General features: G+C 73.0%; 104 protein-coding genes, 3 pseudogenes and 1 riboswitch (2 of these 108 running past the window's edge). Of the genes and pseudogenes, 60 read left to right on the forward strand and 47 right to left on the reverse strand.

The genetic code is table 11. From position 1 onward, the window contains the following. From ACFZB9_RS23675 to ACFZB9_RS23690, 4 genes are all read right to left on the reverse strand, one after another. Positions 1-311, reverse strand: partial view of a pyridoxal-phosphate dependent enzyme gene (locus ACFZB9_RS23675; RefSeq protein WP_391450158.1) — the start only. The gene continues 1042 nt to the left of window position 1, outside the view; only the first 311 of its 1353 coding nucleotides appear in the window; its start codon is at positions 309-311; its stop codon lies off the left edge, out of view. Further along, positions 308-1837 carry an alanine racemase gene (locus ACFZB9_RS23680; RefSeq protein ID WP_391450160.1) on the reverse strand — a complete coding sequence of 510 codons (1530 nt, stop codon included), beginning with the start codon at positions 1835-1837 and terminating at the stop codon, positions 308-310. Before ACFZB9_RS23680 ends, ACFZB9_RS23675 begins: the two co-directional genes overlap by 4 nt. 81 nt (positions 1838-1918) lie before the next feature. Then, on the reverse strand, positions 1919-2539 hold the full coding sequence (locus tag ACFZB9_RS23685) for a hypothetical protein (RefSeq protein ID WP_391450162.1): 621 nt from the start codon (positions 2537-2539) through the stop codon (positions 1919-1921). 170 nt (positions 2540-2709) lie between these two features. Beyond that, positions 2710-3996 carry a S8 family serine peptidase gene (locus tag ACFZB9_RS23690; RefSeq protein ID WP_391450164.1) on the reverse strand — a complete coding sequence of 429 codons (1287 nt, stop codon included), beginning with the start codon at positions 3994-3996 and terminating at the stop codon, positions 2710-2712. Positions 3997-4252: 256 nt separating this feature from the next. Here ACFZB9_RS23690 and ACFZB9_RS23695 point away from each other — a divergent pair, with 256 nt between their 5' ends. The 10 genes from ACFZB9_RS23695 to ACFZB9_RS23740 all read left to right on the forward strand — a co-directional run bounded on the left by ACFZB9_RS23695 (position 4253) and on the right by ACFZB9_RS23740 (position 14745). Beyond that, entirely contained in the window at positions 4253-5350 is a 1098-nt protein-coding gene (locus ACFZB9_RS23695) for a hypothetical protein (protein ID WP_391450166.1), read from the forward strand. Positions 5351-5506: 156 nt separating this feature from the next. Further along, the gene (locus ACFZB9_RS23700) at positions 5507-6805 is read left to right on the forward strand and encodes a sedoheptulose 7-phosphate cyclase (RefSeq protein ID WP_391450168.1); all 1299 of its coding nucleotides are present in this window, start codon (positions 5507-5509) and stop codon (positions 6803-6805) included. Between the two features lie 22 nt (positions 6806-6827). Continuing rightward, on the forward strand, positions 6828-7625 hold the full coding sequence (locus ACFZB9_RS23705) for a cupin domain-containing protein (RefSeq protein WP_391450170.1): 798 nt from the start codon (positions 6828-6830) through the stop codon (positions 7623-7625). Then, a complete protein-coding gene (locus tag ACFZB9_RS23710) occupies positions 7622-8041 on the forward strand; it encodes a hypothetical protein (protein WP_391450172.1) in 420 nt (139 codons plus the stop codon). Before ACFZB9_RS23705 ends, ACFZB9_RS23710 begins: the two co-directional genes overlap by 4 nt. Beyond that, entirely contained in the window at positions 8038-8592 is a 555-nt protein-coding gene (locus ACFZB9_RS23715; protein WP_391450174.1) for a VOC family protein, read from the forward strand. The genes ACFZB9_RS23710 and ACFZB9_RS23715 overlap by 4 nt, the downstream gene beginning before the upstream one ends. Then, positions 8589-10199 (forward strand): FAD-dependent oxidoreductase, encoded by a 1611-nt coding sequence (locus ACFZB9_RS23720; RefSeq protein ID WP_391450176.1) that lies wholly within the window; start codon positions 8589-8591, stop codon positions 10197-10199. Before ACFZB9_RS23715 ends, ACFZB9_RS23720 begins: the two co-directional genes overlap by 4 nt. 50 nt (positions 10200-10249) lie before the next feature. Continuing rightward, positions 10250-11392, forward strand: coding sequence for an NAD(P)-dependent alcohol dehydrogenase (locus ACFZB9_RS23725; RefSeq protein ID WP_391450178.1), 1143 nt, complete (start codon positions 10250-10252; stop codon positions 11390-11392). Between the two features lie 64 nt (positions 11393-11456). Continuing rightward, complete coding sequence (locus tag ACFZB9_RS23730) at positions 11457-12119, forward strand: response regulator (protein WP_391450370.1); 663 nt, start codon at positions 11457-11459, stop codon at positions 12117-12119. A 169-nt stretch (positions 12120-12288) separates the two neighbouring features. Then, on the forward strand, positions 12289-14400 hold the full coding sequence (locus tag ACFZB9_RS23735; RefSeq protein WP_391450180.1) for a sensor histidine kinase: 2112 nt from the start codon (positions 12289-12291) through the stop codon (positions 14398-14400). Between the two features lie 156 nt (positions 14401-14556). After that, complete coding sequence (locus ACFZB9_RS23740; RefSeq protein WP_391450182.1) at positions 14557-14745, forward strand: hypothetical protein; 189 nt, start codon at positions 14557-14559, stop codon at positions 14743-14745. 235 nt (positions 14746-14980) lie between these two features. On the opposite strand, the gene ACFZB9_RS23745 is transcribed toward ACFZB9_RS23740, so the two are convergent. Next, positions 14981-16036: a PhlD gene (locus tag ACFZB9_RS23745; protein WP_391450184.1), complete on the reverse strand. Its 1056-nt coding sequence runs from the start codon at positions 16034-16036 to the stop codon at positions 14981-14983. 226 nt (positions 16037-16262) lie between these two features. Between ACFZB9_RS23745 and ACFZB9_RS23750 the strand changes: the two genes are divergently transcribed. Next, a complete protein-coding gene (locus tag ACFZB9_RS23750) occupies positions 16263-16865 on the forward strand; it encodes a hypothetical protein (RefSeq protein WP_391450186.1) in 603 nt (200 codons plus the stop codon). Between the two features lie 36 nt (positions 16866-16901). Here ACFZB9_RS23750 and ACFZB9_RS23755 read toward each other — a convergent pair whose 3' ends face one another. Beyond that, the gene (locus ACFZB9_RS23755; RefSeq protein ID WP_391450188.1) at positions 16902-17051 is read right to left on the reverse strand and encodes a DUF6126 family protein; all 150 of its coding nucleotides are present in this window, start codon (positions 17049-17051) and stop codon (positions 16902-16904) included. 177 nt (positions 17052-17228) lie between these two features. Here ACFZB9_RS23755 and nagB point away from each other — a divergent pair, with 177 nt between their 5' ends. Then, positions 17229-18011, forward strand: a complete 783-nt coding sequence (gene nagB, locus ACFZB9_RS23760) for a glucosamine-6-phosphate deaminase (RefSeq protein ID WP_391450189.1) — start codon at positions 17229-17231, stop codon at positions 18009-18011. A 193-nt stretch (positions 18012-18204) separates the two neighbouring features. Here the strand turns inward: nagB and ACFZB9_RS23765 are convergent, their stop codons facing one another. Beyond that, entirely contained in the window at positions 18205-19185 is a 981-nt protein-coding gene (locus tag ACFZB9_RS23765; protein ID WP_391450190.1) for a winged helix-turn-helix domain-containing protein, read from the reverse strand. 116 nt (positions 19186-19301) lie between these two features. Between ACFZB9_RS23765 and ACFZB9_RS23770 the strand changes: the two genes are divergently transcribed. Next, positions 19302-20477, forward strand: coding sequence for an MFS transporter (locus ACFZB9_RS23770; RefSeq protein WP_391450191.1), 1176 nt, complete (start codon positions 19302-19304; stop codon positions 20475-20477). Positions 20478-20588: 111 nt separating this feature from the next. On the opposite strand, the gene ACFZB9_RS23775 is transcribed toward ACFZB9_RS23770, so the two are convergent. Beyond that, complete coding sequence (locus ACFZB9_RS23775) at positions 20589-21380, reverse strand: transglycosylase family protein (protein ID WP_391450193.1); 792 nt, start codon at positions 21378-21380, stop codon at positions 20589-20591. Positions 21381-21965: 585 nt separating this feature from the next. Between ACFZB9_RS23775 and ctaD the strand changes: the two genes are divergently transcribed. Continuing rightward, on the forward strand, positions 21966-23696 hold the full coding sequence (gene ctaD, locus ACFZB9_RS23780) for a cytochrome c oxidase subunit I (protein WP_391450194.1): 1731 nt from the start codon (positions 21966-21968) through the stop codon (positions 23694-23696). Continuing rightward, positions 23693-24082: a cytochrome c oxidase subunit 4 gene (locus tag ACFZB9_RS23785; RefSeq protein ID WP_391450195.1), complete on the forward strand. Its 390-nt coding sequence runs from the start codon at positions 23693-23695 to the stop codon at positions 24080-24082. The genes ctaD and ACFZB9_RS23785 overlap by 4 nt, the downstream gene beginning before the upstream one ends. A gap of 21 nt (positions 24083-24103) precedes the next feature. Here the strand turns inward: ACFZB9_RS23785 and ACFZB9_RS23790 are convergent, their stop codons facing one another. After that, positions 24104-25561, reverse strand: coding sequence for a hypothetical protein (locus ACFZB9_RS23790; RefSeq protein ID WP_391450197.1), 1458 nt, complete (start codon positions 25559-25561; stop codon positions 24104-24106). A gap of 414 nt (positions 25562-25975) precedes the next feature. Here ACFZB9_RS23790 and ACFZB9_RS23795 point away from each other — a divergent pair, with 414 nt between their 5' ends. From ACFZB9_RS23795 to ACFZB9_RS23805, 3 genes are all read left to right on the forward strand, one after another. Then, positions 25976-26140, forward strand: a complete 165-nt coding sequence (locus ACFZB9_RS23795) for a hypothetical protein (RefSeq protein ID WP_391450199.1) — start codon at positions 25976-25978, stop codon at positions 26138-26140. Positions 26141-26214: 74 nt separating this feature from the next. After that, positions 26215-26640 (forward strand): HIT family protein, encoded by a 426-nt coding sequence (locus tag ACFZB9_RS23800; protein ID WP_391450200.1) that lies wholly within the window; start codon positions 26215-26217, stop codon positions 26638-26640. A 50-nt stretch (positions 26641-26690) separates the two neighbouring features. After that, positions 26691-27374, forward strand: coding sequence for an NADPH-dependent F420 reductase (locus ACFZB9_RS23805; protein WP_391450201.1), 684 nt, complete (start codon positions 26691-26693; stop codon positions 27372-27374). A 57-nt stretch (positions 27375-27431) separates the two neighbouring features. On the opposite strand, the pseudogene ACFZB9_RS23810 reads toward ACFZB9_RS23805, so the two are convergent. Continuing rightward, a pseudogene (locus ACFZB9_RS23810) lies at positions 27432-27779 on the reverse strand (DJ-1/PfpI family protein); the annotation flags it as partial. A gap of 228 nt (positions 27780-28007) precedes the next feature. After that, positions 28008-28193, reverse strand: a pseudogene (locus ACFZB9_RS23815) (protease); the annotation flags it as partial. Positions 28194-28486: 293 nt separating this feature from the next. Between ACFZB9_RS23815 and ACFZB9_RS23820 the strand changes: the two are divergent. Both ACFZB9_RS23820 and ACFZB9_RS23825 read left to right on the forward strand, forming a co-directional pair. Beyond that, positions 28487-29002, forward strand: coding sequence for a DUF664 domain-containing protein (locus ACFZB9_RS23820; RefSeq protein ID WP_391450203.1), 516 nt, complete (start codon positions 28487-28489; stop codon positions 29000-29002). A gap of 194 nt (positions 29003-29196) precedes the next feature. After that, a complete protein-coding gene (locus ACFZB9_RS23825) occupies positions 29197-30603 on the forward strand; it encodes an APC family permease (protein WP_391450372.1) in 1407 nt (468 codons plus the stop codon). A gap of 30 nt (positions 30604-30633) precedes the next feature. Here ACFZB9_RS23825 and ACFZB9_RS23830 read toward each other — a convergent pair whose 3' ends face one another. Beyond that, positions 30634-31836 carry an ROK family protein gene (locus ACFZB9_RS23830; RefSeq protein ID WP_391450205.1) on the reverse strand — a complete coding sequence of 401 codons (1203 nt, stop codon included), beginning with the start codon at positions 31834-31836 and terminating at the stop codon, positions 30634-30636. Between the two features lie 262 nt (positions 31837-32098). On the opposite strand from ACFZB9_RS23830, the gene ACFZB9_RS23835 reads away from it, so the two are divergent. Further along, the gene (locus ACFZB9_RS23835) at positions 32099-32842 is read left to right on the forward strand and encodes a PIG-L deacetylase family protein (RefSeq protein WP_391450206.1); all 744 of its coding nucleotides are present in this window, start codon (positions 32099-32101) and stop codon (positions 32840-32842) included. 301 nt (positions 32843-33143) lie between these two features. Next, complete coding sequence (locus tag ACFZB9_RS23840) at positions 33144-33428, forward strand: hypothetical protein (RefSeq protein WP_391450208.1); 285 nt, start codon at positions 33144-33146, stop codon at positions 33426-33428. A 116-nt stretch (positions 33429-33544) separates the two neighbouring features. Here the strand turns inward: ACFZB9_RS23840 and ACFZB9_RS23845 are convergent, their stop codons facing one another. Both ACFZB9_RS23845 and ACFZB9_RS23850 read right to left on the reverse strand, forming a co-directional pair. Beyond that, on the reverse strand, positions 33545-34186 hold the full coding sequence (locus ACFZB9_RS23845) for a helix-turn-helix domain-containing protein (protein ID WP_391450210.1): 642 nt from the start codon (positions 34184-34186) through the stop codon (positions 33545-33547). Further along, positions 34183-35685, reverse strand: a complete 1503-nt coding sequence (locus ACFZB9_RS23850) for an MFS transporter (RefSeq protein ID WP_391450212.1) — start codon at positions 35683-35685, stop codon at positions 34183-34185. Before ACFZB9_RS23850 ends, ACFZB9_RS23845 begins: the two co-directional genes overlap by 4 nt. 233 nt (positions 35686-35918) lie before the next feature. On the opposite strand from ACFZB9_RS23850, the gene ACFZB9_RS23855 reads away from it, so the two are divergent. Both ACFZB9_RS23855 and ACFZB9_RS23860 read left to right on the forward strand, forming a co-directional pair. Continuing rightward, complete coding sequence (locus tag ACFZB9_RS23855; RefSeq protein ID WP_391450214.1) at positions 35919-36680, forward strand: DedA family protein; 762 nt, start codon at positions 35919-35921, stop codon at positions 36678-36680. Between the two features lie 102 nt (positions 36681-36782). Next, positions 36783-37175, forward strand: a complete 393-nt coding sequence (locus ACFZB9_RS23860) for a DUF6296 family protein (protein ID WP_391450215.1) — start codon at positions 36783-36785, stop codon at positions 37173-37175. Positions 37176-37232: 57 nt separating this feature from the next. Here the strand turns inward: ACFZB9_RS23860 and ACFZB9_RS23865 are convergent, their stop codons facing one another. After that, positions 37233-37790, reverse strand: a complete 558-nt coding sequence (locus ACFZB9_RS23865; RefSeq protein ID WP_391450217.1) for a carboxymuconolactone decarboxylase family protein — start codon at positions 37788-37790, stop codon at positions 37233-37235. A 226-nt stretch (positions 37791-38016) separates the two neighbouring features. Here ACFZB9_RS23865 and ACFZB9_RS23870 point away from each other — a divergent pair, with 226 nt between their 5' ends. The 5 genes from ACFZB9_RS23870 (at position 38017) to ACFZB9_RS23890 (ending at position 42332) form a co-directional block, all read left to right on the forward strand. Then, positions 38017-39189, forward strand: a complete 1173-nt coding sequence (locus ACFZB9_RS23870) for a glycoside hydrolase family 3 N-terminal domain-containing protein (RefSeq protein WP_391450219.1) — start codon at positions 38017-38019, stop codon at positions 39187-39189. A gap of 72 nt (positions 39190-39261) precedes the next feature. Beyond that, positions 39262-39906: a dihydrofolate reductase family protein gene (locus ACFZB9_RS23875; protein WP_391450221.1), complete on the forward strand. Its 645-nt coding sequence runs from the start codon at positions 39262-39264 to the stop codon at positions 39904-39906. Between the two features lie 79 nt (positions 39907-39985). Next, a complete protein-coding gene (locus tag ACFZB9_RS23880; protein ID WP_391450223.1) occupies positions 39986-40678 on the forward strand; it encodes an HAD family hydrolase in 693 nt (230 codons plus the stop codon). Continuing rightward, positions 40678-41112: an NUDIX domain-containing protein gene (locus ACFZB9_RS23885; RefSeq protein ID WP_391450225.1), complete on the forward strand. Its 435-nt coding sequence runs from the start codon at positions 40678-40680 to the stop codon at positions 41110-41112. Before ACFZB9_RS23880 ends, ACFZB9_RS23885 begins: the two co-directional genes overlap by 1 nt. Before the next feature lie 68 nt (positions 41113-41180). Then, positions 41181-42332 carry a calcium:proton antiporter gene (locus ACFZB9_RS23890; protein ID WP_391450227.1) on the forward strand — a complete coding sequence of 384 codons (1152 nt, stop codon included), beginning with the start codon at positions 41181-41183 and terminating at the stop codon, positions 42330-42332. A gap of 26 nt (positions 42333-42358) precedes the next feature. Here ACFZB9_RS23890 and ACFZB9_RS23895 read toward each other — a convergent pair whose 3' ends face one another. The 3 genes from ACFZB9_RS23895 to gndA are packed head-to-tail and all read right to left on the reverse strand — an operon-like array spanning position 42359 to position 45665. Then, positions 42359-43159: a family 1 encapsulin nanocompartment shell protein gene (locus tag ACFZB9_RS23895; RefSeq protein ID WP_391450228.1), complete on the reverse strand. Its 801-nt coding sequence runs from the start codon at positions 43157-43159 to the stop codon at positions 42359-42361. After that, on the reverse strand, positions 43156-44226 hold the full coding sequence (locus ACFZB9_RS23900) for a Dyp-type peroxidase (RefSeq protein ID WP_391450230.1): 1071 nt from the start codon (positions 44224-44226) through the stop codon (positions 43156-43158). The genes ACFZB9_RS23895 and ACFZB9_RS23900 overlap by 4 nt, the downstream gene beginning before the upstream one ends. Beyond that, positions 44223-45665, reverse strand: a complete 1443-nt coding sequence (gene gndA, locus ACFZB9_RS23905; RefSeq protein ID WP_391450232.1) for an NADP-dependent phosphogluconate dehydrogenase — start codon at positions 45663-45665, stop codon at positions 44223-44225. The genes ACFZB9_RS23900 and gndA overlap by 4 nt, the downstream gene beginning before the upstream one ends. A gap of 226 nt (positions 45666-45891) precedes the next feature. Between gndA and ACFZB9_RS23910 the strand changes: the two genes are divergently transcribed. From ACFZB9_RS23910 to ACFZB9_RS23925, 4 genes are all read left to right on the forward strand, one after another. Beyond that, on the forward strand, positions 45892-46416 hold the full coding sequence (locus ACFZB9_RS23910; protein WP_391450233.1) for a PadR family transcriptional regulator: 525 nt from the start codon (positions 45892-45894) through the stop codon (positions 46414-46416). Next, entirely contained in the window at positions 46416-47141 is a 726-nt protein-coding gene (locus ACFZB9_RS23915; protein WP_391450236.1) for an ABC transporter ATP-binding protein, read from the forward strand. Before ACFZB9_RS23910 ends, ACFZB9_RS23915 begins: the two co-directional genes overlap by 1 nt. Continuing rightward, positions 47138-49465, forward strand: a complete 2328-nt coding sequence (locus ACFZB9_RS23920; protein WP_391450238.1) for an ABC transporter permease — start codon at positions 47138-47140, stop codon at positions 49463-49465. Before ACFZB9_RS23915 ends, ACFZB9_RS23920 begins: the two co-directional genes overlap by 4 nt. Positions 49466-49604: 139 nt before the next feature. Next, a complete protein-coding gene (locus tag ACFZB9_RS23925; protein WP_391450240.1) occupies positions 49605-50000 on the forward strand; it encodes a DUF3592 domain-containing protein in 396 nt (131 codons plus the stop codon). Here ACFZB9_RS23925 and ACFZB9_RS23930 read toward each other — a convergent pair. Both ACFZB9_RS23930 and ACFZB9_RS23935 read right to left on the reverse strand, forming a co-directional pair. Next, complete coding sequence (locus ACFZB9_RS23930) at positions 49975-51354, reverse strand: DUF2254 domain-containing protein (RefSeq protein WP_391450241.1); 1380 nt, start codon at positions 51352-51354, stop codon at positions 49975-49977. The two genes, ACFZB9_RS23925 and ACFZB9_RS23930, sit on opposite strands and share 26 nt — an antisense overlap. A 402-nt stretch (positions 51355-51756) precedes the next feature. After that, positions 51757-52593, reverse strand: coding sequence for an SDR family NAD(P)-dependent oxidoreductase (locus tag ACFZB9_RS23935; protein WP_391450242.1), 837 nt, complete (start codon positions 52591-52593; stop codon positions 51757-51759). A gap of 622 nt (positions 52594-53215) precedes the next feature. Here ACFZB9_RS23935 and ACFZB9_RS23940 point away from each other — a divergent pair. Next, on the forward strand, positions 53216-54064 hold the full coding sequence (locus ACFZB9_RS23940) for a hypothetical protein (RefSeq protein ID WP_391450244.1): 849 nt from the start codon (positions 53216-53218) through the stop codon (positions 54062-54064). 33 nt (positions 54065-54097) lie between these two features. Here the strand turns inward: ACFZB9_RS23940 and ACFZB9_RS23945 are convergent, their stop codons facing one another. Further along, on the reverse strand, positions 54098-54283 hold the full coding sequence (locus tag ACFZB9_RS23945; protein ID WP_391450246.1) for a hypothetical protein: 186 nt from the start codon (positions 54281-54283) through the stop codon (positions 54098-54100). Between the two features lie 247 nt (positions 54284-54530). Between ACFZB9_RS23945 and ACFZB9_RS23950 the strand changes: the two genes are divergently transcribed. The 3 genes from ACFZB9_RS23950 (at position 54531) to ACFZB9_RS23960 (ending at position 56509) form a co-directional block, all read left to right on the forward strand. Continuing rightward, positions 54531-54815, forward strand: coding sequence for a DUF427 domain-containing protein (locus ACFZB9_RS23950; protein ID WP_391450247.1), 285 nt, complete (start codon positions 54531-54533; stop codon positions 54813-54815). A gap of 59 nt (positions 54816-54874) precedes the next feature. Continuing rightward, the gene (locus ACFZB9_RS23955; protein WP_391450249.1) at positions 54875-55606 is read left to right on the forward strand and encodes a YoaK family protein; all 732 of its coding nucleotides are present in this window, start codon (positions 54875-54877) and stop codon (positions 55604-55606) included. 120 nt (positions 55607-55726) lie between these two features. Continuing rightward, the gene (locus ACFZB9_RS23960) at positions 55727-56509 is read left to right on the forward strand and encodes an SGNH/GDSL hydrolase family protein (RefSeq protein ID WP_391450251.1); all 783 of its coding nucleotides are present in this window, start codon (positions 55727-55729) and stop codon (positions 56507-56509) included. A gap of 64 nt (positions 56510-56573) precedes the next feature. On the opposite strand, the gene ACFZB9_RS23965 is transcribed toward ACFZB9_RS23960, so the two are convergent. Beyond that, complete coding sequence (locus tag ACFZB9_RS23965) at positions 56574-56825, reverse strand: DUF4190 domain-containing protein (RefSeq protein WP_391450253.1); 252 nt, start codon at positions 56823-56825, stop codon at positions 56574-56576. 53 nt (positions 56826-56878) lie between these two features. Beyond that, positions 56879-57034 carry a hypothetical protein gene (locus ACFZB9_RS23970; RefSeq protein ID WP_391450255.1) on the reverse strand — a complete coding sequence of 52 codons (156 nt, stop codon included), beginning with the start codon at positions 57032-57034 and terminating at the stop codon, positions 56879-56881. Positions 57035-57166: 132 nt separating this feature from the next. Between ACFZB9_RS23970 and ACFZB9_RS23975 the strand changes: the two genes are divergently transcribed. The 4 genes from ACFZB9_RS23975 (at position 57167) to ACFZB9_RS23990 (ending at position 63180) form a co-directional block, all read left to right on the forward strand. Next, positions 57167-57796: a TetR family transcriptional regulator gene (locus tag ACFZB9_RS23975; protein WP_391450257.1), complete on the forward strand. Its 630-nt coding sequence runs from the start codon at positions 57167-57169 to the stop codon at positions 57794-57796. 154 nt (positions 57797-57950) lie between these two features. Beyond that, on the forward strand, positions 57951-58295 hold the full coding sequence (locus tag ACFZB9_RS23980; protein ID WP_391450259.1) for a rodlet layer protein: 345 nt from the start codon (positions 57951-57953) through the stop codon (positions 58293-58295). Positions 58296-58471: 176 nt separating this feature from the next. After that, positions 58472-60193, forward strand: a complete 1722-nt coding sequence (locus ACFZB9_RS23985) for a glycosyltransferase family 2 protein (protein WP_391450261.1) — start codon at positions 58472-58474, stop codon at positions 60191-60193. Positions 60194-60207: 14 nt separating this feature from the next. After that, entirely contained in the window at positions 60208-63180 is a 2973-nt protein-coding gene (locus tag ACFZB9_RS23990; RefSeq protein WP_391450262.1) for an SGNH hydrolase domain-containing protein, read from the forward strand. A 79-nt stretch (positions 63181-63259) separates the two neighbouring features. Here the strand turns inward: ACFZB9_RS23990 and lpdA are convergent, their stop codons facing one another. From lpdA to ACFZB9_RS24010, 4 genes are all read right to left on the reverse strand, one after another. Then, positions 63260-64669 carry a dihydrolipoyl dehydrogenase gene (gene lpdA, locus ACFZB9_RS23995; RefSeq protein ID WP_391450264.1) on the reverse strand — a complete coding sequence of 470 codons (1410 nt, stop codon included), beginning with the start codon at positions 64667-64669 and terminating at the stop codon, positions 63260-63262. A 157-nt stretch (positions 64670-64826) separates the two neighbouring features. Further along, entirely contained in the window at positions 64827-65804 is a 978-nt protein-coding gene (locus ACFZB9_RS24000; RefSeq protein ID WP_391450266.1) for an alpha/beta fold hydrolase, read from the reverse strand. Positions 65805-66018: 214 nt separating this feature from the next. Beyond that, complete coding sequence (locus ACFZB9_RS24005; protein WP_391450267.1) at positions 66019-66723, reverse strand: pyridoxal 5'-phosphate synthase; 705 nt, start codon at positions 66721-66723, stop codon at positions 66019-66021. Continuing rightward, positions 66720-67754, reverse strand: a complete 1035-nt coding sequence (locus ACFZB9_RS24010) for a pseudouridine synthase (protein WP_391450268.1) — start codon at positions 67752-67754, stop codon at positions 66720-66722. The genes ACFZB9_RS24005 and ACFZB9_RS24010 overlap by 4 nt, the downstream gene beginning before the upstream one ends. A 124-nt stretch (positions 67755-67878) precedes the next feature. Here ACFZB9_RS24010 and ACFZB9_RS24015 point away from each other — a divergent pair, with 124 nt between their 5' ends. Next, a complete protein-coding gene (locus tag ACFZB9_RS24015; protein WP_391450270.1) occupies positions 67879-68823 on the forward strand; it encodes a carbohydrate kinase in 945 nt (314 codons plus the stop codon). A 7-nt stretch (positions 68824-68830) separates the two neighbouring features. On the opposite strand, the gene ACFZB9_RS24020 is transcribed toward ACFZB9_RS24015, so the two are convergent. Next, entirely contained in the window at positions 68831-69601 is a 771-nt protein-coding gene (locus ACFZB9_RS24020; protein WP_391450272.1) for an SAM-dependent methyltransferase, read from the reverse strand. Between the two features lie 331 nt (positions 69602-69932). Between ACFZB9_RS24020 and ACFZB9_RS24025 the strand changes: the two genes are divergently transcribed. Beyond that, a complete protein-coding gene (locus tag ACFZB9_RS24025; RefSeq protein ID WP_391450373.1) occupies positions 69933-71300 on the forward strand; it encodes a serine hydrolase domain-containing protein in 1368 nt (455 codons plus the stop codon). 251 nt (positions 71301-71551) lie between these two features. Further along, positions 71552-71677, forward strand: a riboswitch (cyclic di-AMP (ydaO/yuaA leader). Between the two features lie 5 nt (positions 71678-71682). Continuing rightward, complete coding sequence (locus ACFZB9_RS24030; protein WP_391450273.1) at positions 71683-72519, forward strand: LysM peptidoglycan-binding domain-containing protein; 837 nt, start codon at positions 71683-71685, stop codon at positions 72517-72519. A 252-nt stretch (positions 72520-72771) separates the two neighbouring features. Here ACFZB9_RS24030 and ACFZB9_RS24035 read toward each other — a convergent pair whose 3' ends face one another. After that, a complete protein-coding gene (locus tag ACFZB9_RS24035; protein ID WP_391450275.1) occupies positions 72772-73194 on the reverse strand; it encodes a MarR family winged helix-turn-helix transcriptional regulator in 423 nt (140 codons plus the stop codon). 181 nt (positions 73195-73375) lie between these two features. Between ACFZB9_RS24035 and ACFZB9_RS24040 the strand changes: the two genes are divergently transcribed. From ACFZB9_RS24040 to ACFZB9_RS24050, 3 genes are all read left to right on the forward strand, one after another. Beyond that, positions 73376-77464 carry a helix-turn-helix domain-containing protein gene (locus ACFZB9_RS24040; protein ID WP_391450277.1) on the forward strand — a complete coding sequence of 1363 codons (4089 nt, stop codon included), beginning with the start codon at positions 73376-73378 and terminating at the stop codon, positions 77462-77464. Between the two features lie 204 nt (positions 77465-77668). Then, the gene (locus ACFZB9_RS24045) at positions 77669-78607 is read left to right on the forward strand and encodes a C40 family peptidase (RefSeq protein ID WP_391450279.1); all 939 of its coding nucleotides are present in this window, start codon (positions 77669-77671) and stop codon (positions 78605-78607) included. An 11-nt stretch (positions 78608-78618) separates the two neighbouring features. Further along, a complete protein-coding gene (locus ACFZB9_RS24050) occupies positions 78619-79098 on the forward strand; it encodes a hypothetical protein (protein ID WP_391450280.1) in 480 nt (159 codons plus the stop codon). A gap of 43 nt (positions 79099-79141) precedes the next feature. Here ACFZB9_RS24050 and ACFZB9_RS24055 read toward each other — a convergent pair whose 3' ends face one another. The 3 genes from ACFZB9_RS24055 to ACFZB9_RS24065 all read right to left on the reverse strand — a co-directional run bounded on the left by ACFZB9_RS24055 (position 79142) and on the right by ACFZB9_RS24065 (position 81407). Further along, positions 79142-80317, reverse strand: coding sequence for a serine hydrolase domain-containing protein (locus tag ACFZB9_RS24055; protein WP_391450282.1), 1176 nt, complete (start codon positions 80315-80317; stop codon positions 79142-79144). Then, positions 80310-80765, reverse strand: a complete 456-nt coding sequence (locus ACFZB9_RS24060; RefSeq protein ID WP_391450284.1) for a DUF6895 family protein — start codon at positions 80763-80765, stop codon at positions 80310-80312. The genes ACFZB9_RS24055 and ACFZB9_RS24060 overlap by 8 nt, the downstream gene beginning before the upstream one ends. Positions 80766-80888: 123 nt before the next feature. Further along, entirely contained in the window at positions 80889-81407 is a 519-nt protein-coding gene (locus tag ACFZB9_RS24065; RefSeq protein WP_391450286.1) for a methylated-DNA--[protein]-cysteine S-methyltransferase, read from the reverse strand. Between the two features lie 189 nt (positions 81408-81596). Between ACFZB9_RS24065 and ACFZB9_RS24070 the strand changes: the two genes are divergently transcribed. Then, a complete protein-coding gene (locus ACFZB9_RS24070; RefSeq protein ID WP_391450287.1) occupies positions 81597-82364 on the forward strand; it encodes a hypothetical protein in 768 nt (255 codons plus the stop codon). An 82-nt stretch (positions 82365-82446) separates the two neighbouring features. Here the strand turns inward: ACFZB9_RS24070 and ACFZB9_RS24075 are convergent, their stop codons facing one another. After that, complete coding sequence (locus tag ACFZB9_RS24075) at positions 82447-82998, reverse strand: DinB family protein (RefSeq protein ID WP_391450295.1); 552 nt, start codon at positions 82996-82998, stop codon at positions 82447-82449. 291 nt (positions 82999-83289) lie between these two features. Between ACFZB9_RS24075 and ACFZB9_RS24080 the strand changes: the two genes are divergently transcribed. Continuing rightward, positions 83290-83640: a hypothetical protein gene (locus tag ACFZB9_RS24080; protein WP_391450297.1), complete on the forward strand. Its 351-nt coding sequence runs from the start codon at positions 83290-83292 to the stop codon at positions 83638-83640. A 69-nt stretch (positions 83641-83709) separates the two neighbouring features. Here the strand turns inward: ACFZB9_RS24080 and ACFZB9_RS24085 are convergent, their stop codons facing one another. Then, positions 83710-84177, reverse strand: a complete 468-nt coding sequence (locus ACFZB9_RS24085) for a pyridoxamine 5'-phosphate oxidase family protein (RefSeq protein ID WP_391450299.1) — start codon at positions 84175-84177, stop codon at positions 83710-83712. Between the two features lie 36 nt (positions 84178-84213). After that, positions 84214-84519, reverse strand: a complete 306-nt coding sequence (locus tag ACFZB9_RS24090) for an antibiotic biosynthesis monooxygenase family protein (RefSeq protein ID WP_391450300.1) — start codon at positions 84517-84519, stop codon at positions 84214-84216. Positions 84520-84792: 273 nt separating this feature from the next. Between ACFZB9_RS24090 and ACFZB9_RS24095 the strand changes: the two genes are divergently transcribed. From ACFZB9_RS24095 to ACFZB9_RS24115, 5 genes are all read left to right on the forward strand, one after another. Then, positions 84793-85680: a DMT family transporter gene (locus tag ACFZB9_RS24095; protein ID WP_391450302.1), complete on the forward strand. Its 888-nt coding sequence runs from the start codon at positions 84793-84795 to the stop codon at positions 85678-85680. A 345-nt stretch (positions 85681-86025) separates the two neighbouring features. Continuing rightward, on the forward strand, positions 86026-86874 hold the full coding sequence (locus tag ACFZB9_RS24100) for a nitrilase-related carbon-nitrogen hydrolase (RefSeq protein WP_391450304.1): 849 nt from the start codon (positions 86026-86028) through the stop codon (positions 86872-86874). An 84-nt stretch (positions 86875-86958) separates the two neighbouring features. Beyond that, positions 86959-88263 carry an aspartate aminotransferase family protein gene (locus tag ACFZB9_RS24105; RefSeq protein ID WP_391450306.1) on the forward strand — a complete coding sequence of 435 codons (1305 nt, stop codon included), beginning with the start codon at positions 86959-86961 and terminating at the stop codon, positions 88261-88263. Next, positions 88260-89663, forward strand: a complete 1404-nt coding sequence (gene hydA / locus ACFZB9_RS24110) for a dihydropyrimidinase (RefSeq protein ID WP_391450308.1) — start codon at positions 88260-88262, stop codon at positions 89661-89663. The genes ACFZB9_RS24105 and hydA overlap by 4 nt, the downstream gene beginning before the upstream one ends. Before the next feature lie 113 nt (positions 89664-89776). Beyond that, entirely contained in the window at positions 89777-90787 is a 1011-nt protein-coding gene (locus ACFZB9_RS24115) for a TIGR03842 family LLM class F420-dependent oxidoreductase (protein WP_391450310.1), read from the forward strand. A 67-nt stretch (positions 90788-90854) separates the two neighbouring features. Here the strand turns inward: ACFZB9_RS24115 and ACFZB9_RS24120 are convergent, their stop codons facing one another. Both ACFZB9_RS24120 and ACFZB9_RS24125 read right to left on the reverse strand, forming a co-directional pair. After that, positions 90855-91700 (reverse strand): DUF3626 domain-containing protein, encoded by an 846-nt coding sequence (locus tag ACFZB9_RS24120; RefSeq protein WP_391450311.1) that lies wholly within the window; start codon positions 91698-91700, stop codon positions 90855-90857. 76 nt (positions 91701-91776) lie between these two features. Further along, positions 91777-92106, reverse strand: a complete 330-nt coding sequence (locus tag ACFZB9_RS24125) for a DUF6191 domain-containing protein (RefSeq protein ID WP_391450313.1) — start codon at positions 92104-92106, stop codon at positions 91777-91779. 231 nt (positions 92107-92337) lie between these two features. Here ACFZB9_RS24125 and ACFZB9_RS24130 point away from each other — a divergent pair, with 231 nt between their 5' ends. Both ACFZB9_RS24130 and ACFZB9_RS24135 read left to right on the forward strand, forming a co-directional pair. Further along, entirely contained in the window at positions 92338-93126 is a 789-nt protein-coding gene (locus ACFZB9_RS24130; protein WP_391450314.1) for a hypothetical protein, read from the forward strand. A 105-nt stretch (positions 93127-93231) separates the two neighbouring features. Next, a complete protein-coding gene (locus ACFZB9_RS24135) occupies positions 93232-93525 on the forward strand; it encodes an MTH1187 family thiamine-binding protein (protein ID WP_391450315.1) in 294 nt (97 codons plus the stop codon). 75 nt (positions 93526-93600) lie between these two features. Here ACFZB9_RS24135 and ACFZB9_RS24140 read toward each other — a convergent pair whose 3' ends face one another. The 8 genes from ACFZB9_RS24140 to valS form a co-directional block, all read right to left on the reverse strand. Then, positions 93601-94557 (reverse strand): amidohydrolase family protein, encoded by a 957-nt coding sequence (locus tag ACFZB9_RS24140; RefSeq protein ID WP_391450317.1) that lies wholly within the window; start codon positions 94555-94557, stop codon positions 93601-93603. Between the two features lie 68 nt (positions 94558-94625). After that, positions 94626-94916, reverse strand: coding sequence for a hypothetical protein (locus tag ACFZB9_RS24145; RefSeq protein WP_391450319.1), 291 nt, complete (start codon positions 94914-94916; stop codon positions 94626-94628). Positions 94917-95087: 171 nt separating this feature from the next. Next, positions 95088-95720, reverse strand: a complete 633-nt coding sequence (locus ACFZB9_RS24150) for a GNAT family N-acetyltransferase (protein WP_391450320.1) — start codon at positions 95718-95720, stop codon at positions 95088-95090. Between the two features lie 81 nt (positions 95721-95801). Beyond that, positions 95802-96425, reverse strand: a complete 624-nt coding sequence (locus ACFZB9_RS24155; RefSeq protein WP_391450322.1) for a GNAT family N-acetyltransferase — start codon at positions 96423-96425, stop codon at positions 95802-95804. 108 nt (positions 96426-96533) lie between these two features. Continuing rightward, entirely contained in the window at positions 96534-97805 is a 1272-nt protein-coding gene (locus ACFZB9_RS24160; protein ID WP_391450324.1) for an MFS transporter, read from the reverse strand. 35 nt (positions 97806-97840) lie between these two features. After that, complete coding sequence (locus ACFZB9_RS24165; RefSeq protein WP_391450375.1) at positions 97841-99205, reverse strand: GH1 family beta-glucosidase; 1365 nt, start codon at positions 99203-99205, stop codon at positions 97841-97843. A 292-nt stretch (positions 99206-99497) separates the two neighbouring features. Continuing rightward, on the reverse strand, positions 99498-100433 hold the full coding sequence (locus ACFZB9_RS24170) for an NADP-dependent oxidoreductase (RefSeq protein ID WP_391450326.1): 936 nt from the start codon (positions 100431-100433) through the stop codon (positions 99498-99500). A gap of 243 nt (positions 100434-100676) precedes the next feature. Continuing rightward, positions 100677-103238, reverse strand: a complete 2562-nt coding sequence (gene valS, locus ACFZB9_RS24175; RefSeq protein ID WP_391450327.1) for a valine--tRNA ligase — start codon at positions 103236-103238, stop codon at positions 100677-100679. Between valS and ACFZB9_RS24180 the strand changes: the two genes are divergently transcribed. After that, on the forward strand, positions 103237-104079 hold the full coding sequence (locus tag ACFZB9_RS24180; protein WP_391450329.1) for an alpha/beta hydrolase family protein: 843 nt from the start codon (positions 103237-103239) through the stop codon (positions 104077-104079). The genes valS and ACFZB9_RS24180 overlap by 2 nt on opposite strands. Before the next feature lie 211 nt (positions 104080-104290). Here ACFZB9_RS24180 and ACFZB9_RS24185 read toward each other — a convergent pair whose 3' ends face one another. Further along, positions 104291-104749 (reverse strand): helix-turn-helix domain-containing protein, encoded by a 459-nt coding sequence (locus ACFZB9_RS24185; protein ID WP_391450330.1) that lies wholly within the window; start codon positions 104747-104749, stop codon positions 104291-104293. A gap of 1123 nt (positions 104750-105872) precedes the next feature. On the opposite strand from ACFZB9_RS24185, the gene ACFZB9_RS24190 reads away from it, so the two are divergent. The 3 genes and pseudogenes from ACFZB9_RS24190 to ACFZB9_RS24200 form a co-directional block, all read left to right on the forward strand. Then, positions 105873-107489, forward strand: coding sequence for an ABC transporter ATP-binding protein (locus ACFZB9_RS24190; protein WP_391450332.1), 1617 nt, complete (start codon positions 105873-105875; stop codon positions 107487-107489). Next, entirely contained in the window at positions 107486-109246 is a 1761-nt protein-coding gene (locus ACFZB9_RS24195; RefSeq protein WP_391450334.1) for an ABC transporter ATP-binding protein, read from the forward strand. The genes ACFZB9_RS24190 and ACFZB9_RS24195 overlap by 4 nt, the downstream gene beginning before the upstream one ends. 152 nt (positions 109247-109398) lie before the next feature. Continuing rightward, positions 109399-112827 (forward strand): annotated as a pseudogene (locus tag ACFZB9_RS24200) (amino acid adenylation domain-containing protein); the annotation flags it as partial. Between the two features lie 164 nt (positions 112828-112991). Here the strand turns inward: ACFZB9_RS24200 and ACFZB9_RS24205 are convergent. Then, positions 112992-113180, reverse strand: partial view of an amino acid adenylation domain-containing protein gene (locus tag ACFZB9_RS24205; RefSeq protein WP_391450336.1) — the 3' end only. The gene runs 3294 nt beyond the window's last position; the window shows 189 of its 3483 coding nt (coding positions 3295-3483); its start codon lies beyond the right edge, outside the window; its stop codon occupies positions 112992-112994.

Below are 113180 nucleotides of genomic sequence, written 5' to 3' on the forward strand. Positions count from 1 at the left end.
AGTTCCTTGATCTCCGGGACCTTCATCCGGTTGGTCACGCTGCGGAACCGCAGTCCGTGCAGTCCGGCGATCAGCGCCAGCGCCTTGGCGGTGTTGCCGCTCGACAACTCCACGATGGTGTCACCGCGTTCGACCGCGTCCGGCAGGGCGGCGCGGGTCATCCGCCAGGCCGCGCGGTCCTTCACCGAGCCGAACGGGTTGAGCATCTCCAACTTGGCGTAGAGGTCGATGGTGCGCAGTCCGTGCACCGCCGGGCTGATCCTGACCAGTGGGGTTTCGCCGATCGCCTCGGTGATGCTCTCGTACCTCAACTGTTCTCCCTTGTACCGAATATGGGCCAGTATTCGTCGTCCAGCCGCCAGCGCCAGCGGCCGCCCTCCCGGTAGAGCGCGGCGGTGCGGGCGAGCGGCTGGCCCATCGCGTGGTGAGCGGTGAAGTCCATGCAGTAGCCCGCCGTGTTGGCGAAGGCCAGCAGGTCGCCGGGCTGCGGCAGGCCGGGCAGGAAGACCTGCCGACGGGTGATCAGATCGCTCTCCAGGCACAGGTTTCCGGCCAGGTAGACGCCCACCGGACCGTCGCCGTCCACCGGCGCCCTTCCCTGACGGTGAATCAGCAGCGGGTCCACCAGGACCCCGTGCTGTTCGAGGCCGATGTCCCCGGCGTTCGCCGCCAGCCGCACCAGCGGCTCACCGGCCGCGCTCCGGCGGACTTCGACGACCCGTGCCAGCACCGCGCCGCACTGGTCGACCAGTGCGCGGCCCGGTTCGACGAACAGGTCGTAGAGGCTCTCCAGCAGCAGGGTGGCCAGCGGGCGCCCCAGCTCGGGAGCCGGCAGGTTCAGCAGTTCGTCCAGGTAGCCCGCGGCGGCGATCGACCGGTGCGCGGGGTAGAGGCCGAGCGTGCCGCGCACGGTGCCGGACTCGGCGCGCAGGCCGTAGCCGTGGCCCTGCCAGGTCAGGGCCGGCCTGCGCCCCAGCACGGCGTTGGTCAGCTCGGTGCCGTAGCGCTCCCACTGATCCTGGTCGGCCAGGTAGTTGACCCCGTAGCCGCCGCCCACGTCGACCGCGCGCGGGCGCAGGCCGCGCCGGCGGCAGGCGTCCAGGGCGTTGACGCAGGCCTCCAGGGCGATCGCCTTCTCGGGCAGGCCCACGGTGTCCAGGTGGTAGGCGGCGCCGGTCAGTTCGACCGCGTCCTGATGCCGCTCCACCGCGTCCAGCAGCTCGTCGAGCTCGGCCAGGTCGGTGCCGAACCGGCTCGGCCGGCTGAGCAGCGTCACGCCCGGGCCGTGGAAGCCCGACAGGCGCAGCAGGACCGGAACCCGGGGCAGCGCGTGCTTGCGGACCAGCGCGGCCAGTTCGTCCAGCTCGGCGCGCGAGTCCAGGTTGACGGTGACGCCCAGCCGCGCGGCCAGCCAGAGGAACTCCGGGTTCTTGGGGCCGGTGGCCATGATCCGCCCCGGGGCGAAGCCGGCGCCCAGCGCGTGCTGCAGCTCGGCCACCGAGGCGACGTCCATCCCCACGTCCAGCGCGGCGAGTTGGCGGGCCAGCGCGCTGGACCGGTTGGCCTTGTGCGCGAAGAAGATCTCCCCGGCGAGGTGGTGGCCGCGGTAGACAGCGCGGAACCGCTCGACGTTCTCGGCGAGTTGCTCGGGCAGCACCAGGTTGAGCGGTGAGCCCAGCGCGTCGGTCAGCGAGTGCAGCAGCTCGCCGGCGGCCAGAGCCGAGGCGAGCGGCGGCGCCAGCCTGGGTGTCAGGTAGAGCGGTTCCCTCGGGTCGCGCGGTTCCTGGCGCGGCGGTTCCTGGTACGGCGGTGGCCGGTGCGGCGGTGGTGGTTGCATGGCGGTGTCCCCCTCCCCCTCCGTTCGCAACGGTAACCGCTCCGCTCGCCCGAAGAACAGGGCGCGGACACGCTCCGGTGGTCAGTGGCTACGCCCGGTCCACTGCGGCTCGACCCGCTCCCAGTCGGCCTCCCAGGCGGCTTCGCCGCGCCGCTCCAGGGTCTTCTGCCGGATGCCGTAGCCGATCCAGGCCGCCCCGTCGACCACGGCCAGCGCACCCAGTCCGTACAGTGCGGCGGCCGCGGCCAGCTCGCCGTACGGCTCCGGTGGTGTGCTGGGGATGCCGTTGTCGCCGACCCAGAGCAGCAGGTGGCTGCCGGCCGGGGTGTCGCCCGGCACTCCGATCACACCGGTGTGCGCATCGCCGCCCGGATAGGCCCAGCCGGCCTGGGCCTGCGCCGCCCACGGGGAGCCGGTCGGGCTCGCGGTCGAGGCCACCAGGGTGGTCGCGGTCACCTCGTGGCGGTGCAGCGCCGACTGGCGCGCATGGGCCCGGGCACCGCCCAGCAGGACCAGGAAGACCACCATGCCGACCGCGAGGGAGAGGGCAACCGCCGCCACCAGCGCGATCAGCAGCCGGCTGCGGGCCCGGTCGACCGGTCGGCAGAGCGGGTTGTGCTCCCGCCCGACGGCGCGGCGAAGATGGCAGCTCACGGGCACGTGGCCGACCGCGGACCGATGTGAGACGGATGCGGCTGACATGGCACGCCTCCTCGGTACTCGACGGCGGCCGCCGGACGCCACCGACGGGCCTCTGGTACCAGTCTGCGCCCGGCAGCGGGCGGCGGCTCCGTCGAGTTTCGCCGCCACCCGCGCCGGGCAGCTCAGGGAGCCGTCAGATGCACCCCTGAGGTGTGCTCGTGCACGCTCGGTTACCGGTGCGCCAGCGCGTGCACGAGCTTCGCCCCGTCCACCGTGCCCACGCCGGTGGCCTGGTCGTAGCCCGGGCCCGCGGTGTAGCCGTCGGCGCCGGTCGACCCGCTGGTGACGTCCACCAGGGCCCCCGAGTGGTGGGCGTAGAGCCGGTAGAGGTCGTTGTCGATCTGGCCGAGCCGGTGTCCGGCGGCCTGGTCGGCCAGCGCCACCACGGCGGCGAACAGCGGCGAGGACTCGCTGGTGCCCGCACCGTCCGCCGTCCAGCCCGTGTTGGCCGGGTCGAAGCTGGAGTAGAGCCAGAGCGCGCCGTTGGGCGAGCCGGCCATGCTGACGTCCGGAGTGCCGCGGTGGTCACCGACCACCGAGCGCACCGGGTCCTGGTAGCCGGGGCGGGCGAAGACCTTGGACTGCTCGCCGCCGCTGCCCGACCAGGCGATGTCGGGGGTGGTGCGGGTGCCCTGGTCGTTCAGCGCCAGCTCGGTGCCGCCGACGGCGGTGACCAGCGGGTCGCCGGCCGGCCAGGCCGCGTCCAGCTTCTTCGAGTCGCCGCCGCCGTCGCCCGAGCTCGCGGTCAGCGTGACGCCGTGCTTGACCGCGTTGACGAAGGCGTAGCGCAGCGTGGTCAGGCTGGTGTAGTCGCCCTGGTCGAAGCCGGGGAACTGGCCCTCACTGGTGGCCCAGCTCATCGAGACCACGTCGGCATCGTTGCTGTTGACCAGGTGGTTGATGCCGCTCATCAGCTCGGGCACGCCCACCGGTCCCTCGGTCTCGGCGACCCCGGTCTCCAGCAGCACGATCTTCGCTCCGGGCGCCAGGGAGTGAGCGCCCTCCACATCCAGGGTGGTCTCGCCGGCCCAGCCGTCCATGTCGGCGTTCTTCGGGTCGAACGGCGGCACCTGCCCCCACTTCACCACCTCGACCTGGGTGCTGGGAATGCCCCAGTGCGCCGAGTAGACGTCCAGGTCGTGCTGGATCGTCGGCGAGCCGAAGGAGTCGGCGATCACGATCGTCCGGCCCGCGCCGGTGATCCCCTGCTGGTAGAGGGGGTCGAGGTCGTACGCGGTGCGGTACTGCAGCGGCGAGTAGCAGGCGCGGTGCAGCTGGGTGACACAGTCGCTGGTGGACAGCGGCGCCGCGAGCACCGGGTCGTTGGCGCTGCCCGCGTTCCGCAGCAGGTGCACGGCCGGCAGCGGCGCGGCGGCGGACTGGGCCACGGTCGGCAGCAGGGCGAGCGCGAACGCTCCCGCCGCCGCGGTGGCGGCGAGTCGCAGACGTGCGGACATGGGCACGGCGGATCCCCTCTCGATTTTGAGGTGTCCAGGCCATCGCAGGTTGCGTGAGTTGTCAATGGTGTGTCAGTTGACGTTCGTGTTAAGGACGGTGCGGGGCGGTCCGAGTACGGACACTTTCGGACCGGGTGAGCGGTTTGCCGGGCCCCGGGCGTGACCGGGTCGGGTCACCGGACTCATGCGACCGGGACCACGGCGCGGCGAGGGTGGCGGGGTGACGCGATCAGCCGGCCGGCGGGGAGGGTTCCCGATGCTTCAGTCCGCAGTCGAGCATGTACTCCTGGACCGCACGGTCCAACTCGGCCCGTGCCAGTACCCCGTACTGGTGCGGACCGGGCCACCGGCGCGCACCGGGCTCGCCCGGGCGGTGCGGCAGCTGGGCGACGGGCCCGTGGTGCTGCTCGCGGCGGACCGGACCCCGCCCTGCTGGCCGGCCGAGACGGCGGCGGCCCTGCCCGCGGCACGCCGGGTGGCCTCGCCGCGCCTGCTGCCGGAACCGACGCCGGACACCGTACTGGTCGTCCTCGGCGACCGGCGGTGGCTCGGCTCGGTGCTGGCGCACGCCGGGCCGGCCAGGGTGGTCCACGTCCCCACCACGCTGGCGGCCATGTGCGGCGCCTCGGTGCCGGCCCACGCGGACGCGACCGGACGGCCGCACGCCCCCGCGCTGGTCTGGTGCCGGCCCGACCTGCTGCGCGGTCCGCAGCACGCCGGGCTCCACCCGCTGCTGCGCGATGTGCTGGCCGTCTGCCCGTACCACTACGCCTCGGTGGCCCGGCGGCTGCGCGTGGACGGGCGCTACCGCCCTGACGTGTCGGCCGCGTTCATCGCCCTCTGCGTCGAGGCCCAGAGCGGCGTGCTGGCCTTCGACCCGCTCGGCCGGGGGCCGGGCGCGGTGCTGCGCTACGGGCGGGGCCGGCCCCAGGGCCTGCTGCTCGCCGCCCGGCTGGCCCGGCGGCTCGGGCTGCTGGACGCCGCCGGGGAGGCCGCCCACCGGGAGCTGCTCGCCCGCGCGGGGCTGCCCGGCACGCTGACGGCGTGGGGCGCGACCGGGTACGGCGGTGCGTTCGACGGTGCGTTCGACGACGGGCTCGGCGGCGGGCTCGGCGGCGGGCTCGGCGGCGGGCTCGGCGGCGAGTGCGGGCGCCACGGCGGGCTGCTGGACGGGCTCGGCGAGGACGGCTCGCTGGAGCTGGTGCTGCTGACCGCGCTGGGGCGGCCCCGGGTGTGCGGCGGCTCGCCGCTCATTCGGGTCGAGGCCGCCGACCTGCGGGCCGTGCTCCCGACGCCCGGGCCCGGGCTCCCGGCCACCCGGGACGCCGTCCGGGTCCCGGCCCCGCTGGGCTGAATTCCGGGACCGGGACGAGGCCTTCCTCCCGCGCGGCCGGGACGCCGGGACGGCGACCGTGGGGAGCACGGGATCGCACCGGCCACGGCATCCGACCGGAGCCCTGACCGGACCCCCGACCGCGATCTCTCCGACCCGACCGAAACGGAGTCCTCCGTGTTCCGCCCCCACCCGACCCGCCACTCCTCCACCGACACCACCGACACCGCCGGCATCACCGACACCTGTGACACCACCGGCACCGGCACCGGCACCGGCACCGGCAGCACGGACAGCACCGGCCACGGCCTGTTCACCACCGGCACCCCGGTCACCTCCTGGACGGTCAGCACCGCGCTGCCCGTCACCTACCACGTGCGCGTCGTGCCCGGCGTGCTCGACCCCGACAACCCCGCCCTGGCCCACGCGGGCACCGCCCCCGGCCCGGGCCCGCGCCGCCGCCTGCTGGTGGTGGAGGCCACCGTCCACCAGTTGTACGGCGAGCGGATCCGCGCCTACTGCTCGGCCCAGCGGATCGAGCACCGGCTGCACGTGCTGCCCGCCGACGAGCGGGTGAAGAACATGGACTCGGTCTTCCGGGTCGCCGAGCAGCTGGACCGCTTCGGGCTGGCCCGACGCGGTGAGCCGGTGATCGCGATCGGCGGCGGCGTGCTGACCGACGTGGTCGGCCTGGCCTGCAGCCTCTACCGCCGCAGCACCCCCTTCGTGAGGGTGCCGACCACTCTGATCGGACTGGTGGACGCCGGTGTCGGCGCCAAGACCGGGGTGAACTTCGGCCGGCACAAGAACCGGCTCGGCACCTACCACCCGGCCACCGAGACGCTCCTCGACCCCGCCTTCCTGGCCACGCTGGACCGCCGGCACATCGGCAACGGGCTCGCCGAGATCATCAAGGTCGGCCTGATCAAGGACCGCAGACTCTTCGACCTGCTGGAGCGGCACGGCGAGCGGCTGCGGGCCGACCGGTTCCAGCACCCGGCCGCCGCCGAGGTGATCACCCGCGCCGTCCACGGCATGCTCGGCGAGCTGCAACCCAACCTCTGGGAGCACACGTTGGAGCGGCTGATGGACTACGGGCACTCGTTCAGCCCGACCCTGGAGATGCGCGCGCTGCCCGAACTGCTGCACGGCGAGGCGGTCGGCATCGACATGGCGCTGACCACCGTCCTGGCGGCCCGGCGCGGGCTGGTCACCCCGGAGCAGCGGACGCGGATCCTGACCCTGCTCGACCGCCTGCAACTGCCGCTCGCGCACCGGCTGCTGGAGCCCGGGCTGCTGGGCGAGGCGCTCACCGACACGATCCGCCACCGGGACGGCCGCCAGCGGCTGCCGCTGCCGATCGGGATCGGAGCCGGCCTGTTCGTCGACGACCTGACGCCGCCCGAGATCAACCGCGCGGCCGCCGAACTGCACGCCATCACAGGTGCGCTGACGCTTGCTCAGCTCGCCTCCTGAGGCCTGCGGAAAGGAGCACACGATGCGCACCGGCGTCATCGTCGCCGACATCAGACGCCCGGCCGACGTCTACGGCGTGCACGGCACCGCGGGGCTGACGCACTGGACCTGCCTGGCCCGCCGCGCCGCACTGTGCGGCGACTGGGAGGCCGTGGAGTGGGCCGGCCTGCCGCCGGGAGCGGCCAGCGGCGAGCACCTGCACACCCGCACCGAGGAGGTCTACCTCCTGCTGCGCGGCCGGGGTGAACTCACCCTGGACGGCCGGCGCCGCCAACTCGCGGCCGGCGACCTGGTCCTGACCGCTCTCGGCAGCCGCCACGGCCTGCGCAACACCGGCAACGAACCCCTGGAATGGCTGGTGATCGAGTTGACCGCCACGAAGAGAACCACCGCCCCGGCGCCCGTCGAGCCGCGACCGCGCAGCGCCGTCATCACCGGTCTGCCCGCCCTGGGGCGGATCGATCCGCGGACCGTCCTCAGCGGGCCGCTGCGGACCATCGGGATCGTCCGGCTGCGCGCCGGCGAGCGCGCCGTGCTGCGCGCGGACGGCGAGGAGCACACCGTCTTCGTGACGGCGGGCGACGGGCGAGCCGCACCCCTCGGGACCGGCTCCAGCCGCAGCACCGCCGCCGGCTCCGGCTCCGCGTCGGGCTCCGGCTCTGCGTCGGGCTCCGGCTCCGGCGAGCTGCGGGTGCCGCTCGCCCCGGGCACCGCGCTCACCCTGCCGCTGGGCACCGGCGCCGCGCTGACCGCGGGCCGCGGTGGGCTGGAGTACGTGCACGCGGCGCTGACGGTACCGAAGCAAGGTCCCACGTCGTGATCATCACCACCACCGCGCATCCCACGGTGCTGCTCGGCCCCGGCAGCCGACGGATCCGCGTCCGCTGCCTGGCCCGCCGGGGCATGCTGCACAGCGAGACCGAGGCCGTCGACCACGTCCGGCTCAGCCCCGGCGCCTGCTTCGACCTGACCGGGCGCGAGGAGACCGAGGCCGCCTGGTACGTGCTGCGCGGACCGGTCGCCCTGCTGCCCGTCCGGGTCGGCGCGGCCACCCCGTCCACGGCCGAGGGCCGGCAGCCGCTGAACCGGGGCGACCTGCTGCTCGCCCCGCGCGGCGAGCTGGTCCACCTGCATGCCGGCCCGTTCGGCGCCGAGCTGCTCTGCCTGACCCTCACCCCTGCCGCGGCCACCGCCCAACTCCCGCCGCGCCGACCCGATCTGCGAGGCCAGCCATGACCACGACCGCGTTCACCGCCCACCACGTCGCCTACACCGTGCCGGACCTCGATGCGGCGATCGCCTTCTTCACCGAGGCCCTGGGCGCCGAACTCGCCTACCGCACCGGCCCGCTGAGCGATCCGGGCGACTGGATGACCCGCCAGCTCGGCGTCCACCCGCGTGCCGTCGTCCAGTTGGCGATGCTCCGGCTGGGCCCGACCCTCAACCTGGAGCTGTTCGCCTACCAGGTCCCCGACCAGCGCAAGGCGCTGCCGATGAACAGCGACTGGGGCGGCCACCATCTGGCCTTCTGGGCCGACGACTTGGACGGCGCGCTGCGGCGGCTGGCCGGCTACCCGGGCGTTCGGGTGCTCGGCGAGGTGGACACCGTGGCCGAGGGCCCGATCAAGGGCGCCCGCTGGATCTACCTGACCACGCCCTGGGGCATGCAGCTCGAACTGTTCAACTCCCCTGCCGAGATGCCCTTCCAGCAGCAGACCCGGGTGCGGCTCTTCAGCCCCGGCCGGCCGCAGGAGCCCCGCGCCGCCGAGGCGGGAGCGGACCGGTGACCGGGATCTGGGCCGCCACCGCCCCGCCCGTGGTGACCTCCGACGCGGACCGCTACGAGGCCGACATCGTGATCATCGGCTCCGGCGCCGGCGGCGCCACCACCGCCTGGGCGCTGGCCGGCAGCGGCGCCCGGGTGCTGGTCCTGGAACGCGGCGGCTTCCTGCCGCGCGAGGGGGCGAACTGGTCCGCTCGCGCCGTCTTCGCCGAGCGGCGGTACCACAACGCCGAGCCGTGGCGCACACCCGCCGGGAAGCGCTTCGTCCCCGCCGCCCACTACTACGTGGGCGGCACCACCAAGGTCTACGGCGCGGGCCTGCCCCGGCTGCGTACGAGCGACTTCGGCGCGGTCGAGCACCGCGAAGGCACCTCCCCCGCCTGGCCGTTCGGCTACCAGGAGCTGGAGCCGTACTACGCCGAGGCCGAGCGCCTCTACCGGGTGCACGGCGGCGCCGCCGACTCGGACTCCGCCTCCGATGCCGACACCGCCTCCGACGCTGGCGCCGACGCCGACGCCGGGCAGGATCCCACCGCGCCGCCCCGCTCCGGCCCCTTCCCGCACCCGCCGGTACCGCACGAGCCGGTCATCGCCGGACTCGCCCGGCGGCTGCGCCACCAGGGCCTGCACCCCTACCCCCTGGAGCTGGGCGTCGACCTCGGCCCCGACCGGCCCTGCCTGCGCTGCGGCACCTGTGACGGCTTCCCCTGCCGGGTCGGCGCCAAGAGCGACGCCGAGACCCGGGCCCTGCGCCCCGCCCTGCGGCGCGGCAACGTCCGCCTGCTGACGCACACCCGGGTGACCCGCCTCACGACGGACCCGACGGGCCGCACCGTCAGCACCGTGCACGCGCTGCGCGAGGGGCACCCGCTCACCGTCCGGGCGGCCCGGGTGGTGCTCGCCGCCGGCGCGATCAACTCGGCCGCGCTACTGCTGCGTTCGGCCTGCGCAGCGCACCCCGACGGGCTGGCGAACGGCACCGGGCTGGTCGGACGCAACCTGATGCTGCACAACAACAGCGTGCTGCTGGCCGTCGATCCACGACAGCGCAACCCCGTCGTCTTCCAGAAGACCCTGGCCGTCAACGACTTCTACCAGGCGGGCCCCGACCGGCCCTACCCGCTCGGCAACCTCCAGCTGATGGGCAAGGTCGGCGCCGAGATGCTGCCGCCCGGCTACCCGTACCGGCTGCGGGAGTGGGTCGCCGGGCACAGCCTCGACTGGTGGGTGATGTCCGAGGACCTGCCCGACCCGCGTAACCGGGTCACCCTGGCGCCGGACGGCCAGATCACCGTGCGGCGCGTCGCCACCAACCTGCGGGCCCACCGCGACCTGCTGCGGGCCGCCCGCCGGATGCTGCGCCGGGCGGGCTACCCGCTGGTGCTGTCCCACCGGATGGGGCTGGACGCCACCGGCCACCAGTGCGGCACCACGGTCGCCGGCCTCGACGAGGCGCACTCGGTGCTCGACCCGTTCTGCCGCAGCCACCAGGTCCGCAACCTCTACGTGGTGGACGGCGGGTTCTTCCCGTCCTCCGCCGCCGTCAACCCGACCCTGACCATCGCCGCCCAGGCCCTGCGCACCGCCCGCCGCGGCGGGCTGCTGGACTGACCCACCCGCTCCCTGGCCCGATCGTCGACCACTCTCAGGAGGAAACCCTCATGGCCACCGCAGAAGCCGCCGTCGCCCGCGCACCCGGGCGGCCGTTCGCCATCGAATCGATCCGGGTCGACGACCCGCGGGCGCACGAGGTGCTGGTGACGGTGGAGGCTGCCGGGATCTGCCACACCGATCTGAGCGTGCGGGCCGGTCACACCCCCTTCCCGCTGCCCGGCGTGCTCGGCCACGAGGCGGTCGGCACGGTGGCCGCCGTCGGCTGCGCGGTCACCGCGACCAGCCCGGGCGAGCGGGTCCTGCTCACCTTCGACTCCTGCGGCGCCTGCCCCGCCTGCCAGGGCGGCCGACCGGTGCGGTGCGAGCACTGGCCGGCGCTCAACCTCTTCGGAGGTTGCCGGCTGGACGGCTCGCCCACCCTGTGGGACGGCGCCGGAGCGCCGCTGCACGGCAAGTTCTTCGGCCAGTCCTCGTTCGCCACGCTCGCCCTGGCCAGTGACCGCAATGTGGTGCCGGTGCCCCGGGACCTGCCCGCCGAGGCACTGGCACCGTTCGGCTGCGGCGTGCAGACCGGTGCGGGCGCGGTGCTGAACGTGCTGCGCCCCGAGCCGGGCCAGAGCCTGGCGGTCTTCGGCGCCGGCGCGGTGGGCCTGTCGGCCGTGCTGGCGGCCCGGCTGACCGCGGCCACCCGGATCATCGCCGTCGACCTCGACCCGCGCCGCCTGGCACTGGCCCAGCGGCTGGGCGCCACCGACGTGGTCGACGCCGGGGCACGGGACGCCGGCGAGGCGCTGGCCGAGCTGACCGGGCGGCAGGGCGTGGCCTGCGCGCTGGAGACCAGCGGCGATGTCCGGGCGCTGCGGCAGGCGGTGGCCGCGCTGGCGATCGGCGGCACGCTCGGCGTGATCGGCGCGCCGCCCGCGGGGACCGAGGTCGGGCTGGACGTCCCGCAGCTGCTCGACCGCGGACCGCGGATCATCGGCATCAACCAGGGCGCGAGCCTGCCGCAGCGCTTCCTGCCGGCCCTGGTCGAGCTGTTCCGCCGCGGCCGCCTGCCGGTGACGGAGCTGGTGCGCAGCTACCCCTTCGAGCGGATCGAGCAGGCGGCCGCGGACGCGCGCAGCGGACGGGTCGTCAAGCCCGTACTGATGCTTCAGCCGACCCCCACCCGGCGGGCCCGGACTCGATAAATGAACGATCAGTTACTCATCGGCTACTGCTAGTGTTCCGTTCGTGGACGAGCTGCCTGCGCAGATGACGGACGGTGTCGTACGAGTCCTGCTCGTCGACGACCACCCGCTCTTCCGGGCGGGCCTGCGGGCCGCACTGGAGAGCTCCCCGGGCCTGGTGGTGGCCGGCGAGGCACAGACCGCGGGCGAGGTGCCGCAGGCCGTCGAGCGGCACCGCCCCGACCTCGTGGTGATGGACCTCTCGCTGCCCGACGGCTCGGGCCTGGACGCCACCCGCCGCCTCACCGAACAGCACCCCGGGCTGCCCGTGCTGATGCTGACCATGGCCGACGACGACGGCAGCCTGCTGGCGGCGTTGCAGGCCGGCGCCCGCGGCTACCTGGTCAAGGGCGCGGGCCGCGAGGAGGTGCTGCACGCCGTGCGCACCGTCGCCGCCGGCGGCGCCGTCTTCGGCGCCGACATCGCCAGCCGGATCACCGCCCTGCTGACCGGCAGCCGGCTGCGGGAGGCCGGGCAGCTCTTCCCCTCGCTGACCACCCGCGAGGCGGAGGTGCTCGACCTGGTCGCCCGCGGCCTGGACAACCACCGGATCGCCCGCGAGCTGTTCGTGGCGGAGAAGACGGTGCGCAACCACGTGACGCACATCTTCGAGAAGCTGAACGTCGCCACCCGCGCCGAGGCGGTCGCCCGGGCCCGCGACATGGGCCTGGGCGACACCGGCGGCTGACCGCCCGCGGGCGACCACCTGACCGCCGCGCACTCCCCGCACCCGGGCGCCGGACAGGACCGCGGCCTCATGCGGCCGGGACGCGAGAGGGGACAGGCTGGGTCGGAGCGACAACGGGCGCCGTGCCGATCGAGCGCCTCCAGCAAGCGGGCGCCCTGAGGAGGGTCGGATGCGTGCAGCGACCGGAACACCGAGCGGCGGAGCCTCCCGCACCGCCACCGGCACCACCGCGACCGGGGGCGCCGCCCGCCGGGCGACCCGGGCCACCGGCGCCCCCGTGCCCGCCGGCGCCTACGCCGTCTGCGCGCTGACCCTGCTGAGCGGCCTCGGCTGGGTGGTGCTGGCCCTGACCCACCTGACGGACCGCGCCCGCGACCGCGACATTCCCTACGACTGGGCGCCGCTGCTGCTCGGCTTCGGCCTGGCACTGGCCGGGCTCTTCATCCTGGCCCACCGCTCCGGCACCGGTCTGGGCCGGCTGCTGCTCGGCGCCGGTTTCCTGGCCTGTCTGGGCAACGTCACGCTCTTCGCACTCGGGGTCGCGGGCGCCGGCCCGGTGCTGGCCGATCTGGCTGCCACGCTGCTGCTGATCAGCGTCACCACCTTCGTCTTCACCATGTACGCGCTGCCGCTCTGGTTCCCCGACGGGCGGCTGCCGGGCGGGTGGGGACGCGGTTACGCCGTCCTGCTGCTGCTCTGGAGCGCCGCCGAGTCGTACTACGGCCGGGCGGCGGCTCCCGACTGGTACGGCCTGCCGAACCCGTTGACGCACGGCTGGTGGGCCCGTCTGGAGAGCGACCTGGCCCAGGGCCTGGGCCCGCGGATCGACTGGCTCGCGCCGCTGGTCGCAGCCCTCAGCCTGCTGGTCGCGGTGCTGCGCTGGCGCCGGTCGCCGAACCTCAGGCCCCAGCAACTCGTGGTACTGCTCCCCTGGCTGGCCTGGATGGTGCTCAACTTCACCGCCTCCCACCTGGGTTGGCACGGCACCTCGTTCTTCGTCTTCAACTCGCTGATCGCCGCGCTGTGGCCGCTCGCGCTGATCTACGCCTTCGCCCGGGACCGCTCCTGGCAGCTGGACCGGGCCACCCGCCGGATGCTCACCAGCTTCACCCTGATCGCGCTGCTGATCTGCGGGTACTTCGCCCTCGGGTTCGCGTTGCCCAGGCTGCTGCCGGCCGCCGACAACGCCGACGCGCAGCTGATGGCCGGCTGCGCGCTGGTCATCGGCCTGCTGGTGCGCCCCACCGCCCGCGGCCTCAGCCGGGCGGTGGACCGCTTCTACTACGGCGACCGCGCCCGGCCCTACCAAGTGGCCCGCGACCTCGCCGAGCGGCTGAGCCAGGCGGTCGGCCCCGCCGAGGCCTCGCCCCTGCTCTGCCGCACGGTCGTGGACTCGCTCGGCCTGCCCGGCGCACGCGTGGTGGTGGCCACCCGCGAGGGACCGCGCGAACTGGCCGCACTGGGCGCACCCGACCAGCCGGCCGAGGTCTTCCCGATCGGCTTCGAGGGCACGGTGATCGGCGAGCTGCACGCCCCACCGCGCTCCGGACAGGCCGTCCTGGACCACCAGGACCACGCCGTGCTGCGCTTCCTGGCCGACCAGTGCGCCCCCGCGATCGCCTCGCTGCGCCTGACCGAGGAACTCCAGGCCAGCAGGAAGCAGTTGGTGCTGGCCCGCGAGGAGGAGCGCAAGCGGCTGCGGCACGACCTGCACGACGGCCTGGGCCCAGCGCTGTCGGGCCTGCGGCTGCAGGTCGACGCCGCGCGCAGCGCGCTGCCCGAGGACAGCGCGGCGTCGAGCGCGCTGCGCACCGCCTCGCTCGGCATCGGCACCGCCATCGACGAGCTGCGCCGGATCACCGACGGGCTGGCGCCCGCCGAGCTGGGGCGGGTCGGACTGACCGGCGCACTGCGTGAGCTGGCCGCCCGGCTGGACGGCCGGCGGCTGCAGGTCCAGGTCGAGCTGGACCCCGATCCGCTGCCGCCGCTGCCGGCCGCGGTGGAGGTCGCCGTCTACCGGATCAGCGGCGAGGCGCTGAACAACGCGCTGCGCCACTCCGGCGCCCTGCGGGCGCGGCTGGCGCTGCGGGTGGCAGCCGACCAGGTCACCGTGGAGGCCAGGGACGACGGCGCCGGCTTCCCCGCGCACGCCGGCACCGCCGGGGTGGGTCTGCGCTCGATGGCCGAGCGGGCCGAGGAGCTGGGCGGCACCTTCACCGCCGCCAACGACGCCCGGGGCGCGGTGGTCCGCGCGGTGCTGCCACGCGGCGGCCAGAACTGACCGGCGGGGGCCGCCGGGCGCGGCAGGTCCCGCCCGATCCGGGACCGCTACCTCATGCGGCCGGGACCACTCGGCCGCGATAGTCGAGGTATCGGCCCCGGTCCGGATCCCACGGACCTCCCCCACGGACCGGGGTGCGGAGCAAGGAGGAACCTGATGACAGCCACCCCAGTCAGCCCCGGCCAGGACCAGGACGCCCAGGAACCGGCCGCACCGCAGCCGCTCACGCCGAGCCCTGCCCCGCCGGACGACGCGGCGGCACCCGCTCCGGCGAAGACCCAGCCCACGGAGCCGCAATGCCCGGCGCCGCTCTGGGCCTGCATCCGCCCCTCGCCCACCCGCTGACCCACCCGTCCCGTCCGCACACTGTCCGCACGCTGTCCGCTCGGGCACAACGGAGCCGGCCACCGCGATCTCACCATCGCAGCGGCCGGCTCCGGTTTCCCCACTTTCCCCCGTTTCCCGTTTCCCCCGTTTCCCCCGTTTCCCGTTCTGGGTGTCCCCTTGGCGCCACCCGGCCCGCCGCTCTCCCGCGCGGCGGGCCTCCGGTCATCCGGGGGGTGTTCTCAGCCTCCGGCGATCACGGCGCCGACGGCGGGGACCACCAGGTGGCACGCAGCGCGATGCAGCGGAAGCCGGGGCCGACCGCCAACAGGACGCCCTGCTCGCCGTGGGCCGGCGGCGCCGTGTGGGTGCGCTCCAGCACCGCGAGCACCGAGGGGCCGCCGAGGTTGCCGTGCTCGTCCAGGCAGGCGCGGGCGTGCCGCAGCAGCTCGGGGTCGATCGCCAGGCCCTGCGCGAGCTGCGCCAGGATCTTCGGACCGCCGGGGTGACAGACCACGAAGTCGAGCCGCCCGCCCTCGGCCGCCAGGTGCGCGCGCACTGCGGGCAGCACCTCGGGCACCGAGTTCAGCGCGCTGCGGTCCGAGTCGAAGTGGTGGCCGGTCGCGTCCAGCCGGCCCTGGTAGCGCGCGGCGGTTCCCGGCAGCAGGTGCTCCCAGCTGCCGTCGATCCGCAGGCCGGGGCCCAGCGGCCGGTCGGTGACCAGGGCGGCGACCGCGCCGTCGCCCCAGAGCGCCTTGTAGATCAGGTGGTCGACGCTGCTGTCCTCGTGGTGGTAGACCGCCAGGCTGAGGACCTCGGCGGCCACCACCAGCACCGTCGCACCCGGGTGGGCGGCCAGGTACTCACGGGCGACGAGCAGCGCGTACGCGCCGCCGGCGCAGCCCAGTTCGGTGGCCGGCCGGCAGGCGGCATCGGGGCGCAGGCCCAGCGCGTTGTGCAGCGCGACATCGAGTCCCGGCAGCAGGAAGCCGGTGGCATGCCCGGTGACCAGGCAGTCGATGTCGCCCGGCCGCAGGCCCGCGGCCTCGATCGCGGCCCGGGCGGCCCGCAGGCCGATCTCCACCAGGTCGGTGACCACGGCCCGGTTGCGTTCCTCGATGCCCCACTCGCCCAGGACCGCCGGCAGGGGGCGGCTGTAGTGGCGGTTCGCGGGCAGCTGGGCCAGGTGCTCGGGCGTGCGGGGCAACAGCTGCGCAGCGTGCCTGGCGATGATGTCGTCGGTGATCAGCTGGCGTGGTACCCGGTGGGGCGGGAGCACCACGGCCGGCCGGCTGACGTATACGGGTCCCATGGACTTCCTTCAACTGTCGAGTGCCTGCTCCCCCCGGCACCTCGGCGCCGGGGAGTGCGCCGGGCACGGGGACAGGATCGATGGCATCAGATCACAGGGCGTCAGCACGGGTGCAGAGCACCGTCACCAGGGTCCGCCGGACCCGCTGCGAGCAGCTGGTGAACCGGCCGCGCCGACCCGGGACCTCCCTGGCAGAACTCCCGACACGGCAGGCACAATCGTGTCCATGACGTACCCGGAGGAGCATCCCATCGGCACAACCAACGCGGACGCCCGCGACACGTGGGCCACGCTCGTCCGCAACACCGTCTCGCGGGTCAGTGAGCACGCGCCCGGTCTCAGGCTGGTCGGCCCGATCGCCTACGCGGTCGACGCGGCGTGGCAGGTGATCGCCTACAACGAGGCGTTCGAGGAGACGTTCTCCCGGGGGCGGGTGCCGGAGAACATCTTCAAGTGGATGGTCTGGGAGGGCCGCTCCCAGCTGCCCGAGCACACGAAGTACTGGCTGCGTCGCGCGGTGCCGCAGCTGGACATCCAGTTGCAGGAGTGCCCGGACCACCCTGCGCTCGCGGAGCTGGCGCGCTGGACCGAGGAGACCCTGGGCAGTCCGCTGCACTCGGCCGGGCGAGCCGGGCCCGACGGCGACATCCGGCCACTGATCCACGCCCGCTACGGGACCGGATCGCTGTGGATCGGCGCCGCCACCCCGATGGGCCGCTCGGGCCGCGCCGTCTTCATGCACTTCTACGAGGGGGTCAGCCCCACCGAGCTGCGGTCGCTGCTGCGCTCCCCCGAGCCGCGCGACGGCAAGTGGCAGGGCGCGGCCTGAGGCCGACCCTCCGTGGTGGCCTCGGCGGTGGTGCCGTCAGTGGCGGTGATTGCCGAGGTAGAAGAGCAGCATCACGAAGAACGCGAAGAAGTGCGTGCCCGCGATGTAGATGCCGGCGCGGATGAGCGCCGCCCTGCGCTTGCTGTTCTCGTCGCGGATGGTCTCGCTGCCCGCGGCCTCGCTCACTGCTGCTCCGTCCTCCGGATCATCCGTTCGCACCGACTTCCGCGGCGTCGGCCAATCCTAAGTCCCCGAGACGAGATTCCCCGAGACGAGCTTTCGAACCGGTCACCGTCTGCGATAAGCTCAGATCAGTACACTGGTCTAGACCACTACATACACGCTTTCGGACGGTTGGTCAAGATGGAGATTGTGATCGTTCCCGACGCTGCCGCCGGCGGCGAGTTGATCGCCTCGGCGATCGCGGAGCTGCTCACCGGCAAGCCCGACGCGCTGGTCGGCGTGGCCACCGGGTCGACGCCGCTGCCGATCTACCAGGCGCTGGCCGCCAAGGTGCGGGCCGGAGCACTGGACGTCTCGCGGGCCCGGATCTGCCAGCTCGACGAGTACGTCGGCCTGCCCCAGGGGCACCCGGAGTCCTACCGCTCGGTCGTGCTGCGTGAGGTGCTGGAGCCGCTGGGCATCGCCGAGAGCGCCTTCCTGGGCCCCGACGGCTCCGCCGCCGACATCGCGGCCGCGGCCACCGCCTACGACCACGCGCTGGCCGAAGCGGGCGGCGTGGACCTGCAGCTGCTCGGCATCGGCACCGACGGGCACATCGGCTTCAACGAGCCGTGCTCCTCGCTGGCCTCGCGGACCCGGATCAAGACGCTGACCGAGCAGACCCGGGTGGACAACGCCCGCTTCTTCGACAGCATCGACCAGGTGCCGCACCACGTGATCACCCAGGGCATCGGCACCATCCTGGAGGCCCGCCACCTGGTACTGCTGGCCACCGGCGAGGCCAAGGCCGAAGCCGTCGCGCAGGCGGTCGAGGGTCCGCTCTCCGCGTTCGTGCCCGCCTCCGCCCTGCAGCTGCACCCGCACGCGACGGTCGTGGTGGACGAGGCGGCCGCCTCCCGGCTCAAGCTGGCCGACTACTTCCGCGCCACCTACGCCGCCAAGCCGGACTGGCAGTCGCTCTGACCCGCACGGCGCGCCACGCGCCGGTCGTCTGAAACGCGCCCACCGACCGCCGGTCCGATGGCCCACTCGCCTGCCAGGGCGAGGGCCACGGGCCGGCGGTCGGTCGGCGTTGTGGCCGCCGTCGCTCCCCGGTCCGGGCCGCCGGACCTCACGTTGTCCCACACCTCACTTCACGTAACACCAGCCACGTGCGTCAGCCTTTCGCCGCCCGCACCAGCGTTCCGCCGGCCTCGGTCCACTGGTAGAGCACCGAGCGCCCGGCCCGGCGCCGGGCCACCAGACCGGCGTCCAGCAGCACCCGCAGATGCCGCCCCACCGAGCCGAGCCCCTGGCCGGTCAGCGCGACCAGCTGGGTGGTGCTCTTCGGCGCCTCCAGCAGCACCAGCACCCCCGCCCGCCCCGGGCCGAGCAGCCTGCCCAGCGCCTGCGGCACCGGCGCCCGGTCGGCCTCGGCGAGCGCACCCGAGCACGGGTACACCACCGCGTAGTGGTGCGCCGCGTCCGACGGCGCGTGCCAGCTGAGCCAGCTCTGGCTCAGCGTCACGGGCACGAACAGCAGCTGCGCGCCGACGAGTTCGCGCGGCGGGTACTCCTGGCCACTGATCTGCAGCCGGTCCTCGCCGAGCCAGCGCAGCGCGGGACGCAGGCCCGCGAGCGCCGCCACCCAGCCGCCCTGGCCCAGCCGCGCGGTCCGGGCCAGGATGTCCGCCTCGATGATCCGCCGCCTTCGCGGCCAGCCGGGCAGCACCGTCCGCGTCCAGACCCATGCCAGCAGGTCGGCGGCGCGCCGCGGCAGGTCCGGGCGGTCCAGCTGGGTGGGCAGCGGACCGCCCCAGGAGACGGCGAGGTCGGCACGGGCGGTGTCCGGCGGCGTGGCGCGGACCCGGTCCAACTCCCGCTCGAAGCCGGGCTCGTCGGTCCCGGTGGGCGTGGGGGTGAGGAACTCGGCGTTCCAGGCACGGCCCAGCCCGACCCGGACCAGCTGTGCCGTCACCGGGTCGGCGGCCTGCCGCTCGCGGTAGGCGGGCAGGTGCTCGGCCAGCCAGCGGCGCTCGCCCGGGTGGGCCGCGGCTGCGCGCTCCAGGGTCTTCAGAGCGGCGATCGTCTCGGCCAGCGGCGAGATCGCGAACCGGCCGCGCGCGAGGGTGTCGGCGTCGACCTGCCACCAGCCCATGCCGTTCCCTCCCGTTCCGTTCCCTACCGTTGCGTTCCATCCCCGCGACCGGTTCAGAGCTTTCGCCGGACCGCGAAACTCTAACCGCCGGCGAAGATCACGCCGAGCCTTGGCCCATGCGTACCTACCAGGAGCTCTTCCGTGCCCCGGAGTTCACTCCGCTCTTCCTGGCCGCCTCCGGCCAGGTGGCCGCCCAGAGTGTCGCCGGCCTCGCGCTCGGCAGTCAGGTCTACGCGAGCACCGGTTCCCCGCTGCTCGCCGCGCTCGCCATGTTCGGTCCGGCGCTGGCCCAACTGCTGGGCGCGGCCACCCTGTTGTCCGCCGCCGACCGGATGCCGCCACGCGCCGCGCTGACCGGCCTGTCGCTGCTCTTCGCGCTCGGCACCGCCGTGCAGGCGCTGCCCCGGCTGCCCGGCTGGGTGGTGTTCGCGGTGCTGTTCGTCCAGGGGGCACTAGGCTCGCTGGGTGGCGGCGTCCGCTACGGGCTGCTCAACGAGCTGCTACCGAGCGCGGGTTACCTGCTCGGCCGGTCGACACTCAACACGGCGGCCGGACTGGTGCAGATCGGTGCCTTCGCGCTGGGCGGCACTCTGGTGGACACCATGGGCCCGCGCGGCACCCTGCTGGCGGGCGCGGTGCTCCACCTAGGCTCGGCGGGCGTCGCACGGCTCGGCCTCACCCGGCGGGCCGCCCGGGATTCGCACCGACCGTCGGCCGGCCGGACCTGGCGGACCAACGCCCGGCTCTGGTCGGCCGGGCCGCGCCGGTGGGTCCTTCTCGCGCTCTGGGTGCCGAACGGGCTGATCGTGGGCTGCGAGTCGCTCTACCTCCCGTACGCGCCACGGCAGGCGGGGCTGCTCTTCGCCTGCGGCGCGCTGGGCATGCTGCTCGGGGACACCCTGACGGGCCGGTTCGTCCCGGCCCGGTGGCGGCAGCGGCTGGGCGTTCCGCTCTGCCTGCTGCTCGCCGCGCCGTTCCTGGTCTTCGCCCTGCGCCCGGCGCTGCCGATCGCGGCGGCCGCCGTCACCCTGGCGACCGTCGGCTACGCCTCCGGGCTGCCGTTCCAGGAGCGCCTCCTGGCACTGACACCACCGGAGTTGGCCGGCCACGCCCTCGGACTGCACGCCTCGGGCATGCTCGCGCTGCAGGGCGTGAGCGCCGCCCTGGCCGGGGCGGTGGCCGAACACTGCTCCCCCGGGACCGCGATGGCACTGCTGGCGGGAGCCTCGCTGGCGGTGACCCTGGCACTGGCACCGGGGCTGCGCACACCAGCAACCCTCACCACACAGTGAATTGACGATCCATCAGACAGTTCGGACGGGAATCGGCAGCTGCCCCCGGTCCCGGGCGGGACAGGGGGCAGCCGTCAGGCATCGGCCGAGCGGGCCGCAGTCACCGACCGGTCAGATGCTCAGCACCTGGCCGGGCAGGATGACATCGGGGTTGGCGCCGATGGTCTGCGCGTTCTGCGCGTAGAGCTTGGCCACGCTGGTGCCGTGCGCGGCGGCGATCGCGCTCAGGGTGTCGCCGCTCTTGACGGTGTAGCCGGCGGCGGCACGCTGCGCCGGAGCCTGCTTCCGACTGTCCTGCTGGCTCTGCTTCGGCGCCTGCTGCGGCGCCTGCTTCTGGTCCTGCTGGGCCTGCTTCGGCGCCCGCTCGGCCGGCGCGCCCTGCGGCGCGGGAGCCGGGGTAGCGGCAGCCGGGGCGGTCGGGGCCGGGGTGGTCGGAGCCGGGGTGGTCGGAGCCGGAGTGCTGTTGCCGGTGCCGCGCGGGCTACCGGTGTCGACCTGCGCCGGGGCGCCGCCCGCCGTCAGGCCCGCCTTGGCCGAGCAGACCGGCCAGGCGCCCGGCCCCTGGTCGGCCAGCACCTTCTCGGCCACCGCGATCTGCTGGGCCTGGGTGGCCTGCGCCGCGGTCGCCGCGTACTGCGTGCCGCCGTACGCCGCCCAGGTGCTCGGCGTGAACTGCAGGCCGCCCGAGAAGCCGTTGCCGGAGTTGATGTTCCAGTTGCCGGTGCTCTCGCACTGCGCGACCGCGTTCCAGGTCGAGGCCGACGCGGCCGAAGCCGTCGTCGCCGTCACGAGGCCCGCCACCGGCAGAACGGCGACCGCCCCGCCCAGAACGGCCAGCCGGACGCGGTTGCGCTTGGCGGCCTTGACAGCAGTGGTGACGGTGTTCTCGTTACGGAAAGTCAAAGGATCTCCCTTGTCGCAGGACCCGGACCGGGCCGCACGGAACCACGCCCCCACGGACACGTCACGGGAAAGGTTCCGGCGCCCTGACCCACCCCCCGTTCTCGGGGCTCGGTGGTGCCGGGCGGTGCTCGCTGCACCGAGAACGAAGTTAGGCAACCCCCTGCTCGTTCTCAACCGCTTGGCGAACGCCCAGGCCAGCCCCCGTTACCCCCGGTAATCCGAGGCTCAAATCGGTCTTAAAGCACTGAAAACCAGGCAAAACACCACCATCACCTCCACCTCGCAGTGACGCACACCACCTGCCGAGCCTCCCGCACGATCGGCACCGTGCGAGCGCGCCACCACGCTCCGTCACAAATCCGCCCCGCAGTGGCCCCCGACACACCCCACCGCCACCGGCCCCGAAACCCCTGCCGCCGTCCGGGCTAACCACACCCGTTCCCCCGCGCTGCGCCGGGCGCCGGGCCACCCGCCGGGCCCAGCATGGAGCCCGACCCGCCGACCGTCCCCGACCCTCCGTCATCGTCCACAGCGAACGCGCGGGACGGGGGCACCGGTCGAGCCGACCAACCACCAGGAGGACGGATGACCGTCGTGGAGGAGCCGGAGCGGCCGGCGCCGGAGCTCGCCCCCGACACGGCGACCCGGGTGCGGCGCGGCAGCACCGTGCTGGGCTGGCTGACCACCACCGACCACAAGCTGATCGGCACCCTCTACCTGGCCACCTCCTTCGGCTTCTTCCTGGTCGGCGGCGTGCTCGCGATGGTGATGCGGGCCGAACTGGCCAGGCCCGGCATGCAGGTGGTCACCAACGAGCAGTACAACCAGCTCTTCACCATGCACGGCACGATCATGCTGCTGCTCTTCGCGACCCCGACCTTCACCGGCTTCGCCAACTGGATCATGCCGTTGCAGATCGGCTCGCCCGACGTCGCCTTCCCCCGGCTGAACGCCTTCACCTACTGGGTGTTCCTGTTCGGCGGCCTGATCGTGCTGAGCGGCTTCTTCACCGCGGACGGCGCCGCCGCCTTCGGCTGGTTCGCCTACGCCCCGCTGAACGACGCCGTCCACTCACCGGGCACCGGCGGAGACCTGTGGGCGGCCGGGCTGGCGGTGGCGGGCCTGAGCACCATCTTCGGCGCGGTCAACTTCATCACCACGATCGCTTGCCTGCGCGCCCCGGGGATGACGCTCTTCCGGATGCCCATCTTCACCTGGAACGTGCTCTTCACCTCGATCCTGGCGCTCTTCGCCTTCCCCGTGCTGACCGCCGCGCTGCTGGTGCTGCTGGCCGACCGCCGGCTGGGGGCACACGCCTTCGATGCGGCCAGCGGCGGCGCCCTGCTCTGGCAGCACCTGTTCTGGTTCTTCGGACACCCTGAGGTCTACATCGTCGCGCTGCCGTTCTTCGGGATCGTCAGCGAGATCCTGCCGGTCTTCAGCCGCAAGCCGATCTTCGGCTACCTCGGGCTGGTCGGGGCGACCATCGCGATCACCGGGCTGTCGGCGGTGGTCTGGGCCCACCACATGTTCGCCACCGGGCAGGTGCTGCTGCCGTTCTTCTCGCTCACCTCGTTCCTGATCGCGGTACCGACCGGCGTGAAGTTCTTCAACTGGATCGGCACCATGTGGGGCGGCTCGCTCTCCTTCGAGACGCCGATGCTGTGGGCGATCGGCTTCCTGGTCACCTTCCTGTTCGGCGGCCTGTCCGGGGTGCTGCTGGCCGCGCCGCCGATCGACTTCCACGTCACCGACTCCTACTTCGTGGTGGCCCACATGCACTACGTGCTGTTCGGCACCGTGGTGTTCGCGACCTTCGGCGGCTTCTACTTCTGGTGGCCGAAGTTCACCGGCCGCCGGCTGGACGAGCGGCTGGGCCGGGTCCACTTCGTCCTGTTGTTCGTCGGCTTCCACCTGACCTTCCTGGTCCAGCACTGGCTGGGCGCCGAGGGCATGCCCCGCCGGTACGCCGACTACCTGCCCGCGGACGGCTTCACCACCCTCAACACCATCTCCAGCGCCGGGGCGTTCCTGCTCGGCCTGTCCACGCTGCCGTTCCTCTACAACGTCTGGCACACCACCAAGTACGCCCGCCCGGTGGGCGTCGACGACCCCTGGGGGTGGGGCCGGTCGCTGGAGTGGGCCACCTCCTGCCCGCCACCGCGCCACAACTTCCGCGCGCTGCCCCGGATCCGCTCCGACAGCCCTGCCTTCGACATCAACCACCCGCGCAGCGAGGCCGAGGACACCGACCTGCTCACCAGGGACCCGGCACCCACCACCCCGGGTGCGGCCGGACCGGCGGGTGAGCGATGAGGTTCGAGGCCTTCCTCTTCGCCGGTGTCGCGCTCTTCTTCGCCGTGATGGGCGGCATCTACGACTGGTTCGCCAAGGAGCCCGCTGGCAAGGCCGCGCTCGCCATCGCCTTCCTGATGTCCGCGCTGATCTCCGCCTTCTTCTTCATCCAGCACCGCCGCCGCGGCCCGCGCGCCCAGGACCGCCGCGAGGTCCCGGTGGCGGAGACGGCCGGCCCGCTGGACTTCTTCGCGCCGCACAGCTGGTACCCGCCGATCACGGCCGCCGGGGCCGCGGTGATCGCACTCGGCATGACCTTCGGGGTCTGGCTGATGCTGATCGGCGCCGGGATCACCGCCGGTGGCGTCGCCGGCTTCGTCTTCCAGTACGGGAACCGCGGCGAGTAGCTAGCTAGCGCGGGCAGCGGCTCAGGCCGGCGCCGACGCCACGACGACGGCCAGCGCGTCCGCGTGCTGCGAGACCGCGCTGATCCGGTCCGGCGCCCGGGTCAGTTCGAGCGTGTCCGGGCCGGCGAAGGCGGCGGTGTCCAGCCGGAAGCTGTCGGGGGCGCCGAGCTTCATGGCCCGCAGCCGCCACGGCCCCGCGGGGTCCTCGGCCGGCCGGGGCGGCAGCGCAAAGTGCAGCAGGGCCGAGGCCTCTTGCGGCTCCCCGTACTGGAGGTGCGGGGCGGTGTACCGGGCCAGGCGCAGCTCCACCGGCGGGAGTTGCCCACCGGGCCACGGGCGGGCCGCCGGGGCAGGCGGCGGTGACGGGTAACTGAGGCTCGCGGCCCAGGCTTTGGTCGCCGGGTAGACGTCCGAGCAGCCCTCGTCCACCACTTGGGCGAGCCACGGGGCATGGACCGACCCACTGCGCCGGACCCAGCCCTCGACCAGCTCACGGAAGGCCGCCTCACGCCGCGCCGCCCCACGGCGTGCACCCGCGCCGAGCACGGCCTCGCCGGCTCCCGCGAAGACCTCGCAGAGCGCCGCGACCGGCCTCCGGTCGGCCCACCCGCCGTACCGCACGCCACGGATCTCCAGCATCGCGTGGCGCAGCACGGACGCGGCGACCCGCGCCGCGCCACCCACCTCCCCCCGAGGCCGTCGGTCCTCGGCGCGGCGATCGGAGTCCGGACGACGCGGCGGGGTGCGTGCGTCGGCGGCCCGGCCTGCGGCGGACAACTCCCAGCACCGGTCGTCCAGATAGCAGGTGGCCTCGGCGGCGCGGAGCGAGCCGGAGCCGCCGAGGCCGATCACCACCCCGTCCGGGCCGGTGCCGACGGTGATCCCGCCCGCATCCCGGGAGTCGAACTCCACAGCGCTGACATCCGCCAGCCACCACCGCAGCTCGGCGGGTGGCGCCGCCTCCCGCTCGGTCGGGTAGCGGCGCTCGACGGTCAGGTCCAGGTAGCCGGTCAGCTCGCGGCCGGCCCGCTCCACCAGCAGTGACACGACGCGCGCCATGGCCAGGTCGTAGTCGACGGCCAGCCCGCGCACGAACTCGGCCGTCACCGGCTCCATCGTGGGCATCACCACCCCGCGATAGTCCCGGCTGTGGTGGGGCTTCGGCAGCTGCGGCGGCAGCACCGCCTCCACCGCGTGCCCGGCGGCGGCCGCCTGCTCCACCACCCAGCTCCGCCGCTTCGTCCCGAACTCGGCCATCCAGGCCAGCGCGGCGCGGGCCCGCCGCTCGCGCCCCCAGGCGGTGCGGGCGGTCGCCGCGCGGAAGAGCGGGAAGGTGTTGTTGTCCCACACGTCCGAGACGGCGCGAATGGTCTCGCGGTCATAGGTCCGGGCATCGGCGGCCGCCTCGGCGATCTGCGCCAGCGAGCGGTCCAGCAGCGCCCCGAGCACCGGCAGCGCTGCGGTCCTGCGGTTCGGCACGGTGTATCCCCCAAGATCCTCATGACCGGCAATGACGAAGAATACGGCCATGGACGCGTCCACTCTTTTGCGGCAGGCCGGCGAACTCCTGCCCGAGGACGCCCGAGGACGCCCGAGCGGCCGACGGCGGTAGGCCGCAGGGCGTCCGGGACTGCCGGCGGCGGCAGGACCGGGAGTTCGCACTGGATCTGCTGCCGGCCATCGGCGACACCCAGCCGCTGCCCCCGCGCTTCTGGTCGTTGCTGGCGCAGGCCGCCCGGCAGCTGTCGCTCGCCACCACCGTCCGCTGGTGCGACTGGCGTGCCGGGGAGGCACGACGCGGTGGCCTCCGGGCCGAGCTGACGCTCGCGCCCGAAACCGACGTGGTCCATCGCGCGCCTGTGGGTGGAGGGCCGGCCACTGCTCGCACCGGGTGTGTCGGCCACCGTGCGGCCGGCGCCGCTCACGCCTGAGCACTGGCGGCACCTCGCGCCCGGTGACCCGCTCACCCTGCACGAGGGCCGGCCGGCCGCGGGCACGGCCACCGTCATCGAGTTCATCCAGGCGGTACCCGACTCTGCTTCCCTCAGCTACTTCTGATGCATCATCAGCTCATCGACCGCGCCCGGCGGGCCACCCCGGGCCCGCGGCGCCTGCCGTGGTCTGATGGCCGGATGGACTGCATCTTCTGTGCCTTCCTGGCGGACCCGGCACCGCCCGTCCACACGGTCCTGCGGGACGAGGTGGCCCTGGCCTTCCTGGACCACCGGCCGCTCTTCCCCGGCCACCTGCTGGTGGTGCCCGTCCGACACGTCCAGACGCTGTCCGAGCTGCCCGTCGAGCTGGTCGGCCCGTTCTTCGAGCGGGTGCGGCGTCTCACCGGGGCCACCGAGCGGGCGATGGCGGCCAAGGGCTCGTTCGTCGCGATGAACAACCGGGTCAGCCAGTCCGTCCCGCACCTGCACGTGCACGTGGTGCCGCGCAATCCGAAGGACGGACTGCGCGGCTTCTTCTGGCCCCGGCGCCGGTACGTGGACGAGGTCGAGGCGGGCCGGACCGCCGACCTGCTGCGAGCGGCGCTCGCTGAGCCGATCGAGTGAATTGACGCCCGCTCAGGAATACGGCGATCGCGCGGAGCACTGTCATCGGCATGGCTACTCTTGGACTGATCGGCAGTGGACACATCGGCGGCACCCTGGCCCGGCTCGCGGTGAACGCCGGCCTCGATGTGGTGCTCAGCAACTCACGCGGCCCCGAGACCCTTGCGGATCTCGTCACAGAGCTGGGCCCGCGCGCTCGCGCCGCCACCCCGGCCGAGGCGGCCGCGACCGGCGAGTGGGTGGTGGTGACCATCCCCCTGAAGAACGCCTTCGAGCTCGACGCCGCCCCGCTGGCCGGCCGGCTGGTGCTCGACACCGGCAACTACTACCCCGAGCGCGACGGCCACTTCGCCGAACTCGACTCCGGCGAGTTCACCAGCAGCGAGTTGGTCCAGCGCCACCTGGCCGGCGCGCAGCTCGTCAAGGTGTTCAACAACATCTACTTCGGCCACCTGCTGGACCTGGCCCGCCCCAGCGGCGCCCCCGACCGCTCCGCGCTCCCGATCGCGGGGGACGACGCCACGGCCAAGCAGCGGGTCACCGCCCTGCTCGACACCCTCGGCTACCTCACGGTGGACGCCGGGCCGCTCGGTGAGAGCTGGCGCTTCCAGCCCGGCACCCCCGCCTACGGTCTGCCGTACCTGAAGGACCAGCACGCCCGTCTCGACCAGGACCCGGGCCGCCCCGCCGGCCCCGCCGCCATCCAGGAGGCCCTCGCGGCCGCCACCCGCTGACCGCCGCCACCCGCTGCTCACCGACGGGCCGGGGCCGACCGGCCCTGGCCCGAGGCCTCAGCGGCGCTCCTTGGCGAACTGCGTGACCAGCGCGTCATTGAAGAGCGGCAGGTCCTCCGGCCCGCGGCTGGTGATCAGGGTGTTCGGGCCCGCAGTGCAGAGTCGCATCTCCTCGTCCACCCAGTGGGCACCGGCGTTCAGCAGGTCGGTGCGCAGGCTGGGCCAGGAGGTCAGCGTCCGCCCGCGGACGACCTCGGCCTCGATCAGCAGCCAGGGCGCGTGGCAGATCGCCGCGACCGGCTTGCCCGCTGCGAAGAAGGCCTGGACGAGCGCCACCGCGGCGGGCTCGACCCGCAGCAGATCGGGGTTGGCCACCCCACCCGGCAGCACCAGCGCGGCATAGCCGGCGTCGCCGGCCTCCGCCTCGCCGCCCTTGCCGTGCCGGTGCCCGCCGTGTCCGCGCTTGCCCTGCTCGCCCTTGCCCTGCTCGCCCTCGCCACGGTCACCACCGTCACCCTCACGATGCCCGTCGGCGCCTTCACCCTCGCCGCTACCGCCCTCGCTGTCCTCGCCCTCACCCTCCCCCTCACCCTCGCCCGGCCCCTCCTCCCCTTCACCCTCGTCACGCGCCGCCACCACCACGTCGACCCCGAAGGTGTCCGCGCGTTCCAGGTGCCGGTAGGCCTGGACCCGGCCGGGCCGGGTGGAGAGCAGCCGCGGCGTTCCGCCGGCCTCCAGGACCGCCTGCCACGGCTCGGTGAGTTCGACCTGTTCCACCCCTTCGGGAGCGGTCAGGAAGGCAATGGTGAGCCCCTGCAGAGTGATCACGTGCTCCAACCTCCTCGGCCACCCCGTCAGCCCCCGCCGGTCAGCGACCCCGCGTGCCATCCTCCCCCGGCACCACCCGGGGCGCTCCGAGAGCGAAGTCCCGCTCACCCGAACGGCCGCGCTCGGGCCGGCCCCGGACTGGGGATGCCTGCTGCACGCCCTCCGCCCGGGTCCCGGTCCGGCCCCCGCCGCCGGGCGGGGTCCGCCGGGCCGTACCAGCCGCCGTGCCGCCCTGCCGCGTCACCGGCCTTCGCCCGTCACCGCCGCTGTCAAAGGAGTTAGCGATGAAGAGTGCCGACCTGCTGGCCGATGCCCTCGACCGGGTCAAGGAGGCCGTCCACGAGGCCGTCCGGGGCCTGGGCCCGAAGCAGTTGTCGGCCCGGCTGGACGAGGAGGCGAACAGCGTGGCCTGGCTGATCTGGCACCTGACCCGGGTGCAGGACGACCACCTGGCCGACCTCGCCGGCACCGAACAGGTCTGGACCGCCGACGGCTGGGCGGCCAAGTTCGACCTGCCGTTCCCCCTGGACGAGACCGGCTACGGTCACAGCGCGGCCCAGGTGGCCGACGTCCAGGTCGCCTCCCGCGCGCTGCTGACCGGCTACTACGACGCCGTGCACCGGCAGACCCTGCGCTTTCTGCGCACCGTGACCGCTGAGGACCTGGACCAGGTGGTGGACGAGTCCTGGAACCCGCCCGTGACGCTCGGCGTGCGGCTGATCAGTGTGGTCACGGAGGACCTCCAGCACGCGGGCCAGGCCGCCTTCATCCACGGCATCCTGCAGCGCCGCGCGCACTGACGACCACAGACGACCTCACACGCCCACGCACCCGGGGAGGCCGCGGCCCGGAGCAGCGGCCTCCCCAGGCCTTGACTGTTCAAGTTAGGAAACTTAACTTATGGACACCTCACGCGCTCCCCCTCCCCCTGGAGCCCCTCTTGTCCGCAACCCTCAGCAGACGGATCGGCCTGTTCCAGGCCGTCGCCATCAACATGAGCCAGATGTGCGGCATCGGGCCGTTCGTCACCATCCCGCTGATGGTCGCCGCGTTCGGCGGCCCGCAGGCGGTGATCGGCTGGCTGGCCGGCGCCGTACTCGCGCTGGTCGACGGCCTGGTGTGGGCCGAGCTCGGCGCCGCGATGCCGGGCTCCGGCGGCAGTTACGGCTACCTTCGCGAGGCGTTCCAGTACCGGACCGGACGACTGATGCCGTTCCTGTTCGTCTGGACCGCGATGCTCTTCATCCCGCTGATCATGTCCACCGGCGTGGTCGGCTTCGTCCAGTATCTCGGCTACCTGTGGCCGGACATGACGAAGAGTCAGGGTGACCTGGTCGGCCTGGCGGTGATCGCCCTGGTCGTCCTGCTGCTCTGGCGCCGGGTGGAGCGCATCGCCAGACTCGCCACCGCGATGTGGGGCGTCATGCTGGCGGCCGTCCTCTCGGTGATCCTCGCCTCCTACACCCACTTCTCGCCGAGCCGCGCCTTCACCTGGCCCGCGCACGCCATCGATGTGACGCACGGCCACTTCTGGCTCGGCTTCGCGGCCGGGCTGACCATCGGCATCTACGACTACCTCGGCTACAACACCACCGCCTACCTCGGCGGCGAGATCAAGAACCCGGGCCGGGTGATGCCGCGCTCGATCATCTACTCGATCCTCGGCATCATGGTCATCTACCTGCTGCTCCAGGTCGGCGTGCTCGGCGCGCTGGACTGGCACGAGATGCTGGACCCGCACTCGATCGCCTCCTCCTCGGTCGCCTCCGCGGTGCTCCAGCAGACCTGGGGCAAGTCGGCCGCCGACGTGGTCACCGTGCTGATCCTGGTGACCGCCTTCGCCTCGGTCCTCACCGGCCTGCTCGGCGGCTCGCGCGTGCCGTACGACGCGGCCCGCGACGGGGTGTTCTTCCGCTCGTACTCCCGCTTGCACCGCAAGCACGAGTTCCCGACCCTGGGCCTGCTCACCATGGGGGCGGTCACCGCGGTCGGCTTCCTGATCGGACGGCACACCGACCTGAACACCCTGATCAACCTGCTCACCACGGTGATGGTGATCGTCCAGTCCTTCGCCCAGGTGCTCGCGGTCACCGTGCTGCGCCGCCGCCAGCCCGATCTCCCCAGGCCCTACCGGATGTGGCGCTACCCGCTGCCCAGCCTGGTCGCGGCCACCGGCTGGCTGGTGATCTACGGCTACGCGGACCGGAACGCCCCCGGTTACCATCCGATCGAGTGGTCGCTGGCCTGGGTGACGGCGGGCGCGGCGGCCTTCCTCGTCTGGTCCGGATTCGAACGGATCTGGCCGTTCGCCCCGGTCGAGATCCGCGAGCAGTTCCGCCTGGCCGACTCGGGCCCGGGCTCCGACTCCGACCCCGACTCCGTTCAGGCAACCGGAGTCTGACCGTACGCCACCTTCCGACCCACCAACCGGCTATCCCACCGCCGCTGTTCGGCGCTCGAACACCTCGGGTCGGGCGCCCAGCAGCGCGGTGGCCAGCGCCCCGCGCAACACCGCCTCGTCACCCAGCATGCTGGCCGCCAACCGTGGCCGCAGCGGGGTGAGCCGGTGCAGCTCGCGCTCCAGCGGATCGATCAGCAGATCGGCGCCATGGCCGAGACCGCCGCCCAGCACCACCAGATCCGGATCGAGCACGGCGGCCACCACCGCGACCGCGAAGGCCAGTTGCTCCGCCTCGCGGAGCACGGCCGCCCGCGCGGCCGGGTCGCCGGCCCGGGCCGCCTCGAAGACCCGCTTGGCCGTCAGCGTCCCGCGCATGCCCAACTCCCGGGCCGAGCGCACCACGGACTCGGCGGCAGCGGTGCCTTCCAGGGTGTGCGCGCCGCCCGCCACCGGCAGCAGTCCGATCTCGCCGGCCGCGCCCCCGGAGCCCGGCTGGAGTTCGCCGCCCACCACCACGCCCATGCCCAGGCCGGTGCCGATCAGCAGGTAGACGAAGACCCGGCTGCCGGCGCCCACCCCGTCCGCGTACTCGCCGAGCGCGGCGAGGTTGGCGTCGTTGTGCACGCTGATCCTGGTCTCCAGGCCCGCCGCGATCCGCTCGAAGAGCCCACGCCGTCCCCAGCCCGGCAGGTTGCCGGCGTACTGGACCCGGCGCTGCGACTCGTCCCACACGCCGGGCGAGCCGATCGCCGCGTGCACCACCTCGGAGGGACGCAGCCCGGCCTCCTCGGTGGTCTCGCGCGCCGCGGCGACCACCGCGTCCGCGACCGCGTCGGCGCTGCGCCCGCGGTTGGGCACATCGCGCCGGGCCACGATCCGCCCGGCCAGGTCGGCCACGGCCACTCGCAGCCAGGCCCGCCCGACATCCACCCCGAGCACATGCCCGGCCTGCGGATCGGGCTCGTAGAGCACCGCCACCCGCCCGCGCTCGGGCGCCAGCAACCCGGCCTCGCGGACCAGGCCGGCCCGGTCCAGCATCGCCAGTGCGGCGGACACGGTGGGTTTGGACAGGCCGGTGTCCCGGGCGAGTTGGGCCCGGGAGGCCGCCCCGCCGGTCCGCAGGTGCTCCAGCAGCAGCCACTCGTTGTTGCTGCGCAGCCGCTGCCGGTTCCAGGGCTGCGCCGCCTGCGGCCCGCCCCGGGATGCGGCACCCGTCGCCGGGCGCGAGTTCATCGATGCCTCCGGGCCGTCGCCGTGCGTTCTCTGCCGCAGCCACTCTATGCAACACGGCTGACCTGCGCGGCGGTCCGGGGGGACCGGTCGTCGCCCCCAGGTGGTGTTCGAGCCGGCGGAGCCGGGGCCGCTCGGCCACCCGCATCCGGCGCGCCCCGGCCCCACTCGGCTGACACGGCGTCAGACTTGCGCGATAGTGGCTGGTCGAGACGGTGATCACCGATCAAGCAGCGGACCGAACCCAGCCCCGAGGAGCGGCACGATGACCGAACCGATCCCCAGCCCCCTGGCCGCCATCGACGAGAACTGGCAGCGCGCGCTGGCGGTGGCCGCCCACCCGGACGACATGGAGTACGGCGCCGCGGCGGCCGTGGCCCGCTGGACGGCCCAGGGCAAGACGGTCGTCTACGCCATGGTCACCAGCGGCGAGGCCGGCATCGACTCGCTCGACCCGGCCGAGTGCGCCCCGCTGCGCGAGGCCGAGCAGATCACCTCGGCCCGGCTGGTCGGCGTCGACACCGTGGAGTTCCTGCGCCATCCGGACGGGGTGGTGGAGTACGGGCTGCCGCTGCGCCGCGACATCGCGCGCCTGGTGCGCCGGCACCGCCCGGAGATCGTGCTGACCACCAACTTCCGGGAGACCTACGGCGGGGTCTTCCCCAACCAGGCCGACCACATCGCCGCCGGGCGGGCCGCCCTGGACGCTGCGCGCGACGCGGGCAACCGCTGGGTCTTCCGCGAGCTGACCGCCGAGGGGCTGGAGCCGTGGAACGGCGTGCGGCAGGTCTGGGCGGCCGGCTCCCCGCTGTCCGGGCACGGCGTCGACACCACCGACCACTTCGAGGCCGGGGTCGCCTCGCTGGAGGCCCACGCGGCGTACCTGGCGGGCCTGGGCGGCCAGATGTCCGATGCCCGCGGTTTCCTGGAGTCGATGGGCCGCGCCACCGGTACCCGACTGGGCACCCGCTTCGCGGCGGCCTTCGAGGTGATCAACCTGCATCCTTGACGCACGCGCCACGCGTGACCGATCGTGCCGGTCCGGTCACTGGCGCACCTTGCGTACCTGGCGAACCGTCAGATCCGGCCGTCACCAAGGCCGTTTGCCGCCGCATCGGCCCCACCGGGTCGGGCCGCCCCCGCCACGCCTGGTGGGCGCGGCCCGGCGGCTGCGGCTAGCATGTGAGCGGTTGTCGGATCGTGGCGGGCGGCAACCGATGCCGCCCCCGGCGCACCGCGCGCGATCCCCACAAGACCCCGACACGAGATCCCGACAGTTCTCGTGATCCCCCCGGAGCGGAGAGAACGCAATGGCTGAGGAACCGGCCTGCTGGGCGGCCTGGACCACCAAGAACGTTCGATCAGGACCAGGCGGTGTCCTCAGCGTCGAGGGCGTGAAACTCACCGGCGACCTGAGTGTGCACACCACCTGGACCGGCACCGAGGCGATCCTCACCGTGCAGTACACGGACGCCCTGGACTGGTTCACCCTGCAGGGCAGCCCGCAGACGGTGACCGAGGAGCAGATCGCCCGTGATCTGCACCAGGCGGCCGTCAACGCGGTCAAGGCCGGCGGCGGGGCCGCGCTCACCTGACCCTGGGCCTCGACCTTGGCCTGGGCCTGGGCCGAAAGCCGAGGGTGAACCGGAGCCCGGCCCCGACCCGCCCCCGAAGCCGTACCGAGCTGCCTCCCGCACCCGCGGGAGGCAGCTCACTGTGCGGGTCGGGTGGCGCCCAACAGTTCGCGCAGCAGCGGCAGCAGCTCCGCCGCCCGCGTCTCGGCCAGCTCGCCGAAGGCGCCGCTGGTGCGGGCCAGGATCACCCCGGCGAAGGCCGCCGCCGCCAGCTCGGCACGCAGCTGGGCCCGCGGCACGCCCTCGGCGGCGAACCGGTCGTGCAGCGGATCCACCAGCCGCTCGCGCAGGTGCGTCCGGGCGGCCTGCTGCACCTCGGGGCTGTCCCCCGGCAGCACGGCGGCCTGGAAGGACGGCCCCGGCCCGCGCCGGTCGAAGCGGTCCAGCAGTTCGCGCAGCCGGTCCTCGTCGAGCAGGTCGGCGGGGGCCACGTCGCCCTGCTCGACCCGGACGGCGGCCAGGTAGAGCTGCATCTTGCCGCCGAAGTACCGGGCGATGAGCGCGGGGTCGACGCCTGCCCGTTCGCCGATCTCCCGGGTGGTGGTGCGTTCGAAGCCACGGTCGGCGAAGAGCTCCATCGCCGCCGTGATGAGCAGTTCCCTGCTGCGGGCCGCGTCCCGGCGGCGGGCCGGCGCCGGTGCGCTCTCGCCGGCCCGCTCGGCCTTCGCCGCCGGCTCCGGCCGCTCCGCCGCCCCCTCGGCCTTCGCCGCCTCGGTCACGACTCGGCCCGCGCCGGGCTGAACGGCACATCGTCCTCGCCGGGTGCGATATCGGCGATGCTCTCGTCCACCATCAGCTCCTCGTCCACCATCGCCACCTGAGCTGCTCCGGCAGCGCGCCGGGGCAGCACGATGGTAACCAGCCCGACCACCACCCAGACCGCACAGCTGATCAGCGCGGCGAACCGGTAGCCGTCGTTGCCGGGCAGCAGCTGCCCGGGCGCGGTGTGCGCCTGGAGCACCGCTCCGCACAGCGCGCTGCCGGTGGAGTAGCCGACGTAGCGCAGCACCTGGTTGAAGCTCACCGAGCTGCCGACCTCGTCGGCCGGCACCGCTGCGACGATCAGACCGGGCATCACGGCGAAGGTGCAGCCGACGCCGAGCCCGGCGATGGCCATCACCACCAGCAGCTCCCACAGGTGGCCACGGGCGAACAGGAAGACGACCACCGAGACCAGCGAGATCGCACAGCCCAGCGGCAGCACCAGAGCGGTGGAGGTGCGCCGGATCAGCACCGGCACCACCTTGCTGGAGAGCACGCTCAGCGCCGAGAACGGCAGCAGCACCAGGCCCGCGACCACCACCGAGCCGCCCAGTCCGTAGCCGGTGGAGGTGGGGGTCTGCACGAAGCGGATCACCAGCGACATCAGCAGGTACATCCCGACACCGGCGACCAGACCGGCCACGTCCGCGGTCAGCACGATCCTGTTGCGCAGCGTGCGCAGCTCCACCAGCGGGTGCTCGGTGCGCAGCTCGTGGCGGATCCAGCAGGCCAGCAGCAGCACCGCGACCACCGCCAGCGCCCACAGGCGCGGTGCGGCCCAGCCCCAGCTCTCCCCCTCGCTGAGCACCAGCAGCAGCCCGGCGAGCGCGAGGCCGAGCAGCGCGGCACCGAGGGTGTCCAGCGGGCGCTGCCGGCGGTCGGTGGTGGCCGGCAGCACCAGGGCGGCGAGCAGCAGCGCGAGCGCGCTGATCATGGCGCCGAACCAGAAGCCGGCGTGGATCCCGAAGGACTCGGCGATCAGCCCGGTGATCGGGTAGCCGAGGCCGACGCCGGCCACCGTGGTGATCGAGAGCAGCGCCACCGCCGAGCGGGAGGCCTCGGCGGGCAGGCTGTCCCGGGCGGTGGCGATGGCCAGCGGGGTGAGGCCGAGGCCGATCCCCTGCAGTGCGCGCCCGATCACCAGCCAGCCGAAGCCCAGCGGCAACGCGGCCAGCACGCTGCCGACCACGACCACGGCGGCGGCACCCAAGGTCACCGCGCGGCGCCGGGGGCCGTCGCCCAGGCGTCCCATCACGGGGGTGGCGACGGCACCGACCAGCATGGTGATGGTCAGCGACCACTGGGCGTCGGACAGCGAGACGTGGTCGACGGTGGCGATGGTCGGGACCAGTGGTGCACCGAGGCTGCTGATCACCGCCACCACGGTGCCGAGAAAGACCAGGACGGGCACCAGGGCCCGCTCGCGCCAGGTCGACCGCCCGCTCGGGGTGTCCATGGACGCGCCCTCCCATACCAAGAGACGTGCACGAGGCATCGGATGATGTCTTCATGCGATGTCTTCAGATGATGACATAATCGGATGACACGGCGAAACCCCCGGGCCCACAATCCCGTTCCCCGCGGCCGGGCAGTGGAATGAACCATTTGGCAGCGCGCGTTGGCGCGAAGGGGGACCATGCGGGAGGGGGGCTCGACCGGGCGACGGGGTGACTCGGCAAGGAGAGGGTGATGGGCGCGCTGACCTCGCTGGTCCAGGCCGCGGGCCTGTGGTCCTATGCCCTGATCTTCGCCCTGACCGCCGCTGAGACCAGCGCCTTCGTGGGCCTGGTGCTGCCCAGCGAGACGGTGATCCTCTTCGCCGCCGCGCTCTCCGCCCACGGGACGCTCAACCCGGTGCCGCTGGCCATCGCCGTGGTGACCGGCGGCATCGTCGGGGACAGCCTGGGCTACGCACTCGGGCGGTTGCTCGGCAAGCGGCTCGGCGCCCCGCAACGCGGCCACCGGATCCGCCCCGGCGGGCGGATCGACCGGGCCGGCAGCTACCTGCGCGAGCGTGGCGGCCCCGCCGTCTTCACCGGGCGCTTCATCGGATTCGTCCGGTCCTTCGTGCCGTTCGCCGCCGGCGCCGCCAAGATGCCCTACCGCCGCTTCCTGGCCTTCAGCGCCGGGGCCTCGCTCGCCTGGGGGCTGGGCAACGTGGCGCTCGGCTACTTCCTCGGCGCCTCCGCCCAGCGCCTGCTGCACACCATCGGCCTGGCCGGGGTGGCCGCGCTGGCCGGGGTGCTGGTGGTGGCGCTCCTGCTGCTGTGGTGGCGCAGCCGCAAGCGCGCCCACACCGCGGAGCACGCCCCGGTCCGCCCGTCCACGGCGCGCTGCGACGAAGCCCCCGTGCCCCCGCCGCCCCCGGACCCGGCCCCGGCCGGGCGGGGCGCCGCGCACGGCACCGCGGCGGATCCGGAGGTTCCGCCGCACCCACCGTCCGGTGGCTGAAGGTGCCCGGCCGACCGTGCTCCGTGGCCGTGTCACGCATTTCCTGCCCCGGCGGCAATCCGGTCGGCGCAGCACGATCCATGGCGCAATGGTCATGCCAAAATGGGATTGAAGGGCACATCACTGGGCAGATGCTCAGGGATCGGCCCGGACGGCGGTCCGGGCTGCCGGTCCGCCCGGTCCCGAGGAGGCCCGATCGTGGAACCCGTCCAGCGCTACGCAGTCTCTCTACCCGGCCCGGTCGGTCAGCACGGGCCCGCCACCGTGGTCGTGGTGCACTGGACGCCGAGGACCAACGGCGGCCACGCCGTCTACGCCGACGACACCGGTGCGTTCCTGGTCTCGATCGACACCGCCAGCGGGGTGGCCAGCCTGCTGGACGCCGTCGAGGGCCACCAGCACCAGTGCCTGCACGCCGTCCCCCTGCCGCAGGCCCGGGCCGCGGCCTCGGCCGTACCACCCGGCCGCGAGGTCTGGGGCGGTCCGATCAGCTGACATCGCGCCCGCCCCCGCCTGACAGCCCGCCCCCATCCGGCCGCCGAACCGCGAGGTTCAGCGGCCGCGCTCGTCGGTGCCGGCGACCTTGGCCGAGATGATCGCGATCCGGTTCCAGGTGTTGATGGTCAGGATCACCGCCACCAGCTGGGCCAGCTCGGCCTGCTCGAAGTGCTCGGCCGCCCGGTCGTAGACGGCCTGCGGCACGCCGCCGTCCGTGAGCCGGGTGACCGACTCGGCCAGCGCGAGCGCGGCGCGCTCCTTGGCGGTGAAGAAGTGCGCGGCCTCGCGCCAGAGGGCCACCAGGTGCAGCCGCTCCTCGCTCTCGCCCGCCTTGCGGGCGTCGCTGGTGTGCATGTGCAGGCAGTAGGCGCAGCCGTTCAGCTGCGAGACGCGGATCTGGACCAGCTCGACCAGGGCCGGGTCGACGCCTTCCCGGGCGGCCGCGTCCAGGCCGAGCACGGCCTTGAAGACCTTCGGGGCAGCCTGGGCCAGGTTGAGCCGGTGCGCGGCGGTGGCGGGGTTCCCGGTCGTGCTCTCGTTCGTGCTCTCGGTCGTGCTCGCGTTCGTGCTCTCGGTCGTGCTCTCGGTCGTGCTCGCGTTCGTCATGATCATGAATCTACGGGTGGCGATCGACCTCGGACAAGCTGCATTTCCATGGCAGGACCGGCCGATGGTGCTACCGCGCGGTCGATCGGACGGCCGCGACACGAACACATTTGCCCATGCTTGCGCGGCACCGTCACTCCGATGAGCGATGCTCGTCCCCGGAGGATCAGTCCGGACGCCGCCACCTGGTGCCGCGTCGGTCCAGGACCCGGCAGCTGCGAAAGAAGGTCTGATGCGCTCACCCGCCCGCCAGCTGCTCGGGTGCCTCGCCCTGCTGCTCACCGCCTGCGGTGCCCCCGTGCAGCCACGCGGTGGCACGGCGGACGCCACCGCGGCCGCCCCGGCGCCGCAGGGCTCGCCGGCCGCGCTGGCCGGCGCCCGCGCACCCGCGCTGCCCGTGCTGACCCCCGACCAGCTGGCCGGCCAACGGGTCGTCTACTCCTACAACGGCCCCACCGTCCCCACCTCCCTGCTCACCGCGGTCCGCACCGGACGGGCCGCCGGGGTGATCTTCTTCGGCTCCAACACGGCCGACCCCGACGCGCTGAACCGCGCCGTCACCGCCCTGCGCCAGGCCCAGCAACAGAGCCCCGTGCGGCTGCCGCTGCTGCTGATGACCGACCAGGAGGGCGGGCTGATCCGCCGCCTGCCCGGTGCACCGGAGCAGTCCGAGCGGGCGATCGGGCAGGGCCAGGACCCGGCGGCCGCCGCCGGTGCCGCGGGCGCCGCGGCGGCCCAGAACCTCACCGCGCACGGAATGAACGTCAATCTCGCCCCGGTGCTGGACGTCCACGACCAGGACGGCAACTTCATCGACCGGACCGAGCGCTCCTACAGCAGCGATCCGGCCGCCGCGGCCACCCTCGGCAGCGCCTTCATCACCGCCCAGCAGCACGCCGGCGTGGCCGCCACCGCCAAGCACTTCCCGGGCCTGGGCACCGCGCCCGCCGGCAGCGACACCGACACCGGGCCGGTCACCCTGAACGCCGACAGGCAGCGGCTGACCGCGACCGACGAGGCGCCCTACCCGGCGGCCATCGGCGCCGGGGTCGACCTGGTGATGGTCTCCTGGGCCGTCTACCCCGCGCTCGACCCCGACCATCCGGCGGGCCTGTCCCCCTCCGTGGTCAACGGCGAGCTGCGCGACCGGCTCGGCTTCCACGGCGTGACCATCACCGACGCGCTGGAGGCCGGCGCGCTGCGCGCCTGGGGCGGCACCGGACAGCGGGCCGTGACGGCCGCCGGCGCGGGCATGGACCTGATCCTCTGCTCGGCCCAGGACCCCGAGCAGGGCGAGGACGCCACCACCGCGCTGGCCGACGCGCTGACCACCAACCGGCTCGACCGCGCCGGATTCGACGCCGCGCTGGCCCGGGTCTCCGCGCTGCGGGCCGGGCTGCACTGAGCCACGAGCCGAGCCGTACCTGGCCCCACCGTACCGACCAGAGCACACCGACCGAGGCAGGAGCGCACCCCCATGTCCCTGGTGAGAGTCCACAACTTCTCCCTCTCCCTCGACGGCTTCGGCACCGGCGCCGGGCAGCGGCTCGACGCGCCGTTCGGCCATGCCGGCCACCGGCTGCACGACTGGTTCTTCCAGACCAGGACGTTCCGCCAGATGCACGGCGAGAGCGGCGGCGGCACCGGGATCGACGACGTGATGGCCCGCACCTGGGACGCGGGCATCGGTGCGGAGATCATGGGGCGCAACAAGTTCAGCCCGCACCGCGGCCCCTGGCAGGACCAGCGGTGGCAGGGCTGGTGGGGCGACAACCCGCCGTTCCACACCCCGGTGTTCGTGCTGACCCACCACCCCCGCCCCGCGATGGAGATGGCCGGCGGCACCACCTTCCACTTCATCGACGCCACACCCCACGAGGCAGTGCGGCAGGCGCGCGAGGCCGCGGGCGGTCTGGACGTGCGGATCGGCGGCGGCCCGAGCACCGTGCGCGCGTTCCTGGCCGCGGACCTGATCGACCGGCTGCACCTGGTGATCGTCCCGATCGTGCTGGGCTGCGGCGAGCGGCTGTGGGACGGCCTCGGCGGGATGGAGGAGCGCTTCCACGTCGAGTCCGTCTCCGCGCCCAGCGGCGTCACCCACCTGACCCTGACCCGGCGATGACGCGCGCCGCGCGGCGGCGCCCGCCCGGGGGCGCGAAAACCACCTGACGCCGTGATCGCCCACCGCCTACGGTGGCCGGATGCGACTTGACGAACAGGTGCTGGTCTTCGACGCCGACGACACCCTGTGGGAGAACAACATCCGTTTCGAGCGGGCGATCGAGGCCTTCCTCGACGAGGTGGCCCCGCCCGCGCCCAGCCGCGCCGCGGCCCGCGCCACCCTCGACGGCATCGAGGCCGCCAACGCCGCCCGCCACGGCTACGGCTCCCAGGTCTTCCTGCGCAGCCTCGGCGAGTGTCACGAGCAGCTGCACGGCCGGGCGGCCACCGCGGCGGAGCGGGACCGCCTGGCGGCGTTGGCCGCCTCGATCACCAGCGCCGAGGTGGAGCTGATCCCCGGCGTGGCCCAGACGCTGGCCGCGCTCGCCCGGCGGCACGAGCTGCTGCTGCTCACCAAGGGCGACCTCGCGGAGCAGCAGGCGAAGATCGACGCCTCGGGACTGGCCGACCACTTCAAGGCGGTGCACATCGTCCCGGAGAAGGACGTGGCAGCCTACCGGCGACTGATCGACACCCACACGCTGCCCCCGGAGCGGACCTGGATGATCGGCAACTCGCCGAAGTCCGACGTCCTGCCGGCCCGGGCGGCCGGGCTGAACGCGGTCTACATCCCGCACCAGCACACCTGGGCCCTGGAGGCCGCCGAGCTGGACCCCGCCGACGGCGGCGTGCTGCGACTGGCGACGTTCGCCGAACTCGGGGAGCACTTCTGATGGCGGCCCGTCAGCCCTCGGTCTCCTGCGTCTTCGTCTGCCACGACGGTGCCGGGCGGGTGCTGCTCGCCCGGCGTGCGGCGGCCGCCCGGGACGAGCCGGGGCGGTGGGACTGCGGCGCGGGGGCGCTGGAGTTCGGCGAGGAGTTCGAGGCGGCGGTGGCCCGCGAGGTGCGCGAGGAGTACACGGCCGAGCCGCTCGCGATCACCGTGCTCGGGGTGCGCAACGTGCTGCGCGGGGACCCGGTGGACTCGCACTGGGTCGCCGTCGTCTGCGCGGTGCGGGTCGACCCGGCGGCGGTGGCGATCGGTGAACCGCACAAGTTCGACGCGCTCGGCTGGTTCGGCGAGGACGAGCTGCCCGCGCCGCCGCACTCCCAGCTGCCGCCGACCCTGGCGCTGGCCCGGGCCCACCTGGCAGGGCGCGGGGCGTAGCTCGACCGGGCGGCGCCTGCGGCGTTTCTGACGCTCCAGCAGTCGCCGGGTCTGCCAAGCTCTCCCCGATGACCCGACCACCGCTGCCCCAGATGCTGACCACCGCCCTCAGCCGGTGGACCCTCCTGCTGCCGCCACTGGCGGCCGTGCTGCTCGCGCTGGTCTGGGGGCGCACGCTGCCGAACGCGGTGGCCGCGCTCGCCGGGCTGGTGCTGGTCCTGGCGGTGCTGGCGGCGGTGCACCACGCGGAGGTGGTGGCGCACCGGGTCGGCGAACCGCTCGGGTCACTGGTCCTGGCGGTGGCGGTCACGGTGATCGAGGTGGCGCTGATCGTCACCCTGATGGTCGACTCCGCGGCCAAGAACGCCACCCTCGCCCGGGACACCGTCTTCGCCGCGGTCATGATCACCTGCAACGGGATCGTCGGGCTCTGCCTGCTGCTCGGCTCGCTGCGCACCCGGGTCGCGGTCTTCAACCCGGAGGGCACCGGCGCCGCGCTGGCCACGGTGGCCACTCTCGCCACGCTCAGCCTGGCGCTGCCCTCGTTCACCACCAGCACCCCCGGGCCGGACTTCTCCCCCACCCAGCTCACCTTCGCCTCGGTGGCCGCCCTGGTGCTCTACGGCCTCTTCGTGACCACCCAGACGGTGCGCCACCGGGAGTACTTCCTGCCGCCGGAGCTGATCGACCGGCCCACGGCCGATGACCGGCACGGCGAGATCCACGGCGGGACTCACGACGGGACCCACGACGAACTCCCAAGCACCAGAGAGACCACCACCAGCCTGGTGCTGCTGATGGTCGCCCTGGTGGCCGTGGTCGGCCTGGCCAAGACGGTCTCGCCGACCATCGAACGCGGCGTCACGGCGGCCGGGCTGCCGGCCTCGGTGATGGGCGTGGTGATCGCGATGCTGGTGCTGCTGCCGGAGACCATCGCGGCGGTCCGGGCCGCCAAGCGCGACGAGGTGCAGACCGGGCTGAACCTGGCGCTCGGCTCGGCGATGGCCAGCATCGGGCTGACCATCCCGTCCGTCGCGCTGGCCTCCATCTGGCTGAGCGGGCCGCTGGTGCTGGGCCTGGGCGCCTCGCACCTGGTGCTGCTCGCGCTCACCGTGGCGGTGGGCACGCTGACCGTGATCCCGGGCCGGGCCACCCCGCTGCAGGGCGGGGTGCACCTGTCGGTGCTGGCCGGCTACGTGGTGCTGGCGGTCAGCCCGTAGGACCGACCGCCGGCAGGGGCGCGGTTTCAGGGGTTGACGAGCGTGACCGCGGCCTCCGGGGAGTGCAGCGCGAAGGTCAGCGACTCCTGGAGGTAGAGCCGCACCGCGTGGGCGTCGTGCGACAGGTAGCCGATCGACAGGTCCTGGCCCAGGTGCAGCTCGAAGTCGCCGCCCCGGGTGGAGAGCACCACTGCGCCCTGCAGGGCCGGCGCCCAGATGATCTCCCCGGTGACCACCCGCGCCAGGTGCTGGCGCACCGGATAGCCATGGTTGGAGGTCTCGTTGACCGCGGTGTACGCGTCGGCGCCCAGCAGCAGCGAGTACGGGCCGTCCACGCCGGCCAGCCGCAGCGTGGTCAGCGCCCGGCTGACCGCGTCCGGGTAGTCGGTGACCTCGGCCGGCAGGGTGACCGTCGGGTTGTCGGAGGCGATCCGCACCCCGGTGATGCCGGCCGCCGGCCAGCCCTCGAAGATCGCGGTGTCCTCGGCCTGCGCCATGGTGCGGGCCGCGTCCTTGACGGGCTGCCAGTCGGAGTCCTGGGAGCCGCGCTCGACGTCGTCCACGGCCTGGCGGTCCAGGGTGAACGGCACCCGCAGTTCGACCACCGGGCGGGACTCGCGCGCGTGCGCCATGGTCCCCGGTACCAGCGCGGCGATCGACTGCAGATGGCCGGAGCCGACCGCGGCGAGGTCCGGGCCCACCGGACCCACCAGGTCGACCACCCGGCGCCCGGCCAGGTGCAGGGTGAAGGTGCGCCGGGCCTCCTCCTCGATCTGCGCCCAGGCCCCGGTGGAGATCGGGGCCAGCTCGCGGTGCAGGTTGTTCATACGGTGGCACTCCTTTGCGGTCCGGCGAGGGGTGTGGGCTGCTGCTTGAGGCTGCCGATGCCGAGCGAGCCGTCCGCCGTGGCGGGGGCGATCCGCGCGGCTGCCGTTCCGGCGGCGGGCGGCGGGTCGTCGAGCAGGTCGGCGGACGGGACGAAGAAGAGTCCGCCGGTGACGGCCGTCGAGAAGTCGAGCAGCCGGTCGTGGCTGCCCGGCGGCCGCCCGAGGAACATGTTCTCCAGCATCTCCTCGGTCACCGCCGGGGTGTGGCAGTAGCCGATGAAGTAGGTGCCGAACTCCCTGTCGGCGTAGGAGCCGAACGGCATGTTCAGCCGCACGATCTCGCGCTCCTCGCCGTCCACCGGATCGAGGCTGGTGAGGGCCACGTGCGAGTCCACCGGCTGCTCGGCCGCGGGCAGTTCGACGTCTGCGAGCTTGGTGCGCCCCACCGCGCCCTCCTGCTGCCCGACCGGCAGCGCCTGCCAGCCGGCCAGGTCGTGCAGGTACTTCTGGACCACCACGTAGCTGCCGCCGGCGAAGTCCGGGTCCTCGGCGCCGATCAGCGCCGCCCGGTCGGCGTCGGCGCCTTCGGGGTTCTCGGTGCCGTCGACGAAGCCGAGCAGGTCGCGCCGGTCGGGGTAGCCGAAGCCGGTCACCTCGTCCACCACGTCCACGGCGCCGCGCAGCCGCTCCAGCAGCAGGCCGGCCAGGTCGAAGCAGGCGTCCTGGCGCTCGGCACGCAGGTGCAGCAGCAGGTCGCCGGGGGTGGCGGGGGCGGTGTGCCGCTCGCCGCGCAGCTCGCGGAAGGGGTGCAGCCCGGCGGGGCGCGGCGGGGCGAAGAGGCGGTCCCAGAGCAGCGAGCCGATGCCGAGCACGCAGCTGAGCCCGGTGTCACCGCCGCGGAAGCCGACCGACCTGCGCAGTGGCGCGAGGTCGGGCAGCAGGTCGCGCACCGCCTGCTCGCCGCCGGGGCGCACGGTGAGGACCAGGAAGAGCGCGGCGCAGCTGAGCGGGGCCCGCACGGCCTGCGGGCGCGGGGCCGCCGGCCCCGGCCCGTCGGCCGGCGTCACTGCTGCTGCTCGCTGCGGTCGCCGGCCCAGAGCGTGTGGAACACCCCGTCCCGGTCGGTGCGCCGGTAGGTGTGCGCGCCGAAGAAGTCCCGCTGGCCCTGGATCAGCGCGGCCGGCAGCCGCCCGGCGCGCAGCGCGTCGTAGTAGGCCAGTGCGGTGGCGAACCCTGGTACCGGCACGCCGAGTTGGGCGGCGGTGGAGACCACCCGGCGCCAGGCGGACTGCGCCTCGGCGAGCGCCTTGCGGAAGTACTCGTCGGTGAGCAGGGTGGGCAGCTCGGGGTCGGCCTGGTAGGCGGCCTCGATCCGGTCCAGGAACTTCGCCCTGATGATGCAGCCGCCGCGCCAGATCGAGGCCATCGCGCCGGGCGCGATCCGCCAGCCGTACTCCGCGCTGCCCGCCTGGATCTGGTTGAAGCCCTGGGCGTAGGCGACGATCTTCGAGGCGTACAGCGCCTGCTCCACGTCGCCGGCGAAGCGGTCGGCCGCCGCGCTGTCCAGCCAGGTCTCGGTGGGACCGGGCAGGTCCCGGGCCGCCTCGCGCAGCGCCGTGCTGCCGGAGAGCGAGCGGGCGAAGACCGCCTCGGCGATGCCGGAGACCGGCACGCCGAGTTCGAGGGCGCTCTGCACCGTCCAGCGCCCGGTGCCCTTCTGCTCGGCCCGGTCCTGGACGATGTCGACGAACGGGCGCCCGGTGGCGGCGTCGGTGTGGCCGAGCACCTCGGCGGTGATCTCGATCAGGTAGGAGTTGAGCCGGTCCTCGTTCCAGGTCCGGAAGGTCCGGGCGATCTCGGCGGGCTGGCGCCCGGCGCCGTGCCGCAGCAGGTCGTAGGCCTCGGCGATCAGCTGCATGTCGGCGTACTCGATGCCGTTGTGCACCATCTTGACGAAGTGTCCGGCGCCGTCCGGGCCGACGTGGGTGCAGCAGGGCTGCCCGTCCACCTTGGCCGCGATCGACTCCAGCAGCGGCCCCAGCGACCGGTAGGCCTCGGCGGTGCCGCCGGGCATGATGCTCGGGCCCAGCAGCGCGCCCTCCTCGCCGCCGGAGATGCCGGTCCCGACGAAGTGCAGGCCGTGTTCGCGCAGCGCGGCCTCGCGCCGCCGGGTGTCCATGAAGTGGGCGTTGCCGCCGTCGACCACGATGTCGCCGGCTTCGAGCAGCGGGACCAGTTCGTCGATCACCGCGTCGGTGGGTTCGCCCGCCTTGACCATGATGACGATCCGCCGCGGGCGGGCCAGCGAGGCCACGAACTGCGCCGTGGTCTCGCTGGGGACGAACGCGCCCTCGTGGCCGAATTCGGCCATCAGCGCGCTGGTCCGGGCGGCGCTGCGGTTGTGCAGGGCGACCCGGTGGCCGTGCCGGGCGAAGTTCCGGGCCAGGTTGCGGCCCATGACGGCCAGTCCGGTGACGCCGATGTCGGCAGACTCCTGCGCGCTCATTCAGATGACTCCAAGTCGCTCGTCCAGCAGCACGGTGAACAGCCCCAAGCCTGCCGTGCCGCTCCCGTCCGTGCACCACGGCACGCGGAGCGGGCGCACAGCGTCCGGACCGGGGCGGTCCGGCGTGGCGAGCGGCCGGGGGCCGGGCGTGGACGTCCTGAGCTGGCGTCAGCTGGGGTCGCCCCACTATGCGTTCGATGTATACACCTTGTGTATAGTCGCCTGCATGTCACTCGGTCACACCATCCTGGGACTGCTCGAGTCCCATCCGCGCCACGGCTACGACCTCAAGCGCGCCTACGACGAGCGCTTCGGCCAGACCCGCGCACTGCCCTACGGCCAGGTCTACGCCACCCTCTCCCGCCTGCTGAAGAGCGGCCTGGTCGAAGTCGACGGCACCGAGCAGGGCGAGGGGCCCGAGCGCAAGCGCTACGTGATCACCGAGGCCGGGATCACCGACGTCAGCCGCTGGCTGGCCGAGCCCGAGAGCCCCGCCTCCTACCTGCAGAGCACCCTCTACACCAAGGTGGTGCTGGCCCTGCTGACCGGGCGTCCCGCCCAGGAGGTGCTGGAGGCCCAGCGTGCCGAACACCTGCGCCACATGCGCGAGCTGACCCGCCGCAAGCTGGCCGGCGACCTGGCCGACCAGTTGCTCTGCGACCACGCACTGTTCCACCTGGAGGCCGACCTGCGCTGGCTGGAGCTGACCGCGGCCCGACTCGACGACCTGGCCAAGAAGGTGCGCGCCTGATGTCCACCGCCCCCACCACCACCGCCCGCACCACCGGCCCACTGGCCGAGGGCACGCTGCTGGCCGCCACCGACGTCCAGAAGAGCTTCGGCCTCACCCAGGCCCTGAACGGCGCCTCGCTGGACATAGGCCCCGGCGAGCTGGTCGCCGTGCTGGGCACCTCCGGCTCCGGCAAGTCCACCCTGCTGCACTGCCTGGCCGGTCTGATCCGGCCCGAAGCCGGCACCGTCAGCTACCGCGGCCAGGACCTGGCCGGTCTGTCCGACGGCGCCCGCAGCGCGCTGCGCCGCTCCGACTTCGGCTTCGTCTTCCAGTTCGGCCAGCTGGTGCCCGAGCTCTCCTGCCTGGAGAACGTCGCGTTCCCGCTGCGACTGAACGGGATCCGCCGGCACCTGGCCGAGGAGCGGGCCAGGCAGTGGCTGGAGCGGCTGGACGTGGCCGACCTCGCCGACAAGCGGCCGGCCGAGCTGTCCGGCGGCCAGGGCCAGCGGGCCGCGATCGCCCGCGCGCTGGTCACCGAGCCGGCGGTGATCTTCGCCGACGAGCCCACCGGCGCGCTCGACTCACTGCACGGCGAGCAGGTGATGGCGCTGCTCACCGCCGCCGCCCGGGAGTCCGGCGCGGCCGTGCTGCTGGTCACCCACGACATGCGGGTGGCCGCCTACGCGGACCGCGAGGTCGTGGTGCGCGACGGGCGTACCCGTGAGCCCGGGGAGAGCCGATGAGCGAGCGTCCGCTCTCCCGCCTGGTCACCGACCTGGTGATCGGCCTGCGGCTGGCCTTCACCGGCGGCCGCGACAGCCGCCTGCGCACCGCGCTGACCGCGATCGGCGTGGGCCTCGGCGTGGCCACGCTGCTGCTGGCCGCCTCCTTCCCCTCCGTGCGCGAGCACCGCGACGACAAGCTCCGCACCCAGAGCGGCGCGGTGGTCTCCGCCGTGATCGCGCCGCGCTCCGACCACAGCCTGCTGATCCACGACGCCCGCGGCACGTACCACGGCCAGGACTTCTTCGGCCGGATCGTCCAGCCCGAGGGGCCGAACGCCCCGCTGCCGCCGGGCCTGAGCGCCTACCCGGCCCCCGGCACGCTCGCCGTCTCCCCGGCACTGGCCAAGCTGCTGCACGCGCCCGGCGAGGCACTGCTGCGCGAGCGCTACCCCGAGCCGATCACCGGCACGATCGGCCCCGCCGGTCTGGCCGGCCCCGGTGACTACGCCTTCTACCTGGGCAGCGACAAACTGACCGACGGCGATCCGGATACTTTGCGGATCGACCACTTCGAGGAGAAGCTGCCGCCCAAGCCGACCGACCCGGTCCTGCTGCTGCTCACCGTGGCCGGCGTGGTGATCCTGCTCAGCCCGGTGGCCGTGTTCGTCGCCGCCGCCGCCCGGTTCGGCAGCGAGGCGCGCGACCGCCGGCTGGCAGCCCTGCGACTGGCGGGCGCCGACCGCGCCACCACCGCGCGGATCTCGGCCGGCGAGTCACTGGCCGGCGCGGTGCTGGGCCTGGGGCTGGGCGCGGTCTTCTTCCTGATCGGCCGTCAGCTGGTGGCGAAGGTGACCATCGCGGGACTGAGCGTCTTCGCCGACGACCTGCAGCCGCAGCCGGTGCTGGCGGCCCTGGTGCTCGTCGCCGTCCCGCTGCTGGCCGTCGCCGTCACCATGCTGACCATGCGCCGGATCGCCGCCGAACCGCTCGGCGTGGTACGGGGCGCCGAGACCCGGCGACGGGCGATCTGGTGGCGCGTGCTGCTGCCGCTGCTCGGCCTCGGCCTGCTCTTCACCCAGCGCGGCAAGCTGACCTCGCTCGACAACAACCAGGCCCTGGCGATCCTGATCGTCGGCCTGCTCCTGCTGCTGGTCGGCGCCACCCTGCTGCTGCCGCCCCTGGTCGCGCTGGCCTCCCGCGCGCTGCGCCGGGTCAGCGGACCGCCGGCCTGGCAACTGGCGCTCGGCCGGCTGCGGTTCAACCCGGAGAGCGCGGCCCGGCCGGTGACCGGCATCGTGGTGACGGTGGCCGGCGCGATCGCCCTGCAGACCCTGCTCGGCTCGCTCGCCACCGCGCGCAGCCCCTCGGCCGCCGAACTGGCCACCAAGGACCGCACCCTGCTGTCCGTCAGCTTCGACGCGGCCGGTGACCGTGCCACGCAACTCGCCGACCAGCTGCGCCACAGCCCCGGCGTCGCCGACGCGACCGGCTACACCGACCTCTACGCCGGCATGGGCGACCAGTTCTTCACCATCCGGGTGGCCGACTGCGCGACTTTGAAGGCCATGAACCACATCGCCGACTGCACCGACGGGGACGTCTTCACCACCCTGGGTCTGCGGTCCGCCCCGACCGGCCACAGCCCGCTCGCGGCCGGCGGACCGGTGCAGCTGGAGCCGATCGGCGAGCCCAAGAGCAACTGGCAGCTGCCGGCCTCCCGCGCCACGCTCACCCAGCCCCTGGACGACGGCCGCCCACACTACCTGGACGCCATCCTGGCCACCCCGTCCGTACTCCCCGCCGCCCTGCTGCACTCCCAGATCGCCAGTGTCGAGGTGCACCCGGTGCCCGGCACGCCGGACGCCGAGGAGCGGATCCGCACCGACGCGGCGATGATCAGCCCGGAGAGCGGCGTGTACAACTCCGCGAGCGGGCAGCCGGACAGCCAGTTCCTCAGCGTGCGCAACGCCCTGACGGCCGGCACGGTGGGGATCCTGACCCTGATCGGCGCCGGCATGCTGGTCGGCCTGCTGGAGCAACTGCGCGAGCGCAGGCGCACCCTGGCGGTGCTCACCGCTTTCGGGACCCGCACCCGCACGCTGGCCTGCGCGCTGCTCTGCCAGAGCGTGGTCCCGGTCCTGCTCGGCCTGGCCCTCGCCGTCACCTCCGGCCTGGCACTGGGCACCGCACTGCTCTTCCTGGCCAAGGTGCCGATCGGCTTCGCCTGGGGCGACATCGCGCTGATGGCCGGTGCGGGCGCGCTCGCGGTGCTGTTGATCACGGCGCTGAGCCTGCCGGCACTGTTGCGCCGGACCGGACCGGCGGGACTGCGCTACGAGTAAGCGGGTCCGCCCGGTGGGGTGCGGGCACCCGGCCCGCACCCCACCGGGCGCGTCGGTGCCCTGTCGGCGGCCCCGGCGCTGGACTACCGTGGAGAGAAGGTGGCACTGCCAGGACCAACCGGTTGAGGGGACGGCTGCCGTGTTCGCACTACTCGCGCTCAACCTGCTGGTCGGCGGCGTGCTCGCCTACCTCGCCGGGGTCGCCGGGCTGGCCGAGACGCGCCGGCTGCGGCAGGTGGGGGTCACCGCGTCGGCGCTCGTCGCCCGGCGCGCGAGCGGCGCGGACGGCCCCGGGCGACCGCTGCTCCAGTTCGCCACCCGGGAGGGGCTGGTGATGGAGGTCCTCTCCCCGGTCGGCCCCAGCCGCGCCCAGCCGCTGACCGCCGGGCGCGAGGTGCTGGTCCGCTACGACCCGGCCGACCCACGTCAGGTCCTGGTCCAGGGCCGGGAGCGGACGGCGATCGAGTACGGGTTCATGGCCGCCGGGGCCGTCATCGTGCTGACCGCGCTCACCTTGGCCGCACTCGCGGCCTGAGTACGGCAGCTGTCCGACTGTCCGTCATATCGGCCTCACGCAGGGCTTCGTAGCGTCGAAGCACGTCCTCGCGGTCGGCCGGCTCCGGCACGGTGGCCTCGCACAGGCGCCAGATCATCGCGCCCTGCTCCAGCAGCACCGCGCGCCGCCCGGGCTGCGCGGTCTGCTCCATCACCTTGCCCAGGATCTCCAGTTGCCGGATCATCACGGCCGGCATCCCGCCCGCCGACTGGCGGATCTTCTCGAAGGAGCGCTGCACCAGCCGGTCGTAGTCGGCCTGGTAGGCGATCAGCCGGATCCGGCCGCCGCGGTCCCGGTACACGCGTTGCGGGTGCCAGCCGTGGTTGATCCGGCACAGGCAGTCGCCGAGCCAGTCGATGCAGGTCAGTGCGGTGAAGGTGTCGTTGACGGCCGGCGACAGGGCGCGGATCGCGATCTCCACCAGCTGGTCGACGCCGAAGGAGATGTCCTGGGTCAGCGTCCGGTAGGGGCCGGTGATCTGGCCGCGGCGCAGTTGCCGGGCCACCCGCTCGGCCCGCTCCGCCGGCCAGACCACCGCGAGCGGCTGGCCCTGCACCAGGAAGTGCCCGGGCCGGTAGGGCAGATGGATCACCGCATCGGTCTCGGTGGCGATCCGCACCAACCGCTCGTGGCTGATGTACTGCAGGTAGCCGCTGGCCGTGGTCGGTATCGCGGCCCCGCGCGCGGCGACCAGGGCCAGCAGTTTCTCCCGGTCCGGCCCGCTGTCGCCCAGCGCGGGGGCGGGCTGGTCCTCGCCTCCCTGCGCCTCGATCGCGCGGGCCAGGTCGGTGGCGATGCCGGCGATCACCTGCGGCAGCTGGATCATGGTGGCTATGTGGTTGATGAAGTAGATCAGCACCGCGAGATCGACCCCGGTCAGGCCGAGCGCGACGGTGATCGACAGATGCGGCACGAAGTCGCCGTGCGGGCCCGGGCTGATCACGACCAGCACCAGGACCGTGTAGCAGAAGGTGGCCACGAAGGCGCCGAGCGCCAGCTGGGTGCCCCGGTCCCGGATGAAGGTGCGCAGCATGCGGGGGCCGAACTGGGTGGAGGCCAGGGTCAGCGCGACGATGGTGATCGAGAAGACCAGGCCGACCACGGTGATGATGGCGGCCGCGACGGTGGTGAGGATCTGCCGGGCCCCGTCCGCCGTGCCGGCCAGCACCCAGGTGGCGAGGCGGAACCGCCCGTCGTAGGCGGCCCGGTCCAGCGCGGTGGTCACCGCGAAGAGCAGCACGGCGATCAGCGCCTCGACGGTCGGCACCAGCCACAGGTTGGTGCGCAGCCTCTCGCGCCGCCAGTCGGTCTCCAGGAAGGCCCGGCCCCGCATCAGCGCACCGCCTCGTCGAGCGGGCGGGGTTCGGCGGTACGGGTACGGGCGGGCACGGGGCCTCCTGGCAACGTGGACGTCAGAGCTGTCTCCTGTTGCCGACCAGACTTCCCGGCGCACCAGCCGAGGAGCTTAGTCCACTCCTCTCCCGTCGCCCACCGCGGGCATGCGGTACCTCGGCTCGAAGCCCGGTGACGACTCGACACCCGGCACGCAGCCGAAACCCGGCGCCGGTGGCACTCGGCGCCGGGTGGCTCGGTCGTTGTTACTGGTTGGCCTTACGGCCGTGGTTGGCCTTCTTCTTGCGCCGGGCCCGCTTCTTGCGTGCTCGCTTGGACATGTGCGTGGTGCTTCTCTCTGTGGTGAGTGCGACTGTGCCGGATGGCGGTGGTGGCGGGCAGTTCAAGCCCGGGTGACCAGCTGTTCGGTGAGCTTGGCCAGGCGGCGCTGCGAACGCTCCTCCTGCGCGGACTGGGCGGTGGGGGCGATGTCGCCGCCGTCGTAGTAGGCGCCGTGGGTGAGCCGGAACTCCGGCAGGCACAGCCGCACCACGGCCGCCCCGCCGTCGGCGGCGGGTGCGCCCACCCGGCCGTAGAGCGGAAGCAGCGCGGTGTCGCACAGGCCCGGGTTGACGCTGACGGCGGTGATGCCCGAGCCCTCGGGGGCCATGTCGCCGGTGGCCATGGTCAGGGCGAGCTGGGACTGGGCGTAGGCGGCGACCCGGGAGTACTTCCTGGTCCGGTTGGGGTCGTTCCAGTTCATCGAGGCGGTGCGGTGCAGCGAAGAGGAGACGTTGACGATCCGGGCCCGGCCGTCGGCGGCCGTGAGCGGGGCCCGCAGCAGCTTGGCGAGCAGCGCGGCGGCCAGGAAGTTGACCTGGAAGGAGACCTCGTTGCCGTCCTCGGAGAGCGTGCAGCGCTCGGGGGCCATCACGGCGGCGTTGTTGACCAGCAGGTCGAGCGCCGGGACGGTGGTGGCCACCGCGCCGGCCAGCACGGCGACATCGGCGAGTCGGGTGAAGTCGGCGGCGAGGACGCGCAGTTGATCGCGCGAGGCACCCGCCTCGACCAGCTGGTCGAGGGCTCGTTCGCCCTCCTCGGCGGTGCGCGCGTGCACCAGCACGGTGGCGCCGTGCTGGGCGAGAAGTCGGGCGGTCTGCCAGCCGATACCGGAGGAGGCGCCGGTGACCAGGGCGGTCCTGCCGGAGAGCGAGGACGAGGGGTTCAGGACTGCGGACATGACCCATCCAAGGGTGTGCTGGGCACCGCCCGGGGTGCCGGGGCGCGTGGTGGCGCACCGGGGGCCGGGCGGGCGGGAGTTGGCGCGCGAAGTGCGCGGGAGAACGCCGCTCCGTCCCGGTGTCGGAACACGTCGGGTCGGAGCGGGGTGTGAAAAGGAGGCGCGGGTGGGCCGGAGGGCCCACCCGCAGCGCGACCAGGCTCAGCTACGGGGAGGCAGCACTACCGCGGTGCGCGAACAGCCGCACCGGCCAGACCCGCGCGCGGATGCGGCGGTCGGTCGTGATAGCGGGTCGGGCTGTTCATGACGCTCATTCAAGCCAACCGGATCGCCCGGGGCAAGCGCGTTCACTCGCGCTGATGAATCCTTGACAGGGCACGAGCCGGTCGCGCGCCGGTCGCGCACGCCGCTCCCGAGCCACGTCACGGCCCGCCGATCCCCGCCCACACCTCGGCACGGGGGCCGGCGCCGGGTTTCCCCCGGGTTCCGGATCGGTTCCGGTCGAGTTACACGACGGTCCGGAGTGCCGATGCCCCCGGCCGCCCTGCCCATGTCAAAATTGACCGGCCATCAGGTCCAGCCCTCGCCGCCTCGGCGACGGGCGCCAGATCCAGGAGGCCGCGTGAGGATCTTCGCCAAGCATTCGTTCGAATCGCTCTACCAGCAGCCGCTCCCGGGCGGCTACTTCCGTCAACTGGCGCCGCTGCGCTACCGCTCCCCCGACTTCGCCCGCCGACTGCTGCCCGGCACCATCGCGGAGCTGCGCCGGCGCACCGGACGTCGGCGGCTGAAGGTCCTGGACCTGGCCTGCGGCTACGGGATCAACAGCGCGCTGCTCAAGTTCGGGGTCGACTTCGCGACCTTCGCCCGGCGCTACCCACTGCACCCCGCCCGGACCGCGTCGGCGGCCGCGACCGCCCCCGACCCGGCGGAGTCGGCCACGGTCACCGACGAGGCCGTCAGCCGGGACGCCGCCTTCCTGCGGGCCAGGGCGCGGGACACCGAGCTGACCGTGGTGGGCCTGGACGTCTCGCGACCGGCCACCGAGTACGCGCTGGCCGCCGGTCTGCTCGACGCCGCCGTCAACACCGACCTGGAGCGGTACGACCCCACCCCGGCCGACCAGCTCGTGCTCGCCGGCGCCGATCTGGTGCTGGCCACCGGGGCGTTCAGCTACCTGGGCATCGCGACCCTGGAGCGGGTCCTCGCGCTGCAGAGCACCCCGCCGGTGGTACTGGGCTGGCCGCTCTACGGCCAGCCCACCGAGGAGATCGCCCGCTGCCTGGCCGACCACCGCCTGACCGTCACCCGGCCCGACCCGACCCCGCTGCACCAGCGGCACTTCGCCGACGCCCGGGAACGCGAGGCCTACCACTACTCGCTGCGCCGGCTGCGGCTGCCGTTCGTCGGGTCGGCGGCGGAGACCAGCCTCTGCGTCACCTCACTGCTCGCCCGACCCGCCCTGGCATGACACGGTGCTGAATTGACGTTTCGTCAGGACAGCTCAGGCCAGCCGGCTCAGCGCGGCCTCGGCCCGGCGCGCGGACGGTGCCGCGTGCCGTCCGCGGGCCCGGCGCCGGTGGCGGCGGGCCAGCCGGGAAGCCGTCTCGCGGGAGCGCGCGGGGTCGGTCAGGCAGAGCAGCAGGGCGAGTAGCGGCGGAACGGTCAGCAGGAGCAGGGTCAGCGTCATGGCGGCCACCTCTTCCGATCGTGAGCGAACGGCCTGAGGGCAGTGTCGCCATCCCGCCGGGCCGGTAACCGCCCGTCACACCATCGCCGGGGCCGATCACCCGCGGGGCCCAGCCGCCCCTGCGGCGACCGGCCGCAGCGCCGTCCCGTCCGGGTGACCACCCGTAACCCGCCTGCTCCCGGCGGGCCGCCCGCCGGTCTACCCTGGACCGCAGCCACCGTGCAGTGACCGTACGAAAGGAGCCGCCATGCCCACCGCGTACTGGAACGGCCAGGTGATCGCCGAGAGCGAGGACACCGTGGTCGTCGAGCAGAACCACTACTTCCCGTTGTCCGCCGTGCCGGCCCACTACCTGGTCCCCTCCGGGACCACCTCGTACTGCCCGTGGAAGGGCACCGCGAGCTACTACACCCTGCTGGTGGACGGCGAGCGGAACGAGGACGCCGTCTGGTACTACCCCGACCCCAAGCCGGAGGCGGAGCAGATCCGCGGCCGGGTGGCGTTCTGGCACGGGGTGGAGGTCCGTCCCTGACCCGCGGCGAGCCGGACGGCCCGCGGCCGGCCGAGCACCCCTGGCATCGGGCGCGAGCGGTGGCGCGCGGTGCCTGGCGGACCGCCGTGCCGCTGCCCGGCGGTCGGCACGGTCCGCTGCCGCCGCTGCTGCTCGTGCTCACCGTGGTCAGCGGAATGATCGACGCGGTCAGCTATCTGACGCTGGGTCATGTCTTCGTCGCCAACATGACCGGCAACGTGGTCTTCCTCGGCTTCGCACTGGCCGGCGCCCCCGGATTCTCGCTCGCCGCCTCGCTGACCGCGCTGACCGCCTTCGCCTGCGGTGCCTTCCTGGGCGGCCGGCTGCTGGCGGGCGTGCCGCACCGCGGGCAGGCGCTGCTGCGCGCGACGGCGGCCGAGACGCTGCTGGTGGCGGCCGCGGCGGTGCTCCTCGCGGTGCAGCCGGTGGTCACGCTCACCCAGTCGAACAGCTCCCGCTATCTCGCCATCGCCGTGGCGGCCGTCGGGATGGGCATCCAGAACGCGACCGTGGCCGTGCTCGCCGTCCCCGACCTGACCACCACCGTGCTGACCCGGACCCTCACCGGCATCTTCGCCGCGCCCGAGGACGCGGGGCGCTGGGGCGAGCCGACCGGGCGGCGGCTGCTCTCCGTGCTCACCCTGGCCCTGGGCGCCGTGGCCGGCGGGCTGTTGGTGCTGCACACCAGCCAGTCGGCCTCACTGGCGGTGCCCGCGGCGCTGGCGGCGGCGGTCGCGGTGGCGGCGCTGCGCTCGGTCGGCTCGGGGGCCGGCTGGACCCGGCCGGCCTGAGACCAGCCGGTATCCGGCGGGCGGTCCGATATTCCCGTCGGCCGGGTGGCCAATGTCACGCTCCGCCACCCCGCACCTACGGTGGCGTAGGTCACTTGAGACAGTGAAGTATCTCATCCCATGGCTGACCATCTGGAGATCCTTGACCTCAACTCCTACGTAGCCCTCGGCGACAGCTTCACCGAGGGCCTGAACGACCCGTCCCCCGACGGCACCTTCGCGGGCTGGGCCGACCGGCTGGCCTGGATGCTGGCGGCGGGGCGGCCCGAGGGCGAATTCCGGTACGCGAACCTCGCGGTGCGCGGCCGGCTGCTCGACCAGATCGTCGCCGAGCAGGTGCCCCAGGTCCAGCGGATCCAGCCCGACCTGGTGACCTTCGTGGCCGGCGGCAACGACATCCTGCGTCCGGGCGCCGACCCGGACCTGGTCGCCGAGCGCTTCGAGGCAGCCGTCGTGCGGCTGCGCGAATCGGCGGGCACGGTGCTGATCTCCACCGGCTTCGACACCCGCAGCATGCCGGTGCTCAAGCACCTGCGCGGCAAGATCGCGACGTACAACGTGCACCTGCGGGCGATCGCGGACCGCAACGACTGTGCGGTGGCCGACCTCTGGTCGCTGCGCACGCTGCAGAGCCGGCAGGCCTGGAGCGAGGACCGGCTGCACCTGTCCCCCGAGGGCCACCAGCGGGTGGCGCTGCTCGCGGCCCGGGCCCTGGGCCTGGCGACCGAGGAGGACCCGGCCGCGCCGTGGCCCGCCGAGGAGTCGCACACCGCCGCCGAACAGCGCCGGGAGAACCTGCAGTGGGCGCGGGACTACCTGCTGCCCTGGGTCGGCCGGCGGCTGCGCGGCGAGTCCTCGGGCGACCACGTCGAGGCCAAGCGGCCCGACCTGCTGCCGCTGTGAACGACTGCGGCCCGGCCTCCCCCATCGAGGGGGAGCCGGGCCGCTGCCGTCAGCCGATGGAACGTCAGCCCACGTTCCACAGTGCGCCGTGGCTGCTGACGAGTTCGGCGGCGAGCACGGCGAGGTCGGCCGCGCCGAGGGTGAGGCCGAGCAGCACGCGGCCGCGGCGGGCGGTGCCGCGCACCAGCGCGAGCGAGCCGAGGACCAGCGCGAGCGGTCCGAAGACGAGGTTGAACATCAGCAGGCCGATCAGGCCGAGGACGAACGAGGCGACGGCCATCCCGTCGGCCTCCCGGGTCAGCGTCCGGGCGTTCATGGGAGTCCCCCTTCTGGGACGAACAGGGCTGGATTCGCGGCGAGTCGGGCGGGTCAGCGGTGGCGCAGCCAACCGGCGCCCTCGCGGACACCGAAGGCCAGCAGCCAGGCGCCGATGACCGCACCGGCGAGCAGGAACTGCGGCAGAGTGGTGTGCGCGGCGGCGCCCAGCAGGACCCCCGCGGCGGCGAGCGCGATGAAGAAGAACATGATCGACCCTTCGGCTGGCAGGGCGTCCGACCGGTGACCCGGCAGACCATCGGCGATTTGAGCTAACAAGTGTTCGCCGACATCTCCACTCTACGCTGGCGCAGCTCGGCAAACAGTTGTTTACTGAATGATGTGAGTCACACCCCCGGAACCAGAGCCGCCCAGAAGGAGCAGAGCCGCCGCGCACTGCTCGACGCCGGGCTGCGACTGCTGGAGCATCAGAACCTCAGCGGACTCGGCGTACGGGAGGTGACCCGGGAGGCCGGACTCTCCCCCGCCGGCTTCTACCGCCACTTCCGCGACCTGGACGAACTCGGCGTGGTCCTGGTCACCGAGTCGCTGCAGAGCCTGCACCTGATGATCCGAACGATCCTGGCCAGCCAGGGGGATGCCGAGCAGGTGATCGACGGGGCGATCGCGGTGGTCGCCCGGCACGTCCGCGAACACCGGGCCCACATCCGCTTCCTGGCGCGCGAGCGGCACGGCGGGGTGCGGCGGGTGCGCGAGGCGATCGCGGCGGAGCTGGCGGCTTTCACCGACGAGACCGCCGCGGCGCTCGGCACCCAGCCGCAGAGCGCCGGTTGGCGCGCCGCCGACCTGCGGATGCTCGCCGGGCTCTATGTCGAGCACCTGGTGGCCACGGCCGCAGCGCTCCTGGAGGCCCCCGCCAACTCCCCCGCCGCCGAGCGCCGGATCGCCGCCCTCGCCCGCGACCAGCTGCGGCTGATCAGCCTGGGCCGCCGGCACTGGCCGGCCCACTGACCCCTCGCGCACGGTGCCCGGCTCACTCCGGACGGGTGAGTCCGGCCGCCGGGCAGTGTCCTCACGCAGGTCAGCGCGTTGAACGCGACGTCGCACCAATGCCGGCGCCGCGGTGGGTTCGCCGCCCGCCGGTCCTGTCGAGAGGAAATCACCCATGCTCAAGAAGGCTCTGGCGAGCACTGGTATCGCCGTCGCGTCGCTGGCCGCACTGGCCTCCCCGGCGATGGCCATCGGCAACGCCGACGGCTCGGCCGCCTCGATCTCCGGCGACGGGGGCACCAACAACGACGGCACCCACGGCAACCACAGCGCGGCGTACCACACCCTGGACAACACCAACCTCTGCCTGCCCGAGGTCCACCACGTGCAGGTCGGCGTGCTGGTCCCGGTCCAGGTGGACGTCCCGATCGCCAACCAGCAGCAGCACCAGATCTGCAACGTGGGCCAGACCACTCAGGGCAACGGCGACGGCGCACTGCTCTCGCACGCGATCGGCTGAGCACCCCACGCCCAGCTCGGTCGGCACCACCCCGCAGCCCCCACCCCGACGGTGGGGGCTGTTGCCGTTCCCGACCACCGTGATCGTTGCACGCTGTTCACCTGCCACGTCACAGTGGTCTATACCAATCCGCTACTGTGGTCCCCGGAAGCTGTCGACACGGCTGTGGGGGCCCTATGACTGTCCATCACCTTCCGGCACCACCGAACGACCAGGAGCTGTACTGGTACTTCGGTCCGCAACGCCGGTGGGTCCTGCTCTGCACCTCTCTCGCCTTCGTACTCACGGCGGCGACCATGCTCACCTTCGCCCTGCGCACACCCGCGCTCTGGGCCTTCCTCGCGGTGCTGGCGCTCAACGTGCTGGCACTCGCCCTCTCCTCGTTCAACAGCCTGCGCCAGCGCCGGCTCACCCGGCAGTCGCACGAGGTGCTGCTGCGGGCCTGGCAACCGGCCGAGGCACCGAGCGTCGACCTCTACCTGCCCACCTGCGGCGAGCCGCTGGAGGTGCTGGCGAACGCCTACCGCGCCGTCCATCAGACGGTCTGGCCGGGCGAGTTGGCCGTCTGGGTGCTCGACGACGCCGACCGGAGTGAAGTCGCGGACCTGGCAGCCGAGTTCGGCTACCGGTACGTGGTGCGGCCGGACCGCGGCACCCTGAAGAAGGCGGGCAACCTCAACCACGCGCTGACGCTCAGTCAGGCCGAGTACATCGCCATCCTGGACGCCGATTTCGCCCCGCGCGCGGACTTCCTGCACCACCTGGTGCCGTACTTCGCCGATCCGGCGATCGGCATCGTGCAGAGCCCGCAGTGCTTCGACACCGACGCCTCGATGAGCTGGATCGAGCGCGCGGCCGGCTCCGCGCAGGAGTGGTTCTTCCGCTGGATCCAGCCCTCCAGGGACGCCAGCGACGCGGCCATCTGCTGCGGCAGCAACGCCGTCTACCGGCGCACCGCGATCGAGGCGGCCGGCGGCTTCGCCAAGCTCGACCACAGCGAGGACATGTACACCGGACTCGCGCTCTACGAACGGGGTTTCCGCACCCTCTACGTGCCGGTACTGCTCGCCAAGGGAGCCTCGCCGGACAGCCTGTCCTCCTTCGTCAACCAGCAGTACCGCTGGGCGATGGGCAACCTGCACCTGCTCACCAGCGGTGACCTGAAGCGGATGCGCGCGCCCTGGCGGATGCGCCTGTGCTTCTACGAGGGTGTCGTGGGCTACCTGACCATGGCACTGAACCTCTTCGCGGCCCCGCTGCCGCCGCTGGTGATGATGTACTGCTACCCCGGGCAGATCCGGCCCTGGCACGTGCTGCCGCTGCTCGCCCCGCTCTGGCTGTGGCACGTGCTGCTGCCCCGGGTCAGCCGCACCCGCTGGCGGGTGGAGGTGATCCGGGCCAACGTGCTGATGAGCGTGGCCGCCGGCGCCGCCGTCCTGCACACGCTGCGCGGGCGCAGCGCCGCCTGGGTGCCCACCGGCGCCGCAACGGCCCGGCCCGGCGGACTGGCCCGGCGGGTGGTGCTGGTCGCGCTCGGCTGGACGGCCGGCTCGATCCTGGCCGCCGCCGTCGGCCTGGCCCTGGACGTGGCCGGGCAGGGCTGGGGGCCCACCTGGGGCCTGGCGCTCTACCTGGTGGTGCAGTGCCAGATCGGCCTGCCGCTGATCCGCGACCTGTTGGCCCAACTGCGGGCCACCCGCGCCCGCGAGGCCCGGCGCACCGTGCCGCTGCTCCTGCGAATCGGCCGCGCCGGCCGCACGAACCGCACGGCGGGCGCCGCCGGAGCCGGCGTGCTGCCCCGGCGCTGGCCGGAGGGCCTGGCCGTGACCGCCGCCCTCGCCCTGACCGCACTGCTCGCCTCCGGCTGGGTCAGCCCCATGCTGACCTGGCTCGGCTGAAGGAACGTGCCATTGTGACTGCGAGTACTCTCTCCACCCGCGAATCGCGCTCCGGACCGGGGACGAGCGGGGCCGTCCGGACCGAGACCCCGGGCTTCCGACCCGATATCGAGGGGCTGCGCGCCGTGGCGCTGCTGGCCGTCCTCGCCTTTCACGCGGGGGTGCCGCACCTGGCCGGCGGCTTCGTCGGCGTGGACGTCTTCTTCGTGATCTCCGGCTATCTGATCACCGGTCTGCTGCTGCGCGAGGCGGTGGCCACCGGGCGGATCCGGCTGGCCGAGTTCTTCTCCCGCCGGGCCCGGCGGCTGCTGCCCTCGGCGGCGCTGGTGCTGGCGGTGGTGGCGCTGGCGGGTGTCTGGCTCACCGCGCCGCTGCGCCGCACCGACCTCGAGTACGACGTGCTGGCCTCGGCGCTCTCGGTGGCCAACTGGCGGTTCGTCGCCCAGCAGACCGACTACCTGGCCGCCGGTCGCGATCCCAGCCCGCTGCTGCACTTCTGGTCGCTCGCCGTGGAGGAGCAGTTCTACCTGCTCTGGGCGCCGCTGCTGGCCCTGCTGGTACTTCTGACGCATCGTCAACTGCGGCGGGGGCCGGCGATCCGGAGCACCGTGGTGACCGCCACCGCGCTGGCCACCGCCGTCTCCTTCGTGCTGGCGCTGGGCTGGACGCACCGCGAGGTGTCGCTGGCCTACCTCGGCACACCCTCCCGGGTCTGGCAGTTCGGCGTCGGCGCACTGCTCGCGCTGCTGCCCTGGCACCGGCTGCCCGGACCGCGCCCGCTGCGCGCGCTGGTGGGCTGGGCCGGCGCGGCGATGATCGCCTGGTCGGCGGTGGAGTACACGGCCGACACGCCCTATCCGGGCTGTGCCGCGCTGCTGCCCACGCTCGGCGCCGCGGCGGTGATCCTGGCCGGCATACCGGGCCGGGGCGAGGCGCCGCACACCCGGCCCATCGGCCCTGGCCGACTGCTGGCGACGGCCGGCCCACGGGCCGTCGGGCGGCTCTCCTACAACCTCTACCTGTGGCACTGGCCGGTCCTGGTGCTGGTGGAGGCCCGGTTCGGCACCCTCGACTGGCCGGTCAAGGTGGCCCTCACGGCGGGCGCCGCGCTGCCCGCACTGGCCGCCATGCGCTGGGTCGAGCGGCCGCTGCGCCGCAACCCCGTGGTCAATGAACTCCCGCGCCGTGGGCTCTCGTTGGGCTTGAGCGCAATCATCATCCCAGTGGTGCTCGCGCTGGTGGTGGGCACCGGCACGCTGCGGGTGCTCGGCCCCGGCACGCCGGTGGACCTGGCGGGCCTGCCACCGGGTGCCGCGACCGGCAGCTCACTGCTGCTGCCGGCCGATGCCCGCAGTGGTCACGGCATCGTGCCGAGCCCCGCTCAGGCCCGTAAGGACTTCCCGCCGGACGGCGCCTGCGAGGTCGCCCCCGCGGCCACCAGCAGCCCGCCCTGCCTGTTCGGCAACACCGCGAGCAGCGACCGGATCGTGCTGCTCGGCGACTCGCACGCGGGCCAGTGGTTCTCCTCGGTGCTCGCGATCGCGGCCGAACGGCACTGGGCGCTGGAGGAGTTGGTCAAACAGGGCTGCCCGCTGCCACAACTGACGGTGACCAACCCGCAGTTGGGGCGCACCTACCGGGAGTGCGACAGCTGGCGGGCGGACAGCCTGGCCCGGCTGCGGCGTGAGCCCAAGCCGAAGCTGATCGTGGTCGGTTCGCTCAACCGCTACACCGATGACAGCGGGCTGCTCGCCCAGGCCTGGGAACAGACCCTCACCCCGCTGCGCGCGCTGGGCGTGCCGATCGTCTACCTGACGGACACCCCGATCCCGGGCCAGGACATCCCGGCCTGCGTCTCGGGCCACACCGCCGATCCGGGCGCCTGTGACTTCCCCCGGGCCAAGGCCAACTGGCCGGACCCGCTGGCCGATGCGATCGCCGCCGGGCGCGAGCCCGGGGTGCGGGCGGTCTCGGTCAACCAGGCGCTCTGCCCGGGCTCGGGGCCCACCTGCCCCGCGGTGCTGCAGCGGATCCTGCTCTACCGCGACGACGCGCATCTGACCAACGTCGCGGCGGTGGTGCTCACTCCGCGCCTGGAACGGCTGTTGACGGACGCCGGCCTGGTACCGGCCCAGGGCGCACCGTCCACCGGATCCACCGGGCCCGTGCCGCAGGCCGGCTGGACCCAGCTGCTGCGTGACGACTTCCAGGGGCCGGCCGGCGCCGAACCCTCGGATCAGCTCTGGCAGTACGACACCGGGACCTGCTACCCGGGCTGCCCGGCCGCCCAGTGGGGCACCGGCGAGCAGGAGACGATGACCGACTCCACCGCCAACGTCCACCTCGACGGCCAGGGCGTCCTGGAGATCACCCCCACCAGGCAGAACGGGCAGTGGAGTTCGGGACGTCTCACCTCCAAGCGCACCGACTTCACGCCACCGCCCGGCGGGGTGCTGCGGATCGAGGCCTCGATCCAGCTGCCCCAGGTCAGCGGCCCGGCGGCGGCCGGCTACTGGCCCGCCTTCTGGACCCTGGGCGCGGGCCTGCGCGACGGCTGGACCGGCTGGCCCGGGATCGGCGAGCTGGATGTGATGGAGTCGGTGAACGGGGCCGGCTCGGTCTTCGGCACCATGCACTGCGGCACCGCCCAGGGCGGGCCCTGCCAGGAGCCGCAGGGTCTGGGCTCGGGTGAACAGCCCTGCCCCGCCTGCCAGGGCGGCTTCCACACCTACGCGGTGGAGGTGGACTTCTCCACCAGCCCCGAGCAGGTGCGCTGGTACCTGGACGGCAAGGAGTACCACCGGGTGACGGCGGCCCAGATGGACCCGGCGACCTGGGACAAGGCCGTGCACCACGGGCTCTTCCTGATCCTGGACGTCGCGGTCGGCGGCGGACTGCCCGCGGCCTTCGGCGGCTCGGTGTCACCGGCCACCGAGCCGGGGCACCCGATGCGGGTGAAGTACGTGACGGTTGCCACCCGGCCCTGACGGCCCGCCGGGTCGGGACCGACCCGCATGGCACGGCCCGGCCGCTGACACCAGGTCAGCGGCCGGGCCGGTTCGCGCGTCAGAAGTTGATCATGTGCCCGGACAGGCCGTGGATGGCCTCCTTGACCGCCTCGCCCAGGGTCGGGTGGGCGTGCACGTTGCGGGCCACCTCGTGCACCGTCAGGTCCCACTGCTGCGCCAGCGTCAGCTCGGGCAGCAGCTCGGTGACCTCGGGGCCGATCAGGTGGGCGCCCAGCAGCTCACCGTACTTGGCGTCGCTGATCACCTTGACGAAGCCGATCGGGTGGCCCAGGCCGTGCGCCTTGCCGTTCGCGGTGAACGGGAACTTGGCGACCTTGACGTCGTAGCCCAGGTCGCGGGCCTGCGCCTCGGTGTAGCCGAAGCTGGCCACCTGCGGCTGGCAGTAGGTGGCCCGCGGGATCATCGCGAAGTCCACCTCCATGGTCTCCACGCCGCCGATGGTCTCGGCCGCGATGACGGCCATCGCCTCGGCCGCGTGCGCCAGCATCAGCTTGGCCGTCACGTCGCCGATGGCGAAGATGTGCGGCACGTTGGTGCGGCCGCGACCGTCCACCGCGATCGCGCCGCGCTCGGTCAGCGCCACGCCGGTGGCCTCCAGGCCGTAGCCCTGGACCCGGGGCGCGAAGCCGATCGCCTGGAGCACCTTGTCGGCCTCCAGCACCTCCTGCTGCCCGTTGCGGGTGACGGTCACCTTGACCTTGGCGTTCGGGTCGCTGTCGTCGATCGAGTCCACCCGGGTCGAGGTGAGGACCTGGATGCCGAGCTTCTTGTACTGCTTGGCCAGCTCGGCGGAGACGTCGGCGTCCTCCAGCGGGACCATCCGGTCCAGGAACTCCACGATCGTGACCTGCACGCCGTAGCTGTTCAGCACGTAGGCGAACTCGACGCCGATCGCGCCGGCGCCGGCGATGATGATGCTCTGCGGCAGCGTGTCGGTGAGGATCTGCTCCTCGTAGGTCACCACCCGGTCGCTGAGCGAGGTGCCCGGCAGCAGGCGGGTGGTGGCACCCGTGGCGATGATCACGTGGTCGAAGGTGACGGTGGCGAAGCCGCCCGCGCTCAGCGCCACCTGCAGGGTGCGGTCGTCGATGAAGGTGCCGCGACCGTCGTACTCGTCGATCGCGTTCTTCTTCATCAGGTAGTGGATGCCGGCCACCCGGCCGTCGGCCACCTTGCGGCTGCGCAGGTAGGCCTCGCGGTAGTCGAAGGTGACCTGGCCCTCGACCTTGATGCCGTAGGTCTTCGCCTCGCGGGTGAAGATGGTGGCCAGCTCGGCGTTGCGCAGCAGTGCCTTGGAGGGGATGCAGCCGACGTTGAGGCAGACCCCGCCCCAGTACTTCTCCTCGATCACGGCCGCCTTCAGGCCGAGCTGGGCGGAACGGACGGCAGCGGTGTACCCGCCCGGGCCCGCTCCCAGGACGACGACGTCGTAATGCGTGGTGCTCATGATCCTCGTTCCGGCATGGTCGGATAAGACGCTGACGCACCCGACTGTATTCCCACCCCTTGGGACCGGCCACGCCCGCCTGCCGCGCGAGCGCGCGGCCGGTCCCCGGGGGCTTGTGCGGGCCTCGGGGCCTTGTGCGGGCCTCGGGCCGGTGCGGCTAGGCGTCGAGGTGGGCGAGGAAGTCCAGCAGCTCGCGGTTGACCTCCGCCGGCCGCTCCTGCTGGGTCCAGTGACCGCAGCCCGGCAGCGTGACGCTGCGGAACAGTCGGGGAACGACGGTCGGCAGCGCCGCGATCACCGTGTCCACCCCGCGCAGCACGCCGACCATGTCGCGATCGCCCATGACGAAGAGCGCGGGAACGGTGATGCCAAGGCCCCGGAAGGCCGCCATCAGCTCCTGGTTGCGGTCGATGTTGCGGTACCAGTTCAGCGGTCCCGTGAAGGCGTGCTCGCCGTGCCCGGCGTAATCGGCGGCGAAGGCCTCGATGTCCTCCTCGGTGAGCCAGCCGGGCAGTTCCTTCGGGTCGGGCAGGGTGTCGAGCAGCGTGCGGCCCTCGGGGATGATCCACGGGCTCGGCTGCTCGGGGTTGTCGCCCGAGACGCCGAACAGCGTGGCGCGGAAGGTCGCCCGCAGGTCCCGCGCCAGCTCGGCGTCGGCGACGCCCGGCCGCTGGAAGTAGTTCTGATAGAAGCCGTCGCCGTAGACGTGCCGGGAGGCCGCCAGCGGGCCGATCCCGGCCGGCAGTCGCGGCGGCACGCTCAGGCCCGCGACCGCGCGCACCAGATCGGGCCGCAGCATCGCACTGGCCCAGGCCACCGGCGCGCCCCAGTCGTGCCCCACCACCACGGCCTGGTCGGCCCCGAGCGCCTCGATCAACCCGACCACGTCGCCGACCAGATGCGGCAGGGTGTAGGAGCCGACGTCCAGCGGCCGCTCACTGCGGGCGTACCCGCGCTGGTCGGGCGCCACCACCCGGTACCCGGCCGCAGCCAGCGGCGCGAACTGGTGGCGCCAGGAGTACCAGCTCTCCGGGAAGCCGTGCAGCAACAGGACCAGTGGCCCCTCGCCCTGCTCGGCGACATGCAGGCGGATGCCGTTGACCTCGACCTGGCTGTGCTTGACCGCATGGACCACGATGACTCCTCGGTAGGCGGGTTCGGCCTCAGCCTAGCCAGCCAACTCGACGGCCAGCAGGGCCGCTTCGGCCATCACCACCGGCTCTGGCCGAGAGTCGTCGCCAAGATCGCCACGGGAGGCACCGGAGGCACGGGCGGCACGGGCGGCACGGGCGGCATGGGCGGCATGGGCGGCACGGGCGGCATGGGCGGCATGGGCGGCACCGGGAGCCCTACGGCCAGAGCACTCCTCGGGTCCACTCCCCCGTGCCGGCCGGCCTGCGGTACGCCAGGCGCACATGGCGCCGGTCGTCCGCGCCCTGCCAGAACTCGACCTCCTCGGCCCGCACCGCGTACTGCGTGTAGCCCGCCGCGACGATCCCCTGATCGGCCGCCAGCTCGCGCTCCGCCGCCGCCCAGGCCGCCCGGAACTGCGCCACCTCCTCCAGCGGTTCGCTCTGCCGGCCCACCAGCGATGCCGCCCGCGACTTGGGGCTCAGCAGCCGGAAGGTCTCACCCGCCGCCGCCACGCTCCCGGCCCGCACGGCTCCGCGCACTCGGACCTGACGTCCGAGCGCCGGCCAGTACCAGGTGAGCGCCGCCCGCGGGTCGGCCGCGAGCTGGCGCCCCTTGGCACTGTGCAGCTCTCCCCAGAACCACCACTCGCCGTTCGCCGGGTCCACGTCGCGCAGGGTCACGATCCGCGCGTCCGGGGTGCCGTCGAGCCCGGCCGTGCCGAGCGTGAGCACCTGCGCGTCCGGGACACCGCCGCGCATCGCCGCCAACAGCCAGTCCACGAACAGCTCCGCCGGGTCGGCCGGTGCCTGTGCGACCTCGAAGGCGGGCAGCTCGCGCGCCATCGGCGGCCGGTGGATCAGCAGCTCGCGCAGTGTCGTGAGGCGCTGTTCGGGTGTCGGTGCGCTCTGCTCGGTGGTCATGCCCCCGCCTCTGCCTGGTCCGTGTCCTGGTCCGTGCTCTGGTCCGTGTCCTGGTGCGTGCTCTGGTCCGCCCACGACTGTTCCGCCCACGGCTGCGCCGCCCAGGCCTGTTCCGCCCAGGCCGCCAGCACCCGCCGCGAGCGCAGCCGCACCGGCTGCCCGCTCAGCGGATCGGTGAACGCGAGCGTGGCCGCCAGCAGTTGCAGCGGCCGGCGAAAGTCGTCCGGCGCCGCCTCGGGCAGGACCTCCGGGTAGACCGGATCGCCGAGGATCGGCAGTCCGAGCCCGCTCATGTGCAGCCGCAGCTGGTGGGTCCGCCCGGTCAACGGGGTCAGCCGGTAGCGGGCCAGCCCGCCGCGGTGCTCGATCAGCTCGATCCGGCTCTCGGCGTTCACCGGCCCGTCCTCCTCACGGGCCGCGATCACCCCGCGCTCCTTGACGATCCGGTTGCGCACCGTGCGGGGCAGCGCCACCCGAGGGTCGTGGCGCGCGACGGCCTCGTACTCCTTGGTGACCAGGCGGTCCCGGAAGAGCGTCTGGTAGGCACCGCGGGCCTGCGGATCGGCGACGAACATGACCAGTCCGGCCGTCAGCCGGTCCAGCCGGTGCGCGGGGCTGAGCTCCGGCAGGTCGAGCTCGTGGCGCAGCCGGGAGAGCGCGGTCTGCACCACATGGCTGCCGCGCGGGGTGGTGGCCAGGAAGTGCGGTTTGTCGACCACCACCAGGTGCTCGTCCCGGTGGATCACCGCCAGCTCGAAGGGCACCGGCACCTCGGGCGGCAGGTCACGGTGGAACCAGACACTGGTGCCGGGCCGGAACCGGGTGTCGGGGCCGACCGGCCCGTCCGCCCCGATGATCTCGCCGGACCGCAGCATCTGCGCCAGCCGGTCCGCGACCTGGTCCGGCAGCCGGTGCGCCAGGTACTCGGCCACCGTCGCCCAGGGGCCCTCGGCCGGCAGTCGCACCCGCACCGGATCCACGCCGTGCCGCTGCGGCAGGGGGGCGGGCACCGGCTTCGTCCTGCGTCTCATTCCGGCAAGCCTACGGCCGCCGGGCCCCCGGGTGTTCCCCGCCGCGGCCCCCGGGTGTTCCCCGCCGACCGCCGGCCCGCGAAGATGGGTACCCCGCCACGACCAGCCCGGGAGCCTGAGCAGGATGACCGACTTCCTCGTCATCGGTGAGTGCGTCGCGGACATCGTCCGCGCTCCCGGCCACCACGACGTCCCGCACCCCGGTGGCAGCCCGGCCAACGTCGCCTACGGCCTGGGCCGGCTCGGGCACCCCACCGCGCTGCTCACCCAGCTGGGCGCGGACCGGCTCGGCGAGCTGATCACCACCCACCTGCGTTCGGCCGGTGTCGAGCTGCTGACGGACGGCCGGCCGCCGGCCGCCACCCCGAGCGCGATCGTCACCCTGGACGCCCAGGGGCGGGCCGACTACACGTTCGACATCCACTGGTCGCTCGCCCCCACGACCCCCGCCGTCACGGCCCCGCACGTGCACTTCGGCTCGCTCGCCGCGCTGCTCGCACCCGGCGCCGAGGCCACCGCGGACCTGGTGACGGGGCTGCGCGCGGGCGCGACGGTCAGCTACGACCCCAACATCCGCCCGGCCCTGCTCGGTTCGCCCGCCGCGGTGCGGGCCCGGGTGGAGCGCTGCGTGGCGCTCAGCGACCTGGTCAAGGCCAGCGACGAGGACCTCCACTGGCTCTACCCCGAGCTCTCCCCCGAGCGGGCCGCCGCGCGTTGGCTCGCCCTCGGCCCGGCGCTGGTGCTGGTGACCAGGGGCGGCGCGGGCGCCCTCGCCGTCACCCGCGGTGCGCGGGCCGAGGGACCGGCCACGGCGGCCGAGGTGGTGGACACGGTCGGCGCCGGCGACTCCTTCATGTCCGCGACCCTGGACGCGCTCGCCGCCCGCGACCTGCTCGGTGCCGGCGCCCGCGATGCGCTGGCGAGCCTCACCGAGGCGGCACTGGCCGCCCTGCTGCGGCACGCCGGCGCGGCGGCCGCCGTCACGGTCTCCCGTGCCGGGGCCAATCCGCCCGACCACGGCGAGCTGGCCGCGGCGCTGGCCGGCGCCGCGGGGCCGTCCGCCTCCTGAGGAGGGGTCAGGCCTTGCGCCCGACGCCCGCGTACATCCAGCGGGTGGTGGCCTCGGTGGCGGCGTCCGGGCGCCAGAGCGGCACGAACTCGACACCGGGCTCCAGCAGTTCCCAGCCGTCGAACAGCCCGGTCACCTCCTCGCGGCCGCGCAGCCGGATGCCCGAGGCGGTCTTGTCCCAGGTCTTGGCCACCTCGGCAGCCCGCTCGGGATTGCCCTCGTGGGTGCTGTGCGAGAGCAGCAGGTAGCTGCCCGGCGCGACCCGCTCGCGTACCTGCTCCACCGCGTGCCGCGCCTGCTCGTCGCTGACGAAGTGCAGCAGCGCCAGCAGCAGCACGGCCACCGGCTGCGAGAAGTCCACCAGTGCACGCAGCTCGGGGCGTTCGAAGAGCTCGTCCAGCTCCCGGACGTCCCCGGTCAGCACCGTGGTGCTGCGGTTGTCGGCCAGCAGCGCGCGCCCGTGGGTGAGCACGATCGGGTCGTTGTCGACGTACACCACCCGGGCATCGGGGGCGATGGTCTGCACCACCTCGTGCACATTGCCGGGCGAGGGCAGACCGGCACCGATGTCGATGAACTGCCGGATACCGGACTCCGCGGCCAGCCGCACCGCCCGCCGCAGGAAGGCGCGGTTCTCCCGGGCCGCCGCCGGTATGTCCGCCGAGGCGCTGATCGCGTGCTCGGCGGCCTGGCGGTCCGGCGGGAAGTTGTCCTTGCCGCCGAGCCAGTAGTCATAGATCCGCGCGGGGTGCGGGCGGTCCGTCTGAAGCCGCGTCATATCACTGTCGTTTCGGGACTGATGCACCCGTCTCCCCCTCTGTTCCAGCGGCCCGTGGTCGCGCGGCCGGGGGCAGCATAGCGGGAGGGGGGATCCGCGCTGGTCGGCGGGGCGGCGACGCGGTGCCGGCCGGGGTTGCGAGGTGTCGCATGCGTGAGCCCCTCTTAATGCCGAGCCACACGGCGCGGGCGCCGGTAGGGTCGAGCGGTTCGACCTTCTCCAGCCCTCCCAGCTGCGAATGTGAGATCAGATGACGTACCAGTCCGACGAGTTGCCGATCAACCAGGCGCGGGCCGACGAGCTGCCCATCCCTGCCCTGGCCGTCGGCGAGCTGCTGCCCGAGACCCGTCGGGCCCTGCTGCACCGCCTCGCCGTCGGACAGGCGCGGGGCCGGACGCCCTCGCTGGTCGGCGCGGTGGCCCGCGGCGGCCACCGGGTCTGGAGCGGTGGCCGGAGCATGATCGAGGGCCACGCGCCGGACGAGAACACGCAGTACCGGATCGGCTCGATCACCAAGTCCTTCGTGGCGGTGCTGGTGCTGCGCCTGCGCGACGAGGGCCTGCTCGACCTGTCCGATCCGCTGGAGCAGCACCTGCCGGGGACCTCCGCCGGGCGGGCCACGATCCGCGAACTGCTCAGCCACACGGCCGGGCTGGCCGCCGAGACGCCGGCCCCCTGGTGGGAGCGGACCGACGGCTCGCACCGCCCGGAGCTGGGCAACCTGCTGGAGGAGCAGCCGTTCCGCCACCCGGCCGGTGAGCGCTACCACTACTCCAACCCCGGCTACGCGCTGCTCGGCGCACTGGTGGCCAAGGTGCGCCGGCTGCCGTGGGGCGAGGTGCTGCGCCAGGAGGTGCTCGATCCGCTCGGCCTGAGCCGCACCACCGTGCTGCCGCAGGCTCCGCACGCGGGCGGGTTCGCCGTGCATCCGTGGGCGGATGTGATGCTCCCCGAGCCCCTCACCGACACCGGCCTGATGGCGCCGGCCGGCCAGCTCTGGTCCACGGCCGCCGACCTCGCCCGCTGGGCCTGCTTCCTGGCCGGCACCCTCCCGGGCGGCACGGAGAAGGTGCTGGCCCCCGCCAGCCTGGCCGAGATGCGCCGCCCGGCCGCCGGCCCGGACAGTGACGACTGGACCTCCTGCTACGGCCTGGGCCTGCAGCTGCTCCGGCAGGACGGACGGCTGCTGGCCGGTCACACCGGTTCGATGCCCGGCTTCCTGGCCTACCTGTGGTTCAGCACCGAGGACGACGTGGCGGCGATCACCCTCAGCAATGTCACCGCCGGCTCCGCGCTCGCGACGGTCGCTCCCGACCTGCTCCGGATCGTGGCCGAGCGCGAACCGCTGCTGCCCGCCGCCTGGCGCCCGTTCACCGACGCCGATCCCGCCCTGCTGGCGCTGACCGGCCCCTGGTACTGGGGCCCCACGGCGCTGGCCCTGCACCTGCGGGCGGACCGGTCCCTGGAGCTCACCGCGCTCAGCGGCCCCGCCCGCACCTCCCGCTTCGCGCCCGAGCCGGACGGCAGCTGGACCGGCCTGGACGGCTACTACGCGGGCGAGCCGCTGCGTGTGGTGCGCGCCGAGGACGGCGCGGTCAGCCACCTCGACCTGGCCGGCTTCGTGCTGACCCGCGGCCCCTACCACCCGGCCGCGGCGGTGCCCGGCGACGTCGACCCGCAGGGTTGGCACGCGGGCTGACGGGGGGCGGGCTGACGGAATTTCATATCACGGGGCGATAACGATGCGAATCGTTATCGCCCCTCCAGCTTCGGCATGAGACACCTCACATTGCCCTGTGACAGGTCCTTCTGGCTTGAGATAGGACCTTCGACCTGTCTACGGTGCATGCCGTTCGTCTCCACACGAACCCCGCTCCCCGGAACGCCGAATCCTGCCGCCGGATGGAACGGGCACTGTGCACCACAGCACCACGGCAGGGGCGGGGGACCCAAGGTAAGTCGCCCCACCTGGAGCACGACTCCGGGCGGGGCTAGGGGTGAAGCCGCGCATTGCGCGGCCGGGCAACTCCAGCCCGAATCCGACAGCTCACCTCGCAGGCGTGGGAGAGGAAAAGCTTTTCATGATGTCCGTCAACGGTCGTCCCAGCCTGCCCAGCCGCGCCACCATCAAGCGCGCGATCGCCACCGCCGTCATCGTGGCCGCCGGCGCCGGTCTGCCCATGATCACCGCCGGTGGCGCCAGCGCCGCTCCGCTCCACTCCGGTTCGCACGGCCACGCCGCGCAGCACCAGTCGGCGGCTGTCGCCCCGGCCGCGGCCCCCCAGGCCGCCACCCCCGCCGCGGCCCCGGCCGCCCAGGCTCCCGCCGGCTACACCGTGCAGGACGGCGACTGGCTGTCCAAGATCGCCACCAGCCACAACGTGCAGGGCGGCTGGCAGAAGCTCTACGACCTGAACAAGTCGGTGCTCGTCGGCGGCCCGGACATGATCTACCCCGGCCAGCACCTCGCGCTGGGCGACGGCCAGGCTCCGGCCCAGGCGCAGACCCCCGCCCCGGCCCAGGCTCCGGCTGCGACCCAGGCGCCGGCTCCGGCTCCGGCTCCGGCTCCGAAGAGCGCCCCGGCCGCCCCGGTCGCCACCGCTGCTCCGGCCCTGAGCGCCAACGCCAGCGTCGCCTCGCTGCAGGCGCTCGCCGCCTCGATCGTCCCGGCCGACCAGCTGGCGTCGTTCGACCAGATCATCACCCACGAGAGCGGCTGGAGCGTCACCGCCACCAACCCGAGCTCCGGCGCCTACGGCCTGCCGCAGGCCCTGCCCGGCAACAAGATGGCCTCGGTCGGCTCGGACTGGGCGACCAACCCCGCCACCCAGATCAAGTGGGCGCTGCAGTACATGAACCAGACCTACGGCAGCCCGAACCAGGCCTGGGTCTTCTGGCAGGCCCACCAGGCGTACTGATCACCCCGGTGATCAGCGGTCCCGGGTCGGGCTCCGCCGAGCGGTAGCGCCCGGCGGATCTCACCCGGCAGATCGCGCCCAACGAATCGCGCCCCACGAATCGCACTCAGCGGATCGCTTCAGCCGTCGGCCGGACCACGGGTTCCCCAACCCGTGGCCGGCCGACGGCTTTTGGCGCTGCCGCCTCCTCGTGCGTCGGGCGTCGGGCGCCGTGCGCCGTGCGCCGTGCGCCGTGCGTCGGGCGATCCGGTGTCAGTCCGCCGCGCCGTACCGCACCAGGTAGCCCGCCAGCCGCGCGATGTCCTCGTCGGTCCATTCCGTGAACCGCTCGGTGAACGACTCGCGGCGCATCTCGTACGCATGCCGGAGCAGTGCCAGGCCCTGCTCGCTCGGGCGCAGGATCTGCCCTCGGTGATCCTCCGGATCCACCTCGCGGCTGAGCAGTCCCAGCTTCTCCAGCGCGCCGACCTGCCGGCTCACGGTCGACTTGTCGAGCATGAAGTAGGCGGCCAGGTCCGCCGCCCGGCAGCCACCGCGTTCGTACATCAGGTCGAGGATGCTGTACGTCACCAGGGAGAGCCCCGGATGCAGCTGTGAGGCCTTGTGCCGGGCCCGCCGGGCGAAGGCGGTCAGCTCGCGCTGGATGATCTCGATCGACTCGTCTCGCCCCGACACGCGTGACCTCTTCCTCTCCCGTAGTGGTTGCGTATTACAACATATTTGCCACTGGCGCCGCCACTGGACCCGCACCGATCGAGACCACAGCATGCCAGACGGCTCGATCACAGCCGGTAATCTGTGGATGACAGATCCGAGAAGTCGCCAAGCGCGGCCTGGCTGGCGTCGCGGGGTGCGCATGGACCTGATTCCACCGGCGGACGGAGCCCCCCGGCCCCGCGACGAGCGCTTCGGCGCCGAGCTGCGCCGGCTGCGCACCGAGCGCGGCCTGTCGCTCAGCGCCCTCTCCCGCCTGCTGCACTACAGCAAGGGCTACCTCAGCAAGATCGAGAACGGCAGCAAGCCCGCCGGCCATGACCTGGCCCGCCGCTGCGACGAGCTGCTGCGCGCCGACGGTTCGCTGCTGCGGCTGACCGAAGCCGCCGAGCCCGGGCCGACCTGGCCCGCCTCCGACAGCGCCCCGCCACCGGAACTCGACCTCCCCTGCCCCTACCTCGGGCTGGCCGCCTTCGGCCCGCAGGACGCCCGCTGGTTCGCGGGCCGCGACAACGCGCTCGCCGCACTGCTCGACCGGCTGGCCGAGCGGGCGGGGCAGGGGCCGCTCGCGCTGGTCGCCCCCTCGGGCGCGGGCAAGTCCTCCCTGCTGCGGGCCGGTCTGCTGCCCGCCCTCCAGCGCGGCGACCTGCCGTCCGCGCACCCTGGGGGCCGCCGCGTGCTGGTCTGCACACCGACCGCGCGGCCGCTCTCGGTCCTGCGTCGACTCCTCGACACCGTGTCGGCCTCCTCCACCGAGCCCGCCCCCGGGCCCGTCCCGCTCCCGTCCCCCAGCACCGAGGCCTCGCCGACACCAACGGCCGAGCCAAGAGTCTCACCCTCTACCTCACCTTCACTTGTGAGCGCGACCGCCGCGGGCCCGGCCCCTGCTCCGGTGCCGGGGGCGGGGTCGGTGCCGGTCGTCGGACCGGCCCTGATCGTGGACCAGTTCGAGGAGGTCTTCACCCTCTGTCCCGATCCCGCCGAGCGGCACGCCTTCATCCAGGCCCTCTGCGAACTCGCCACCGTCCCGGACGGCAGACCCGCCGCCGAGGCCACCCTCGTCGTGCTGGGTGTGCGCGCCGACTTCTGCGGGCGCTGCCTCGATCATCCGGAGCTGGTCCCCGTCTTCACCCGCGGCCTGCTCGCACTGGGTCCGATGACCGGCGCGGAACTCCACGAGGCGATCACCCGCCCGGCCGCGGAGGCCGGCCTGCTGCTGGAGCCTGGGCTGGTCGAAGTCCTGCTGCGCGACCTCGGACCGGTGGAGCTGCCGCCCTCCGGTCCGCCCGACCGGCGTGCCGCGACCGCCGTGCTCCCCCTCCAACCGGGCGTAGCCGGCGTGCTCCCGCTGCTCTCGCACGCGCTGCTCGCCACCTGGCAGTACCGCGAGGGGCGGGCCCTGACCGTGGCGGGCTATCTGCGCACCGGCGGGGTGCACGGTGCGATCGCGGCCACCGCCGAAAGCCTCTTCGCCGGTCTGTCCGCCGACGGTCGGCAGACGGCCCGGCAACTGCTGCTCCGCCTGATCCACCTGAGCGAGGAGAACGAGGCGACCCGCCACCCGGTGGCCCACCAGCAGTTGCTGACCTGGCTGTCCGCTCCCGAACCACCACCGGGTCAGGGCGGGCCGGCCGATCTGCCCGAGGGACGCCCCGCCCGGCCGCTCCCGCGATCACGGCCGCACCCGCGTCAACCGGCGCTGCGACGGCTGCTGCCGCGCACCGCCGCCATGCCCGTACCACTGCCGCGCACTCCGCAGGCCAACCCCGGTCACCGGGCCACGGCGGTGCTCGACGCCTTCGTCCATGCCCGGCTGATCACCGTCGACAGCCAGACGGTGCTGATCACCCATGAGGCGCTGATCCGGGCCTGGCCGCGGCTGCGTGGGTGGATCCACGCCGACCGGGCCGGCCTGCTGGTGCGCCAGCAGCTCGCCGAGGCCGCCGCCGAGTGGGAGCGCGAAGGGCGCGATCCGACGGCGCTCTACCGTGGCACCCGGCTCGCGGTCGCCTCCGAGCACCTACGCGATCCGCGGCGCCGGGCGGAACTGACGCCCGCCGAGACCGACTTCCTGCGGGCCGGTCAGGCCGAGGAGGCGGAGCGGCAGCAGGCGCTGCGGCGGCAGCTGCGCCGACGCCGGCAACTGCTGGTCACCCTCGTGGGGTTGCTGCTGCTCGCGATCACGGCCGGGGGTGTCGCCTACCGGCAGCGGGCCGAGGCGCTCACGGAGCGTCGCACCGCGCTGTCCAAGGCGCTGGCCGCCGAGTCGGCCGCCCTCGCGGCCGGCCGCCCCGAGGAGTCGATGCTGCTGGCCGACGAGGCCTTTCGGACCGCGCCGACCACCGAGGCCCGCGGCGCGCTGCTGAGCACCCAGTCCCAGGCCTTCGCCGGCCGGCTCTTCGGCCATGCCGGGCCGGTCAACGCGGTCGCCTTCAGCCCGGATTCCAGCCGTCTGGCGACGGCGAGCTCGGACGGGACGGTGAAGATCTGGAGCGCCGCCGACCGCCGCCTCGACACCACCCTGACCGGGCACGGCGGGCCGGTGCGCGCCGTCGCCTTCGCCCCGGACGGCCGGACCATCGCCTCCGGCAGCTCGGACGGCACGGTGCGGCTGTGGGACCTGCCGGGCCGTCTGCTCCCTGTCACGCTCTTCGGCAACGGCGGCGCGGTACGGGCCGTGGCATTCAGCCCCGACGGGCGCACCCTCGCCTCCGCCGGGGCCGACCGCACCGTGCGGCTCTGGGACATCACCAGCCACACCCTGATCGCCGCCATGAGCGGCCACACCGACGAGGTGGTCGGCGTGGCGTTCAGCCCCGACGGCCGGCTGCTGGCCTCGGCCGGCGAGGATCGCACGGTGCGGCTCTGGGAGACCGTCACGCATGCGCCGGCCGGAACCCTCACCGGCCACGGCGACGAGGTGCTCGGCGTGGCGTTCAGCCCCGACGGACGCACCATCGCCTCGGGCGGCGCCGATCGCACCGTCCGGCTCTGGGACACCACCAGCCACACCCTGCTCACCACGCTCACCGGCCACAGCGACGACGTGAACGGCGTGGCCTTCACCGACGGCGGCACGACCCTGGTGAGCGCGAGCGGCGACGGCACCGTGCGGCTCTGGGACCTGGCCGCCCGCCGGGTCATCGCCACGCTCTGTGGCCACACCGACTACGTCCAGGGCGTGGCCGTCAGCGCGGACGGCAAGCTGATCGCCACCGCCGGCTTCGACCAGACCGCGGCGCTCTGGGAGGTCGGCGCGGCCGCGCTGACCGTGCACCCGTTCACGGAGATCTGGCAGAGCGCGTTCAGCCCCGACGGGCACACCCTGGCAGCGGCGGACGCCGCCCACACCGTGCGGCTGTGGGATGTCGCCCGCCATGCCATGACCGGGGTGCTCGAAGGACACACCGGCTCGGTCTTCGGGGTCGCCTTCAGCCCCGACGGCCGCCTGCTGGCCTCGGCCGGGGCCGACCAGACCATCCGGCTCTGGGACCTGGCGACCCGCGCCCAGGTCGCGGTGCTCACCGGCCATCAGGGATCGGTCTTCGCCGTGGCGTTCAGCCCGGACGGGCGCCTGCTGGCCTCGGCCGGCGAGGATCGCACGGTGCGGCTCTGGGACGTCCGGTCCCAGCAGGCGCTCGGCGTGCTGAGTGGGCACACCGACTTCGTCAACGCGGTCGCGTTCAGTCCGGACGGGCGCCTGATCGCCTCGGGCAGCGACGACCTGACGGTCCGGCTCTGGGAGACCGGGACCGAGCGGCCGCTGGCCACGCTCAACGGTCACCGGGGTTCGGTGCGCGCGGTCGCGTTCGCGCCTGACGGGCGCACCCTGGCCAGCGCCGGCAACGACGGCACCGTACGCACCTGGGACACCCGGGACCACAGCCTCACCGCCACCCTGACCGGCCACACCGGATCGGTGCGCGGCATCGCGTTCGCGCCTGACGGGCGCACGCTGGCCAGCGCCGGCAACGACGGCACCGTACGCACCTGGGACACCCGGGACCACACCCTCACCGCCACCCTGACCGGCCACACCGACGCCGTCTGGTCGGTCGCCTTCAGTCCGGACGGCCGCACGCTGGCCAGCAGCGGCAGCGACGGCACGATCCGGCTGTGGGACTCCAGCACGCAGGACCGCACAGCCGGGATCTGCCGGGTGGTGGGCATCGTCAGCCCCGAGCACTGGGCGCGGCTGCTCCCCGATCAGCCCTACAGGCCCGGCTGCTGACTTCGACGAAGTAGCAGGTCAGCAGGGGTTTCCCGAAGTGTTTCCCGTTTCCCGGCGATTGGGCGACGGCGATCGTCTGGACACGGTGGGAGGCCGGCGATCACTCTCGATGCATCGGCGGTCACCCGCTGAGCCGGCCATCGCTCTGACGGCCCGCCATCCTGCTGCCTCGTCAGCTGCTCTCCCCTGCCCTGGAGCCGCACCATGTCCAGCCCTCGCAAGTCCAGCCCGATCAAGTCCGCCCTGAGCAGGTCCAGCCCGAGCAAGTCCGCCCTGAGCAGGTCCAGCCCGAGCAAGCTGAAGGTCGCCTCAGCCGCTGCCCTCGTCGGCCTCCTGCTCCTGACCGGTCCGGCATCCGATGCCTGGGCCCAGGCATCGCACGACAGAGCCGGGCCCGCCACCGACTGTGCAGTGCTCGCCCCGGGCGCGTCCGCCACGGCCGAGAGCGCGGTGCGCGCCGCCTGCGGCCAGCTCGGGGTCTGGTACAGCTGGGGCGGCGGTCACGGCCCCACCCCCGGAGCGACCTACGGCCATCCCGACGGGGTCGACCCGGCCAGCAACGACGACGGCCAGCGCCTGGGCTTCGACTGTTCCGGCCTGGTCCGGTACGCCTACGCCCAGGCCACCGGCCAGGACCTGCTGAACGGCGACGCCGGCCAGCAGTTCTACACCCTGCACGCGGCCCAGCGCTTCACCGCCGACCAGGGCACCGCCCCCCTGCTCCCCGGCGACCTGCTCGCCTACGGCAGCTCCGACAACCTCCACCACATCGCGATCTACCTCGGTGCCGGCCAGATGGTCGAGGCCCGCCAGTCGGGCACCCACATCATGGTCAGCCCGGTGCGACTGGGCGGCGACTACTTCGGCGCCGTACGGATCGACCCGGGCCCGGTGACCGGGCCCACCGCCCAGACCTGGGGCACCGGTGTCTGGACCCACGCCCAGGCCGCCACCGACAGCCCGCGCGTCTACGCCTTCGCTGACTCCACCACCGTGCGGGTCACCTGCCAGAAGCACGCCCAGAGCGTCACGGCCGAAGGCGTGACCAACGACGCCTGGGCCTTCCTGCCCGACTACCAGGCCTGGATCAGCAACATCTACCTCCAGGGCCCGGCCTGGCTCGACTCCGTCCCCACCTGCTGAGGAGCACTCCCATGACCAACACCTCCTGCCCGGTCAGCACCACCGGCACCTCCTGGCTGCGCACGGCCGCCGCCGGGGCCGCCATCGCCCTGGGCGCCGCCCTCCTGATCGCCGCCCCGGCCGGTCCGGCCGCCGCCTCGGCCGGCGACTGCGCCGGTGGCGCCAACGGCTTCGTCGACGTCTCCGACAACGCCTCCGGTACCGTCCAGCGCTCCGCCTCCCACGATGGCGACACCATCAGCCTGCAGTCCGCCGGTGGTCGTGGCTTCGCCAAGATCGAGGGTACGACCCGCTCCGGCGAGAGCGTCTGGATGGACTGGACCCGCGACGGCGGGCACACCTGGCTGCAGTGCGGCCCGTTCAACGTCGACCGCGGCGACAACTCCTCCAAGACCTCCCCGTCCCAGGCCACCAGCGCCGACCCCAACTACCGCTTCCGCGCCTGTGGCCTGACCCTCGACCAGGTCATCACCTGCACCGACTGGTGGTAGTCCGGCCTGGTGGAGGCGTGGGCCCCGCTGAGGTGCCGACGCCTCAGAGCGCCTTCAGCTGGTCGTACGCCGCCTGCGGGAAGCGTCCGTTCAGCCTCGGCCCGCTGTTGGCCAACGCCGCGAACCCGGTTCCCGTCGAGGGGCAGAAGCCGACGAACGGGGTGAAGCCCCGGGTGCCACCGGTGTGGAACAGCAACTCGCGCCCGCCGACCCGGCGCAGGTTCCAGACCAGACACAGCTCGTCATGGTTCGCACTGCCGGGCCGCACCAGGAGCGGACGTTGGACCTCCCGCAGCGCCCGGGCAAGCGGGAGGCCCAGCGGTTGCCGGTCCGCAAGGCCCGAACTGCCGGTGGCGGCCGCCAGATGGGCCCGCAGATACCGGGCCAGGTCCCGGGCTGTGGAGCGCACGGCACCCGCCCCGGGCAGCGCCGGAATCCGCCACGGTGCCAGCGGCCGGCCATGCCAGTGGCCGACTGCCGGTGCTACCAGGTCGGGTTCACACCCCGTCCGCGTCATCCCGAGAGGGCGCAGCACCCGTTCCGCGAGCAGGTCCGCGTAGCGGGTGCCAACCTCCCAGGGGGCATGGTCCGTTCCTGGCGCATTCGCTCCTGCCGCGCCCACTCCTGGGAGGCCTGTTGCTGACCCGCCCGTTTCGGAGACGAGGCGGCCGAGCAGACCGACGCCGTAGTTGGAGTAGTGCACCCGGCTTCCCGGCCTGCTCCGCACCCGCGTGCCGGCCAGAGCCCGGAGCAACCGCGCCTCGGCGAAGTCCTGGTACGGGCTGGTGAATCGCCCCAGCGACAAGCGCAGCAGACCGGGTGGCAGCCGGGGCAACCCTGAGGTGTGGGTCGCCAGGTGCAACAGGGTGATCGGATCACCGCGCAGCAGCGTGGGGCGGGCCCGGGGCGCGAGCAGCGCGTCGATCGGGAGGTCGTAGGCGAGTTCCCCGCGCGCCACCCGCTCGGCCAGCAGCAGCGCGGTGAAGGTCTTGCTCACCGAACCGACCTCGAACGCCGTGTCGGGGGTCACCCGCTCACCTGCGGCCGGCTCGGTGCGACCGTGTGTGACCAGTTCCTCGGTCGCCCCGCGCACCCCCGCCAGCGCGACCGCACTGCCGGGGCGCAGCGCGGCGACCAGCGGCGCGAGGTGGTCCTGACCGGAGCCGGCGGCCTGCGCCCGGGCAGCCGCACCAGGGGTGGCCGCCAGCCGCTCAGCCACGCCCGCCGCCCGGTACCTCGGTCGACCGCTCGCCGCTGCCCAGCGCCCGCGCCACCGTGAGCGTCCCGGCCGCGATGGCGACCACAGCGGTGTGCTCGTGGTCCTTGAACGCCCGGTCCGGGTCCTCGGCCACCGGGTCACTGTCGCGCGGCAGCAGACCGTCCGCCCGCTGGGCCGCGGCCAACCGCTGCCAGGCCTGGCCGTCGCAGACCGGCTCGGCCAGGCAGGCGTCCACGGCGAGCAGTTCGCCGGCCAGGTCCCACTGGCCGGACTCCAGCCAGATCTCCACCCGCCCAGTCCGTCTGCCGGCCGGCCGGCCGGGCCCACGGTCCAGGCCGACGACTCGATCGATGCCCTCGGCACCGCTGAGGGCGCCGAGGGCACGATCTGCCACCCACTGGGCCGCTGCGGCGATCTCATCCTGCAGCGGAGCATCCGTGAATGGCATGGATGATCCTTCGGTCAGGGCCGACACGGACCGTGCGCCCAGCATGCTTCCGGCCCGCACCGCCCGGCCCCAGGGCCGGAACCAGGCGACGGGCAGGGGCAGTTCGACGAGGCAGGCCCGCGCTCAGCCGACTGCGGCCGGCCAGGCACCCTCGCGGGCCAGCAGGTACTCCTTGCACTCCAGCCCACCCGCGTACCCGGTGAGCGAGCCGTTGGCGCCGATCACCCGGTGGCAGGGGCGCAGGATGAGCAGCGGGTTGGCCCCGATCGCGGTGCCGACGGCGCGGACCGCCGGGCGTGCCAGGCCGAGTTGCTCGGCCAGTCGACCGTAGCTGGTGGTGGCGCCGTAGGGGATGGTGTCGATCGCCTGCCAGACCCGCTCCTGGAAGTCGGTTCCCTGGGTGCGGAACTCCACCGCGAAGTCCTTCAGGTCCCCGGCGAAGTACCGGCGCAGCTGCTCGGCGATGTGCGTGAAGGCGGCCGGGTCGGCCCGCCAGTCCGGCTGGACGGTGGGCGCGCGGCGCTGCCCCGTCATCGACAGCGAGCACAGTGCCGTCCCGCCCGGTGCGGTCGCCGACGCCTCGCCGACCAGCAGCAGCTCGCCGAGCGGGCTCTCGATGGTGGTGTAAACGGTGCTGGTCACGGCAGCCGACCTCTCTCGCTGGATGCGCTGTACCCCTCCACTGTGCCGCCTGCGAGCGGGCTGGACCGGCGGGTTTCGGACATGGCATTTTCCCCACCTTTTGTTCAACCTTCAAGCACGAGGTACGGTCGAGTTTAGTTCAAATTCGAACCACCATCCCCTCAGCAGCCGACGAACAGGACGCCGACCATGGCCTCGCAGCCCCGCCGCTCCCCCACCGACCGGGCGGACCGGTCCACCCGGCCCGCCCGGCAGCCCGCCGACCGCCGCACGAAGGCCGCGGCGGCCCAGGCGGAGGCCCGGCGTGCGGAGCGCCGCCGCCGGCTGCTGATCCGCTCGGCGGCCGGGGTGCTCGGGCTCGCCGTGCTCGGCGGCCTGACCGCCGTCGTGATGGGCGACCGCGGCGGCGGCACCGCCGCGGCCGACACGGCCGGCATGCCGGCCCAGCCGCGCACCACCGCCGAGGGCCGCACCAGCGCGCCGCCATGGAGCGCGCCCGCCGACCCGTCGGCGGCGGTCGCGGCGGCGGGCCTGCCGATGCTGGGCAGCGAGGGCACCGTCGAACACGTCCACGCCCACCTGGACGTCTACCTGGACGGCCGGGCGGTCACCGTCCCCGCGCTGGTCGGCATCGACGAGGGGGCCCAGCGGATCAGCCCGCTGCACACCCACGACACCAGCGGGGTGATCCACATCGAGTCCCCGGTCCGGGCGGACTTCACCCTCGGCCAGTTCATGACCGAGTGGCAGGTCTCACTGGCCGCCGACCACCTGGGCGGCGCCCGGACCGACGCCGCCCACACCCTGACCGCGTACGTCAACGGCAAGCCGGTGACCGGGGATCCGGCCGCCATCAGGCTCGGCGCGCACGATGAGATCGCCCTCGTCTACGGCACGAGCGACGGGAACGCCCAGGTCTCCGTGCCCGGCGGCTACACCTGGCCGAGCGGCCTGTGACCCGCGCCGGCCGCGCCCGGGTGCCCGTGAACCGGGCCGGCCGCGCCCGGGCCCCGGGGGCGCCGGCGCGCCCGGGCCCGGGTCAGTAGCCGGTCGTGCCGTCCAGCCGCTCACGCAGCAGGTCGGCGTGACCGTTGTGCCGGGCGTACTCCGCGACCATGCCGACCAGAATGCGGCGCAGCGAGATCGGCTCGCCGCCCATCGGTGCGACGGCGAGCGCGTCCAGCGAGGGCACGGCGGCCACGATCGCGCGGGACCGCTCGCACTCCGCCCGCCAGACGGCGAAGTCGTGTGCCGCGTCCGCTCCGGTGAACTCGAAGTCCTGGTCGGGGTCGTCATCCGCGTAGTAGAGCTGCGGGAGGTCCTGGCCGGCGAACTGACGGCCGAACCACCAGCGTTCGACCCCGGCCAGGTGCCGCACGATGCCGTGCAGGCTCAGCCCGGAGGGCGCCACGCTCTTCTCCGCCAGCTGCGCGACCCCCAGCTCGGCGCACTTCAGTTCGAAGGTGGCCCGGTGCCAGTCGAGGAAGGCGGTGAGCATCTCCCGCTCATCGGCGACCCGGGGCAACGGCGTGCGAGTGTCGAGGCCCGAGGGCCAGCTCGGCGAGAGGTTCTGCGGTGGGATCTCGTTCATGCGCGCGAGCGTGCCAGGGCACACCGACAATCGAGCGGAGGGCAGCAAGAGCAAGCGCACCTCCGATGATCGGATCGTGGGAGCTGGTGACCTGCCGACCCTGGGCGGCGGCTGGGGGATCCGTGAGCACCGGAAGCACGTGCGCGCACTGCTCGGTGATCATCACGGCGAACATCCCAGGCACCACTGACCATCATCTGGACCGATCGGTCACCCCACCGCCGGGCGGGCTCCAGCAGGACTCCAGCGATTGTCAGTTGATTGTCAGTGACTCCCTCTAACCTGACCGCCGTGATCACCGCGCCGACCGAACTCCTCTCGCTGCCCGCCGATCTGATCGCCCTTCAGCAGGCTGTGCTCAGCGCCGACCGGGCCGTCGGCGACCATGCGCTCGCCGTCCGCGACCGGCGGCGCGCGGCGTACCCCGAGGCCTGGCAGGCCGTGCAGCGGTGCACCTGGGAGGCCGGCGAGCAGACCGAGTTCGACCGCCGTTGGAAGGCCTACGTGCGGGCCGGGGCCGCGGTGCGGGCCCACCCGGTACTGGTCCGGGCCCGCGTGCTGGGTGTCGAGTCGACGGTGCTGCGGGCCCTGCGGGAGGCCGCCGCCGGACCGCTCGGCCAGAGGCCGTCCGGCCGGTCGTGAGACGTCGACTCCAGGGTCGGGTCAGGAGGCAGCCGAGTCAGGAGGCAGCCGGATCAGGACACAGTCAGGTCAGGACGTGGCCGGGCTCGGCCTGGTGCCGCGACCGAGCACCCGGGTCACCTTGATCTCGATCACCACCCGCTCCGGGTTGGGGCGCGGAGTGCGGTAGCGCTGTGCATAACGCGCCTCGGCATCGGCGACCGACTCGGCGTCCTGGCGCACCACGGCCCGGCCTTCCAGAGTCGCCCACCGGGCGCCGTCCACCTGGCAGAGCGCGACCCGGGCGCCCGCCTCCCCGGCCGCCAGCACATTGCGCGCCTTGCGGCTGCCGCTGCTGGTGATCACCCGGGCGATGCCGGTGACCGGGTCGTAGGTGGCACCGACCGGGACGACGTGCGGCGTGCCGTTGGGCCGCAAGGTGGTGAGGGTGCAGATGTGGTACTCCTCCCAGAAGGCGAGGAGCTCCGGGCTGAGCACGGGCACGGCAGCGGCATCGGTGGTGGCTGTGGTGACGGCAGGAGCGTCAGGGGCGATCATGCGCTCAGCCTACGGTCCCGCCGTCACGGGCTGCCGTCACGGGCTGCTGAGCACCGTGAAGTGGGCCACCTCGGGCGGCTGCTCCAGGTAGGTCTGTTGCTCGTCCGACCAGACCGGCCGCTTCGCCCACGCCGGACCGGCGTAACCGCGCAGCGCCTCCTCGTCCCGCCACCTGGTCACCACCAGCACCCGGTGCGGACCGCCGGGGAGCGAGCGCAGCAGTTCGCCGCCGAGACAGCCGTCGAGGCCGGCCAGCTGCGGCAGCATCTCCGACTGGATCACCGCGCAGAACTCGGTCACCAGCTTCGGCGCGACCCGCGCCTCCCAGATCCGGACGATCATCGTTACCTCCTCCACCGGCCCGGCCGGCGGGGGCCGGCGGCCCCTGGAACGTCGGCCGCCAGAGGCCTACGGAGAGTCCACCTCCATTATCGGTGCTCACCCGGACCCGCCACCGGGCGCCGTCCTCCCGAGGCGTGCCCCCTCCCGCACGCACGGCGCCGCACCGTCGGGGCAGCGGTAGGCTGGCCGCCAATCGAGCGTCGTGAACCAACCGGCCCCCCGGCCGGGCCGGACGCGACGCGGTCGGACCACATGACGACCGGGTGATCCCGCGTGACGGTCTTCCTGTTGGCGATCGGCGCGGGCTGCTGCCTGGGCCTGGGCTTCGTGCTCCAGCAGCACGCGGCGCAGCGGGCCCCGCGCGCCGACCTGCTGCACTGGCGCCTGCTGCTCGACCTGCTCAAGATGCCCGAGTGGCTGGCGGGCCTCGCGGCCATGGTGACCGGGCTGGTGCTCAGCGCCTGGGCCCTCTCGCTGGGCGAGGTCTCGCTGGTGGAGCCGCTGCTCACCACCAATCTGGCCTTCGCCATGGCCCTGGCCAGTGTGCTGAGCAGGCAGCGGCTGGGGCGCTCCGGCTGGGGCGGAGTGCTGCTGCTGGGGCTCGGGGTGACGGCGTTCATCCTGGCCGGCGATCCCAGGGGCGGCGGGCCGCGGGCGGGCGAGCTGCGGCACTGGCTGGTCTTCGGGGTGGTGGCTGGCCTGGCCCTGCTGCTGGTCTCCTTCGGCCGACGCCTGCCGCGCTTCGAGGAGGCGACCGTCCTCGCACTGGCGGCCGGGCTGCTCTACGGCCTGCAGGACGCGCTCACCCGCGCCACCGCCAGCCGCGTCGACACCGGCGGGGTGGAGGCAGTGCTGCGCCACTGGGAGCCGTACGCGGTGGTGGGCCTCGGGGCCTTCGGGCTGCTGCTGGTGCAGAGTGCCTTCGAGGTGGCACCGCTGCGCATGTCGCTGCCGGCGCTGACCGCCGCGCAACCGCTGGCCGGGATCGTCTGCGCGGTGGGCTTCCTCGGCGACCGGCTGCGGGTCACACCGGGGGCGCTGGCCTGGGAGGTGGTCGGCCTGCTGGCGATGGTGGCGGGCGTGGTGGTGCTCGGGCGCCATCCCGCGCTGCCGAACGCCTGTGGGAACGGATCGGCCGAGGTGGCGAAGGCTTCCCCGTGAGCCGGGGACCCAGGGCCTGTCCTGGCCCACCGACTCGCACCCGGCGCCGCGCCGGGGCGTCCACTGGCGGGATGTCACCCGGGTGGGACCGGGAGCCGGGGAGACCTGACAGGTTGTCGGGGTTCGGTCCGCTCCTGGCTGGGGAGTCTGCAAGGACACCCGTCGCAGGCTCCCGTCGCAGCCGTCCCCCGGCTCCCGTTCGGTCACTCGATCGCCGACTGTCACCCGAACGTAGGAGTGACACGGGGACGTCCGGATCGTTGGCACGTCATCGACCCGTCCCGGCGGCTCCGGCCCCGACAGCTCCAGGTCCTATCAGCTCTCACTGATTCAGGAGCGGTTCCCATGTCGCAGTCCCAGATCGTCCGCGCCGCCCTCGTCCAGACCCGCTGGACCGGCGAGCAGTCCTCGATGCTGGACCTCCATGAGCGGTACGCCCGGGAGGCGGCCGCCCAGGGGGCGCGGATCATCGGGTTCCAGGAAGTCTTCAACGCCCCCTACTTCTGCCAGGTCCAGGAACCGGAGCACTACCGGTGGGCCGAGCCCGTGCCGGACGGGCCCACCGTGACCCGGATGCGCGCGCTGGCCGCCGAGCTGGGTCTGGTCATGGTCGTGCCCGTCTACGAGGTGGAGCAGAGCGGGGTGTACTACAACACCGCCGCCGTGATCGACGCCGACGGCAGCTTCCTGGGCAAGTACCGCAAGCACCACATTCCGCAGGTCAAGGGCTTCTGGGAGAAGTACTACTTCAAGCCCGGCAACCTCGGCTGGCCGGTCTTCGACACCGCCGTCGGCAAGGTCGGCGTCTACATCTGCTACGACCGGCACTTCCCCGAGGGCTGGCGGGCGCTCGGGCTGGCCGGGGCGCAGATCGTCTACAACCCGTCCGCGACCAGCCGCGGCCTGTCCGGCTACCTGTGGCAGCTGGAACAGCCGGCCGCGGCGGTGGCCAACGAGTACTTCGTGGCGGCGATCAACCGGGTCGGTGTGGAGGAGTACGGCGACAACGACTTCTACGGAAGCTCGTACTTCGTGGATCCGCGCGGCCAGTTCGTCGGCGAGGTGGCCTCCGACAAGGAGGAGGAGCTGCTGGTCCGGGACCTGGACCTGGGGCTGATCGAAGTGGTCCGCCAGCAGTGGGCGTTCTACCGCGACCGCAGGCCCGACGCGTACGGGCCGCTCACGCAGGCCTGAGCGGCCGCCCCGCAGCCGCTTCGGCCGCACAGTCGCTTCGGCCCCCGTCACTTCGACCCCGCGGACCCAGGAGGGCTCCATCCGATGACCACGACCGACCTCCCGGCCACCGGCCTGCGGGCCCGCCACCGGGCGGTGCTGCCCGCCTGGCTGGCCACCTACTACCGTGAGCCGATCGAGCTGACGCACGGCGAGGGCCGGTACGTCTGGGACGCCGAGGGCAACCGCTACCTGGACTTCTTCGGCGGCATCCTGACCACGATGACCGCCCATGCGCTGCCCGAGGTGACCAAGGCGGTGGCCGAGCAGGCCGGCCGGATCCTGCACACCTCCACGCTCTACCTCTCCTCGGCGATGGTCGAACTGGCCGAGCAGATCGCCGCGTTGTCCGGCATCCCGGATGCCAAGGTGTTCTTCACCACCTCCGGCACCGAGGCCAACGACGCCGCTCTGCTGCTGGCCACCACCTACCGGCGCTCCAACCAGATCCTCGCGCTGCGCAACAGCTACCACGGCCGGTCCTTCTCCACCGTGGGCATCACCGGCAACACCACCTGGTCCCCCACCAGCCTCTCGCCGCTGCAGACGCTCTACGTGCACGGCGGGGTCCGCGACAGCGGGCCCTACGCGCGGCTGACCGACGCCGAGTTCATCGCGGCCTGCGTGACGGACCTCAAGGAGATGCTGGGCCAGGCCGAGGGGACGGTGGCCGCGCTGATCGCCGAGCCGATCCAGGGCGTCGGCGGCTTCACCCACGGGCCGGACGGGCTGCTGGCCGCCTTCAAGGAGGTACTGGACCAACAGGGCATCCTGTGGATCAGCGACGAGGTGCAGACCGGCTGGGGCCGCACCGGTGACCACTTCTGGGGCTGGCAGGCGCACGGCCGGGCGGGCCCACCGGACGTCCTCACCTTCGCCAAGGGCATCGCCAACGGGATGTCGATGGGCGGGGTGGTGGCCCGCGCGCAGGTGATGGACTGCCTGGGCGCCAACTCCATCTCCACCTTCGGCGGCAGCCCGATCACCTGCGCGGCCGCCCTGGCCAACCTGCACTACCTGCTGGAGCACGACCTGCAGGCCAACGCCCGCCGCACCGGGACGCTGCTGCGGGCCCAACTGGAGGCCGCCCGGCTGGAGTCGCCGATCGTGCGCGAGATCCGCGGCCGCGGCCTGATGCTCGGCGTCGCACTGACGGACGCCGCCGCGGCCACCGCCGTCCTCGAACACGCGCGGTCCCTCGGGCTGCTGATCGGCAAGGGCGGCCGGGCCGGGGACGCGCTGCGGATCACCCCACCACTGTCCCTCACCGAGGACGAGGCCCGCGAAGGCGCGGACCTGCTCATCGAAGCGCTGCGGCGGGCCGCCGCCGGAACGGAGGTAGCAGCATGACGCGCACCCTGATCAGCGGCGGACTGGTGATCACCGCCGCCGAGGAACTCACGGCGGACGTGCTGATCGAGGACCAGCGGATCGTGGCACTCGCCAGCACGGGCAGCGAGGTGGCGGCCGGCTGGCAGGCGGACCGGGTGATCGACGCCCGGGGGCGGTACGTCATCCCCGGCGGGGTGGACGCCCACACCCACATGGAGCTGCCGTTCGGCGGGACCAAGGCCTCCGACAGCTTCGAGACCGGCACCCGGGCGGCCGCCTGGGGCGGCACCACGACCATCGTGGACTTCGCCGTTCAGCAGGTGGGCAGCTCGCTGCGGGCGGGCCTGGACAGCTGGCACGCCAAGGCCGAGGGCAACTGCGCGATCGACTACGCCTTCCACACCATCGTCTCGGACGTCACGGACGACGTGCTGAAGGAGCTGGACCTGCTCACCGAGAGCGGTGAATCGACCTCCTTCAAGCTCTTCATGGCCTACCCCGGGGTCTTCTACAGCGACGACGGCAGGATCCTGCGGGCGATGCAGCGCTGCGCCGGAAACGGCGGGCTGATCATGATGCACGCCGAGAACGGCATCGCGATCGACGTCCTGGTCGCGCAGGCGCTGGCGGCCGGACACACCGACCCGCGCTATCACGGCGAGGTGCGGCGGGAGCTGCTGGAGGCGGAGGCGACGCACCGGGCGATCAAGCTCGCCCAGGTGGCCGGCTCGCCGCTCTACGTGGTGCACGTCTCGGCCGCCTCCGCGCTGGCCGAGCTGACCGCCGCCCGGGACCAGGGCCTGCCGGTCTTCGGCGAGACCTGCCCGCAGTACCTCTTCCTCTCCACCGACAATCTCGCCGAGCCCGACTTCGAGGGCGCCAAGTACGTCTGCTCCACCCCGCTGCGGCCGCGTGAGCACCAGGCGGAGCTGTGGAAGGGCCTGCGCACGGACGACCTCCAGGTCGTCTCCACCGACCACTGCCCGTTCTGCTTCGTCGGGCAGAAGGAGCTGGGGCGCGGGGACTTCTCGAAGATCCCCAACGGCCTGCCCGGCGTGGAGAACCGGATGGACCTGCTGCACCAGGCGGTGGTGGAGGGGCGGATCTCCCGGCGGCGCTGGATCGAGATCGCCTGCGCCGCGCCCGCCCGGATGTTCGGCCTCTACCCGCGCAAGGGCACCATCGCACCCGGCGCCGACGCCGACGTGGTCATCTACGACCCCGCCGCGACCCAGACCATCTCGGCCACCACCCACCACATGAACGTCGACTACTCCGCCTACGAGGGACGCCAGGTCACCGGCCAGGTGCAGACCGTCCTGTCGCGCGGCACCGTGATCCTCCAGGACGGCCGCTGGCTCGGCCGCGCCGGGCACGGGGGGTTCCTGCGGCGCGGCACCTGCCAGTACCTGGACTGACCCCGGCCTCCCCGCGCACCGCACCCGAGTGCCCGCTCCGAACCCGAGTGCCCGCTCCGAACCTGAGTGCCCGCTCCGGATTCCGCCACCCCTTCGACGAACGGACCCCGTGCATGGACATCGGACTCGTGCTGCAGACCGACCCACCCGCCCGACTGCTGGTGGAGCGGATGCGACGCGCCGAGGCGGCCGGCTTCAGCCACGGCTGGACCTTCGACTCCTGCGTGCTCTGGCAGGAGCCCTTCGTGATCTACAGTCAGATCCTCGCGCAGACCGAGCGGCTGACGGTGGGACCGATGGTCACCAACCCCTCCACCCGGACCTGGGAGGTGACCGCCTCGCTCTTCGCGACCCTCAACGACATGTTCGGCAACCGGACCATCTGCGGCATCGGGCGCGGGGACTCCGCGATGCGGGTGGCCGGGCGGCGCCCCGCCACGCTGGCCCGGCTCAGCGAGGCCATGCACGCGATCAAGGAACTGGCCGAGGGACGCTCGGCGGTGGTCGACGGCACCGAGCTGCGCCTGCCCTGGGTCAGGGACGGCCGGCTGCCCATCTGGATGGGCGCCTACGGGCCCAGGGCCCTGGAGCTGACCGGCCGTCAGGCGGACGGCTTCATCCTGCAGCTGGCCGATCCCTACCTGACCGAATACATGATCAAGGCGGTGCGCTCGGCCGCCGCGGCCGCCGGCCGCGACCCGGCCTCGGTGCGCATCTGCGTCGCGGCCCCGGCCTATGTCACGGCGGACGACTCACCGGCCGCGCTGGCCCATGCCCGCGAGCAGTGCCGCTGGTTCGGGGGCATGGTGGGCAACCACGTGGCCGACCTGGTCACCCACTACGGCGAGCACTCGGACCTGGTGCCGGAGGCACTCACCGCCTACATCAAGGACCGCCAAGGCTACGACTACAGCCACCACGGACGCGCGGACAACCCCGACACCCAGTTCGTGCCGGACGAGATCGTGGACCGCTTCTGCCTGATCGGCCCGCCGGCCGCCCACCTCGCCCGCCTGACGCAGCTGCGCTCGCTCGGAGTCGACCAGTTCGCCGTCTACGCGATGCACGACGCGATCGAGACGACCATCGACCTGTACGGCAGTGCGGTGATCCCGCAGTTGTGAGCGCGCGGGGCCGGCAACCAGGTCGCCGCCTACCTCGACGGGGAGTTGGTGGTCGACGCCTTGGGCATCACGGCAGGGTGAGGTCACCGAAGCGGGCCAGGTAGTGCCAGACCCGCTTCAGTGCCTGCTCGTCGTAACAGCCGGTGCGGGCGGCCGCTCCGATCAGGCCGGGGTGGAGCATCCCGTCCTCGGCGAGTTCGACTCCGAGGTCGACGAACTCCTGCCCCCGGAACTCCGGGTGGCGCCGGAGTTCGTCGACACCGAGCCGGTAGCCGCCGTGCCATTCGACCCGGCAGGGCAGCAGGCGGGCGGCGGCCTCGATCTCGGTACCCCGGTAGCACGGGTCCAGGACCAGCGCCTCCACATGCCGATCGAACCGGACGTGGCCGTGCACCTGGGCCTCGATGTAGTCGTCCAGGGCATCCCTGGTGTCGGCGGCGGCCAGCGCCACCAGCGACATCGCCGTCGCGACGCCGAAGTCCCGGGGCTCGGCGGCACTGTCCGGGTAGCAGAAGGTGGCCCGGGTGAGTGACTCCGCCCCCAGACGGAAGTGCGCCGACCCGAACCGCGGCGCCGCACCCACCGCCCGCTGCCGGAAGTTCAGCGCCCCGTAGACCGGGCGCTCGTGGGCGGGCGCATCGTCATAGACGCCGCCGAAGATCCGCTGCTCCCACCGCCAGCGGTCGCCGCCCTGATGGGCGGTCAGCCCACCGTTGCTGGTCCCGGTGACGAACTGGGACCGGTACACCCCGTCGGCCGCCATCGCGCGCAGGATCGGCCGACCACCCACCAGGCGATCGGGGTGGAAGTTCAGTGTCAGCCGCAGTTCCGGGTCGACCGGTGCCCCGGTGGACCGGGCGGTGACATGACGGATGGCCCGCAGCCGCGTGGGCTCGTCGGTGTCGGTACGCACGAGGGAAGTCTGCCCCAGGCCGGTCCAGGAGCGGGGGCCGGGGGCCGGGGGCCGGTGGCTCGGGCGGAGAGGCCGGCTAGGACGCTTCGTGCCGGTCCGCGACGGGGGACGGTGGGCGGCGGATCACCACGCGTCCGGAGCCGAGGTCGATCCGGCGGTCGAGCAGTGCGCCCGACTCCGCGTCCTCACGCAACACCAGTCGGCGCTCCTTCTCCTCGGCCACGTGCCGCTGGCTCGGGGAGAGCAGGGTCTGGATCTCGTTGATCACGCTGAACATCGACCCGGCGCCGACTTCGGCCTCGCGTTTGCGCCAGTAGATCCAGCCGCGCCGCTCCATCCACAGCAAGGCCTGATCGGTGAGGAACAGCGCGGGCACCGCCGCTGCCACCCCGAAGAGTATGTTCATCGCCCATCCCTCAACACCTGTGCCGGTCCGCCGGGTTGCTCCCCTGCCTCCGGGGGCGGCGCTCATCTCACCCTGACAACGCGACGGCTGGTGCCAACGTGCCCGTTCGATGGGATCCACTGCGGAGTTCTGAAGGAGCGGGAGGATGCCCGGTCGGGGAGCCGGCGGATGACGTCCGGGGACGGGAGTTGACGGCCGGTCTCCTGTCGGCCGACCGCTCGTTGAACCGGTATGGACCATGACCTCGCCGATCTCCCCCGCCCGACCACGGATGACCGACGCACGCCCCGGCCGATCCGCCGCGCGCTGCTGCGGGCCGTCGTCGCCGGACTCGGCTGCGCGGTCGCGCTGGCCGTGGCGGGCTGCGAGGAGCAGGTGCCCGCTCGGCTCGACGACCCCGCGACGCCGGTGTCGTCCCCCGGCGGGTCCCCCGAGCCGAGCGGAACGGCCACGGCCGGCGCGCCGCCGCCCGTGCGGCCGTCCGCGGCGGCGAGCAACAGCTGGGGGCTGCGCGAGGAACAGGGCGTGGTCAGCGCACCGGCGCAGGCCGGCGCCGGGACCGGACTGCCGTTGGCAGCCGGCAGCCCCGGCTCCTCGCCGGCCCCGCCGGGTGGTTCGGCCGAGCCGAACAAGGCTGCGGCTCCGGACGGTACGTCGACGGCCGAGGACGACCGGTCGCCCGGACCGACCGGGCCTCCGCCGCTGCGGCCTTCGCCCCCCGCTGGGTCCGGCTCGGGGGCGGCCCGGGGGCCGGGCGGGAGCGCGAGCCGCCCCGGGCGCGGCGGCCGGCCGACCGCGACTCGCCCGGCGCCCTCACCGGCGCCGCCGCCCAGGCCGTCCGAGAGTGGGCCGGCCCCAGCGGGTGGAGCGGCGCCCGGCTCGACGGCGGGCAGCCCCACGGTCGGCGGCGGGAACGGCAGCACCGGCGGCACCGGGGTCTGCGGTCTGGCGCAGACCTACGGGCAGTGGCCGGCCGACTCCGAGCAGGCCCGGATCTGCCGTGGTGTCTACGGTGGCTGACAGCCCGTCGACGGTCGCCGGGGGCCTGCCACGCGTGTGACAGCATGCTCGCGACCGGCTCGCACTCCTCGTTATCGAGGAATGAGGAATGAGGAATGAGGAATCATGATCGCAGCCTTCAGCGTCACCCCGCTCGGCATCGGTGAGGACGTGGCCGAGGCCGTGGCCGCCGCCGTCCGCGTCGTCCGTGCCAGTGGGCTGCCGAATCGGACCGACGCGATGTTCACCTCGATCGAGGGCGACTGGGACGAGGTGATGGGCGTGATCAAGGAGGCTGTGGAGGCGGTGAAGCCGTTCGCCAGCCGGGTGAGCACAGTGATCAAGATCGACGACCGGGCCGGGGTCACCGACGGGCTGACCCGGAAGGTGGCCTCGCTGGAACGGCACCTGGCGGGCTGAGGCAGGCCGGGCCGTAGGCAAAACGCCGGGCGGGCCGTCGGGGCCGGGGATGGCGCGGCCCGGCGGACCGCGAGCTCATCTCCCGAAGAGCCGGGCGGCGTTCTGGTAGCAGACCGCGCGGAGCCAGTCGTCGCCGAGGTCGAGCCCGGCCAGCGAGTCCAGCGCGTGCAGGTAGGGGTACGGGATGTTCGGGTAGTCGGTGCCGAGCAGGATCCGGTCCCCCAACTCCAGCAGGCGCGGCCGCAGGTCGGGCGGGAACGGCGAGTGCCGCTCGGTGAAATCGGTGAACGCCATCGTGGTGTCCAGGTGGACCGCCGGGTACTCGGCCGCCAGATCGAGGAACTCGGCGTACTCGGGCAGTCCGAGATGGGCCACGATCAGCGGGAGCGCCGGATGACGGGCCATCACCTCGCCCATCGGGCCCGGCCCGGTGTGCTTGCCCGCCGCCGGGCCGGAGCCGCAGTGGGTGACCACCGGGATCCCGCGCTCGGCGAGCAGGCCCCAGACCCCGTCCAACAGCGGATCGGTCGGGTCGTAGCCGCCCACCTGGAGGTGGGCCTTGAAGACCCGGGCACCGCCGTCGATCGCCTCGGCCACATAGCGCTCGGCGCCCGGCTCCGGGAAGAAGGTCGCGGTGTGCAGGCAGTCCGGGGTCCGCGCGGCGAACTCGGCCGCCCAGCCGTTGAGCCACTCGGCCATCCCCGCCTTGTGCGGGTAGAGCATCGCGGTGAAGGCGCGCACGCCGAAGCCCCGCAGAACGGCCAGGCGTTCGGCCTCGTCCTCGCGGTAGGTGATGCCCCACTCCCGCCCGATCAGTGGACCGGCCGCGTCGAAGTAGGCCCAGACCTTGGCCAGCACGTTCTCGGGCATGAAGTGGGTGTGCACGTCGATCAGGCCGGGCAGGCCCAGGCGCTGCCAGAAGGCCGTGATCCGGGCGGCTTCGGCCGGCGAACCGGGTGTACCGGGCGAGCCGGGTACACCGCTGGCCGGAGCCGCGTCCCGGCTCACTGCTCGCTGCTGGTTCTCCGTCATGCGACGCCACCTTCCACGGTCTCGACCTCGATCACGCCTGGGTGCCCAGGACGCCGGGCTGCTGACGGTCAGCGCCAGCGACGCGTGCGCGGCGGCGGGCCGTCCATGATCTCGGGGTTCGCCATGAAGAGCAGCAGGTGCCCACAGCCGCGGCAGGCCAGTGCCTCCACGGAACTCTTGCGCGCGAAGACCCGGCCGGGCACGAACGCCTTCACCAGGAGCCGACCCGATCTGTCCGTGTGCGCGTCGACCTCGACCTGCCGCAGCTCACCCGCGCAGAGCGGACAGGCCGTCGGCGCCTGGTAGGTCGAGCCGTCGCTGGGCCACTCGTCCACGGTGCCCGTGTTCGCATCCTGCACTCACACCACCCCCTGTTTGAACATCCGCCAACCCGGCACTGCGGTTGGCCCTGATCGTGCAGATTAGCCCCGGACCGTCGACGGGGCACCGGGCGGGTCCGGTCATTGTTCGTCTGCGCCCCCATCGGCCGACCCGCCAGGGGCCGGTTCGGCGGCAGTCGGCCCGCCAGGTCAGGCGGCAGTCGGCTCGTCAGGTCCGGCAGCAGTCGGCTCGTCAGGGGTCAGCTCGTCGGCGAGCAGGTCCATCAGTAGTCCGTCATGCCAACTGCCGTCCGCGCCAAGCTCGTAGCGGCGCATCACGCCGACCGGCCGGAAGCCGACCTTGGTGTAGCAGCGGATGGCGGGTTCGTTGTCCGCGGCCGGGTCGATCACCAGCCGATGGTGCCCCCGATCGGCGATCAGGTGACGGGCCAGCGTGCGCACGGCGTCCGTGCCGAGCCCGCGACCGTGCAGGGTCGGGTCGAGGTAGATGTCGATGCTCGCATGGCGGTACTCCGCCTCGGTCTCCTCCGACCACTGGATCGCCCCGGCCACCCGGTCGCGGTAGAGGATCGTGAGCGGGTGGCTGCCCGGCTCGGCGAGGTCCTCGGCCACCGCCGCCGCCAGGTCCTCGCCGCCGCGCCAGCGCTGGTACACCTCCGGGGTGCGGCGGATCGCGGCCAGCGCCGGGACATCCCCGGGGGTGGCCGGGCGCAGCACCACCCGGGCACCCCGCAGCACGCCGGCGGCCAAGGAAGACGGGACGGACGGCTCGGTACTGGACTGCTCGGTGTTCGACGGCTCGGCGTTCGACGGCTCGGACATGCCGGTCAGCCTACGGACCGGGCGCGCTCGCGCAGCGGCAACGCTCCCGGGTGACGGGTGACGGGTGACCGCCACACCGGATCACCGCCCTTGCGGGTAGCCGCGGTGTTGCTCCCACTCGGGAGCCAGGATCGCCATCACCAGATCGTCCGCCCACTCGTCCCCGAACCGGTGCGCCTGTCGGCGCACGCCCTCCAGGACGAAGCCGGCCTTCTCGTAGCAGCGTCGCGCACGCGGGTTGAAGGAGAAGACCCCGAGCGAGATCCGGTGCAGCCCCAGGCGCTCGAAGCCATGGCCGACGATCAGGCGCAGCGCCTCGGTGCCGAAGCCCCGATCGCGACCGGCCTCGACCAGGATGATCCGGAAGTTGCAGCTGCGGTTGGCGGGTTCCCACTCGTTGAGCACCACCTCGCCGACGCAGCGGCCGGTCGCGCGGTCGACGACCGCGAGGTCGAGCCGATCGGGCTGGTCGGCCCGGCTGCCGTACCACGCCCGCATCCGGCGCTCGGCGTCCTCGTCCCAGGGCGGTGGCGGGGTGGTGCCGGGGTCGCCGTTGGCGAAGCGGTCGACCTGGGGATCGGCGAGCATCCCGCGCAGGACGTCGAGGTCCTCCGCCAGGTGGAAAGGGCGCAGCAGCACCCGTTCGCCGAGCAGGGTGGGCTTCTCGCTGAAGTCGCTTCTCGCCTCGGCCTGTTGATCGCTCATGCCCGGATTGTCGGCGCCGTCGTGCGGGGCGGCAAACGAATTACGCCGGTGACGGCCGGTGGCGGCCGGTGACGGCTGGTGGCTGGTTGCACTGGTAGCGGCCGGTGTTCAGGCGACGCCGCGGATGCGGTGGACCAGCGGGGCGGCGAGCAGGGTGACCACGGCGGTGAGGGCGTAGAGACCGCCGTAGCCGCCCAGGTGGGCCACCACGGGAGCGGCCAGGGCCGGAGCAAGCACCTGGGGGCCGGAGTTGGCGATGTTGATGATGCCGAGATCCTTGGCGTGGTCGGCCGCCACCGGCAGCACCTGGGTGACCAGGGCCTGGTCGACGGCCAGGTAGATGCCGTACCCCGCGCCGAGCACGAACGCCGCCGCGATGGTCACCGGCCAGGTGTGGAACAGCGCCAGGAGCAGCGCGGCGGCGGCCATCACCACGCAGGAGACGACGACCAGGGCGCGGCGGCGGCCGGTGCGGTCCGAGATCGCGCCGGCGGGGATCGCGGTGAGCAGCGCGGCCAGGGTGTAGACGGCGGTGAGGACGAGGACGCCGCTGTCGGGCGACGGGTAGTGCACGGCGTCGGTCAGGTAGTAGAGCAGGTAGAGGGTCCCGATGGCGTTGCCCAGATTGATCAGCAGACGGGTGAGGAAGGCCCAGCCGAAGTCGGGGTACCGGCTGGGGCTGACCCAGTAGCCGGCGGCCAGCCTCCGGAGGCTGAAGGGAGCACGCGCGGCGGGCGGGAGCACCGGATCGGAGCAGAGGAGGACGAAGGGCAGCCCGAGTGCGAGGACCGCGGCCGCGGTCCCGGCGTAGCCGGCGAGGATGCCGCCGCCGAGCACCGTCACCAGCCCCGCGCCCACCACCAGCCCCAGCGACTGGCTGATCCCGGTCCAGCCGGAGACCACCGCCCGCTGCCCGACCGGGACCTGGTCGACGACCGGCGTGGTGACCCCCGCCAGCATGATGTTCAGCCCTGCCTGGGCGAGGGCCCAGCCGACGATGATGCCGAGCAGGGAGTGCCGGCCCGCCGTGAACAGCAGCCCGCCCGCGCCGAGCAGGGCGCCCAGCAGCATCCACGGTCGGCGACGCCCGAAGCGCGAGGTGGTGCGGTCCGAGACCGCGCCGGCCAGCGGGTTGACCAGCATCGCGACGAATGCGCCGACCCCGGTCACCCAGGACAGCAGGTCGGCCTTGTGCGCGGCGTCGAGCCGTTCGAGCTGCAACGGCAGCAGGATCTGGATCGGGGTGAAGAACCCCAGGAAGACGGCCAGGTTGGCCAGGCTGAGCGCACCGGTCCAGCCGGCGCCGACCCGGGCCAGGGGCTCGGCCGTCGCCGACGGCGCTGCTGCTGTTCTCGGCCCGGCGGGACCCTCACCGATCATGAGCAGTACTCACTTCCGGCAGCATCGGTGGTCGATCACGGCCTCCGTGGACCTGCCGCCCACCCCCGCTGCCGCGCCCGGTGGGTGGCGATCAGGTCGCGGTACCAGGCGTACGACGCCTTCGGGGTGCGCCGCTGCGTGTCGAAGTCGACGTGGACGAGGCCGAAGCGCTGACTCGTGCCTTCTGCCCACTCGACGTTGTCGATCAAGGACCAGGTGTAGTAGCCGCGCACATCGATGCCCTGGGCGTGGGCCTGGGCGAGGGCGTCCAGGTGGGTGGCGAGGTAGTCGATCCGGAAGCCGTCGTCGAGGGTGGCGTCGGTGGAGCAGCCGTTCTCGGTGATGGTGATCGGGGGCAGGGCGTTGCCGTAGCGGGTACGGAGACCGAGGAGCAGTTCGCGCAGGCCGTCGGGGACGACGGGCCAGCCGAAGGCCGTGCGGGGGACGCCGTCGATCTCGGCCTCGGCGAAGGGGAGGCCGCCGGGCTCGGTCGGGGCCGCGATCCGGGTCGGGTTGTAGTAGTTGACGCCGAGCCCGTCCAAGCCCGCGGCGGCGATCAGTTCCAGGTCGCCGGGCCGGACGCTGCCGCCGAGGTCCGGGGTAACGCCGTACGCGCTCAGGTCCGGGTAGCGCCCGCGCAGCAGCGGGTCGGTGAACAGCCGGTTGTGCAGGGCGTCGTAGGCCTCGGCAGCCGCCACGTCCGCCGGCGCCTCGCTCGCGGGCCGCACCGGGGTGAAGTTGTTGGCGATCAGCACCTGATGGCCGCGCTCACGCAGCAGGCCGGCCGCCAACCCGTGCCCGAGCAGCTGGTGGTGTGCCGCCGGCAGCGCATCCAGCATCAGGGCCCGCCCCGGGGCGTGGATGCCGAGTGCATAGCCGAACACCATGTGCACGAAAGGCTCGTTGAGCGTGATCCAGGCCGGCACCCGGTCCCCCAGCCGGTCCAGCGCCAGCTCCGCGTACTCGGCGAACCGGTACGCCGTGTCCCGGGCCAGCCAGCCACCACCGTCCTCCAGGGCCTGCGGCAGGTCCCAGTGGAAGAGCGTCGGCAGCGGGGTGATCCCGGCGGCGAGCAGCGCGTCCACCAGCCGGTCGTAGAACGCCAGCCCGGCCGGGTTCGCCGGTCCGCTGCCGGTGGGCTGGATGCGCGGCCAGGCGATCGAGAACCGGTATCCGTCCACCCCCAGCCCGCGCATCAACTCCACGTCCTCGCCGTACCGGTGGTAGTGGTCGCAGGCAATCCGGCCGCTCTCCCCGCCCTTCACCGCCCCCGGCCGCTCGCAGAACACGTCCCACACCGACGGCCCGCGCCCGTCCTCCGCCACCGCCCCCTCGATCTGGTACGCGGCCGTGGAAACGCCCCACCGGAACCCCGCCGGAAGATCGCCTCGGTTCGGCACAGTCAAGCCCCTCTCCACTAACATGACATTCACTCATGTTAGAGATCCTGCCTCCGAACTACCAGAGCAGAACGGCGATTTCGGCTCATGGTCATGGGACTGGCGCGTCTTCACCAGGGTCCGCAGGAGCGCACGGCCTCCCTCCTCGAAGCTCTCCTCCATGCATGCTCGGTTCACCGACCGGGGCCCCTGGAGCCCGTACGCCGCAGTTCACCACCTACGGTCACCAGCCGGCTGGACACCACGGTGAACGGACGACGGTCGAAGAGGCGAGTTCACCAGTAGTTCGTCGCTACGGGACGGTGATGACGACCTTGCCCCGGATGTGCTTGCTTGCGAAGTCGGACACCGCCTGCGGAGCGTCGGCGAACGGGTAGGTGGCGCCGATCTCCACCCGCAGCCGCCCGTCGGCCGCGCGGGCGGCCAGGCCCTCCAGGTCGCCGGGCTCGGCGGTGAAGCTGCCGATGTAGACGCCGGTGACTCCCCGGGCCAGGTCCTGCGGCCCGAAGAGGGGGGAGACCAGCCGGCCCCCGTCGCGGACCGCACCGGCCGTGCCGGAGAGCGCGTCACCGCGATTGACCAGGTCGACCACCACGTCCACCCCGCCCGGGACCTGGCGCAGCGTCTGCTCCGCAACGTCGCCCGCCTTGTAGTCGACGGTGCCCTGCGCGCCGAGCCCGCGCACGTAGTCCGCGTCCTCGGAGGTCGCGGTGGCGATCACCTTGGCGCCGAGCGAGGCGGCGAGCTGTACCGCGTACAGGCCGACACCTCCCGTCGCACCGACCACCAGCACGCTCTCCCCCGCTGCGAGGCCGACCGCGCGCAGCAGGCACGTGGCCGTCATCCCGGACTCGGGGACAGCCGCGGCATGCGGTGCGGCGAGGCCGGCGGGCCGCTTGGCGAGGTGCGGGCCCACCGCGACCACGGTGTACTCCGCGACGGCTCCGGCTGGACCGGCGAAGGCGAGCACCGGGTCACCCGGTGCGTAGGCGGTCACCCCCTGACCGACTTCGACGACGGTGCCCGCGGCGTCCATCCCCACGACGAGGGGGTGCTCGACGGGGAAGAGGTCCTTCGCCGCACCCGTGATCAGCGCGAGGTCCAGCGGGTTGAGGGCTGCGGCTTCCACCTTGAGCAGCACCTCACCGGGACCTGCGACGGGCTTCGGGAGGTCGGTGACGATGACCCCGTCGAGCGTCGTGTACTCGCGGGCTACGAGAGCCTTCATCCGGGAACTCCAGTCGGGGTGTCGGGGTGTCGAGGCGTCGGGGCGCCAGCGCGGAACAGGCCGTGTTCACTTCTACACCCTGGCACCCTGAACCCAGGTGAACGGCGGCGGCGACGCGGCGCATCCCAGCCCCAGGCCCCGCGCGCCCCGGCGGAAGTCCGCCGGCAGGTCACGTCGGTCCGGCGCCGGACCGGACCGTGGTGGTGCGCGGCGCCGGACACCGCACGCGCACCACCACGGGCATCACCGCTGGAGGACGACGACCTCGTACGCCAGCGCGTCCGACTCGGCCGCCCGGAACTCGACCGCGAGCACCCGCCCGGCCGCCTGGACGTCGGGCAGCGCCTCGCGCAGCGCCTCCCACAGTGCGGGCGGCCCGCTCACGATCAGGCTCGTGACCTCCGCGCGCATGGACAGCTGGGCGGTGCTCTTGGCCTTGCGGATCGCGGCCATGGCCTCCGCCGCGAGGGTCAGCAGCCGAGCGTCGCCTTGCGGTGCCAGCCGTTGGAGCTCCTGCGCGGCGGGCCAGGCCGCGCGGTGGATCGAACCGGTCTGCCACCAGCTCCAGGCCTCCTCCGTGGTGAACGGCAGGAACGGCGCCAGAGCGCGCAGCAGGACCGACAGCGCCGTGGTCAGCGTCGCGCGGGCCGACTCGGCATCGGCCTCGGTCATCGTGCCGTAGGCGCGATCCTTCACCAGCTCCACGTAGTGGTCGCAGAAGGTCCAGAAGCAGCGCTCGATCGTCTCCAGCGCCCGCGCGTAGTCGTAGCCCTCCAGGTGCTCCGTGGCCTGCGCGACGACCTCGGCGATCCGGGCCAGCATGGCCCGGTCGAGCGGTCGGGCGACCTCGGCATCCGCCCGGCCCGTTCCGAACCCGAGGACGAACTTCGACGCGTTGAGGATCTTGACGGCCAGGCGGCGTCCGATCTTCATCTGGCCGACCTCGAACGCCGTGTCGGTGCCGGGGCGCGCGGAGACCGCCCAGTACCGGACCGCGTCCGAGCCGTGCTGGTCCAACAGGTCGACCGGGGTGACCACGTTCCCCTTGGACTTCGACATCTTCTTGCGGTCCGGGTCGAGGATCCAGCCGCTGATCGCGGCATGGCGCCAGGGCAGCACGCCGTGCTCCAACTCGGCGCGGACCACGGTGGAGAACAGCCAGGTACGGATGATCTCGTGGGCCTGGGGGCGCAGGTCCATGGGGAAGACCCGGGCGAACAGGTCCTCGTCGTGCCCCCAGCCGCCCGCGATCTGGGGAGTGAGCGAGGAGGTCGCCCAGGTGTCCATCACGTCGGGATCACCGGTGAACCCGCCTGGGACATCGCGCTGTTCGGCGGTGAATCCGGGCGGGGCCTGGCTGCTCGGGTCGATCGGAAGGGAGTCCTCGGCCGGCAGGATCATCTCGTCGGTCGGGTTGCCCGAGGCATCGAGGCGGTACCAGACCGGGATCGGCACCCCGAAGAACCGCTGACGGCTGATCAGCCAGTCGCCGTTGAGGCCCTCGACCCACGACCGGTACCGGTGGCGCATCGACTCCGGATGCCAGGTCAGTTCCTGCCCGCGGCGGATCATCCGGTCGCGCAGGGCGGCATCACGGCCCCCGTTGCCCAGATACCACTGCCGGCTGGTGACGATCTCAAGAGGCTTGTCGCCCTTCTCGTAGAACTTCACCAGGTGGCTGAAGTGCCGCGGCTCACCCACCAACGCCCCTGCGGAGCCGAGCAGTTCGAGGACCCGCTCGCGCGCGGTGTGCGGGGTCGCACCGGCCAGCCGCGCGTAGGCCTCCCGGGCCCGGGGCGAGTCGAGGCCGGCGGGGGCCTGCGCGCCGAACCTGCCGTCCCGCCCGATCACGGCCCTGGTGGGCAGGTCGAGCTCGCGCCACCACACCACGTCGGTGGTGTCACCGAACGTGCAGACCATCACCAGCCCGGTGCCCTTCTCGGGGTCGGCCAGGCGGTGCGGCAGAACCGGCACCTCGACCTCGAAGACCGGGGTGCGCACGGTGGTGCCGAAGAGCTCCTGGAACCGCTCGTCGTCCGGGTGCGCGACCAGAGCCACACATGCGGGCAGCAGCTCGGGCCGGGTCGTCGCGACCTCCAGAGCCCGGCCCCCGGCCCCCTGGAACACGAGGTGGTGGTAGGCGCTCGGCCGCTCGCGGTCCTCCAACTCGGCCTGGGCCACGGCCGTCTGGAACGTGACGTCCCACAGCGTCGGCGCCTCGGCCCGGTACGCCTGCGCCCGGGCGAGGTTCCTCAGGAAGGCCCGCTGGGAGACCGCGCGCGCCCGGCTGTCGATCGTCTGGTACGTCTGCCGCCAGTCCACCGACAGCCCCAGGCGTCGCCAGAGGCTCTCGAAGACCTTCTCGTCCTCCAGCGTCAGCCGCTCGCACAGTTCGATGAAATTGCGCCGTGAGACCGGGATCTGCTGCTTACCGGGAGCAGCCGGCGGGGTGAAGTCCGGATCGTGGGGCAGAGACGGGTCGCATCGAACGCCGAAGTAGTTCTGGACGCGACGCTCGGTGGGCAGTCCGTTGTCGTCCCAACCCATCGGGTAGAAGATCTGCTTGCCGCGCATCCGCTGAAAGCGGGCGATCGTGTCGGTCTGGGTGTAGGAGAAGACGTGACCGACATGCAGGCTGCCGCTCACCGTGGGCGGCGGCGTATCGATCGAGTACACCTGGTCCCGCGTCGCACGGCGATCGAACGCGTATACCCCCTGCTCGTCCCAGCTCTCGCTCCACTTGGCCTCCAGGCCGTCCAGCGTGGGCTTATCGGGAGTCGTGGGATGAGAGGATGCGGTCGTCATGCCCCGGGATCATACGGACCGTTCCCCCCTGTCGCTGGACAATTTCCGCCCGGGCACCGTGCGCAAGGAGCTGATCATGACTGAAGAAGTGCGATTCAAGAGCATCGTCGGCCCCGAGCTGGCCGGGTCGATCGACCTGCCGGAAGGCGAGATCCGGGGCTGGGGCATTTTCGTCCACGGATTCACACTCGGCAAGAACTCGCCGGCCGCCTCGCGCGTCAGCAAGCAGCTGGCACGCGAGGGGATCGGAATGCTGCGCTACGACAACCTCGGGATCGGAGACTCCGACGGCGACTGGGGGGACGGCTCTTTCACCATCAAGGTCCAGGACACCGTCCGGGCAGCAGCTCTGATGGCGGAGCGAGGGACTCCGGCGGACCTGCTGGTGGGGCACTCGTGGGGAGGTGCCGCCGCCATCGCCGCGGCGACCGAGGCGACCGGCGTCCGCGCCGTCGCCACGATCGGGGCACCTGCCGACCCCAGCCACGTCGAGCGACAGTACGACGCGGTCATGGATCGCGTCCTCAGTGAAGGGTCGCACGAGTGGTTCGTCGGCGGGAGGACCCTGGTCCTCAAGCGTGCCTTCGTCGACGACGTCCGCCAGGCCCTCCTGCGGGATCGGATACGCGAGTTGCACCTGCCGCTGCTCGTCATGCATTCGCCCACCGACACCACCGTCGACATCGACAACGCCGGGGAGATCTTCCGCGAAGCCCGACACCCGCGAAGCTTCATCTCGCTCGAAGGAGCGGACCACTTCCTGACCGCACGAGGGCAAGCGCAGCGAGCCGCCCACATCATCAGCGCCTGGGCCGACCAGTACATCACCCCGAGGACCTGACCACTCTCGGAGGTGAGCGGCGCGGGCGGTGGTCCGGCGACCGGTTCGGCAGCGGCCCGACCGCCGGACGGCGGCGGACGCATCGCGGATGCATCGCGAACGCATCGCGAACGCATCGCGGATGCGTCGGGATGCGTCGACGCACGGACGACCGGCCCGCTGGTGCGGGCCGCACCAGGCGGCTGCCCGCTTCATCCGCTGTTCTGCGAGGTCAGGCGACGGATGCGAGGACGTCCGCCTTGGCGTAGAGGACGCGGCGTCCGTTCGTCCGGCGGCGCCAGCTCTTCTCCGATGCGAGACGGTAGACGTTGCTCATCGACGTCTGGCAGAGCTCGGCGACCTCTCGCGGCGTGAGCCAGGGGGCTCCGATCTCGTGCCGCTGGCTCACCCGACGGTCCAGTTCCCGCCACTGGTACGCCGACCAGACGTGCTCGGGGGTGGCGTCGCAGCGGACCTCGCCGGGCAGGAGGTCCGCGCCGGCCCGGACCGCGGCGACGAGCTCACCCTCGCAGTCGCCCATGACGCAAGGGCCCACACGGAATTTCCGCACCCGGCTCGGATTGATGACCCGTCGCGCGGCGGCTGCCGTCTCCGCCATCTCGGCGACCGCGTCGACGGCCGCGTCATGGCTGCACAGCCAGTCCGCATGCCGCCGGAGGAAGGACGCCATCGCCGAGACGGACGGACTCGACGGCGCACATCCGTGCTCCGTCTTCACGAACTCGCTCCACGAGCGCAGACGGGCCCGGACCAGGTCCCGGGCATCGACGGCCGCCGTGTTGAGTTTGATTCCGAAGGAGCGTGTACCCGAGACCCGTTCGGCCTCCGGAGCCGCGGCGGCCAGTACGGCCTCGCACCTCTGGTAGAGCTCGGGGATGCACCGCAGGTCACTTCGGAAGTCCTCGAAGCAACTCGCGCAGACAGCCAGACCGTTGGCCGCCTGACGCGCTTCGGAGTGACACCGCGGACACGCTTCGCCGTGACAGTCGTCCATGAAAGTACCCCCGTTATGATTTGGGCATGACAAGCCCGCCCATGGCCTTCCGGGCACACACCCGTACCGCGCCGGGCCGAAACTCGCTGCGGCGCGCAGCCACGGCCCGCGCCACGAACGCACTCTCCTCTGCTGAGAACGAATCCTCGGGGTGACGCTTCCCATCGATCCGCAGACGTACACAAGGTGTCGACAACGGGGCTCCCCCGCGGAGATTCAGCGGATCACCCGGCCTGGTCCACAGCCCGACGAGACAGCAACGTAATCACCTAGGACCCTTGCAGCCGCCTTCCCGTTCGTCAACTGACTGGACTCAATTGGCACGAGTTTTCCCGGATTTCCGATTTGGGTGATCCCGGTGTTGTCGCCACACAACAGATGCACCCTGCGGCGAACCTTCCCGAAGGGACGACCGGACTGCGATGGCCGGGCTCACCCGCACCGATGCTGCTCGCGAGGCGGCCATTGACAAGGCCCCGGTGCGCTAAGAACATGGGTTCCACGTTGGCGCATTGCGACTTCACGCCATATGGCCCCCTTCGGCCGTATGGCATTTTCTTACGCACGGCGCATGGAGTGCGCAGCCAAATCACTCGCCGGCGCCCCTCGATCCCATGCAAGGACGGCCGAGATGTTCCACGGACCAGACCTGCCCGAAGGCACGCGCCGGGTCCCTTACGAGTCCCCGGGCCTGCCGGATCATCGGAGCCCGCTGCGGTTCCTGTGGTGGCTGACGACCAGTCAGTACAGGCGGGTACTGTTCGGCACCCTGTGGGGCAGTACGTGGATGTGTGCGCTTATGCTTCCGCCGTACCTGCTGTCGAAGACGATCGACGAGGGGCTCAAGGGGCGGGACACCGGGAAGCTGCTCCTCTGGATCGGGGCCGTGGTCGTCACCGGCACCGTGATCGCGATCCTGGGCATCCTGCGGCACCGCACCATGACGCGCATCCGGGTGGACGCGGCCTACCGCACGGTCCAGGTCGTCACGCGCCACGTCACGCAGCTGGGGTCGACGCTGCCCCGGCAGGTGTCCGCGGGTGAGCTCACGCACCTGCAAGCCGGTGACATCGGCAGGATCGCCCAGACACTGACCATCACCGGACCCGGCGTGGGTGCGGTCATCGCGTATGCCGCGACCGCCGTCCTGCTGATCCAGATCTCGGCCGTCATCGCCGTGGTGGTCCTGCTCGGCATCCCGGCCCTGGCCCTGACCGTCGGCCCGCTGCTGGGAAAGCTGCACGGCGCCGAGAGCCACTACCGGGAGGACCAGGGTGCGCTGACCGCTCTCGCCGGTGACATGGCGGCCGGCCTGAGCGTCCTCAACGGAATCGGCGGCAAGCCCCTGTTCGCCGGGCGGTACCGGGAACGCTCGCAGGCTCTGGTGCCCCTCGGATACCGCGTCGCCGCCTTCACCAGCTGGGTCCAGGCGCTCACCACCTGCCTGCCCATGATCTTCCTTGCCGCGGTGACCTGGATCAGCGCACGGATGGCGGCCAGTGGTGCCATCACCGTGGGTCAGCTGGTGGCGGTCTACGGATACGTCGCCGCTCTGCTGGTACCCGTCTCGTCCTTCATCGAAGGGGCGGATGATCTGCCGCGCGGGCTGGTCTCCGCACGGAGGGTGATCGACATCCTGGCGCTCGCCCCGGCTCCCGAGGAGCACCGGACCCGGCTCGATCCCCCCGCTGCCCCCGCTCCGCTGCACGACCCCGTCTCGGGCCTGGTGGTGGCCCCGGGGAAGGTGACGGCCCTGGTCGGTGCCCGTCCCGATGAGCCACGCGCCGTGGTGGACCGGTTGGCCGGCTACACGGACTCCGAGGCCTCCTGGGGTGACCTCAAGCTGTCCGACTGGGACCGCACGGCCCTGCGGCACCACATCCTGGTCGCCGACAACGATGCCTACATGTTCGCGGGCCCGCTGGGTTCCGTCGTCTCCGGCAGTACCCCTCGCTCCGACGAGGAGATCCGGCGGGCCCTGCACGCCGCCGCCGCGGAGGACATCGTCGACGCGCTCCCCGACGGGCTCGACACCCGCCTGGAGAACCAGGCCCGCAACGTCTCGGGGGGCCAGCGCCAGCGGCTGCAGCTGTCCCGGGCGCTGCTCGCGGATCCGGCGGTGCTCCTGCTCGTGGAGCCGACCTCCGCACTGGACGCGCACACGGAGGCGACCGTTGCCGCCCGGGTGGCAGCCCACCGGCACGGGCGGACCACCCTCGTCGTCAGCACGTCGCCGCTGGTGCTCGGCCAGGCCGACGAAGTCGCCTACCTCGTGAACGGGAAGGTGCAGGCCACCGGCACGCACGGCGAGCTCCTCGCCGACCAGCCGGGATACGCGGCCCTGGTGTTCCGCGGCAGCACCGAGAACCCTGACGAAGCCGCCGTGGCGCAGCCCGTGGAAGGACAGTCCCGATGAGCCGGTCCGACGAGACGCCCCGCCTGCCGATCGCCGATGCCAGGACGGTTCGCCGGGCCGGCCGGCAGCTGTTGCAGGACGACCCGGTCGCCATCTGCTGGATCATGCTGCTGACGTGCCTCGCCGCGCTTGCCGGCGCGGCCGGCCCCTGGCTGCTCGGCCGCATCGTGACCAGGGTCGAGAACCATGACCTGTCCGTCTCCGGAGTCGACCAGCTGGCCGCGGCGGTGCTGGGCTTCGCGGCGGCCCAGCTGGTCCTGACGCGCTTCGCGCGAGGTCTCTCGCACCGCTTCGGCGAGCGCGCGCTCGCCCGGCTCCGCGAGGAGGTCGTCGACCGCACCCTCGCACTGCCGGGGCGCATCGCGGACGAGGTGAGCACCGGTGACCTGGTCACCCGCGCCACCCTGGACGTCGCGAACGTGGCGGCCACGCTGCGCAACGCGGCTCCGGACCTGTTCATCGCCGGCGTCCAGGTCGTGTTCATCTTCGGCGCGATCTTCCTCCTCGACCCTCTGCTCGGGCTCTGCTCGGTGGTGGGACTGCCGCTCGTCTGGGGCGTGAGCCGCTGGTACCTCGCGCGCTCCCGCGACGCCTACCTCGCCGAGGGAGCGGCCGCCGGAGAGGTCTCCGAGATCCTCAACTCCACCGCGCACGGCGCCCGTACCATCGAGGCCTACGGGCTGCGCGCACGGCAGAACAGCGCCCTCGACGAGGCCATCGACACCACCTACCGCGCCGGCATGCGCACCCTCTCCCTGCGGACGGTGCTGTACCCGCTCACCGAGTTCGCGCACACCCTGCCCCTGGGGCTCATCCTGCTCGTGGGCGGGCTCGGCTACCTCGACGGGTCGATCCCCCTGGGCGCCGTGGTGGCGGGCGGCCTGTACATGTGGCAGCTGGTCGACCCGCTCAACCAGATGCTCATCTGGGTCGAACAACTGCAGCGCAGCGGCGCCTCGTTCGCCCGCATCAAGGGCATCGAGCTGGTGTCTCACGCGGCCGGCGCCCCGGTGCCGGTCCCGGTGGACGACCTCATCGAGGTCAAGGGCGTGGGGTATTCCTACGTCCCCGGGCACGAGGTCCTCAAGGATGTGGAGCTGCAGGTCCGGCCCGGTGAACGACTGGCGGTGGTCGGCCGGTCAGGGGCGGGCAAGTCCACCCTCGGCAAGTTGTTGTCCGGCGTGGACGCCCCGGACACCGGCCGCATCCTGGTCGGCGGCGTTCCCGTCGCCGACCTGGCCGCGGCGGGCGAACTGGGCAACCGCATCGTCCTCATCACGCAGCAGCACCACGTGTTCGTGGGCACCCTGCGCGACAACATGACCATGGCCGCGCCCGAAGCCGACGACGAGGCCGTCCTCGCGGCCCTGAGGGCGGTGGAAGCGGACTGGGTGGCCGAACTGCCACAGGGCCTGGACACCCCGCTGGGCTCGGGCGGGGTCGAACTGGAGGCCGCCCAGGCGCAGCAGCTCACCCTGGCCAGGGTGCATCTGGCGGCCCCGCACACCCTGATCCTGGACGAGGCCACGTCCCTGCTCGACCCGACGACGGCCCGGCAGGCGGAGCGGGCGGTGGCCGCCGTCCGGTCGGACCGCACGGTCATCGCCATCGCCCACCGGCTGCAGACCGCACACGACGCCGACCGGGTCGCCGTCATGGAGTCCGGCCGCATCGTCGAGCTGGGCACCCACGACGAGCTGGTCGGCGCGGGCGGACCGTACGCGGACCTGTGGCGGTCGTGGAACGGCGAAAGCTGAGTCTTCGGCACGTCGTACGCCCCCGGGGAGTCCGCTCCCCGGGGGCGTACTCGTTCACTCTCGGCCTCGTCGGTGCCTGTCCCGGTCCGACGGCCGGTCCGATGGCCGGTCCGACAACGATGGGAAGTGACGTCATGAGCGACACGTCGGCTCACGACATGGCGGCAGAGACCCTGCCCGATCTGTTCGCGGCCCAGGTGGCCCGCACCCCCGACGCCATCGCGCTGGTCTGCGCCGGCGTATCTCTGACCTACGCCGAACTGGACGCCGGGGCGGACCGGATGGCACGGTCGCTCGCGGCCAAGGGGGTGGGACCCGAGACCATCGTGGCGGTCTCGGTGCCGCGATCCGTGGAACTGGTGGTCGCCCTCCACGCCGTGCACAGGGCCGGAGCCGCGTATCTGCCCCTCGACCCGCTGCTGCCGGCGGAGCGGGTACGGACGATGGCCGAGGACGCACGGCCGTTGCTGACGCTCGACATCGAGGACGTCCGGCGGATGTCGGGACAGGGCAGACCCGCGGCCGAGAGGTACGAGCGGCCCCCGCTCCACCCGTCCAACACCGCCTACGTCATCTACACCTCGGGATCCACCGGCCGGCCCAAGGGAGTGGCCGTCTCCCACGCGGCCATCGTCAACCGCCTGCGCTGGATGCAGGCGGAGTATCCGCTGGGCCATGACGACCGCGTCCTGCAGAAGACGCCCGCCGGATTCGACGTATCCGTGTGGGAGTTCTTCTGGCCGCTGTGCGTCGGCGCGCGCCTCGTCCTGGCCGGGCCGGACGAGCACCGTGACCCCACCCGGATCGCCGAGCTGATCCACTCGCAGCGGATCACCACCGTGCACTTCGTCCCGTCCATGCTGCGGCTCTTCCTCGAAGAGCCGGCCGCGGCCCGGTGCGATTCGCTGCGCCGGGTGTTCGCGAGCGGCGAGGCGCTCTCGGGCGAGCTGCGGTCACGGTTCTTCGGCGTCCTGGACGCCGAACTGCACAATCTCTACGGGCCCACCGAGGCCGCGGTGGACGTGTCCTACCGGCGCTGCGGCCCCGGCGACCCGCCAGGGCCGGTACCGATCGGCGCGCCGGTGTGGAACACCCGACTGCACGTCCTGGACCCGCGGTTGCGCAAGGTCGCGCCCGGAGTCACCGGTGAGCTCTACATCTCGGGTGTCCAGTTGGCCCGGGGCTATCTCGACCGGCCGGGACTGACGGCGGAGCGCTTCGTCCCCGATCCGTACGGCCCTGGCGGCAGCCGGATGTACCGCACCGGGGATCTCGCCCGGTGGGACACGGACGGGGTCCTGCACTACGCGGGCCGCAACGACCACCAGGTCAAGGTGGGCGGCGTACGCGTCGAACTCGGCGAGACAGAGGCGACGTTGGCCCGGCACGCCGCGGTCGCCGACGCGGTGGTGACCGCGGTGCCCGACGAGGCCGGCCAGACGCGTCTGACCGCCTTCCTCGTACCGGATCCCATCCGGGCCAGCGCGCTGCGGAACCTGTGCCGTCTCGAAGAGGCCGGGCTCCTCGACCGGGAGGACCTGCACACGCTGCCCAACCAGATGGCCGTCCTCGCACCCAACCGGGCGGAGGCGGACTTCCTGTACCGCGAGATCTTCGAGGAGGACGAGTATCTGCGGCACGGGGTCGTGCTGCCCGAGAGCGGGGCCCGCGTGTTCGATGTGGGTGCCCACGTCGGGTTCTTCTCCCTGTCGGTGGCCCGCTCCTGTCCCGACAGCGTGGTCTATTCGTTCGAGCCGATACCGCAGCTGTTCCGCATGCTCGAACTCAACACCCGGCTGCACGGAGCCGACGTCAGACTGTTCCCGTGCGGGCTCGCCGAGGCAGCGGGTACGGCCTCGTTCACGTACTACCCACAACTCTCGATCATGTCGGGGCGGTTCGGTGACACCGGCGAGGAGCGGGAGGTCCTGGAGGCCTTCGTCCGCCACGAGCAGCCGATGCGGGAATCCCTCCCGGAGGACGGTGCGGCGGATCTCGACCATCTGCTCACCGAGCGGCTGCGGCACATCGAGGTGACCTGCGAGCTGCGCACGCTGTCGGACGTCATCGACGAGACCGGCGTGGAACGCATCGACCTGCTCAAGATCGACGCGGAGAAGAGCGAACGTGAGGTGCTGCTGGGGCTCCGCGACGAGCACTGGGGCCTGGTCCGCCAGCTGGTGATCGAGGCGCACAGCGCGCCGGGCCGGCTCGACTGGATCCGGGGCCATCTGGAGGAGCGGGGGTACCGGGTCACCGTCGACGGGCCGGCGATGCTCTCGGAGACCGGTCTGGTCACCGTCTACGCCGTCCGCGACGGGCTGCCGGCGTCCGGCCACCGGGAGACCGTCGCACCGGTGTACCGCGGGGCGGGCTGGTCGGCCCCGGACCTGTACATCGAGGACGTGCGGCGGGAGGCGGAACTCCACCTCCCGCCCCAGATGGTGCCGGACCACTTCGTGATCGTCGACGCGCTCCCTCTGACGGCCAACGGCAAGCTCGACCGGAGAGCTCTGCCGGCGCCCCGGCGCCGGCCTGCCGGGGTGCCGGTCGCTCCGCGCGACGCGACCGAGGAACTGCTCTGCTCGTTCTTTGCCGACGTCCTCGGCGTGCCCGGCGTGCCCGGCGGACCCGGCGGACCCGGCGGACCCGGCGGACCCGGCGGACCCGGCATAGGAGTCCACGACGACTTCTTCCGGCTGGGCGGCAACTCGTTCGACGCGATCCGCCTGGTGGCCCGGATCCGTGAGGCGCTGGGGACCGGCCTGACCGTGCGGAGCCTGTTCGAGGCCCCGACCGTCGCCGCCTTCGCGGAACTGCTGGCCCGCGGCACCGACGGAGACCCGCTCTCGGGCATCCTGCCGCTGCGCTCCGGGGGCCGGCTGCCTCCGTTGTTCTGTCTCTATCCGGCGGCCGGGGTCGGCTGGGTCTACTCGGGACTGCTGCGGTTCACCGAGGACGACCGCCCGGTGTACGCCCTCCAGGACAGCGGGCTGACCGGAGCCGATCCCGCGGCGGATGTCGAGGAGTTGGCCGGAAACTGTGTCCGCCGGATCCGGGCCGTCCAGCCCACCGGTCCCTACCACCTGCTCGGCTGGTCGTTCGGCGGTCTCCTGGCGCAGGCGATCGCGACCCGCCTCCAGGCGGCCGGTGAGACGGTGGCCCTGCTGGCGCTGCTCGACGCGTACCCCCTGCACCAGGTCGACGCACCCGTCCTGGGCCCGGCCTCCGGTCTGCGTGAGCTGCTCGATTCGCTGGGCGGCTGCTCGGAGCCGGGAGCCGACGACAGCGTGCCGGCGGGTCTGGACAAGAAGCAGATCGACGCCATGGCGCGGGTGTTCAGGAGCAACGTGGGTCTGGCACACGCCTTCCGCCCGACGGTCTTCGACGGCGATGTCCTCCTGTGGACCGCCGCGAAGAGCGGCCACGGCAGGGCACTGGGGTCGGACGGCTGGGCTCCGTACGTCACGGGACGGATCCGGAGCGTTCCGGTGGACTGCACACACGGGGAGATGATGTCGCAGCGGGCACTGGAGCACATCGGACCGCGGATCACCGCGCTGCTCGCCACCGGCACCTGACGGAGCGAACACGAGCGAGAGCCGAAAAGGGAGGGGGGAGGCCCCAGGGGCCTCCCCCCTCCCTTTTCGACCGGGGGCGGGCGGTTGCGGACGGATTGCTCACGGCCGGGCGGCAACCGCCGCGGCAACGGTCGCCGCGGCCGCCGCGCCGGAGGAACCGGGGGTCATGTCATCCGGCGCAGCGCCTCGATCCGCGCGGCCAGCGTCGCGACGGTCGGCGTGTCGACCAGGGCACGCACCGGAATGTCCAGCTCGAATTCGGTCCGCAGTCGGCTGACGACCGCCAGCAGGGAGAACGAATCCCCGCCGCTCTCGAAGAAGTTGGCCCGCACGTCCACCACGTCCAGCTTGAG

It is taken from the genome of Kitasatospora sp. NPDC008050 (genome assembly GCF_042957465.1).
Classification (GTDB): domain Bacteria; phylum Actinomycetota; class Actinomycetes; order Streptomycetales; family Streptomycetaceae; genus Kitasatospora.

Bases quoted from the DNA above. Each gene is read 5' to 3' on its own strand.
- ACFZB9_RS23680 (WP_391450160.1), bottom strand. From the start codon at position 1,837: ATGCAACCACCACCGCCGCACCGGCCACCGCCGTACCAGGAACCGCCG.
- ACFZB9_RS23685 (WP_391450162.1), bottom strand. From the start codon at position 2,539: ATGTCAGCCGCATCCGTCTCACATCGGTCCGCGGTCGGCCACGTGCCC.
- ACFZB9_RS23690 (WP_391450164.1), bottom strand. From the start codon at position 3,996: ATGTCCGCACGTCTGCGACTCGCCGCCACCGCGGCGGCGGGAGCGTTC.
- ACFZB9_RS23695 (WP_391450166.1), top strand. From the start codon at position 4,253: ATGCTTCAGTCCGCAGTCGAGCATGTACTCCTGGACCGCACGGTCCAA.
- ACFZB9_RS23705 (WP_391450170.1), top strand. From the start codon at position 6,828: ATGCGCACCGGCGTCATCGTCGCCGACATCAGACGCCCGGCCGACGTC.
- ACFZB9_RS23715 (WP_391450174.1), top strand. From the start codon at position 8,038: ATGACCACGACCGCGTTCACCGCCCACCACGTCGCCTACACCGTGCCG.
- ACFZB9_RS23725 (WP_391450178.1), top strand. From the start codon at position 10,250: ATGGCCACCGCAGAAGCCGCCGTCGCCCGCGCACCCGGGCGGCCGTTC.
- ACFZB9_RS23730 (WP_391450370.1), top strand. From the start codon at position 11,457: ATGACGGACGGTGTCGTACGAGTCCTGCTCGTCGACGACCACCCGCTC.
- ACFZB9_RS23735 (WP_391450180.1), top strand. From the start codon at position 12,289: ATGCGTGCAGCGACCGGAACACCGAGCGGCGGAGCCTCCCGCACCGCC.
- ACFZB9_RS23740 (WP_391450182.1), top strand. From the start codon at position 14,557: ATGACAGCCACCCCAGTCAGCCCCGGCCAGGACCAGGACGCCCAGGAA.
- ACFZB9_RS23745 (WP_391450184.1), bottom strand. From the start codon at position 16,036: ATGGGACCCGTATACGTCAGCCGGCCGGCCGTGGTGCTCCCGCCCCAC.
- ACFZB9_RS23750 (WP_391450186.1), top strand. From the start codon at position 16,263: ATGACGTACCCGGAGGAGCATCCCATCGGCACAACCAACGCGGACGCC.
- nagB (WP_391450189.1), top strand. From the start codon at position 17,229: ATGGAGATTGTGATCGTTCCCGACGCTGCCGCCGGCGGCGAGTTGATC.
- ACFZB9_RS23765 (WP_391450190.1), bottom strand. From the start codon at position 19,185: ATGGGCTGGTGGCAGGTCGACGCCGACACCCTCGCGCGCGGCCGGTTC.
- ACFZB9_RS23770 (WP_391450191.1), top strand. From the start codon at position 19,302: ATGCGTACCTACCAGGAGCTCTTCCGTGCCCCGGAGTTCACTCCGCTC.
- ctaD (WP_391450194.1), top strand. From the start codon at position 21,966: ATGACCGTCGTGGAGGAGCCGGAGCGGCCGGCGCCGGAGCTCGCCCCC.
- ACFZB9_RS23785 (WP_391450195.1), top strand. From the start codon at position 23,693: ATGAGGTTCGAGGCCTTCCTCTTCGCCGGTGTCGCGCTCTTCTTCGCC.
- ACFZB9_RS23800 (WP_391450200.1), top strand. From the start codon at position 26,215: ATGGACTGCATCTTCTGTGCCTTCCTGGCGGACCCGGCACCGCCCGTC.
- ACFZB9_RS23805 (WP_391450201.1), top strand. From the start codon at position 26,691: ATGGCTACTCTTGGACTGATCGGCAGTGGACACATCGGCGGCACCCTG.
- ACFZB9_RS23820 (WP_391450203.1), top strand. From the start codon at position 28,487: ATGAAGAGTGCCGACCTGCTGGCCGATGCCCTCGACCGGGTCAAGGAG.
- ACFZB9_RS23825 (WP_391450372.1), top strand. From the start codon at position 29,197: ATGAGCCAGATGTGCGGCATCGGGCCGTTCGTCACCATCCCGCTGATG.
- ACFZB9_RS23830 (WP_391450205.1), bottom strand. From the start codon at position 31,836: ATGAACTCGCGCCCGGCGACGGGTGCCGCATCCCGGGGCGGGCCGCAG.
- ACFZB9_RS23835 (WP_391450206.1), top strand. From the start codon at position 32,099: ATGACCGAACCGATCCCCAGCCCCCTGGCCGCCATCGACGAGAACTGG.
- ACFZB9_RS23840 (WP_391450208.1), top strand. From the start codon at position 33,144: ATGGCTGAGGAACCGGCCTGCTGGGCGGCCTGGACCACCAAGAACGTT.
- ACFZB9_RS23850 (WP_391450212.1), bottom strand. From the start codon at position 35,685: ATGGACACCCCGAGCGGGCGGTCGACCTGGCGCGAGCGGGCCCTGGTG.
- ACFZB9_RS23855 (WP_391450214.1), top strand. From the start codon at position 35,919: ATGGGCGCGCTGACCTCGCTGGTCCAGGCCGCGGGCCTGTGGTCCTAT.
- ACFZB9_RS23860 (WP_391450215.1), top strand. From the start codon at position 36,783: ATGGGATTGAAGGGCACATCACTGGGCAGATGCTCAGGGATCGGCCCG.
- ACFZB9_RS23865 (WP_391450217.1), bottom strand. From the start codon at position 37,790: ATGATCATGACGAACGCGAGCACGACCGAGAGCACGACCGAGAGCACG.
- ACFZB9_RS23870 (WP_391450219.1), top strand. From the start codon at position 38,017: ATGCGCTCACCCGCCCGCCAGCTGCTCGGGTGCCTCGCCCTGCTGCTC.
- ACFZB9_RS23875 (WP_391450221.1), top strand. From the start codon at position 39,262: ATGTCCCTGGTGAGAGTCCACAACTTCTCCCTCTCCCTCGACGGCTTC.
- ACFZB9_RS23880 (WP_391450223.1), top strand. From the start codon at position 39,986: ATGCGACTTGACGAACAGGTGCTGGTCTTCGACGCCGACGACACCCTG.
- ACFZB9_RS23885 (WP_391450225.1), top strand. From the start codon at position 40,678: ATGGCGGCCCGTCAGCCCTCGGTCTCCTGCGTCTTCGTCTGCCACGAC.
- ACFZB9_RS23890 (WP_391450227.1), top strand. From the start codon at position 41,181: ATGACCCGACCACCGCTGCCCCAGATGCTGACCACCGCCCTCAGCCGG.
- ACFZB9_RS23895 (WP_391450228.1), bottom strand. From the start codon at position 43,159: ATGAACAACCTGCACCGCGAGCTGGCCCCGATCTCCACCGGGGCCTGG.
- gndA (WP_391450232.1), bottom strand. From the start codon at position 45,665: ATGAGCGCGCAGGAGTCTGCCGACATCGGCGTCACCGGACTGGCCGTC.
- ACFZB9_RS23910 (WP_391450233.1), top strand. From the start codon at position 45,892: ATGTCACTCGGTCACACCATCCTGGGACTGCTCGAGTCCCATCCGCGC.
- ACFZB9_RS23915 (WP_391450236.1), top strand. From the start codon at position 46,416: ATGTCCACCGCCCCCACCACCACCGCCCGCACCACCGGCCCACTGGCC.
- ACFZB9_RS23920 (WP_391450238.1), top strand. From the start codon at position 47,138: ATGAGCGAGCGTCCGCTCTCCCGCCTGGTCACCGACCTGGTGATCGGC.
- ACFZB9_RS23930 (WP_391450241.1), bottom strand. From the start codon at position 51,354: ATGCGGGGCCGGGCCTTCCTGGAGACCGACTGGCGGCGCGAGAGGCTG.
- ACFZB9_RS23935 (WP_391450242.1), bottom strand. From the start codon at position 52,593: ATGTCCGCAGTCCTGAACCCCTCGTCCTCGCTCTCCGGCAGGACCGCC.
- ACFZB9_RS23945 (WP_391450246.1), bottom strand. From the start codon at position 54,283: ATGACGCTGACCCTGCTCCTGCTGACCGTTCCGCCGCTACTCGCCCTG.
- ACFZB9_RS23950 (WP_391450247.1), top strand. From the start codon at position 54,531: ATGCCCACCGCGTACTGGAACGGCCAGGTGATCGCCGAGAGCGAGGAC.
- ACFZB9_RS23960 (WP_391450251.1), top strand. From the start codon at position 55,727: ATGGCTGACCATCTGGAGATCCTTGACCTCAACTCCTACGTAGCCCTC.
- ACFZB9_RS23965 (WP_391450253.1), bottom strand. From the start codon at position 56,825: ATGAACGCCCGGACGCTGACCCGGGAGGCCGACGGGATGGCCGTCGCC.
- ACFZB9_RS23970 (WP_391450255.1), bottom strand. From the start codon at position 57,034: ATGTTCTTCTTCATCGCGCTCGCCGCCGCGGGGGTCCTGCTGGGCGCC.
- ACFZB9_RS23980 (WP_391450259.1), top strand. From the start codon at position 57,951: ATGCTCAAGAAGGCTCTGGCGAGCACTGGTATCGCCGTCGCGTCGCTG.
- ACFZB9_RS23985 (WP_391450261.1), top strand. From the start codon at position 58,472: ATGACTGTCCATCACCTTCCGGCACCACCGAACGACCAGGAGCTGTAC.
- lpdA (WP_391450264.1), bottom strand. From the start codon at position 64,669: ATGAGCACCACGCATTACGACGTCGTCGTCCTGGGAGCGGGCCCGGGC.
- ACFZB9_RS24005 (WP_391450267.1), bottom strand. From the start codon at position 66,723: ATGACCACCGAGCAGAGCGCACCGACACCCGAACAGCGCCTCACGACA.
- ACFZB9_RS24010 (WP_391450268.1), bottom strand. From the start codon at position 67,754: ATGAGACGCAGGACGAAGCCGGTGCCCGCCCCCCTGCCGCAGCGGCAC.
- ACFZB9_RS24015 (WP_391450270.1), top strand. From the start codon at position 67,879: ATGACCGACTTCCTCGTCATCGGTGAGTGCGTCGCGGACATCGTCCGC.
- ACFZB9_RS24020 (WP_391450272.1), bottom strand. From the start codon at position 69,601: ATGACGCGGCTTCAGACGGACCGCCCGCACCCCGCGCGGATCTATGAC.
- ACFZB9_RS24030 (WP_391450273.1), top strand. From the start codon at position 71,683: ATGATGTCCGTCAACGGTCGTCCCAGCCTGCCCAGCCGCGCCACCATC.
- ACFZB9_RS24040 (WP_391450277.1), top strand. From the start codon at position 73,376: ATGGACCTGATTCCACCGGCGGACGGAGCCCCCCGGCCCCGCGACGAG.
- ACFZB9_RS24045 (WP_391450279.1), top strand. From the start codon at position 77,669: ATGTCCAGCCCTCGCAAGTCCAGCCCGATCAAGTCCGCCCTGAGCAGG.
- ACFZB9_RS24050 (WP_391450280.1), top strand. From the start codon at position 78,619: ATGACCAACACCTCCTGCCCGGTCAGCACCACCGGCACCTCCTGGCTG.
- ACFZB9_RS24060 (WP_391450284.1), bottom strand. From the start codon at position 80,765: ATGCCATTCACGGATGCTCCGCTGCAGGATGAGATCGCCGCAGCGGCC.
- ACFZB9_RS24070 (WP_391450287.1), top strand. From the start codon at position 81,597: ATGGCCTCGCAGCCCCGCCGCTCCCCCACCGACCGGGCGGACCGGTCC.
- ACFZB9_RS24075 (WP_391450295.1), bottom strand. From the start codon at position 82,998: ATGAACGAGATCCCACCGCAGAACCTCTCGCCGAGCTGGCCCTCGGGC.
- ACFZB9_RS24085 (WP_391450299.1), bottom strand. From the start codon at position 84,177: ATGATCGCCCCTGACGCTCCTGCCGTCACCACAGCCACCACCGATGCC.
- ACFZB9_RS24090 (WP_391450300.1), bottom strand. From the start codon at position 84,519: ATGATCGTCCGGATCTGGGAGGCGCGGGTCGCGCCGAAGCTGGTGACC.
- ACFZB9_RS24100 (WP_391450304.1), top strand. From the start codon at position 86,026: ATGTCGCAGTCCCAGATCGTCCGCGCCGCCCTCGTCCAGACCCGCTGG.
- ACFZB9_RS24105 (WP_391450306.1), top strand. From the start codon at position 86,959: ATGACCACGACCGACCTCCCGGCCACCGGCCTGCGGGCCCGCCACCGG.
- hydA (WP_391450308.1), top strand. From the start codon at position 88,260: ATGACGCGCACCCTGATCAGCGGCGGACTGGTGATCACCGCCGCCGAG.
- ACFZB9_RS24115 (WP_391450310.1), top strand. From the start codon at position 89,777: ATGGACATCGGACTCGTGCTGCAGACCGACCCACCCGCCCGACTGCTG.
- ACFZB9_RS24125 (WP_391450313.1), bottom strand. From the start codon at position 92,106: ATGAACATACTCTTCGGGGTGGCAGCGGCGGTGCCCGCGCTGTTCCTC.
- ACFZB9_RS24130 (WP_391450314.1), top strand. From the start codon at position 92,338: ATGGACCATGACCTCGCCGATCTCCCCCGCCCGACCACGGATGACCGA.
- ACFZB9_RS24135 (WP_391450315.1), top strand. From the start codon at position 93,232: ATGATCGCAGCCTTCAGCGTCACCCCGCTCGGCATCGGTGAGGACGTG.
- ACFZB9_RS24140 (WP_391450317.1), bottom strand. From the start codon at position 94,557: ATGACGGAGAACCAGCAGCGAGCAGTGAGCCGGGACGCGGCTCCGGCC.
- ACFZB9_RS24150 (WP_391450320.1), bottom strand. From the start codon at position 95,720: ATGTCCGAGCCGTCGAACGCCGAGCCGTCGAACACCGAGCAGTCCAGT.
- ACFZB9_RS24155 (WP_391450322.1), bottom strand. From the start codon at position 96,425: ATGAGCGATCAACAGGCCGAGGCGAGAAGCGACTTCAGCGAGAAGCCC.
- ACFZB9_RS24160 (WP_391450324.1), bottom strand. From the start codon at position 97,805: ATGATCGGTGAGGGTCCCGCCGGGCCGAGAACAGCAGCAGCGCCGTCG.
- ACFZB9_RS24170 (WP_391450326.1), bottom strand. From the start codon at position 100,433: ATGAAGGCTCTCGTAGCCCGCGAGTACACGACGCTCGACGGGGTCATC.
- ACFZB9_RS24180 (WP_391450329.1), top strand. From the start codon at position 103,237: ATGCCCCGGGATCATACGGACCGTTCCCCCCTGTCGCTGGACAATTTC.
- valS (WP_391450327.1), bottom strand. From the start codon at position 103,238: ATGACGACCGCATCCTCTCATCCCACGACTCCCGATAAGCCCACGCTG.
- ACFZB9_RS24185 (WP_391450330.1), bottom strand. From the start codon at position 104,749: ATGGCGTCCTTCCTCCGGCGGCATGCGGACTGGCTGTGCAGCCATGAC.
- ACFZB9_RS24190 (WP_391450332.1), top strand. From the start codon at position 105,873: ATGCTTCCGCCGTACCTGCTGTCGAAGACGATCGACGAGGGGCTCAAG.
- ACFZB9_RS24195 (WP_391450334.1), top strand. From the start codon at position 107,486: ATGAGCCGGTCCGACGAGACGCCCCGCCTGCCGATCGCCGATGCCAGG.